Source organism: Bacillus cereus group sp. Bc031 (genome assembly GCF_027716265.1).
GTDB lineage: Bacteria > Bacillota > Bacilli > Bacillales > Bacillaceae_G > Bacillus_A > Bacillus_A paranthracis.
Map to the genome: position 1 here is coordinate 1 of NZ_JAQFUL010000013.1, position 89,576 is coordinate 89,576.

The window sequence follows — 89,576 nt, forward strand, 5'->3', positions numbered from 1 at the left end:
TGTCTTTTTTAAATAAATAGTACTTTGATAACTAAAAATTCTGTTGTTTTTCAGTTGACATACTACCGCAGGTCTTTCAAAATAAAAGATATATTTAAAGGCATGCGCCAATAAATCAAAATGAATCTAGATAAAAATGATCAGACATCACGAAGTCTATACAAGGAGCTGAAGCTGATTAAATCGTAGCAAATGTAAGATTTGGTGTAAACGCTTTATTGAATTCGAAAAGACTTTCTCAATATGAAATGGCTCTAATACAGATTACACATGAAAATAAAATATCGATTAGAGAGGAAAGGGCTTCTTGGAGTTAAATTTGAGAAAAAATTGTATGAGGTCAATTTGTAATAGCGTAGCAAGATAATGAAATTTCATGTAAAATAATAGTAAAAATATGTAAGGGAGGGAGTAATGTGGATGTGTTTTTGAATATTGCCGAAGAAAAAATTCGACAAGCAATACGGAATGGAGACCTTGATCATATTCCGGGAAAAGGAAAACCACTACAATTAGAAGACCTTTCAATGGTACCTCCAGAATTTAGAATGAGTTATAAAATTTTAAAAAACGCGGGCATGATTCCACCAGAAATGGAACTGCAAAAAGATATATTAAAAATAGAGGATTTAATTGCTTGCTGTTATGATGAAGAAGAGAGAAAAAAATTAAAAGAAGAGTTAACGGCAAAAACGCTACGTTTTCAGCAAGTAATGGAAAAAAGAAAGATTAAAGATAGTTCAGCATTTCGTATGTATCAAGATAAAGTATTTCATAAACTACGTTAAGAGGGATAAGATGAAAAACTTTGAAACAATAGAAGAATTAGTAACATATATTGAAGAACAACAAGTAGTACTTCTGTTTATTAAAACGGAAAATTGTGGTGTTTGTGATGTCATGTTAAGGAAAGTAAATTACGTATTAGAGAATTATGATTACGTAGAGAAAATAGAGATATTACTGCAAGACATGCAAGAGGTTGCAGGGCGATATGCAGTATTTACTGGACCGACAATTTTATTATTTCATAATGGAAAAGAGATTCTTCGTGAATCGCGCTTCATTTCGCTTGAAAATCTAGAGAGAACCATTCAATTATTCGAGGAATAAGGGAGGTTTTTATATGGAATTTATTATTTTCATACTATTATTTGTTGTAGTTGTAACAATCTTAACAGCAGTTCGATCAAACAAAAAGAAGGTAAATCTTACAAAACAAAATAACATTCATAACTCATCTAACAACTCATCACCATTATTTTTCTTTGCGGGATCTGATAATGATAGCTCGCATGGAGGTTCACATGATTGTGGAGGGTCTTCTGGTGGAGATAGTGGAGGCAGCTGCGATGGTGGCGGAGGTGGCGGTGATTGATGAAAATGCGCCTTATATAGGCGTATTTCTTTTTAAACAAACGTTTAATTAGTTGGCTTACATATGCATAAAAACAGTTAAACAAACGTTTGTTTAAATATTTTTAATATACTAAGGGGAATGGAAATGAAAAGGGAGCCGAAAGTGAAAAACAAGGGGAAAGTAATGTTATTTTTATTAGCTGCGGGAGGCGTATTTCTTGTTAAATTAGGAGTTAAAATTGGAATTATACACATGATTCGAACGTGGTTTGAGAGTATGTTTTCTTAAATAAGGAATATAGCCTCTTGTAATAGAGGTTTTTAATTTGTTATTATTAGACTGAACGGTCGGTTTAAAGAGGTGTGAATATGAGAAGAAGTGCAGAAGAGATAAAGAAAGAAATTGCATATAAAGCAGAAAGTCTGTTTTCACAGAAGGGCTATGCAGCTACATCTATGGAAGAGATTTGTGAAATTACAGAACGAAGTAAAGGAAGTATTTATTATCACTTTAAAAGTAAAGAAGAATTATTTTTATTTGTGGTAAAACAGCATACGTATGATTGGCTTGAAAAATGGAATGAAAAAGAGAAGTCGTATAGTACGAATACTGAAAAATTATATGGTCTCGCGGAATATCATGTAGAGGACATACAGCAACCAATTTCAAATGCAATAGAGGAATTCTCTATGAGCCAAGTTGTAAGTAAAGAGATTTTGGATGAACTATTAGCTTTAACTAGAGAATCATATGTTATGTTTGAGAAACTAATTGAAGCAGGCATACAGTCTGGAGAGTTTCGTGAAGATAATACGCGCGATCTTATGTATATTGTGAATGGATTATTATCAGGGCTTGGAGTACTTTACTACGAGTTAGATTATAAAGAGTTGAAACGTATTTATAAAAAGGCAATAGATGTATTGTTAAAAGGAATGGCAGCTGAATAATAAGTCAGTTGCTTTTCTATAAAATAAATTAGACCGAACGGTCGGTTTATGAAAGGGGAATGAAAATGAACGCTTTATTTAAAAACCGAGCATTTATGCTCGTTATGGCGTCTGATATTTTACAACAATTTGCAATTTGGATCAGAAATATGGCCCTTCTATATTTCATAATGGAGCGAACGAATAATGATCCAGTTTCCGTTTCATTGTTATCGGTTATGGAATATGCACCTATTTTTATTTTCTCATTTATCGGTGGTGCGCTAGCTGATCGCTGGAATCCGAAAAGAACAATGGTCGCTGGAGATGTATTAAGTGTAATGTCTATTATAGGAATTGTCCTGTTGTTAAAACTGGATTATTGGCAGGCTATATTTTTTGCAACACTCATTTCCGCGATTGTAGGCCAGTTCTCTCAGCCATCATCTTCGCGTATATTTAAGCGCTACGTAAAGGAAGAACAGGTAGCGAATGCGATTGCATTTAACCAAACATTACAGTCATTATTTATGATTTTTGGACCAGTGGTAGGATCACTTGTGTATACACAACTTGGTTTATTTACGTCACTATATAGCTTAATCATTTTATTTTTGTTATCTGCTATCGCTCTTTCATTTTTACCGAAATGGGTTGAACAAGAGCAAGTGGCGAGAGATTCATTAAAAAATGATATAAAAGAAGGGTGGAAATACGTTCTTCATACGAAAAATTTACGTATGATTACAATTACTTTCACCATTATAGGCTTAGCTGTTGGATTAACAACGCCATTAGAAGTGTTTCTTGTAATAGAACGCCTTGGAATGGAAAAGGAAGCAGTTCAATATTTAGCTGCAGCTGATGGAATAGGTATGTTAATTGGTGGTATTGTTGCTGCGATTTTCGCTTCAAAAGTGAACCCGAAAAAAATGTTCGTATTCGGTATGGGCATATTAGCGATGTCATTTTTAGTAGAAGGGCTATCTACATCATTTTGGATTACTAGTTTCATGAGATTTGGAACAGGTATTTGTTTAGCCTGTGTTAATATCGTTGTCGGTACGCTTATGATTCAACTTGTATCAGAAAATATGGTTGGAAGAGTAAATGGGACGATTTTACCGCTGTTTATGGGAGCTATGCTAATTGGTACTGCTTTAGCTGGAGGATTAAAGGAAATGACATCACTAGTTATTGTGTTTTGTATAGCAATGGCACTTATTTTATTAGCAATAGGGCCAGTTCTACGCATGCAAATAAAGAAAGAAGATGTCACTAATAAAGAGGAACTAACAAATTCGTTAGCGTCGAAATAACTATTGTAAGGGAGCAGAAGTGCTCCCTTTTTCTTTGGCGAACTTTTGACAACTATATGAGCCAATTATATACTGATGATGTAAAAACGATTTTACAGGTTAGGAGAAATGGTGTGAAAAATCAAATCTATGAATTACGCACTGAAAATAATATTTCACAAGGCGCATTAGCTGATAAATGTAAGGTTTCTAGACAAACGATAAATGCAATTGAGAATAATAAATATGATCCAAGCTTAGCGTTAGCTTTTCGTTTAGCGGAAGTATTAGGAACAACTGTTGATAAACTATTTTTGTACAAGCAGTAGGGGGAGTAGTTGTTGAGGAAAGAAAAGATAAGCCTTTTCGTTACTATATTAGTTGCTATAGGTACGTTAGTGTATGCACTTTACTATTGGTTAACTGAACTTCAAGTAAACTGGTATGCACTATTTATTTGTAGCATCGCGTTACATTATCTATTTAAAAGTTTGGCATCACATAGCGTCGAAGGGGATACTGAGGAGAAAGATGATTTAGAAAAACATGTATTAAAAACAAGTGCCAATGTTACATATTATGTACTCGTTGTATTAATTTTTGGCTTGTTTTTCGCATCGGTAGTGTTTAATAGATGGATTGATTTTCATAACATACCGTTATTGTTTGCGTTATGTGCTGCGATAGTTGTAAAGCCGGCTGTTGAGTTTTTAATTGTAAGACGTTATAGATAAAAAAGATCCTCTTCTTGCATGAAGAGGATCTTTTTCTTATAGCGTTTTAGTTTTCGGATTAGGTGGTGTAACGGATGTATTATTTTCAGGGACCTTAGTTAATAAAAATCCACCGATAATAAACAACACAATAATACTAAGAACACCAGCATTTGTTTTTCCTGTTAATTGCGTTGTAACACCGACTAATACTGGACCCATAATCGCGGCAAATTTGCCAAATATATTATAAAATCCAAAAAATTCATTTGCAGATTCTTTAGGTACTAGTTTTGCAAAATTGGAACGACTAAGTGCTTGAATCCCGCCCTGAGAAGTAGCAACTAACATTGCTAAAATCCAGAAATCGAGTGTCGTTTTTAAGAAATAAGCATATATGCAGATAATGATGTAAATAATAATACCGACATATAGCATTTTTTTACCGGTAAATGTCTCCGATAGTTTTCCGTACAATAAAGCGAATGGACAAGCTACAATTTGTGTGACGAATAATATGATTAATAGATTTGTTGCACTAATACCGAGGTCTGTTCCGTAAGCGGTGGACATAGTAATAATTGTATCGACCCCATCAATATAGAAAAAGTAAGCAATTAAGAACATAAAGACCGTTTTATATTCTTTAATATTTTTAAAAGTATCAGCAAGGCGTTTGAAGCTCATTGTAATTGGTCTTGGGTGACGTTCAATATAGTGCGTTTGTTCTACGTTTTTTAGCATTGGAATTGTAAATAATCCCCACCAAAGAGCTGTGATCGCAAATGAAATTTGACTAGCAATGCCGACTGATAAAGGGATAGTTCCTTTTTGAGCAAGAATGATAAGAGCAATACAACCGATAAATGGAATAGTACTCCCAATATAGCCTAAAGCGAAACCTCTTGTAGAAATTCGATCCATTCTATCTTCAGAAGTGACATCTACTAAAAATGCATCATAAAAAATGTTTGCTCCAGCAAAACCGACTAATGCGAGCATATAGCATCCTAGTAATAAGTACCACTGAGATGTTGGAACGACTGCTAGCATACTTGTAAATACGATACCGAGTCCAAAGAAGAATGTGAAAAATCGTTTTTTAAATCCTTTATAATCAGCAACTGTGCCGAGAATAGGAGCAAGTATAGAAATTAAAAGTGTTGCGAACGAGTTTGCATATCCCCAATATGCTGTTGAAGTTGCACCAGATAACCCAGCTTCTTTTGCAGCTGCTTTAAAGTAAATTGGGAATAATGCGGTTGTAATGACGAGCGAATATACGGAGTTCGCCCAATCGTATAATATCCAGCTTTTTTCTTGTCTGGACATTTTTTTCATATAATGTTCCCCCTCAAATTTGTTCTACTAACAGTGTACAAAAATAAAAATTATAAAAAGAGAAACAATGATGAATTTTACATAACTTTTACATATATACACAGTTCTTTACAATTGGAGTAAATCCTCTACAATTGATCCGTCTGTTTCACCTAAGTGTAAACCGAGTAGTCTAGCGATAGTTGGGCCTTCATCAATAAGTCTCATATACGGTATGGTAATGCCGCTTTTTATTCCTTTCCCAGCAGCTATAAAAATTGTTTCATAGTTAGGTTTTGTTGGAGAGTATCCATGCGTACCAAATGTATATTTTTTACTAGGCGTAACATCTTTTTCAGTAATTTCTTTTATAAAATCTCCTGTATAGTTTTCAGTGAAATAATACCCTTCTCGTGCTTCCAACATAAATAAACAATTGCCATCTGCACCGCATTCCTTCGCATCCTCATCATGAAGTATAAATTCAATACCGTTTTGTTTATTTTGAAGCAGTTCTTCAAGGAGTAGTTGTACTTCTCGAATTGTATCGGTATCGTTTTTGTCTTTCACATATACATAGGCGGACCCATCGCAACTTTGGCAATAAGCATTCCAGTCTACTAATTTTCCTTTTGAATTTATAGAGATAAGCCCTTTTTGATGAAATAGTACATTTAATTGAATGGCTTTGTTTTCACTTAAAGCGCTATGATCACCAAGAGCGATAATAGTGCTCTCTTCGTATAGTCCACTGTCTTTTAAAGCTTGAATAATTTTCCCTAGTCGCTCATCATGTCTATGAATTGCGGCTATTGTTTCTTTTGATTCAAAGCCGTGATAGTGTCTTTGGGTGTCTAAATCGGTGAAATGTACAAACATGACATTAGGCTTTTTCGTCTGGATTGTATGCACAGCAGAAGCAAGTACGAAATCATCGAGTTCAGGTTGTGACACTCCATTTCGTATATGGCCGAAACGACGATTTAAATCTAATTGATATAGCGGGCTACCGCTAAATAATGAAACTAAAACTTGATTTTGCCACGGTCTATTTGGAAAGATTTCTGGTAAATTGTAATCAATATTTGCTCTGCCGGTAACAGGCCATAGAAGGGCAGCTGTCGTTAAATTTGCTTTATGTGCTTCATCATATAACGTTTTTCCTTGTATTGATTTTCGGTACTAATGCCAATCGGGTGATTCACGTCCAGGTTGAAGTAACGTATTGCTAACAACACCATGTTTATTAGGGTAATTACCAGTTACGATTGTTGAGTGACTTGGGTATGTTACAGAAGGATAAATTGGTTCTACTTTTTCGACAACCGTACCCTTTTTGATTAGAGATTGGAAGTGAGGTAATTTTTGTAGTATAGGAAAATCTAAAGCTGATAAACAGTCGAATGATAAAATGATGACACGATTCGTTAATGCTTTATCCATAAAGTAATCCTCCTAATTATATAAAACCTATTACTATATACTACTATTAATGCCTAGTAATAAAAATATGTTTTTAAATAAAATTTATTATTTATTTTCAGAAAAGTTGAACATATTATAAGTATAAGGGAATCTATGGAAGGAGGGAATGGTATGGACTGGTTAGATGGATTTGGTATATTTTACATCATTGGCGGAATCACGATTATCCTTGTATTTGCTATTTCGTATTTACTAAAGAAACGGTTTCCAGACAAGCAGTTCGATATTATATTTGCACTTAGTCTAATACTTCTTTGTTTAGCATCCTTTCCTGTTACAATGATGGTTATTGGTGGATGGGAAGGAATGGGGTATGGGTTTATTGGTTTCTTCGTCCTACTTGGTACACTTATTGGTATGATTGCACATCAACTTTTAAAAATATCACGAAAAAGCTACGTATAAAACTGTAAAAAATGAAAAGAATATATAAAAATAAGAAAATTCACTCTTGTTTTGAAGTGAAATTTATATTATGATATTCAACAAATTTATTTTGTTATAACGATGAAAAAGGACTAGTATATGTTCAACCTTTTTAGCAGAGAGAGAATCCGTCAGGCTGAAAGATTCTTAAAAAGACAACATGGAACCTACCTTTGCGTTCTGCATATGCAGCGGGAATTTCCCGTTATCAAAAAGAGAGCATGCACAATTTTGTGCATGAATCAGGGTGGTAACGCCGGCAAAGCTCGGTCCCTATTTAGGGACGCGGGCTTTTTTGTATTTTCTAGAAGGAGGAAGACTGACTATGGCAAAAGAACAAGTACAAGCGATTACGAAGATGGAAGAGGACTTTGCACAGTGGTACACAGATATTGTAAAAAAAGCAGAACTTGTTGATTATTCAAGTGTAAAAGGATGTATGATTCTACGCCCGTACGGCTATGCCTTATGGGAAAATATGCAGAAAGTTATGGATGAGAAGTTAAAAGCAACCGGTCATGAAAATGTGTATATGCCAATGTTTATCCCAGAGAGCTTATTACAAAAAGAGAAGGATCATGTAGAAGGATTTGCTCCTGAAGTAGCATGGGTGACACATGGCGGGAATGAAAAGTTAGCAGAAAGACTTTGTATACGCCCTACATCTGAAACTTTATTCTGTGAGCACTTTTCAAAAATTGTGCAATCCTATAATGATTTGCCAAAGCTATATAATCAGTGGTGTTCAGTAGTTCGTTGGGAAAAGACAACGAGGCCATTTCTTCGCACAACGGAATTCTTATGGCAAGAGGGTCATACAATTCATGAAACAGCAGAAGAATCTCAAGCTGAAACATTAAATATTTTAAATCTATATGCTTCTTTCTGTGAAGACTATTTAGCGATACCGGTAATTAAAGGACAAAAAACAGAAAAAGAAAAATTTGCGGGAGCAAAGGCAACTTATACGATTGAAAGCTTAATGCATGATGGGAAAGCACTTCAAACAGGAACATCCCATAACTTTGGAACGAATTTCTCTGAAGCATTTGATATTAAATTTTTAGATCGTACCGGTAAGTGGCAATATGTACACCAAACATCTTGGGGCGTATCAACGAGAATGATAGGTGGACTGATTATGGTTCATAGTGATAATAATGGGCTTGTAATGCCTCCTAAAGTTGCACCAGTGCAAGTTGTTATTGTACCGATTGCTCAGCATAAAGAAGGAGTTTTGGCGAAAGCGCTAGAGTTACAAGGACATATTCAAAAGATTGCACGAGTAAAAATAGATGCTAGTAATAAAACACCAGGTTGGAAATTTAATGAGTATGAAATGAAAGGTATTCCAATTCGATTAGAAGTTGGTCCTAAAGATATTGAAAAGAATCAAGTTGTACTCGTAAGAAGAGATACGAAAGAAAAAGAGTTTATATCAATGGATCAATTAGAAGAACGCATTCCAGCACTACTTGAGGAAATTCATAACTCTTTATTTAATAAAGCAAAAGTATTTCGTGATGAAAATACGTATAGTGTGACGAAGTTTGAAGAGATGAAAAAATTAGCTGATGAAAAGCAAGGATTTATTAAGGCGATGTGGTGCGGGGAACTAGCTTGTGAAGAGAAATTAAAAGAAGAAGTCGGAGTATCTTCTCGCTGTATGCCTTTTGAGCAAGAGCATTTAGCTGACGAATGTATTTGTTGTGGTAAAGAAGCGAAACAAATGGTGTATTGGGGAAAAGCGTATTAATGCTCTTTTGGATAGGAAGGATGAAAAGGACTTTAGGCTGCATAATAAAATGCAATCCAAAGTCCTTTTTAGTTTTACAATTTGTTTCATGTATTTTTAAGATGGAAGGATATGTTTTTATTTTGCGTTTTTACGGCGAATGAATAGTAACATACCAATTAGGAATGTTGAAAGTCCCATTAAAATAGATGCAGGATAATGTGTTGCAGTATTCGGTAACTTATCGCCTTGTTTTTTCGCGTTATCTTTTACGTTACCACCTTGAGGGCCATTTCCTCCTTGAGAACTGCTATCGCCTTTACCACGGTTACCTCCATGAGAGTCATTTCCCCCTTGAGAACTGCTATCGCCTTTACCACGATTGCCGCTAGAGCCATTGCCGCCAGAACCGTTGCCGCCAGAGCCGTTGTCGCCAGAGCCGTTGTCGCCAGAGCCATTGCCGCCAGAGCCATTGCCGCCAGAGCTGTTGTCGCCAGAGCCACTGCCGCCAGAGCCGTTGCCACCAGAACCATTACCGCCGGAACCACTGCCATCAGAACCGCTACCGCCGGAACCATTGCCACCAGAACCACTGCCATCAGAACCGCTACCGCTAGAGCCATTGCCACCAGAACCGTTACCGCCGGAACCATTGCCACCAGAACCATTGCCATCAGAACCGTTACCGCTAGAGCCATTGCCACCAGAACCGTTACCGCCGGAACCATTGCCACCAGAGCCGTTGCCACCAGAACCACTGCCATCAGAACCGTTACCGCCGGAACCATTGCCACCAGAACCACTGCCATCAGAACCGCTACCGCTAGAGCCATTGCCACCAGAGCCGTTGCCACCAGAACCACTGCCATCAGAACCGCTACCGCTAGAGCCATTGCCACCAGAGCCGTTGCCATCAGAACCATTGCCACCAGAACCATTGCCATCAGGGCCGTTGCCGCCAGAACCATTGCCACCAGAACCACTATCGTCCTGAGAACCACCGTTTCCTGGTGGTTTATTATTATCTTTTGAGTTACCTTCTGCGAAATGATCGTTATTTTGTACAATCGCATTTGTTACTGGAGAGAAGTTTTCTGTTGCTGCATTACCAATATTTAAACCACTAAAAAAAGATAAAGAAAGAGTTGATGCTAAAATAAAAATTTTCGTCATTGATTTCCTCCTGAAAAATTAATATTCCATCTAAAATACATCCCTTTGTAATATTTCATAGGAAAAAGAGTTTTATACAAAAAAATCTATATATAGAAAAAGGTGGTGTATTTCTAAAGAGAGAAAAGAGTTAGTGTAAATTCTTTATAATAGTAGAGTAGTGGGAATTTCACACACATTACAGTAGAGGAAGTGACAGCAGATGAAAGAGTATATTGCATTTGATATTGGTGGTACACACATTAAATATGGAATTGTTTCAGAAACAGGAACAGTACTAAAGCATAAAACAGTTCTAACAGAAATTCATTTGGGCGGAGAACAAATCATTCAAAAACTCATTCTTTTATCAAAAAAATTAATGGGGGAACATAAGGTTTGGGGAATTGGTATTAGTACGGCGGGAATTGTTGACGTTAATAAAGGGGTGGTGACGGGAGGTGTGGATCATATTCCGGGCTATAGTATGATTCCTATTATGAATAGATTGCAAGAGGTATTAAAAGTTCCTGTATCCATTGATAATGATGTGAATTGTGCAGCGTTTGGAGAAAAGTGGAATGGTAGTGGAAGAGAGAAAGGAAATTTTATTATGTTCACCCTTGGAACTGGTATTGGAGGAGCAATTTTTATAGATGGAGAGTTATATAGAGGGCATTCGTTTAGTGCTGGTGAATGGGGAAATATGTTAATAGAAGGAAAGCCGTTTGAAGAGGTCGCTTCCATTTCAGGGTTAATTCATCTTGTCCGAAAATATAAAGGAGAAGGTGATTGGAATGGGAAAACGATTTTCGAACTGTATGATAAAGGAGATAGGGAAGTTACGCAAGCAGTTGAGGTATTCTTTAAACATTTAGCGATTGGAATTAGTAACCTTGCTTATATTTTCAATCCAGAAATGATTGTTATAGGTGGCGGAATTACTGATAGAGGAAATCAGTTCTTAAAAGAAGTAAAAGAAGAGGTAGAAAAATATTTACAAAAAGAGATTTATAATAATTGTGAGATTGAACTTGCACAAAACGGTAATTGTGCAGGAATGATTGGTGCTATTTACCACTTCTTACATCATCATAAGTAAATTATATGAATGTTTTCATATAACTGAGAATTTATCCTTTTTATCACTAGGTAAATAATGCTACAATATAAGAGGAGAATACAATATTTTCCGTATTGGAAAATGCTTTGTAGAAAGGAAGAAACTGCATGCCTATTATTTTAGAAAAAGGTCAAAAGATCGATTTAACGAAAGGACAACCCAAAGTAGCAAAACTACAGGTTGGCTTAGGCTGGGATCCAATTGGGCAATCAGGTGGGTTTCTGTCTTCATTATTTGGAAGTAAACCAAATGTAGATTGTGATGCATCAGTTGTTATGTTAGAAGAAGATCGTTTTTTAAACAAAAACGATTTAGTTTACTTCGGAAACAAGCTTTCTACTTGTGGTAGTATTATTCATTCAGGAGATAATTTAACAGGCGAAGGCGCTGGTGATGACGAAACAATTTTCGTAGAATTACATAAAGTTCCGAGCCGTATTAATCGTTTAGTATTCGTTGTAAATATTTATGACTGTGTAAATCGTCGTCAAGATTTCGGGATGATTCGTAATGCATATATTCGTATTCAAAACCCGCAAACTGGCGAAGAATTCGCACGCTATAATTTATCGGATAATTATGCTGGCAAAACGACTCTAATTGCAGGTGAAATGTATCGCCACGGAAGTGAATGGAAGTTTTCAGCTGTTGGAGAAGGAACACAAGATAAAAACTTAAGTGAGATTGTATCACGTTATCAATAATATAAACCGAGGAGGAATTGTATATGGCATCAATTTCATTGAAAAAAGGACAAAAGGTAGACTTAACAAAAACGAATCCAGGTCTTTCAAAAGTTCTTGTAGGACTTGGTTGGGATACAAATCGTTATGATGGACAAGCTGATTTTGATTTAGATGTTAGTATCTTTTTAGTAGGTGCTAACGGTAAAGTTTCAGGAGCAGAAGATTTTGTTTTCTATAATAACCCAAAAGGTGCGAATGGTGCTGTAGAACATTTAGGAGATAACCGAACTGGCGAAGGTGAAGGCGATGATGAATCTATCAAAGTAGATTTGAAAAATGTACCTGCACATATCGAACGTATTTGTTTCACAATTACAATTTACGATGGAGAAGGTCGTAGCCAAAACTTTGGTCAAGTTTCTAACTCTTTCGTACGTATTTTAGATGAAGAAAAGAATGCAGAGTTAATTCGTTACGATTTAGGAGAAGATTTCTCTATTGAAACAGCTGTTGTAGTAGGTGAACTATACCGCCATGCAGGTGACTGGAAGTTCAATGCAATCGGAAGTGGATTCCAAGGTGGATTAGCGTCTCTATGTAATAACTTTGGTTTAGACGTAGAGTAATAGAGTTATATATCCATCCGTAAATATGTATTTACGGATGGATATATTCTTTAAGATTAAAATATAGAGGTGAATATAAATGGCTATTCAGTTACAAAAAGGACAAAAGATTGATTTAGGTAAGACGAGTCCTGGTTTAACAAAAGCGGTAATTGGTCTTGGCTGGGATATTAAATCTTACGACGGTGGATCAGATTTCGATTTAGATGCATCAGCATTCCTATTAGATGCGAACGGAAAATGTACAAAGGAAACTGATTTTATCTTCTATAATAATTTACAGTCTCCTTGTGGATCTGTTCTACATACAGGAGATAACCGCACAGGTGAAGGTGAAGGTGACGATGAACAACTTGTTGTGGACTTAAAGAAAGTTCCAGCAGATGTGCACAAAATTGCTATTACAGTTACAATTTATGATGCAGAAGGCCGTAGTCAAAACTTTGGACAAGTAGGAAATGCGTTCGTTCGTTTAGCGAATGAAGAAACGAATGAAGAAGTTCTTCGTTTTGATTTAGGGGAAGATTTCTCCATCGAAACAGCAGTTGTCTTTTGTGAATTATACCGTCATAATGGACAGTGGAAGTTTAATGCAGTAGGAAGCGGATTCCAAGGTGGCTTAGGTGCGCTTGTAAGAGCGTATGGCTTGGATGCATAGGAAGGAAACGATATTCGTTTCCTTTTTTTGACCTTTCTATAAATCTAGCAAAGAATAGGGGATAAAGGTAAGATGAGTATTTTGCAAGGAATCCTTGATACGTATGCTCAATTTTTCGACTTGGACATGTGGATTAAAGTGTTGCAGGATCCAGTATCTTGGGGATTAATAGGTACACTTGTTGTACTTGAAGGATTGTTATCTGCTGATAACGCACTTGTATTAGCGGTAATGGTAAAACACCTTCCGGAAGAAAAACGTAAAAAAGCATTATTCTATGGACTTATTGGAGCTTATGTATTTCGATTTATCGCAATTGGAATTGGAATGTTCTTAATTAAATTAGCATGGGTAAAAGTGTTAGGTGCACTTTACTTAGCATGGCTTTCAGTTAAATACTTTATTGATAAACGAAAAGGTAATGCAGAAGAAGAGGAAGCTCATGGTATGAACCAAAACAGTGTTCTCTTCAGAATGTTTGGTGTCTTCTGGGGAACAGTTGCGATGGTTGAATTAATGGATATCGCATTCTCTGTAGATAGCGTACTTGCTGCATTTGGTGTATCAAATGAAGTTTGGATTCTATTATTAGGTGGAATGCTCGGTATTTTAATGATGCGCGGTATCGCTGGTGTATTCTTAAAATTGTTAGAGCGTATTCCAGAACTTGAAACGACAGCATATATTTTAATTTTAATTATCGCAGCAAAAATGTTATTGTCTGTCATTCATATTGAAATAAGCCATACAGTGTTCTTCATTATTTTAGTTGTAGCATTTGGAGCAACATTTATACTTCACTACATGAAGAATTCTGGACAAGCTAAAGAAGAAGTTGCAGCTACTAAAGAAGACAATAAATAATTGAAATGGGTTTGCTCGTTTTACGAGCGCCCATTTTTTATAGACAGAAATAGTTTATAATAGAAGAAAGACTTAGAAAAAGTAAATGTTTTTGGAGGTGAACTGTTGTGTTTTCACGTTTTACACTTCAACCATATGCATTAAAAGATGAATCAGATTTAAAGCAATTTGAAACGCTTTTAGAAAAACGTCCACAATATGAGCTGACAGAGAATGAGATGAAATTTAGTTATATAGCATGTCGAATCCTTGGCGTTCCTAATGATGTAGATGAATATTTCAATGAACTATTTGATTATAGTGAAGCGAAAGGAATTGAAGTTTTACATGAACAAAATTTAAATAAAGTAATCGATTCGGAAAAACTTCGTCATATTCAAGAAGTGTTCGGATTACATCAAGAAGCACCAAATGGTCTAACAGTAAATAGGCTAGTGGCACACTTATCTGGGAAACAACTTTTGCCGAAAGTAGATAATCCTGATTTACAACATTATATACATACGACATTTATTTCTGTATTGAAATTATATGAGAAACAACATAATCAATCTTTAAAGACAGAAGGCTTTCGTCGTTTCTTAATCGACATGATTAAATTAAGCGAAAATTACGTAGCGAAGTGGTTCTCTACGATTAACTATAAGAAACAAATGCCGCGTATTGTTTGGTACGGTGATGCACAGGAAAGCCGTATATATTTCTTATACTTTCTTATTATGCTCGGCTGCGATGTACTTTATTATCACCCAGAAGGAAAAGATGGATTTGAGAATGTCGATGAAGAGGGAAGGACATTTATTATGTCTCATCCAGGCCGTATTGCTCTTGAACCATTTCCAGATCGCCGCCGTGAGCGTGTGGCAACAGTAGCGTATCAAGCTTCAAAAGAAATTGAGCAAGTACTTCACCACGATAATTCACTGCTGTACAAGCCATGGCAATTCCGTTCCTATACGCCTGTAGCTCGTACATTAAAAACAACATATGATGAACTCTTTTTAATTACGAAAGAAAAGGCGTTTGTACGCCCGACATTCTTTGTTGAAAATAAACACATTTATATCCCTTCTTTATTTGCGAAAATATCAGGTGTTTCAAAGAATGATAAAGAGTATTTTCAACGATTAAAGGCTGTTACATCATTTGATAACAGTTTATTAATTAATACATTTCCGTTTACGAAAGAACAAAAAGCAAATTTCCAATACCATTATCGAGATGCATTAGACCGTGGGGGAAAATTGCATCCAGATTTAATTATGAACAGTCATTGGTGGCCACACAAACGATTGCCAGAAGGATTACAACATGGTATTGCAGAAGCGATTATCCATACGTGTGAAAGCGAAATGTGTAAACCAATTGCAAAAGAGACGAAACAAGATGTAGCGCTATATGTTTTCGCGCAACTTTCTCAAATACCACCGAATATTTTAGAACAGCTTGAGAAATTTGATTATTCACAAGATGTACCGAAAATTGTTATATTTAATAATGAGAAGAGTGGAGAGTTAACTCGTTCTGATGCTGTTTTATTACTATTTTTAAATCAAATTGGAGTAGATGTATTCCATTTCAATCCAACGGGAAGAAACGATATTGAACCATATATTGAAGCGGGGGCATTTGATTCACATTGGCTTGAAGAAGTTAATTTCGATCTTGAGTTTCATGGTTCATCAGCCTATAAAAATTTATCACAAACAATAAAAGGACTATTTCGTCCATTTTTATAAGGAAAGGGAGAATACCATATGAATAACCCAGTCGTACTAGATTCGAAAACAGAATTAAATGAGCAAACAGCACAAGATGTTCGCTTGCAACTTAGACAAGATGCGGATGTACAACGTATTTATAATGCGGTAGATATTAAAGATCAATTAGAATTAATTGAACTTGGAAAAGAACCTTCTATGGAAATTTCACGTTTTGCTGATCAAATTTTACATACAATGTCATTATCAAAGATAGAAGATTCTGGTGAATTATTAAAACAGCTTGGTAAAATTATGGACCGATTCGATAGCAAAGACTTTGCGGAAGAGAAAAGCGGTTTCTTCTCACGTATGTTCAAAAAAGCGGATAAAATGATTGAACAAATCTTTAGCAAATATCAAACGATGGGCCGTGAAATTGATAAAGTGTATGTGGAAATTACAAAGTATCAAGATGAAATGAAAAAATCAATTGGTACGTTAGATGGTTTATATGAGCAAAACTTAAAATATTATTTAGACTTAGAAAAATACGTAGTAGCAGGAGAAATGTTATTAGAGCGTTTAAATACAGAGTTAGTTCCGATGTATGAAGAGCGTGTACGTAATAATGATCAATTAGCAGGTATTGAATTAGAGTCGCTTAAAAACTCTGTTGAAATTTTAGAACAGCGTATTGATGATTTAGAAAAAGCACGTATGGTTGCGTTACTTACAGCACCACAAATTCGTATGATTCAACGTGGTAATAATAAATTAATTGGTAAAATCAATACAGCATTTATTACAACGATCCCTATCTTTAAAAATGGTATCATTCAAGCGGTAAATGCGAAGCGTCAAAAGCTTGTTGCAGATTCTATGGCTGAACTGGATCGCCGTACAAATGAATTACTTAAGAAAAATGCACAAAATATCGCGACGCAAAGTGTGGAAGTAGCGAGGTTATCAGGTTCTTCTAGTATTAAGATGGAAACACTTGAGGAAACTTGGAACATTATTTCAAGAGGTATGCAAGAAACACAACAAATTGAAGAACAAAATAAACGTGAGCGTGAAGAAAGCCGCAAACGTATGGCTACATTAACAGAGAACATTAAAAAAGAATTACAAGGATAAAGTGAAACTTTAATCAGTGGGGTAAACGAAAAGGCAATGAGGAATAGTCCTCATTGCCTTTTAGTTTTTCTTCACTAATTTAATGATTTCATTCACAACAAGCGGAATGATACTTAATAAGAGAACAAATCCCCAATCTCGCATCGTTAATGCATGCACACCGAATATATTTGCAAGGGGCGGAATGGAGATGATACAAACTTGCATAAGAACACCGATAAGAAGGGAGAAGACTAAATATTTATTTGTAAAAATCCCAATTGAAAAGATCGATTTCGTTCTTGAACGCAAGCTAAATGAATGAACGAGCTGAGAAAAACTAAGAACGACAAATGCCATCGTTTGAGCGTGTAATAGAGCATCCTCATCAATTTGCTCTGGGAAAAGAGGGAATAGATGTGTATCTCCAGTATAGAACTTTGCTCCGGCGATAAAGGCTATTAGCGTCAAAAGGCCAATGACAACCCCATTGAAAATAAGGAAAGGAACGCTACCACTAAATAAGCTTTCTTTCGCATGTCGTGGTTTTTCCTTCATCACATCAGGATCTTCAGGATCAACCCCAAGTGATAATGCAGGCAGCGTATCTGTAATTAAATTCACCCACAAAATGTGAATAGGTCGTAGTGGTGTTGCCCAGCCGAGTAAAATGGCTAAAAATAAAGTGATAATTTCTCCGAAGTTACAAGAGAGTAGGAAGAGAATTGATTTTTTTATGTTACGATAAATGTTTCTACCTTCCTCAACAGCTTTCACGATAGATGAGAAATTATCATCTGTTAATACGACATCCGCTGCCCCTTTTGCAACATCTGTTCCTGTAATGCCCATCGCTACGCCAACATCTGCTTGTTTTAAAGATGGAGCGTCATTGACGCCATCACCAGTCATAGAAACGATATTGCCTTTTGCACGTAATGCTTTTACGATCTTTACTTTATGTTCTGGAGAGACCCTAGCGAATACATGTAAGCAATCAATTTTGTTTGCTAGTTCTGTATCTGAAATGTTGTCTAATTCAGTTCCAATCATAATTTCAGATATTTCTTCAGCGATGCCAAGTTCTTTAGCAATTGCAAAGGCGGTATCTTTATGGTCACCAGTAATCATAACTGTGCGAATACCGGCTTTTTTACATTCTGTAATTGAATCTTTTACTTCAGTTCGCGGTGGATCAATCATACCGACAAGACCAATAAAGATGAGATTTTCTTCGAGATGATCTATATCCACATCGTTTGAATTGTATTGTTTAAATGCGAATGAAAGTACTCTTAAAGCTTCTTGAGACATTGACCCAGCGGCTTCTAATATTTGATCTTTATCAGCATCTGTTAGAACCTCGATTTTACCGTTTTTAAATATGTGGGTACATTGAGGTAAGAGTTTATCGATAGCACCTTTCGTCATGCTATAGTAGCTTTCATCATATGTATGCACGGTTGACATCATTTTACGATCTGAATCAAAAGGTAGCTCATTTACACGTTCATGTATTTTTTCTAAATGATCTTTTTGCATATTAAAGGTGCTCCCGGCAACGAGAAGAGCAATTTCAGTCGGGTCTCCCGTTTGTGAGTCATTATTGTAAGATGCATCATTACATAGCACCATATTTTCTAACAATAGACGTTGCACATCATTATTTACGTTTAAATTTTCTAATTGATCGTATGTGTTATCACTATAAAAGTGAGTAACGGTCATTTTATTTTGTGTTAACGTACCTGTTTTATCTGAACAAATAATTGTGACAGAACCGAGAGCTTCAACAGCTGGTAGTTTCCGAATGATAACATTTTGTTTAATCATACGCTGCACACCAATTGCAAGAACGATGGAAACGATAGCTGGCAAACCTTCTGGAATAGCTGCAACGGCTAAACTAATTGCAGTCATAAACATTTCTAGTGTATCTCGTCCTTGTAAAAAGCCGATGAGAAACATCACGATACAAATAGCTACAGCAACAAAGCCTAAATACTTTCCGACTTGTGCTAAGCTTTTTTGAAGTGGTGTCATATCATCGTCTGCTTCATGTAACAAGGTAGCAATCTTACCAATTTGTGAGTTCATTCCAGTTTCAACAGCAACACCAACGCCTCGTCCATATGTAACAAGAGTAGACATAAAGGCCATATTCTTTTGATCACCGAGTGGTACTTGTTCATCACTTTGCATGGAAGGGTGGTAGATTGCATCTTTATCAACAGGGACAGATTCACCAGTTAGAGCAGATTCTTCAACTTTTAAATTTGCGGTTTCGATCAGGCGTAAATCGCATGGGATATATCGTCCGGCGTCGAGCATAACGATATCACCTGGAACGACGTGCTCAGATGGAATTTCTTTTAGTTCACCATCTCGCTTGACGATAGCTTTAGGTGTCGCCATCTTTTTCAATGCCTCTAAAGCTTGTTCTGCTTTCGATTCTTGGACGACACCGATAACAGCATTTAAAACTACAACGAGCGCAATAATACTTGCATCAGCCCATTCACCTACAAAGGCTGAAATAAGGGCAGCAATAATAAGGACATATACGAGGACGTCATTAATTTGGGCGAAAATACGCTGCCATAAAGTGCGTTTTTGTTTTGTAGCTAATTCATTAGAACCGTATTGCTTTAAACGTCCATTTACAATTTCTTCTGTTAAACCGTGTTGTTCGTTTGTTTCTAGGTCGATTAATGTTTGATCTTTCGTCTTACTGTACCAATTGCTCATAAGTAAGCACCTCCAGTAAAAACAGTTAGCAATGGTAGTGTTGCTATTATTTGTGAGTAGTATGTATGGAGAAAAAATCTAAGGTGAGGTTCTACTTCTATTGTACAATATTTTACAGTTGATTGAGGGAAAGAGAAGAGTTGTCATGAATTTGTTGGAAGTAAAAAAGAGCCTCATAAACGAGGCTCCTTTACTTTTTAATTAATGTACCTAATTCTTCTGTAATAGCTTGCATTTCACTAATGCTGAATGTTTCACGTTTCATAACATGCTCATAAATGTCACGTAAGTCTTCGTACATTTCTTCATTAAAGCTAGCAGCTCTCATCGCTCCAGCATTAACCATACGTAATTTTTCTTTAATAGCTTCAACCATATATTCAACGTTTTCTTCTGACTTTACGGATAAATCCACCGAAGTGTCCCCCTTTAAAATAACATAAGGCTATCTTAACATTTTTTATCATTTTCGTTAATGAATCTTTTCAATCCTATTAAATTAGTAGGGATTTCCTTTATATTCACTAATTGGTTGTTTATACTATAAGTATATATAAAGAAATGCACCAAGAAAGGAAGAAACAAAAATATGGTTCAAGTATTGTTTGTTTGTCTTGGGAACATTTGCCGATCTCCGATGGCAGAAGCGATTTTTCGAGATCTTGTCGTAAAAGAGGGACTCGAAGAGAAAATTGTCATTGATTCTGCAGGAACTGGAGATTGGCATGTTGGCCATCCGCCACATAAAGGAACACAAAAAATTTTAAAAGAAAATGCAGTCACTTTTGAAGGAATTAAAGCAAGGCAAGTAGAAAAAGAAGACTTAACAAAGTTTGATTATATTATTGCCATGGACAACAAGAATATAGCAGATTTAAAAAGTTTAGGTAAAACTGGAGGCTATATTGGTAGGCTGTCCGATTTTGTTCCAGACGGTGGCTGGACAGACGTTCCCGACCCTTACTATACAGGGAATTTCCAAGAAGTATATGACCTTGTAACAGAAGGGTGTGCAAAGCTATTAGCTTTCATTCGAAAAGAACAAGGAATATGAGGAAGCTTAGAAAGAAATACTTTCTAACATAAGAAATGAAAGGGTGAAGGAATATGGCAAAGAAAAATAATATTGCTCGAAACATTGCGATTGGTGTAGCTGCAGGTGTAGCTGTATCTATGTTGAAGAAAGAAAACCGTGAAAAAGTAAAAAATACTGCAGAAAAAGCAAAAACAAAGATGATTGAAATTGGTGAAAATGCAAAAATCAAAGAAAAAGTGCAAACTGTTACAGATAAAGGACGCGAACTTGCTGATTTAAATGTAGTGAAAGCAAAAGTAGCAGAAATTAAAAAATTGACGCCGTCTGTTGTAGAGACGTTAAAAGAAACGAAAGAAATTTTTAGTAAGAAAAAGGTTGAGCCAGCAGAGAAGCCAGAAACGATTGAAATTCAAGCTGTTTCTCCAAAAGTAGATGAACTGAAAGCAGAAGAAGAGCCGGTAGTTGCTGAAGATGGCGGTATGAAAGAAGCGCGTGAACTATTTATGAAAGACTCCAATGTAGAGGAAAAAAAAACTGAAGCGTACATTGAGTTGAAGCAAGATAAAGAAGAGAAGAAAAGCGTTTAACCATATATGAGAAAAATTTTAGAAAAGGTGAGAAGAAATCGTACTTATTCGTTTGGTAAAGATTTATATGACCGAACGATGCGCGATGATGTAGCGGGCTTGGCAGCACAGCTCGCTTATTTCTTCTTGCTTGCGATTTTTCCTGGGCTTGTTTTCTTAATTACGCTTCTTGGATTCATTGACCTTCAAACAGAAAGTGTGCTCAACTTATTAGAACCGTACGTACCTGAAGATGCAATGTCTTTGATTGAAGTAAACGTGGATAAAGTTGTAAATGAGCAAAATGGTGGTTTATTATCATTTGGTTTATTATCAATGCTATGGTTTGCTTCAAATGGTGTAAATGCGGTGATGAATGCTTTTAACCGTGCGTATGATGTAACAGAAACACGTTCTTTTATTAAAACGAGGGCGTTATCAATTGTATTTACATTAGCGATTATTTTTATGATTGTGTTTGCACTAATTGTTCCAGTGTTTGGACAAGTCATTGGGGCAGCTGTATTTAAAGCAATTGGTTTATCGGATAGTTTTTCTTACGTGTGGAGTATTACGCGTTTAGTAGCGAGTTTCTTCGTGTTATTTGCGTTGTTTAGTTTTTTATATACATTTGCACCAGATCGAAAATTAAAAAGAAGAGAAGTCATTTCAGGAGCAACATTTGCTACTGTAGGATGGATTGTGGTATCGTACTCATTTGCTTATTATGTAGATAAGTTTGCGAATTACGCCAATACATATGGTGGTCTCGGTGGTATTATTATTTTAATGTTATGGTTTTACTTAACTGGATGGGTAATTTTACTTGGCGGTGAAATTAATGGTTTACTCCATCATTATAGAACGGGTGACAATAATTCCCGTAATGAAAAGTGAGCTCTTGTTCCATAATAATAGGGAACAGGGGGGATATTTCATGAGTAATAATAAAAAGAATCACAACAATAAAAATAACAATAAACAAAAGAGTAGTTCGCATCCAAAGCATAAAACGAGTGGTAGTGCAAACGGGCATAATAGCTACCATTAGAAAAAACGGGTCCTTTATGAGGGACCCGTTTTAATTGTTTCCTTTTAATAATCGTAAGCCATTTAAAATAACAAGAATCGTACTTCCCTCATGCCCGATAACACCGAATGGAAGAGCTAAAAATTGCATGAAGTTTGAACAAATCAGCATTGCAATTACAGCTAGTGAAAAGATTACGTTTTGCTTTACAATACGGTTCATTCGTTTTGATAAACGAATTGCTTGTGAAAGTCGAGATAACTCGTTCTTCATAAGTACAACGTCTGCCGTTTCTAAAGCTACGTCTGTTCCTTCTCCCATCGCTACACCAATGCTAGCAGTAGCGAGTGCAGGGGCATCATTTATACCATCTCCGACCATTGCTACTGTCCCGTATTTTTCTTTTAGCTTTTTAATCGTTTCCACTTTTGTTTCTGGTAAGCATGATGCGTAATATTCCTTTATATTACTTTCAGAGGCAATTGCTTTTGCTGTTTCTTCATTATCACCAGTAATCATAATTGCTTCGACACCGATGCTTTGTAATTCGCGAATAGCAGCTATCGTTTCTTGGCGAAGTGTATCTTTTAAAGCGATAAGCCCAAGGATGCCATCCTCGTCACTAATATAAACGACAGTTTTACCTTCTTTTTCAAGGGAAGCAGAAATACCATTATGAAATGTCTTTGTTTCTTCACCGATAAAATCAGCTTTACCTATTTTATAAGCTTTGTTTTCGAATGTTCCTTTTAGCCCAAAACCAGTTACATCTTCAACGTTTTCTGGTTTTTTTAATGTAATGTCATACGCATGTTGTGCATACTTCACAATAGATTCAGCTAAAGGATGTGTAGAGTGACTTTCAATTGCTGCTGTAATTGAAAGTACTTCTTTTTCTGTCATATTTTCTCGAACATATACATCTGTTACGGTAGGTTTTCCTTCTGTTAATGTCCCTGTTTTATCAAAAGCAATTGCTTTTACTGAAGCGAGGCGTTCTAAATGTATGCCACCTTTAAAGAGAATTCCATTTCTTGCTCCGTTAGAAATAGCAGATAACGTTGCTGGTGTAATGGCAGCAACGAGTGCACAAGGAGATGCGACTACAAGTAAGATCATAGCGCGATAAAACGTTTCATTCCAGCTCCAATCTAGTAAGAAATGAGGGACGAACATCATAAGCGCAACAACGAGTAGTACACCTTTTACATATGTTCCTTCAAACTTTTCGATGAATAGTTGTGATGGTGATTTTTCACTTTGTGCACTTTGAACGAGACGGATAATCTTTTGGAATAATGTTTGATCGCTCGGCTTCGTAATTTTAACTTCGATAGCACCGCGTAAGTTTACAGTACCAGCAAATACTTCATCACCATGTTTTTTTTCATTTGGAATAGGTTCACCAGTAATCGCTGCCTCATCGATATTTGTTTCACCGCTATGAATCGTACCGTCAGCAGGAACGCGCTCACCTGGCTTAATTAAAATAATGTCGTTAATTTGTAATCGTCCAACAGGAACACGTTCCTCGGTTCCATTTGAAATACGTAATGCTTCTTCAGGTTGTAGATCAAGAAGCGCTGAAATTTCTTTTTGGCTTTTACTTAATGTATAAGATTCCATTGCACCGCTTAGTGCGAAAATAAAGATTAAAATCGCGCCTTCTGCCCAGTAGCCAATAATTGCAGCACCGATAGCAGCAAAGAGCATAAGCATTTCGACATTTAGCTCTTTCTCCTCAATTGTATCTTCAATACCTTCTTTTGCTTTTGCATATCCACCAACTATATAAGCAAGGATATAACAAGTAATGCCTACATTCATTACATCGTTCTTTGTGAATAACCAACCAGCTAAAATGAAAATACCAGATGCGATTGCAAATATAAGTTCATAATGTTTCTTTAATGTATCCCATAAAGAGGGATGAGAAATAGACTTTTGTACTTGTAATGTTTTTACTTCTGAGTTCATTACTACTCGCTCCTTCCAAATTCTTATTGAGAAAAATAATCAAAATCGAAACCCCTATAAAACGACGAAAGCTGCCATCCATAATGGATAGCAGCATTTCTGTTGAATCTGTTTTTAACAGTTATTATGTTGTAATTATTCTATAGTATAGCATATGTTTTCGTTAGATGATATGTTTTTGTTTGCGTATAAACTGAAAACTTGTGTTTTCACAGTTCCTTTGGTATATATGAATATTGTTCGTAAAAAGATCGGAAAGGAAGACAACAAGTGAAGACAGAGAAATTTTTTACCCATCCGATTGGCGTGTTTATTGCTGCAATAGTAGCGACTTTTTTATGGGGGAGCGCATTCCCTTTTATTAAATTAAGTTATGCTGAACTTGGAATTCAGCCACAAGAAGTTGGGGAGCAAATATTATTTGCTGGTTATCGTTTCTTCTTATCTGGGGTTATGCTTTTATTCTTCTTTAAAGCGTTAGGAAAAGATATGAATTTCAAAAAAGGAACGGGGAAGCAGTTAGTACAAATTGGTTTATTTCAAACATTTCTTCAATATATATGCTTTTATATTGGAATGAGCTATAGTTCTGGTATTGAAGGAGCTATCATTTCAGGAACCTCATCATTCTTTCAATTTTTACTCGCACATTTTTTATATAAAGATGATGCTCTTAATGTGAGAAAAGTAATTGGAGTTTCTATCGGCTTCTGTGGTGTCATTTTAGTAAATGTACCGAGTGATGGTAGTTTGTCATTCCATTTCGGAATTGGTAGTTTATTACTTCTGATTGCAGCAATGTTGTACTCGTATGGGAATATATTGGCGAAAGAAGGTAGTAAAACATTAGATATTGGCTATATGATAGCCTACCAAATGATTTTTGGTTCTATCGGACTATTATGTATAGGGGCTGTGCAAGTTGGAGTTATGCCATTTACATTTAGTATACATGCAATACTAATGCTTATCTATTTATCTTTCTTATCCGCAGCAGGATTTTGCATTTGGAATACAATTATGAAGTACAACAAGGTTGGAAAAGTATCAATGTACATGTTCTTTATACCTGTATTTGGTGTGTTATTATCGAGCATGATTTTAGGCGAAGCAATTCATTCGTTTGTATTATTCGGTTTAGCGTGTGTAGCTGCGGGAATTATTGTGGTGAATCGGGTGCCAGCTAAGCAGAAAATGGAGAAAGAAAAACAAGTAGCATAGATAACGAGAAAACGATTACAATGGAAGAACAGTGCTGTTCTTCTTTTTTTTATAGAAAAAGGATAATAGACTAGGTGTCACGAAAAAAGATACAAAAGTATTTATTGAGGAGAACATATTATGAATCTACTTTACATGGTGTTAATTGCACAAATCATTCTTTTTTTTATTGGTGCAATTTATGCAATAGGACAGACAAAAAAGAAAAGAAATAATATGCCGTTACCTTTAGCGGTGCGTCTTATTCTTAGTTTTTCTTTAACAGCAAGTGCAATTTGGATATGGTTACAAGATCCATCAGTAGATTATAGTACGTGGGTTGCACTAGGTATGACGTTATCAACTGTAGGGGATTTATTTATGGCAGGTTTAATTCCAATTGGTCACAGGCTAATTGGAGGGATGATTACTTTCGCTCTTGCACATTGTTTTTATGTAAAAGCATTTTTGCAAACAGGTATTTCATGGAATGGTTTTTGGATTGGTTTACTCGTATACGGACTCTTTCTCATTATAGGATGGTTCTTCTTTATTCGAAATGATAAACAAGATAAATTGTTTACGATAGGAGCGCTAATTTACGGATTGTGGGTTGGAGGAATGGCTTGCTTTGCATTCGCCTTATACTATGAGAATACAGGAATATGGTGGATACCAGCTTTTGGTGGTTTATTATTTGTGATTTCTGATTTTATTATTGGTGTGACAGATATTGGAGGACGCAAATTAAAGTATGAACCACTTTGGATTTGGCTTACATATGTAGCGGCTCAAATGTGTATTGTATATGTGGGATTATAAAAAGATACTCTCTAAATAGTGGATAGACTATTTGGGGAGTATCTTTTTTCGTTACTATTATGCTACTATATTTTTTTGTTGTAGAGCAGAAAGGCTGTATTCATCAGCGGCTTTATAACCTTGCGCTAATAAATCATTGATGTAAAGTTTGTTGTAAATAAAGCAGAATACTAGGTTAGAGAATCCGAATGTAAACATGCTAGCGATTAAAATAATTAAAAACCATTTCCAGTCTCCACGGAATATAGCAGGGAAGAAACCAAAGAAAAATACAGTCCAACTAAAACCAATTTTTGCTTGCTTAATTTGACCGGTATTTTCATTTTTAAGCATAACTTTCATAGAAAAAATCCTCCTAAGTACATAAAATAGAATAAATGCAAGCTATAGTATATCAGAATAATAAATTCTTGGATATTTTTATTTTTAAATTTGTAATATTATGATTATATAATTCAGAATTTTATAGAAATTTATTAGTTGAAGTACTTATAATAAAAGTAAAAAGATGATGAGATGGTGGAATGATGCAAAAGAAAAAACGTTGGCGCGAATTCTTTGGAACAATTGCAATTGCTTGTTTGCTCGTGTTTTTGGCGAAAATTTTCGTATTTTTTCCTACGACTGTAAAAGGGGCATCCATGAAGCCAACGTTACAAGATGGGGATAAGGTGATTGTGAATAAGTTGGCAAAGCAATTTGAAAGTTATGGGAGAGAAGATATTATTGTTGTGAAGACGGATAATTTTTATGTGAAAAGGGTTATTGGCTTGCCTGGCGATGTTATTGAGGTGAGAAATGATCAATTATATGTAAATCATGAAGTGATAGAGGAAGCGTATTTGTATAGTAATAAAAAACAAGCTGAAAAAAAACTTATGAATTTAACGGAGGACTTTGGACCGATTACAGTTCCTAAAAACAAGATTTTTGTTATGGGAGATAATCGCTTAATAAGCAGAGATAGTAGAAATGGTTTAGGACTCATTGATAAAGCTGATGTATTAGGAGAATTAGCGGCAATTTATTATCCATTTGAACATATGAAAATAATGAATTAAAGTAAAAAACCAAGCAAATTTCAGTTTGCTTGGTTTTTTATCCCGCTTTAATGGGCAGTAAGACCCCCACCTCAAAATTCAGCGAAAGCAAGGAAGTTAGGTGGGGGATGAAGACCCACCACTGATTAAAGTTTCACTTTATGTTAAATCGTAGGAGACTCATTAAATTCATAGACGTCTTCATTGTTTTTGTGCGTACTTAAAACGAATTTGTGTTGCAATAGTTGCAGTTTAAAGAATGCTAACGGATCGTGATAAGTTTCTGGATTGCTTCTTAACGTTGCTAATGTTTGCTCGTCTTCCTGTATTTCAAGTTGAGCGGCTTCTACATTTTGTTTCAGTATGCTAAGTGGATCTTTAAAGAACATCATGATATCTCGTTCTAATGCGCCTTCAAATACTTCAAATTGAAGGAAGAATTGTTTTGAAATCGTTTGAGCAATTTCCGTATAGTCTTCCGTTTCAATATATTGTTTATATTTGTTTGCAAGCATAGATTGATTTTTTTGCATGTTACCAAATAGTTTTCCTGCACTCTTTAAGAAAAATTGTGTCGGTGTAAAACGTAATAAAATATTGATATTCGATACTGTAATTCTATTGGTCATGCGTACAACATCTCGATGCCAATCATCTAGTAATTTGAAATCGCAAGGAAGTTTCATTCGTTCTTCTTTATATAATTTATTAAACGTTTCACTCATTTCATCTAAATAAGATTGAGCTTGAATAAATTCATTATGTGCTGTTTCAATCCACTCTTGAATAAACCCAGTAAATTTAGGGAGAAGCACTTGCTGTACATGTTTTTGAATTCGTTCGTTCATCGCAGTATTTAATTCTTCATGAACTAATTTGAAATCACTATCTTCTTGAACAAGGTCAGAGCAGCTCTGTAATAATTCAGGAATTTGAGAATGGATATCTCTTGTGATTTCTTCTTTCGTTAAAAGATAAGATTCTGTAATAGAACGAATTTTATCTTTTTCAAGAGCAGTAAGATTGTTAATAAATCCGTTTAGTTTTACTGAGATATGTTTATTCCAGCGTACTGATTTGACTAATGTATTTTCTAATTCCACACGTTCATTTACAAGGTATGCGATTGTCTTTTGAGTAAACCATATTAGTTTTTCGATACGTTCTTGTTCTATATCGCGTTCTGCTAGATTAGAAAGAATAGACTCTGTCACGTCCCCAAGTTGTTGGCTCCCCTCTTGTGAAGGAGAGTATGGGAAGAACTGCGCATTTGGGAAATGGACTTTCATCTTACTCATTAGTTTTTCATTCGTATCCGCACTATTTGTATGTAATACGAAATGAATTTGTAAGTTTGGTACTTGTTCACGTAAATAAAGTAATGTATCAAGTTCTTCACCATGTAACGATGAAGCAGAATTTAATACGTAAATAAGGCTATCTGCGGCTTGTAAGTATTCAAAATATGAGCTGTTTTTTTCCACTTGTCCTCGAACAGATGGTGTAACAAGAAATGCAAATTTATTCTTTCTCAAAAATCTACTTGGTAATTTAATTTCTATACATTTGTTCTCAAGTTCTGATTGTTCAGGTGTAGCCATTATTTGATGGAATTCATCAAAGTTCGGTATATTGTGCACATCTAACGCAGTGAATTCTGTTATTTCAGTTTGGCTATCATCTTTAAATAGAATAGGAGTTGTTATAGTTTCAGTTAAGATGTTCTCTCCTAATATTGAATTGACGAATGATAATTTATCATAGTCACTAGTTCCCGAAATTAGTAATTTTGTAACATTTAAATCACATAGTTCATGAACGAGTAACGTAAATTGATGACTTAAATCTACATCATTTTTTTCAGCCCATACAGCAATTGTTTCGAATAAATGAGAAACAGTTTCCATATTCACATTTGTTTCAGCTGTTGAATTAGAGAGTAGGGCTCCCGCACTTTTTACGAGTAATGACTCTAAAGTTGTAGGTGAAACTTCATTCCAAGCTAACACTGCAGCAGAGACGAATAGGGCGTCTTTTGCTCTCGTTAAACTAAACCAATTTGTTAATAAGTCAGGTACAAGTCCTTGCATTTCATGCATGAAATGTTCACCAGTAATTAATTCAAAGTACGTATCTTGATAGCGTTCAACAATTTCATGCCAATCGTCATTGTTGTCTGTTTCAATATGTAAGAATAAATGATTGATTGTTTGAATCCAAGGTAGATGTGATTTTTCATTTTGATAGCTGTTCCAAAGAGCAATAACAAGTTCCTTAAATTGGACTTGATCAATTGCATATAAAGCTTTTAAAGATTCATAGAAATATTCTGGTTTGATTTGTTTCGTAAATCCTTGATTCACATAATTGATTAAAGTATCGAACCAGTGTAATGATTTTGTTCGAATTCCTTCTTGAACGGCAAGTTCGATGGCGTTATTCCAATCTTCTTGTTTTTCATAGAATGAACGAGCAATTGAAGTAATATTTGGATAGTCAGGTTGAAATGCAACAGCCTCACTAATCGTCTTAAATGCTAGACCTAAACGATCTTGTTCGATATAAAGAGAAAGAAGTTGTAAGGAAACTTCCATTGTAAGAGTTGTATCTTCCGTTTGGATAGATTGATACATTTCTTCTGCCTTTGGTAAGAATCCTAGTTCAAAATAAGCATCTGCAATATTCTTGGTTGCCCAAAGTGCAAGCTCATTATTTACTTTCTCCCATTTAAATATTGCTGCTTCAAAGTCTTTATTTTGGTAATACAATTCACCTTGAGCAAAGCGAATATTAGAAATGTTGGAGAATTCATTTGTAGATTCATTTATATATGCTTCACCGAGTACTTCTGATACTGGAGTAGAAGTTTTTTCTGTTAAAAATGTTTTATAGTAAACCTTTTGGATAAATTGATTTTCAATGGTCATGTTCGTTCCCCCTGTATAATTTAGAAAAATGATGTTGTATGTAAAGGGTGCATGTTCTTTTAATAGGTAGAAGTTGCATTATATCGACCAAACTATGTTTTTGCTAGGTATATCATTTTTCCTGAGAGTTAAACCGTTGCGAAAAGTAACTTTCCTTTATTGTAACAAAAAAACAAGCATATGAATTTTTATTTTTTAATCATGGTATTTGTGGATAGTAAGATTAGTCCTTCAAGAGGAGATGGATATAAGGAAAGAAGGCGGGAGTCTAGCACGTGATTGATGTGTACTAAGAATGAGCGAGGTCACTGATTAATAGTTCAATTTCTGCCTGCTAAAGGAATGGATAGAAGTAGAGTTCATTATAAAAACAATGTATAGTGAATATGTATACCATGTTTGTCTGAAAGATAGAAAGGGCACAATGTGGAATAACGATCGTGTATAGGATGTGTCTTCCGAATGGAACAACATATTGGCGAGTTAATCGCACATTATGGGTATTTTGGAATTATTATAGCTTTAGCTGGCGGGATTGTTGGATTACCGATACCAGACGAGTTTTTATTGACCTTCGTTGGTTATAACGTTTCAAAAGGCGTTATGTCAGGAACAGCTGCGTTTTTAAGTGGGATGGCTGGTGCGATGTTAGGCATTACATTAAGCTACATATTAGGTTTAAAACTTGGACTCCCTGTTTTAAAAAAATATGGACCGAAAATTAGAATTAAAGAACATCACATTGAAAAAACACATATTTTATTTGAAAAATATGGCCCATTTCTTTTAATAGTTGGTTATTTTATCCCAGGAGTACGTCATTTAACAGCGTATTTTGCTGGGATGTCGAATTTAACACTTTGGCGTTTTTGTTTGTACGCTTACGGTGGTGCACTTATTTGGATAAGTGTTTTTATTGGACTTGGCTGGAAGTTAGGAGAGAAGTGGCGTTTCGTTGAGTATAGTTTGCATCATTATGGAATATGGATTTTATCCATTTCAGTAGTTGTTACATGTGTCGTATGGTTTTACATAAAGAAAAAGAAAAACCGCGAGTAGCGGTTTTTTAGCTGAAAGCGATAAATAGTACACCAGCTGTAATAAAGACAACACCAATACCAGTCATAAAGTTTAACTTTTCGCCGAGTATAATCATAGCGAGAATGATAGAAAATACGACACTTAATTTATCGACAGGAGCTACTTGTGAAACCTTTCCTGTTTTAAGGGCAAGAAAATAAAATAGCCATGACGAAGCACCTGCAACTCCACTTAATGTGATAAAGAGCAGTGCTTTTTTATTTAGCAGTACGTCGCCGATATTTTGAAATTTACCTTGTATAATAATAACGCCTACCATAAATAATGCCATAATAATAGAACGAACCGTCGTAGCAACATTGGCATCGATTCCATCTAAACCAATCTTACCGAAAATAGATACAAGGGCAGCAGTAATTGCTGATAATAGTGCGAATAAGAGCCATGAACTCATAGTAAAATTCCTCCAATCGTACATTATTATACATGAAAATCATTCTCACGTATAAAGTGAATGGGATTTTACCGCCTCGCAAAGAGCTGGATAGATAACGAAATAATCCCCACCTTATATTTTTCATAAGGTGGGGATTATTATACTACTCTGCAATTTCTTCATATAAAAAGTACGTTACATTATAAATATGTTCTACTTCATCATCTGTCATAAACAATAATTCGTCACGCTCAATCCCTTTTTTCTTTTCGATAAACTCAATCATGTTTTTACGTTCTTCTCTTTTCATCAATTTTATTTCTCCTCTCAATCTGTTTTAATACAGTTTATTTAAGTTACTGCTATTATATAACAGAATCTTTAGAAAGTTCCACCTATTTTATTGTTTTTTTCAGAAGAACTTTTCGACAAAACAAGCCCACCTAAAGGTGGGCTTGTTTCACTTTATAGTCGTAAAAACTCGGGCTCCGTCGTACCCGCACCATCGATGTAATAAATTGTATCGGGGTTGATTTTAATTAGTACATAATTAGGGTCTTCAGGACCGAGTAACCAACGCTTTAAGCTATTACTCCAAAACTTGTTTTTTAATGTGGAGTCTTCCTCGATGGAGGCTAAGCCTTCCACTTCGATATAATCTTCATCTAATTTTTTTCCTTCACGACCAAGTAGTACATGTACATTTGGATTGTTTTTAATATCTGTTATCTTTTTTGATTGTCGATCTGTTGCAACATACAGTACAAAATCTTCGTGGAAAAACATCATAAAGGCGCTATGAGGTTTCTCATTTCGTACTGTAGATAATACACCGGTACGTTGACCTTGAATAATAGTTGCGATTTTTTCTTTTAAGTGCATATTTTTTACCTCTTTTCTTAATTTACATTTTCTTTATTTAAACAAGATGATTTAAACATCTTTCATACTGTTTTCTTCAATTCAATTTTTTAAACGCAATTGTGATGAAATCGGACAAGTTAGGAGAAGAATAATAATAATATCGAGGAGAAATACATACGATGGAAGGATGAAAAGCATGTTTAATAAAATATTTCTTATAGTGGCTCTTATAGGTGTACCACTGTCTGTACTTGGGAAAACACTTCATTGGCCTCAAACAATTATGTTTGCTGTGTATTGTATTACGATTATCGCATTAGCGGGTTTTATGGGGAGAGCGACAGAAAGTTTGGCAATTGTATCTGGTCCTAGAATAGGTGGATTATTAAATGCTACTTTCGGTAACGCTGTTGAACTAATCATTTCGATTTTTGCACTTCAGGCAGGATTAATTGAAGTTGTGTTAGCTTCTTTAACAGGTTCTGTACTTGGAAATTTATTATTAGTAGGAGGGCTATCCTTCTTTGTGGGAGGGCTTAAATATAAAAGACAAAGTTTTAATGTATATGATGCAAGGCATAATTCGGCTTTATTAATCTTTGCTGTAGTAGTAGCATTTGTTATCCCAGAGATTTTTTCAATGAAGATGGACGCTGGAAAGACGTATCAGTTAAGTATAGGTGTCTCGATTATTATGATTATTATGTACCTTGCTGCATTGCTATTTAAGTTAGTTACGCACCGTGGTGTATATCAGCAGAAAAGTGATGAAGTCGCTCATGAGGAAGAACCAGAGTGGTCGAAAGGGAAAGCATTACTCATTTTAGCGATAGCAACAATTGCGGTAGCTTATGTGTCAGAGGCGCTCGTGCATACATTTGAGACAGTTGCAAAATCATTTGGTTGGTCAGAATTGTTTATAGGTGTTATTATCGTTGCGATTGTTGGAAATGCAGCAGAACATGCATCTGCAATTATTATGGCGTATAAAAATAAAGTAAATATTGCAGTTGAGATTGCAATAGGTTCTACATTACAAATTGCCATGTTTGTTGCTCCTGTATTAGTACTGCTTTCTATGTTTTTCACGCAAAGGATGCCTTTAGTATTTACAATACCAGAACTTGTTTCTATGATCACAGCTGTTTTCTTAACGATTGCGATTTCAAATGATGGAGATACAAACTGGTTTGAAGGCGGTACTTTATTAGCTGCGTATGTCATTATGGGAATTGGTTTTTATTTATTATGAAAAATAGGCATAACAATTGTGCTCAGAGAAAACAATAAACGAAGTAGTATATATACCTTTATGTAGGAAGGAGCCAGACAGGTGAAACGAGTATACAGCATATGTCTTTCAACTATGGTCTCGTTTATTTTATTATTTCCTAACAGTGGCTTTGCAAAGACAACAGTAGAAACAAAAATGCCTTCATCTGTTTTAAATATTTCTAAAGACAATACGTTTCCAAATGATGCGCAAGATTTACCGCGTTTACAGCCGAGTAAGTTTGCTCAAGAATTATTAAAAACAGCAAATATTAAAATTGAAAATCCGGACTTAATTCGAATGTTTAATGAAACAACAATTTCGAATGCGCCGCTTGCGGTAGGGTACCGAGCAAAGATTTATTTAGGGCAATGGGCTTTACATTATGAATCGATTGATACATCGGTTAATTGGGAATATAAACAAGTAAATCGCAATGTGTACGATAATCGCGGAGGAGATCGCCTATATCCACTACGCTATAAGCAAGAAACACAAAAGACGGTTGAAGGTGATTTAACAGCAGATATGAAAGATGCTGCAGATGTGAAAAAAATGATGCTTCTCAAAGCACTTGAAAAAGTACAATTGCCACTTTCATTTAAAACGACTATTGGTTATGGTACTGGACATGAGAGAGTGTATAATATTAGTCCGAGTCAACTTGGATATTTATACGCTTATACACCAGCGGTAAATGAAAAAGGAAAAGTAACATTTGGAGAAGTATACCTCGTATTAAAAGGAAATCAAAAAAGGCTTGTTGTAAAAAATATTACTTCTCAAGGAATTGGAGCCGCTATCCCAATTCATGATCATTTATATTTTAAATTCATTTCTTCTTCTCATTCGCAATAAGATAAAAAACGTCAGCTTATAAGCTGACGTTTTTTTATAATGTAATGTTTGCCGTTTTTGATAAGAAATCTTCGGTTGGATAGTAGCTGTTTTTTACAAGAACATTCGGTCCAAGACATTTTACTGCTGGACAGTGACAGCTTAATGATTTTGCTGTTTTTGAAGCGCTCCATTTTTCATACGCTTCTTGTAACGTATTTGTTTGAATGTTACCTAGAAGTGGAACATCACCAAAGTCCGTTACAATAATATTTCCATCAAAAATATTTACATTTAAACGAGAACGGCCATCTGGATCATTACGAACTGTTACGTTTTTGCTTTTTTGTAATTTCTTAAATGTGGCAATGTCTCGTTCGTCATCGCTACAAGCATAGAAAGGTAAAGTTCCAAATAACATCCATACATTTTCATCGCGAATTTCTAGTAAATGCTCAATTGCATCACGAATTTCAGCTTTTGTTAAAATCTCTAGATTACTCGCGAAGTCACTTGGATACATTGGGTGAACCTCATGACGTTTACATCCCATTTCATCAACGATTTGACGATGAATATGCTCAATGTGTGGTAGAGTTCGTTTATTCAACATCGTTTCGGCTGATACGAGTACACCTGCATCTGATAGAGCTTTACTATTTGTGATCATACGTTCAAATAATTTTGCACGCTGTTCATACGTAGGTTTACGCTCCATCATTGCAAATCCGCCTTCAACGAAGTCGTCAATTGTTCCCCAGTTATGAGATATATGCAATACGTCTAAATAGGGAATAATTTGTTCGTAACGTGCTAAATCTATAGTTAAGTTTGAGTTGATTTGAGTGCGAACGCCTCGTTCGTGGGCGTATTTTAAGAGTGGTGTTACATAGTTGTCGACGGATTTTTTTGAAAGCATAGGTTCTCCGCCAGTAATACTTAAAGAACGTAAATGAGGAATCTCATCTAATCGTTTTAATAAAAGATCCATCGGAAGCGGATTCGGGTCTTTCGGCTGTAACGTGTAACCAACAGCGCAATGCTCACAGCGCATATTGCATAACGTCGTCGTTGTAAACTCAACATTTGTTAATAGTAGTTTGCCGTACTCTTCAAGGTCCATATACGCTTCCCATGGATCGTAAGAAGGAGTAATCGGCTTCATTTTTTGTGATATCGTCATATGAAATACTCCTTTGACTATTGAAATAACAATTTGTCCATCCTCTATAATAGAAGAATATGTGCTTTTTATAAAGCGAAACTTTTTAGAGGAAAAAGAGAGAGGGCTTACATTATAGTGAATAACCGTGACAAAATTGATGAAATTACATACCCATTGTAATCATTTTTGCGGTATAATAAAAGTAACTCGAATTAAAAGGAGAGTGCCTTCATGGGAAAAGCAATTCAAGATAAAGATACACAATTAGTATATTTAAAAGAACGTTTAAATATGTTCATTGAAGTAATTGATACAATTGAACCTGAAGAAGTAGAATTAGAAGATGTAGATCGTCTTCTTGCAATGCTAGATGAATTAGAATTAAAATGTGAGCAATTTAAAAAAGACGAATAATATATTAAAAAGGCTGCCAATTCCAATTTGGTAGCCTTTTTCTGTGCGGATAATAGAAGGACGATAGAAAAAGAGGTATAATCAAGTTGTGAAAAATTTCATGTATGCTTGAATAGCGTGAAACAAATAAAAAGCTGCAGAGCATAATAGTGGAAATTTCAGCTCATAACGTTTTGGTAGCGTTCACAATTGAGGGGGAAGTAACAATGGAAAAGCTTCAAGAAAGCATGTATCAACTAATTGTTGAAACGTCAACGAACTTACCGAAAGATGTTCGTCGTGCGATTCAACAAGCGAAAGAGCGAGAAAATGCAGGGACTCGTTCTGCGATGGCACTTGGCACAATTACAAATAATATTAAAATGGCTGATGATAACATCTCGCCAATTTGCCAAGATACAGGGATGCCAACGTTTAAAATTTATACACCAGTTGGTGTGAATCAATTAAAGTTGAAGGAAGCTATCTATAATGCGCTTGAGCGGGCGACAAAAGATGGTAAACTTCGTCCAAATTCTGTTGATTCTCTTTTTGGAGACAATAGTGGAAATAATTTAGGACCAGGTACACCGGTTATTAAGTTTGAACAATGGGAAAAAGATTATATTGATGCACGTTTAATCCTAAAGGGGGGTGGCTGTGAGAATAAAAATATTCAGTATAGCTTACCGTGTGAACTAGAAGGACTTGGACGAGCTGGCCGTGATTTAGAAGGGATTCGTAAATGCCTTCTTCATGCGGTATATCAAGCACAAGGTCAAGGATGTAGTGCAGGTGTAATTGGTGTTGGTATCGGGGGAGACCGCACATCAGGTTACGAATTAGCAAAAAATCAATTATTCCGTACATTAGATGATGTCAATCCAATCCCAGAATTACAACAACTTGAAGAATATGTATTAGAAAATGCGAATAAGCTTGGCATTGGTACGATGGGATTTGGCGGAGAAACAACTTTACTTGGCTGTAAAATTGGCGTGTATAACCGTCTGCCAGCTAGTTTCTACGTATCTGTGGCGTATAATTGCTGGGCATACCGTCGCCTTGGTGTAACAATCCATCCTGAAACAGGTGAAATTATGGATTGGTTATATCAAGAAGGTGAAGATACACTGGAGCAAGAAGTACAAGAAAAAACGGAGCAGCGTGAAATTGTATTACAAGCGCCAATTACAGAAGAGCAAATTCGTGAACTTCGCGTTGGTGATGTTGTAACAATTAATGGCATGATGTATACAGGTCGTGACGCAATTCATAAGCATTTAATGGATAACGATTGTCCAGTAGATTTAAATGGACAAATTATTTACCACTGTGGTCCAGTTGTTGTGAAAGATGAAAATGACAATGACAATTGGCAAATTAAAGCGGCAGGTCCAACGACAAGTATTCGTGAAGAACCGTACCAAGGTGATATTATGAAGAAATTCGGTATTAGAGCTGTCATTGGAAAAGGCGGCATGGGTGCGAAAACATTAGCAGCTTTAGAAGAACACGGTGGTGTATATTTAAACGCAATCGGTGGTGCAGCGCAATATTATGCTGAATGTATTAAAGAAGTGAAAGATGTTGATTTCTTACAATTTGGTATTCCAGAGGCAATGTGGCATTTACGTATCGATGGATTTAAAGCAGTTGTAACGATGGATTCTCACGGTAATAGCTTACATGCAGATGTTGATAAAACATCACTTGAAAAATTAGCTAGCTTTAAAGAGCCAGTATTTAAGTAAACAAAAATGCATCTCGAACGATTCGAGATGCATTTTTTTGGTATATATAGAAAAACATGTTCAGCATGAAAGAATGCGTAGCAACAGAAACTACGAGTACGATTATATATGGAAAGGAGACTATTTATGAAACATAAATGGTTATATATCGGTCTCATTTTTTCAATTATGATGGCACTTGTTCCAGTTTCGGCACTAGCTTATACAAATACTCCACATAACTGGGGAATCCCGCGCCCTAAAAATGAAACAGTACCAGATGCAGGAAAGTTATATACAGATTTGCTACAAAAAAATGGTGGTTTTTATTTAGGGGATACGAAGAAAAAGGATATTTATTTAACATTTGATAATGGATATGAGAATGGATACACAGGAAAAATCTTAGACGTATTAAAAGAGAAAAAAGTACCAGCAACTTTCTTTGTAACGGGGCATTATATTAAAACACAAAAAGATTTATTGTTAAGAATGAAGAATGAAGGACACATTATTGGAAACCATTCGTGGAGCCATCCTGATTTCACAGCGGTAAATGATGAGAAACTTCGTCAAGAATTAACGAGTGTAACGGAAGAAATTAAAAAAGTAACCGGGCAAAAAGAAGTGAAATATGTACGTCCTCCGCGCGGCGTATTTAGTGAAAGAACGTTAGCTCTTACGAAAGAAATGGGCTACTATAATGTATTTTGGTCACTTGCATTTTTGGATTGGAAAGTGGATGAGCAAAGAGGGTGGCAATATGCTCATAATAATGTTATGACGATGATTCATCCAGGATCTATTTTATTACTTCATGCAATATCAAAAGATAATGCAGAAGCACTTGCGAAAATCATTGATGATTTGCGCGAGAAAGGGTATCATTTTAAAAGTCTAGATGACTTAGTAAAAAGCAATCAACCGTAAGCATGTATGCTTGCGGTTTTCTCATGCTATAATGATGTGTAAAAAGGATGGGGAAACGTATGTGGAGCGAACATGTTACGTTAGAGTATCCGTATCATTTTGAAGAAGTATTAAAACGTTTATCTTTTGATCCTCTTAACGTCATTCAATTAGATGAGAAAGTTATTTATGTCCCGCTTTGTATAGACGAGGAACAGGTTGTTGTTCGCCTGCAAGGGATTGGTACTGTTCAAAATCCACAGTTTTGGATTTCTAGTCAGACAGGAGATCCAGAGAAAGTTATGAAACGAATGAGGGCCATTTTTCATTGGAATGAACCGTTTCAAGATATACAAAATCATTTTTTAAACACATCATTACGTCCACTATTTGAAACATATGCTTATACTCCAATTATTTTAGAATTTGATTATTTTGCTTGTCTTCTTCGCTGTATCATTCATCAACAAATAAATTTGAAATTTGCTACTGTGTTAACAGAACAGTTTGTGAAACGATATGGAACAGAAAAGAACGGTGTATTCTTTTTCCCCACTCCAGAAATAGTAGCAAATATTTCAATAGAGGAATTGAGAGAGCAGAAGTTTAGTCAGCGAAAGGCTGAATATATAGTAGGATTAGGTCGAAGTATTGCCAGCGGTACATTAAATTTAGCGAGTATAGAAACCAAGGCGGAAGAAGAGATTTCAGCACAATTGTTACCAATTAGGGGGATTGGTACATGGACAGTGCAAAATTTTTTAATGTTTGGGCTTGGACGGAAAAACATGTTTCCGAAAGCGGATATTGGGATTCAGCGTGCAGTACAAGGTGTATTTCAATTAGATGATAAGCCTGATGATGCATTTTTAGAAAAAGTGAAACAAGAGTGTGAACCATACTGCAGTTATGCAGCGTTATATTTATGGAAAAGTATAGAGTAGAGGTGTAATAATGATACAAAAGCAACATGAGAGTAAGTTGGAAGTTGGTCAAACGTTCCCTGTGACAATTAAACGTCTTGGGATTAACGGAGAAGGCGTTGGTTATTTTAAGAGACAAGTTGTTTTCATTCCAGGGGCATTACCAGGAGAAGAAGTTGTTGCAGAAACAACGAAAATTCAGCGTGGCTTCGCTGAAGCGAAAGTGAAAAAAGTTCGTAAAGCTTCACCACATCGTGTGAAAGCACCATGTCCGGTATATGAAGAGTGTGGCGGTTGCCAATTGCAACATTTAGACTATAAAGAACAATTAAATCAAAAGCGTGATATCGTTGTACAAGCATTCCAGAAGTATATGAACAACGGTTTGGAAGAGAAAATTCGTCCGACGCTTGGCATGGAAAATCCATGGCATTATCGTAATAAGAGTCAACTACAAGTGGGGCGTAAAGACGAAAAGGTTATTACAGGACTGTATAAACAAAATTCACATCAGCTAATTGATATTGCTCATTGTATGATTCAACATAAAGCAACGAATGAAGCGACAAAAGTTGTAAGACGTATTTTAGAAAAATTAAATGTTTCTATTTACAATGAGAAAAAACAAAAAGGTTTAGTACGTACAATTGTGACACGTACTGCAGTTCAAACAGGGGAAGTACAAGTTACACTTATTACAACAAAAGAAGAGTTGCCAAATAAAGAACAATTTATTGCAGAAGTACAAAAACAGATGCCAGCTGTTAAATCAATTATGCAAAATGTAAACTGGCGTAAAACATCTGTTATTTTCGGTGATAAAACATTTAAATTAGCTGGAAAAGAAGTAATTCAAGAAACACTTGGTGATTTATCATTTGAATTATCAGCACGTGCATTCTTCCAGTTGAATCCAGAACAAACGGTTGTTTTATACAATGAAGCGAAAAAAGCCGCTGCTTTAACTGGCAATGAGAAAATTGTAGATGCGTATTGTGGTGTTGGTACAATCGGACTTTGGCTTGCAAATGATGCAGCGGAAGTACGTGGTATGGATGTAATTCCAGAAGCAATTGCAGACGCAAGAAAAAATGCGAAGCGTCACGGATTTACAAATACGAAATATGAAGCAGGTAAAGCTGAACAATGGCTACCGAAATGGGTAAAAGAAGGATGGCGTCCAGATGTAATTGTTGTCGATCCACCTCGTACAGGTTGCGATGATAAATTACTGGAAACAATTTTAAAAGTGAAGCCGAAACAAGTTGTTTACGTATCTTGTAACCCTTCTTCATTAGCACGTGATGTACAAGCGTTAATGAAGAGCTATGAAGTGGAATATGTACAACCAGTTGATATGTTCCCGCATACAGCTCATGTAGAAAATGTAGTGAAGCTTGTTAGAAAGTAAAGTGTATTTATATTCCCTCACGATATGAGGGAATATTTTCTATGAAGGAGAATAAAATGAACAATTATAAATTAACGATTCAGTACGATGGTGCACGTTTTAAAGGATGGCAACGTCTCGGTAATAGTAATAACGATAATACGATTCAAGGAAAAATCGAAAGTGTCATTTCCGAAATGGTCGGAAAAGAAATTGAAATTATCGGTTGTAGTAGAACAGACGCTGGTGTACATGCTTTGAATCAAGTTGCTAACTTTCAAAGTGATGAGAAGCTAGTGGAACATAAAGTAAAAAAATATTTAAATCAATATTTGCCAAATGATATTAGCATTACAAATGTGGAAGAAGTACATGATCGATTCCATGCTCGTTACAATTCTAAAGCAAAAACATATCTGTATAAAATTTGGAATGAAGAGCATACGAACCCATTTATGCGTAAATACAGCATGCATGTGAATAAAAAATTAAATGTGAAAAGCATGAAAGAAGCTGCGAAACATTTAGTTGGTTCACATGACTTTACTGCTTTTTCAAATGCAAAATCAAAGAAAAAGTCTATGGTGCGAGAAGTATATACACTTGATGTGATGGAAGAGGCAGGATTTGTACAAATTAGAGTAAGTGGTAACGGATTCCTTCATAACATGGTACGAAAAATTGTTGGAGCATTAATTGAAGTTGGATTAGGACAATTAGATGCAGAGGCGATTCCACACATTTTAGAGGCGAAACAACGCAATCAAATTAATTGTCTTGCTGAGGCAAGTGGTTTGTATTTGGAGAATGTTGAGTTTTAATAATCAGTAAAAAAATCGAGCTGTGTAGGCTCGATTTTTTTTATGCTTTAGCGTTAAGAAGATCTTTCTTTCTTCATACGTATCTTCAAATTCCAAAAAGCAGCAAGCATAATAGCTGCAAAAGAGCCGCTAAGTGTTGCTAGTAGCTTTGCATAAGGATAGGCATTTATATCAACTAGTAACATCATACATACAATGGTAGGGAAGAAGGCTAAGTATTGTAATAATTTTAATTTTTTATCATTACTCATATATATCGTTCCTTTCGAGTATGTTATATGTTCATTATAGCATATTTTACCAACTTTTTATTTGTACATTAAAGCAGATTTATGCTGCATTAACAAGCAATAAAAGTCGAATTGGTGAGGGCTAGTAATCCACTCATCCAAGCTTCATTTCATATGTGTAAATGCAGTTTTTTAATTCGATATTGTAAGTTTTGTCTACTTAATCCTAAAAACTTTGCAGCTTGTGAGATATTACCGTGATATTCTTTTAGAATTTGATTGATGTAGTTCTTTTCCATTGCTTCTATTGTGTGTTTTAATGTTTTAGGTGTATCAGTATCGTTATTAGTTAGGAAAGGTTGCGTATTGAATTCTTTTTTTATTCGTTCGCGAAAGCGAGTGGGAAGATGAAACGCTGTAATAATATTTTCATCTTCAACCAAGTTCATTGAACCTTCAATGATATGTTCCAATTCTCGTACATTTCCGGGCCAATCATATGCATACAAGAATTCTCTTACATGTACATCTATATCTGTTACGCTAAGTTCAAATTGAATGTTGTACTTTTCGATAAAGTGCTGAACAAGAGCGGGAATATCTTCTTTTCGTTCGCGTAACGGCGGGAGGCATAAAGTAACGACGCTTAATCGGTAATATAAGTCTTCCCGTAATCGATTGTGTGTAATAGCTTCAAGAGGGTCTTCATTAATAGTTGCTATAATGCGAACATCAATTTCTTTTTCTTGTGTGCCTCCGACTCTTCGTATTGTTTTTTCTTGTATAGCCCGCAGTAACTTCGCTTGAAGTGCTGGACTTAACGAATTGATCTCATCTAATAACAAAGTTCCTCCGTTCGCTTCTTCAAATAAACCGGCTTTATCGATAGCTCCTGTAAATGCACCTCGGTTCGTACCAAATAATAAACTTTCCATTAACGTATCAGGTATAGCGGCACAGTTTTGTGAAATAAATGGTTTGCCTGAACGCTGGCTTTCATTATGGATACTTTGTGCAAATAGTTCTTTCCCAGTGCCTGTCTCTCCTACGAGAAGTATAGAGGAGGATGTACGAATTACCCTTTTTCCTTCCGCAATGATTGATTGAATGGCTTCAGAATCACCAATTATGTGATCAAAGGTAAACTTATTATTTTGTTTTCGGGAAAGGTTTGTTTTCATTGTTTGTTTAGAATTGCTAATCTCTTTTGAAATTTCAATAGCGCCTTTAATTTTTCCATTTTCTATTATAGGGAAAGTATTGTTAATCGTCGTAATTTCTTGCCCTTTATTGTTAAAATAAGTTTGTTTTATATTTTTGTTTGTTTTTCCTAATTTTAATGCTTCTATAAGAGTACTATTTTTATTTTCTTCAAATGCGAATACTTCTAAAGGACTTTTATATAGCACATCTGAGCGCTCCATTGATTCAATTTCCATCATTTTACGGTTATAGATAATCGTTTTACCTTCCTCATTAATAATATGAATCCCGATATCGAGTTCATTGAGCAAAGTTTCATATAGCATATTCATTTCAATGATCTGTTTCAAATTAATTTCTTCTGTACGCATAGATTATCTTCTCCTCATTTCACCCTATGAAGACTGACTTTTTATAATTTTATTAAAATTCTTATAAAACCGCAAAATTTTTTGCGATTTTCCTTTTAAAACTTCTTACACGGTAGAAAAAATTTGCGGTTATGAAGATTTTTTTGTGAGGAACCCTCATTTTAAATAGGAATTTAAGATTGGTACGCATTTTGCATAAAGAATAGTTGAAATCTCTAAAGGAGGGATATGCAACGTTTCAGTACCAATTAATAAGAAGGAGGAGTGTATAAAGTGAAGACGGTTATAGAAGGCGTGTATAGTCCTTGTTACGGGAAAGTTGAGAAGTTATTTGTTACGGAAAGTTCTTACGTATACGAATGGGAGAAATTAGCATTAATTGAAACAATAGATAAACAGAAAGTAGAAATTAAGGTAGGAATCAGTGGGTATATCGAGTCATTAGAAGTAGTAGAAGGACAAGCTATCGCTGATAAAAAGTTATTAATAACGGTGAGGGATGATCTTTTAATAACAGGTAGTGATTAATACTATGTATTTTGCTCTTTTCAATAATTATTTTTCGTATAAAAAATTTTAAAAACGCTTACATGAAATGGGTTTCCAAAGGGAAAAGGGGGGATTTGTATGATGGATCAAAACCAAGTATTAAAAAGGGAATTGAAAAGCAGACACATATTTATGATCGCACTTGGAGGAGTTATTGGTACCGGACTTTTTTTAGGATCGGGGTATACAATTCATGAAGCTGGACCTGGAGGAGCGATTGTAGCTTATCTTGTTGGAGGATTTGTTATGTATTTAACGATGCTCTGTCTCGGAGAATTAGCTGTTGCGATGCCTGACGCAGGATCTTATCAAACGTATGCTACGAAGCATATTTCCCCTGCAGCGGGTTATGTAGTCGGATGGATGTCGTGGCTAAACTGGTCGGCTACGATAGGTATTGAACTAATTGCAGTTAGTATTTTAATGAAACGCTGGTTTCCTGATGTACCGTCTTGGATTTGGTGCGTAGTGTTTGCGGTACTACTTTTTGCTATTAACGCGTTATCTTCAAGAAGTTTTGCAGAAGTTGAATTTTGGTTTGCAAGTATTAAAGTCATTACAATCATTGCATTTATTATTTTGGGCGGGGCAGCGATGTTTGGTTTTCTAGATATGAAAGGAAATGAACCAGCACCAATGTTCTCTAGTTTTACTGATTATGGTGGATTGTTTCCAAATGGATTATCCGCTATTTTAATTACGATGATTGCTGTTAACTTTTCCTTCCAAGGAACAGAACTAGTCGGTATTGCAGCAGGTGAGAGTGAAAATCCAGAGAAAACAATCCCGAAGGCAATTAATAATACAGTTTGGCGTATACTCGTGTTCTTTGTATTATCTATTTTCATTCTTGCAGGATTATTCCCTTGGCAACAGGCGGGAGTAATAGAAAGTCCATTTGTAGTTGTATTTGATAAAATTGGTATTCCTTATGCAGCCGATATTATCAATTTCGTTATTATTACAGCGGTTCTATCCGTTGCGAATTCAGGATTATATGCAACTTCTCGTATGCTATGGTCTATGTCTAATCAAGGAATGATTAGTCCGATTTTTGGTAAGTTATCTAAAAATGGTGTTCCTATTTATGCATTGATTGTAAGTACAATTGTAGGTTGCCTTTCATTACTATCAGGTATTTATGCGGAAGATACAGTTTATTTATGGCTACTTTCTATTGCTGGGTTCGGAGCGATATTAGTTTGGGCATCTATTGCTCTATCTAACTTATTAGCTAGAAGGTCATATATAAAGCAGGACGGAGATGTGAAAGACTTGAAATTTAAAACACCGCTGTATCCATTCGTTCCACTGCTTGCGTTAGTATTAAATATAACAGTAATTGTAGGTATGGCCTTTATTCCAGAACAAAGAATGGCATTGTATTGTGGAATTCCATTTATGATTGTTTGCTTACTGTTTTACCGTGCGACAAGAAATAAGGCACATAAAGTAGAACATATTGAAAAGACAGATACAACAGAAGTAGAAAGTTTATAATATTGAGTAATTTAGAGACTGTAAAATTGTAAACAGTCTCTTTTTTTGTGAAAATAAAGCTGGAAACATACTATGTATGCAAAGGGGGATTAGCGATGAATCAAGAAGTTTCACAGCTATTAGAACAGATTGATTTACGAAAAGATGAGTTACTAGAGCTTACAAAAACCTTAATTCGTTTTGAAACACCAGCACCGCCGGCGAGAAACACAAATGAGGCGCAAGAATTTGTTGCACAGTTTTTAAGAAAACGAAATTTTAGTGTTGATAAATGGGATGTATATCCGAATGATCCGAACGTTGTTGGGGTGAAAAAAGGGATAGAAAGTGACACATATAAAAGTCTTATTATTAATGGGCATATGGATGTAGCGGAAATATCAGCAGGTGAGGCGTGGGAAACGAATCCGTTTGAGCCATTTATAAAAGATGGTTGGTTAGTTGGACGTGGTGCAGCAGATATGAAAGGGGGACTGGCTGGGGCACTATTTGCTATTCAGTTATTACAAGAAGCTGGTATTGAATTACCTGGAGATCTAATCTTTCAATCCGTAATTGGGGAAGAAGTGGGAGAAGCGGGTACACTTCAATGCTGCAAAAGAGGGTATGATGCTGATTTTGCAGTCGTAGTGGATACGAGTGATTTACATATGCAAGGACAGGGCGGCGTAATTACTGGATGGATTACTGTGAAAAGCCCGCAAACGTTTCATGATGCAACACGTAGGCAAATGATCCATGCAGGGGGTCGTTTATTCGGAGCGAGCGCGATTGAAAAAATGATGAAAATTGTGCAAAGTTTACAAGAATTAGAGCGTCACTGGGCAGTCATGAAAACATATGAAGGCTATCCATTTGGAACAACAACAATTAATCCAGCTGTTATTGAAGGCGGAAGACATGCAGCATTTATTGCGGATGAGTGCCGGTTATGGATAACAGTACACTTTTATCCGAATGAAACACATGAACAAATAATAAAAGAAATTGAAGAGTATATTGGGAAAGTGGCAGCTGCCGATCCATGGCTAAGTGAAAATCCACCACAATTTAAGTGGGGCGGAGAATCAATGATTGTGGATCGTGGCGAAATTTTTCCTTCTTTAGAAATAGATAGTGAACATGCAGCTGTAAAAACGCTTAGCTCAGTACACGAATCAATTCTTTCTAAAAATGCAATTTTAGATATGTCTGCAACGGTAACGGATGGTGGTTGGTTTAGTGAATTTCATATTCCGGCCGTTATTTACGGACCAGGTACATTAGAGGAAGCTCATTCAATAAATGAGAAAGTAGAAATAGAACAGTTAATTGAATTTACAAAAGTAATAACAGCATTTATATACGAATGGTGTCATACGAAAAAAATAGATTAGTATGTTGAAATCGTACAGGTATGTATACTTGTACGATTTTTTAGTGAACTATTTCAGAGTTGGATAGAAACAACTGAAATAGTTCTTTATTTTTCTATGTCTTTCGTTTTAACTCAATTAATTTCTCTTTCGCTAATTCAACAGCAATTGCATCATCTAAATAACCAATTGGAAAGAGATAGTCGGGAATAATATCTGTCGATAAAATGAAATACAGTAATGCGCCGCCAAGAACTGCACGCTCTTCTTTTGAAATCGTTTCATTGCAAAATTGTTGATACATATCCGTTAATTGTTCAATGAAAGGACCAGCACTATCAATTTGTTCTAACTTGCTTGCAAAACTTTCATGAATACGTTTTTCACCCTCTGTTGTTTGCGCATATCGTTCATAGTTTTCAAGTTCTTGTTTTACGCGGGTTGTTGTGTAGTCGAAATCGAATAAGTTAGAGGATTGCAGCGTTTGCTGAATTGTATCAAGAGATGTGTACATATCCGTCTTTTCTTTATTAATGTGAGGAGAATCCAGATACATTTCATCAAATAACAATTGGGGTGGAACTTGCAGACATTCTGCGAATTTTTGTAGGTGTTTTTGTTTTGGCGGTTGTTTACCATTCATAATTCTTGAGATTGTTGCGGGATCAATATTTGTAAGCATTCCGAGTTGACGCATAGATAAGGCACGTTCTTTTAAAAGTTTTTTTATTAATCTACTAAGCCGCTCATTTGGATTTTCTTTAGGCATAGCGAAGGCACTCCTTTTTATTGTTGAAAAAATGTTGAGTATTTATTACATGTATATGAAACAGACAGGCACAGTTGCTCAACATTTTCATAAGATGCATTGAAAAGTGAGAAAAAGGGGTGGCTATTTATGAGTACGGCAGGTCTATTTTCAATTTTTTTAATTGGGATTGCTTCTAATTTAGATAATGCAGGTGTTGGGATTGCATATGGCATTCGTAAAATTAGAATTTCGTGGTTCAACAATTTTATCATCGCATTTTTTGGTTTTTTATTTACTTTATTAGCTGGATTTTTTGGGAACTGGATTGCGTTATTTATTTCAGAGTTTACAGCAAACTTGATTGGAGCAATCGTTTTAGGGATAATCGGTGTGTTTATTTTGTGCCAGCCTTTCTTGGGGCAAAGAAATACCGTAGGCTCTAAAGATGGTAATGTACTTATGGGGATTTTACGTGATCCAGAAAAAGCAGATTTTGATGGTTCTAAAACAATTAGTTTTTCAGAAGCAATTGTTTTAGGGATTGCGTTATCTATTAATAATATTGCAGGTGGATTTGATGCTGGAGTAACAAACTTGAACCTTTGGCTTACAGCAACTATTTCTGGGGTGTTTAGTTTTATTTGCATAAGTGGTTTTGCGTATGTAGGAAAACGATATTTAGCAGAATACTTAGGGAAATGGGCTACGGTTATTGCGGGCGTGTTATTAATTCTTATCGGGATAGATCAGTTGTTGTAAGGAGAGTAGAAAACAAGGTTCGAGTATTTCCTTGGAAATACAGCAAGGGATTGCATATATCGACGTACTTTTCTCCATACTAATACGGATTTCTTTTAAGAAAGGGGGATTTGTATGGGACGCGGGAAAGCATTTGATCATAAGAAAAAAGGGCATGATCACCAACCACCTAAAGGTGCGTTCATTCATAAAGATGTAAATGAACATACTTTGGAAGAGGAAGAGCTACCAGTAAATATTGAAGCGTATAAAAATAGTTTGAAAAAACATTAAAAGCACCTACATAGGTGCTTTTTTTTAACGTATATCTTCAATTAATTGTTCCGATTCTTCGTGCATACTGTACTCACTTAATACTTGGATACAAAGCCACTTTAATTCTTCGATTGTATGTTCAAGTTCTTCAGGAAGCACATGATGAATGTCTTCAAGTCCCATTCCGAAATGAATAAGTTCAAGTACTTGATCATCGATGTTCCGATCCATTAATAGTTCAAGTACTTCTAAATTGAATATGTATCGGTGAGCTTCATCGAGTGAAACAACTTTTAGCTTTAAGCTTTCTACAATACTCAATATAAAAAGAAGAATTGTTTTTTCAAGAACAGGCTGTTTTCCCATTTGAAATATTAGTTTCATCTTTCACACCTCCACATATAGCGCTAGGTTGTACTATATTATTCAGGAGGGAGGAGCAAATATGCATGATATAGAGAAACTTTCAGTACGGTTTTTGTAAGGGGACGGATAGCTGATAAAGTTGAGGATTTTATGAAATAAAAAAATCCTGCTAGTATAGCAGGATGGTTCTAAATTAAAAAATGCTCCAACCTTCTTGAGCAGAAAGAAGTTCAAGAATTTTAAAACCAGCGATACTATTTCCGTTTGCATCTAAAGCTGGTCCGAAAATACCAATTCCCATTTCGCCTTTTACACAGCCGAAAATGCCACCAGCTACACCACTTTTTGCGGGGATACCAACGCGAATCGCAAATTCACCAGACTCGTTATACATACCGCATGTAACCATAAATGTTTTACAAATCTTTGTAATATGCTTAGGGATAATTTGTTTTTCCTTATATGGATCATATCCATCCATCGCAAAAATTAAACCGATACGTGCTAAATCGATACAGTTTACCTCAACTGCACATTGACGAGTGTATAAATCCATCAGTTCTTCGATATCACAATCAATAATTCCGTTTTGTTTCATATAGTAACAAAGTGAACGATTTAAGTAAGCTGTCTCTAATTCTGAATTGGCAACTTTAGAAGAATAATTAATAGTAGGATTATCTGTTATTTCACGTACGAAATGAAGAATGCGATCCATTTTTTCTTCATTATCTTTTCCTGCTAACATGCTTGTAATGGCTAGTGCCCCTGCATTAATCATTGGATTAAGTGGTTTAGAAGGACTTGTCGTTTCTAATTTAATAATAGAATTAAATGGATCACCGGTTGGTTCCATTCCAACTTTAGAAAATACATATTCTTCACCACGATCTAAAAGGGCAAGTGCAAGTGTAATTACTTTTGAAATACTTTGAAGAGTGAATAGTGTTTGTGAGTTGCCAGCATGGATGTATTCTGTTTCTTTATGAAAAATGGCAATCCCTAAATCATCTGGATTGGCATTTCCTAGTTCGGGGATATAAGTAGCAAGCTTTCCTTTTTTCGTATATGGTTTTACTTGTTCTAACAACTGTTGTAAGTTGTTTGTTTCAATGCACTGCATAGTACCAACGCTCCTATTTCGAATTAACTAAGTTTACTTTTCCCGATATGCTCGGAAATAAATAATAACATGAAAAAGTGGAATGATAAAACGAAAGTTGCATGTTCTATAGTGGGTCTTTCGTTTCGCGTATTCTGTAGTGAAAAAGGAGAATTTTCCTTTTATATAACAGTTTGGAAATAGGAGATTTATCCATAAAAAATTCAAAAATAAAAACTACACATCTATACAACTATATGTTATTATGGTTATGTAAATGGAAAGCGTTTTCTAAGGCGTACTTATAATGATAACGATTTCATAAATTGAATTAGGGGGAATTAAAATGTTGCAGTTTCTACAACGTATTGGTAAAGCGTTAATGCTTCCAATCGCAGTACTACCAGCAGCAGGATTATTGCTTCGTTTAGGGCAACCAGATGTATTTGATATTCCTGTTATGGCACAGGCTGGCGCAGCAGTTTTTGATAATTTAGCACTTATTTTTGCAATTGGTATTGCAATCGGTCTTTCAGTTGATGGTAGTGGTGCAGCAGGTCTTGCAGGTGCAATTGGTTATCTAGTTATGAAAAACAGTATTGATGCACTGAGCAAAGGGTATTCTACTGCTGAATTACAAGATAAATTAGGCAAAGTCCAAGATTTAATAGGTAATAGCGCTAATGTTGATCCATCTAAGCTTGCAGATACAATGACACAAGTATCTAAGGCGGCCGAATTATCGACTAAAGTGGATATGAAAGTTTTAGGTGGCATTATTGTTGGTGTTATAGCAGGACTTCTTTATAATAAATTCCATAAAATTAAACTTCCAGAATGGTTAGGGTTCTTTGCTGGAAAACGTTTCGTTCCGATTGTTACATCGGTAGTAATGCTAATACTAGGAATTTTATTTGCACAAATTTGGCCAACAATTCAAAATGGCATTGATGCATTAGCTCACGGAATTGTTAATTTAGGTGCAATTGGTTCAGGATTGTTTGGTTTATTAAACCGTCTATTAATCCCAATCGGTTTACACCACGTAATGAACACATATTTCTGGTTCGTATTTGGGGACTTTACAAATGCAGCAGGTAATGTTGTGAATGGTGATATTGCTCGTTTCCTTGCGGGTGATAAAACAGCAGGTATGTTCATGACAGGTTTCTTCCCAGTTATGATGTTCGGTTTACCAGCAGCATGTTTCGCAATGATTGCGGCTGCTAAACCAGAAAAACGTAAAATGGTTACAGGTATGTTAGGTGGTCTAGCATTAACTTCATTCTTAACTGGTATTACAGAACCAATTGAATTCTCATTCATGTTCTTATCACCAGTATTATATGGTATTCATGCTGTATTAACAGGTCTTTCTTTATTCATTACAACATCACTTGGTATTCACGATGGTTTCTCATTTAGTGCCGGTGCAATTGATTATGCTTTAAACTTCGGTATTGCAACAAAACCAGTATTATTAGCTGGAATCGGTTTAATTTACGCAGCAATTTACTTTGTAGTATTCTACTTCTTAATTAAGAAGTTCGACCTAAAAACTCCTGGTCGTGAAGATGAAGAGGAAGTAGCTGAAGGCGAAGAAGCTCCAGTTGCAGGTTCAATTGGTGAAACTTACGTATTAGCTTTAGGCGGAAAAGAAAACTTAACAGTTATTGATAACTGTGCGACACGTCTACGCTTACAAGTGAAAGATGCTGGTCAAGTAAACGAAGCAGCATTAAAACGTGCTGGTGCAAAAGGTGTTATGAAATTAAGTAACACGAGTGTCCAAGTTATCGTAGGTACAAATGTTGAATCTGTTGCCGATGATATGAAAAAACACGTATAAATAATTAGATAAGAGGATATCCAAAAAGATTGATAACATCAGTTTTTAGAGGATATCCTCTTTTTTTATGTTAAAAATTTAACGGGAATCTTACTTTTGTAAATTTTCTTTTTCTTTTTTATACATATAGGTTGGTAATATGTGCAGTGCGTGATAAAGTAGGGATGACATAGAATGGATTATCCATAATCTACTAAAATAAATCTTTAGTAGAGAGATTAAATTATTGGTGAATAAGGGGAAAAAAGTAATCATGGATCACGAAAAAAATAATGCGAATGGGAAATCACGTCGGCCGATTGTATACATAAAAAGAACAATCATTCTCGTCTTACTATTTTCACTTGTATATTTCATGTATACAAAAATTGTTGCGCATAATAAGAAAGAAGAAACTTTAAAAGCAGCAGCAGAAATGAAGAAACAAGAAGAGCTAAAAAAGAAAGAAGAAAAAAAGAAGGAAGAAGCAAAAAAACAAATAGAGCAGGAAGAACAAGTGAAGCAAGCACAAGCTGCAGAACAGCCTGCTGAGGGACCACCTCAAGAAATTAATGAAAACGCTCAATTAGATCAATATTTGCAAAAAACAGGATTTAGCGGGACAGCGGTTATTGTGAAGAACGGAAAGGTTCTTTTGAATAAAGGATACGGTATGGCGAATAAAGAGAAACAAGTACCGAATAATTCAGAGACAACTTTTTATATTGGTTCTATTTCAAAGGCTTTTGTAGCGACTGCTATTATGCAATTAAAAGATCAAAATAAGTTAAATGTAGAGGATACGATTGCGAAGTATATTCCAGATTTCCCTCAAGGTAATGGCATTCAGTTAAAACATTTACTAACACATACATCAGGAATTCCAGAGTACGAGCAGGGAACAGAGGATATCTCTCATGAAGAATTGATAAAACGAATAGGAAAGCAAAAGCGTATTGGAAGTCCAGGAGAGAAATGGAAGTATTCCGATTCTAACTATTCGATACTTGCCTATATTGCTGAGAAGGTAAGCGGACAACCGTTAGAAGAGTATATTAAACAACATGTTTTTGCTACTGCTGGTATGAAACATTCTGGTTTTGGTAGAGAGCTAGAACAAACGAGATTTCCATCGACAGGTTATAAGATAGTAAATAACAATATGACAACACCTAATATTCCAAGTATGTCACAACTTTATGGTTGTGGTGATATATATACAAGTGCCCATGATTTATATTTATTTAATGAAGCGCTCTTCTCTGGAAAGTTGATTTCAAAAGAAAGCTACGATCAAATGTTTACAGGTGGAAAAATAGATTACGGGTTTGGATGGTACGTAGACCCGGGAAGTTATTCGAATCACGGTGTAATGCCAGGCTGGAACTGTTTAAATGGATTTAGTAAAAATGGTAGTGTGTATGTTGTTTTATTATCTAACATTCAAAACAACATTAAATCTTTTGGTAAAGTGAATAATGACATTTATACGATGTTACGAAATATTGAAGTGTAAGAGACTATCTTTTTAGGTAGTCTTTTTTTTATGTGATTAGAACATATTGTTTCGTTGAAAAATGTATGTCTTACCTATCACAAAAAGAGTCTGCTTTGTATACATTAAGATGTATGGATATATTTTTATAATTTAAAAATAATAGGAGGAGAAGTGTATGTGTTTATTCGGTAAGTATTGGAAAAAGTTATCGAGATTGTTTAATAGACAATTAGATTATTTTTTAGATAATAAGTTATTGCCTGCTGTGGAACGACTTTTGTTTTCGCAAAACTTCGCGAGGTTTATTCAAAGAAACTCCAAGCAAGCTACGGAAGAATTTATTGAATCAAGTAGATTTCAATCTATTATTTGTAACATTTTAAAAGAATGTAATACATCACCTTTTAAAGAAATTGCAGAGCAGTATTTAGGTAAAAATGTAGAAATTACGGTGACAGTTGGACAGTTAACAGGTGTAATTGTAGCAGTTGGTGATGATTTCTTAACACTGCAAGAAGGAATAGGAACAGAAGTTTTATTACCATTTACAAGTATTATATCAATTAAAGAAGCGTAAGAAAGGAGACTTATATATGTTATTTACTGAAGAATTACGTAACCATGTTGGTGAGCTAGTGCAAGTTGTGACAGCGGTCGAAATTGTTGCGGGTATTTTGTTATCTGTGACAGACGGGGCAGTAAGTGTTCGTACTTCTCCTTCTTATGGACCACCGGAAGATGTAGTTGTACGTATTCCTATCATTTCTTATGTTCGCTTGGAAGGGTAAGCGTGGTACAAGTATGAGGGTATCAGTTATTATTCCGGCGCATAATGAAGCGAGTACTTTATCACAAGTCTTAGTAGAAGTGGAGAAATTGAAACCATATGAAATTATCGTAGTAGATAATGGGTCGACAGATGGAACAAAAGAAATAGCCTTACAACATCATTGCCATGTCATTTATTATAAATATTCTCTTGGTAATGATGTTGGACGGGCAATTGGTGCAAGAGAAGCGAAAGGCGACATTGTTTTGTTTTTAGATGGTGATATCGTCATTGATCATAGAGAGCTGCAACGTTTTATAAAAGGCATTCAGCAAGGCCACCAAATTGTTGTGAATAATTTAACATGGTCCGTTTATTTAAAGATGAGACCGCATTATACGACAGTTGGAAAATTTATGTTGAATCGTTATTTGAATAAAAAAGAGCTTGTTGTTGGATCTTTAATCGCAATTCCGCATGCAATGAGTAGGGAAGTTATTCAGAAGTTTGGTTGGTGGAATTTAGCGGATCCAGCACTATTTCAAGCGATGGCGATGTCTAGAGGAGTAGATATTGTCGATATGGCTTCAGTCGATGTCATTCATACAAATAAAGTGCGTCCTGTTCATACTGGTACATCACCCGGTTCTCCTTATCCGAAAGCGACTAGCCGTATTATGGGGGATCATTTACGTGCTTTGCAATACGTAATCGAAATATATGGTAAGCGTGGCGGCTTTTTGGAAGGAAAGAGGGATAGAGAATTTATAGGAAAGTATAAACCAGTTTTATTACAAAAGAAAAAAGCGAAATATAGTGCAATTATCCCAGTATCAGAAGAAAAGATGACTATAAGATCTGTTATACAAGAAGTGAAAAAATCAGGTGTAGATGAAATTATAGTTGTTGCGAATGGAGCGGACGTTGAGACAGTTAAACAAGCAAAGCTAGAGAATGTCATTGTTATTGAATTTGAGGAAGCGCTTGGACATAATGTAGCCCGAGCGATAGGAGCTATGCATGCTACGGCCGATATTTGTTTATTTGTCGATGGTGATTTTGTTATTCCAGGGGAAAAACTAATTCCATTTTTACATGCTATCGAAGATGGAAATGATGTGGCATTGAATGATTTACAGTGTTTATTAGATATGTTTCATCCGGCAGACCCAATTAGCATGGGAAAATATTTTGTGAATTTGGTAGCGAAACGACCAGATTTATGGAATAACTCATTAACGGCAGTACCACATGCTATGCATAAAAAGGTAATAGAGAAAATCGGATATGATTCTCTTATCATTCCACCATTCGCTCAAATGAAAGCTATTTTGGAGGGATTTTCTATTACAGCGGTAGACTTTGTAGATGTCATAAAAACAAATCGAGTACGCCCAGAGCAACATGGATTTGTAAATGGGCGTATTCCAGCATTTGATCGTATTTTCGGTGATCAACTTGAGGCGATTGCATATTTATTGCAATCCACAGACGAGCGCGGGGGTTTTACAGATGGAGAGCGGAATAGAAATATCATTCAACAATTGAGAAAGGAAGAAGAGAATACAGATGAATGTTAGTAGTACAGTTGCCATTATCGGATTAGGATATGTTGGTCTTCCTTTGGCAGTTCATTTTGCAGAGAGAGGACATACAGTGCTTGGATTAGATAAAGATACTAGAAAAATAGAATCAATTATACAGGGAGAAAGTTATATTCCAGATGTTTCTTCTAAAGTGTTACAGAGTTTATTGACTAGAAAAAAATTAATAGTCAATACACCGGATCAAGGTATTGCTGATTTTCAAAATAGTGATTATGTTATTGTCACTGTCCCAACTCCAATTAATGAACAAAGAGAACCGGACTTAAGTGCCCTCATTTCAGCTTCGCATTATATACAACAAAACCTTCAAAAAGGACAAACCTTCATTTTCGAAAGTTCCACATATCCAGGTACGCTCGAGGAAGTTATTATTCCGATTATTTCTCAAACAGGAAAAAAGGTAGGAGAAGATTTCTATATTGGGTATTCTCCTGAGAGAATTGACCCAGCTAATAGTCAATATTCAGTTCAAACGATTCCAAAAGTCATTAGTGGACAAACAGAAATGTGTAAACAAAAAGTACAGGCTTTGTATAGCACTATATTTGATGTAGTTGTTCCAGTTAGCTCCCCAAAAGTAGCAGAAATGTGTAAGCTATTTGAAAATATTCAGCGCTTAGTCAATATTTCATTAGTAAATGAGTTAAATACACTATGTGAAAGTTTAGGAATTGATTTTTATGAGGCACTTGAAGCGGCATCTACAAAACCATTTGGGTTTACTCCATATTGGCCAGGACCAGGGATAGGGGGACACTGTATTCCGGTAGATCCTTTATATTTCCAGTGGAGAATAAAAAAGAATGGAGCAATTAGTCAATTAATTGAGGCGGCACATGTAATTAATGAGGAAATGCCAGAGAAAGTGGTCCGGAAAGTAAAAGGTGTGGTGCAATCACCTGCAACGGTTTTAATTGTAGGGATTGCATATAAAAAAGATGTAAATGACTTAAGAGAATCGCCAGCGTTGCCAATTATTGAATTGTTAATAAAAGCAGGATATGAGATAGCGTATCACGATCCATATATTTCTTCTGCAAAATTTGGAGATAAGGTGTATCAATCTGTTTCTTTGGATGAACAAGTCGTTAAACAAGCGGATTGTATTTTAATTTTAACAGACCACTCTAATATCGATTGGAAGGTTTTTAAAGGGATAAAGCAAGTCGTAGATACACGTGGAATTATAAAGAAGGTGAGTGTATGAGTAAGAAATGTTTAATCACAGGTGGAGCAGGATTTATTGGATCGCATTTAGCTGAAGAGCTGGTGAAAAGAGGTTATGATGTCACTATCGTTGATAACTTCTATAAAGGGAAAAATAAATATCATGATGAGTTAATGAAAGAAATTCGGGTTATTCCAATAAGTGTTTTAGATAAAAATTCTATTTATGAATTAGTAAATCAACATGATGTAGTGTTTCATTTAGCAGCAATTTTAGGTGTGAAAACGACAATGGAAAAGAGCATAGAGCTTATTGAAACGAATTTTGATGGAACGAGAAACATTTTACAAGCAGCGCTAAAAGGAAAGAAGAAAGTAGTTTTTGCGTCTACTTCAGAAGTATATGGTAAGGCAAAGCCGCCCTTTTCTGAAGAAGGAGATCGATTATACGGTGCAACCTCTAAAATACGTTGGAGTTATGCAATTTGTAAAACGTTAGAAGAAACATTATGTTTAGGATACGCTTTAGAAGGTTTACCTGTAACGATTGTTCGTTATTTTAATATTTATGGTCCAAGAGCGAAAGATGGTCCGTATGCAGGGGTAATCCCAAGATTTATCCGCGCAGCACTGCGAGGAGAAGACATTCTCGTATATGGAGATGGAAAGCAGACACGTTGTTTTACGTATGTAAGCGATGCGGTAGAGGCAACGATTCGAGCAATGGATGAGAAGGTAAATGGTGAGATTATTAATATAGGTTCTGAGAATGAAAAGAGTATAAAAGAAGTAGCAGCAGTAATAAAAAAATTAACGAATTCTTCTTCAAAAATTGTTCAAGTTCCTTTCGAAGAGGTATATCCACATGGCTTTGAAGAAATTCCAAATAGAAGACCAGATGTAACGAAATTAAGAGAACTTGTTCAATTTCAAGCGAAAGTAACGTGGGAACAAGGGTTGAAAGAAACTATTAAATGGTTTCGTGAAGAAAACAATGGCTAAGTCACTATCGATTATTATACCTGTATGTAATGAAGTGGATACGATTTCAGACGTTATTCAATCGGCAAAAGGATTAAATCCAGTAGAGATTATTGTAGTAGCAAACGGTTGTAACGATGGTACAGAAGAGGTTGCTGATTGTTTAGGGTGTAAAGTAATCAAGTATACAGAGCTACTGGGGAATGATGTGGGCCGTGCAGTTGGCGCAAAACACGCGATAGGTGATGTATTACTATTTATAGATGGAGATTTTGTTATTCAAACTTCAAAGTTACAATTATTCCTAAATCCAATTTTACATGATCAGGCCGACATCGTTTTAAATAATTTGGATGCGTTATTTTTAAAGAAACAAAAACCGCACTCAGTGACAGTGTGGCGCCAAATATTAAATGCAATGTTAGAGAGTGAGGAGTTGAAAATTGACTCTTTATTATCTGTACCTCATGCGTTGACGAAAGAAGTTGTTCAAAGCATTGGGTATGAATGTTTTGTTAATCCTATTGTCGCTCATTTACGTCTTGTTCAAAGCAAATGGAGAATTAGTCGACATTGTGCAATTGACGTTATTACACCAAATAAATTTCGGCCGACCGAGCATGCTGCGTATGGCACGGGTCTTTCTCATTCTGAAAAACGGATGATAGGTGACCATATAGAAGCTGTAGCGGAGCGAATAGTAGGTAGCGATGAGCGCGGAGGGTATTATGATGGAAATAGGAAAAGAGATAGTGTCTATCATACTTTAGATTTTGAAGATTTTTATCAAGGATGGGGCGTTACATCGAATTTGTATAAGGGAAAGCAATTATCGGTCATTATTCCTGTACAAGATGAAGAGAAAACAATTGGAAACGTTATAGAAGAACTTCGCAAAATTGAACCTTTTGAAATTATCGTTGTTGTAAATGGTTCGTCTGATCAAACAGCAACGATTGCAAAAGAAAAGGGAGCAACGACAATCGTATATAAAGAAGCACTCGGAAATGATGTGGGGCGCTCACTTGGAACGTATTTCGCAAAAGGAGAAATTGTATTATTTATAGACGGCGATTTTGTTATTCCAGCGAGTGAGTTATATCCTTTTGCGAAAGCTATTGCAGATGGAACAGATGTTGCATTAAATGATCTAAATCATTATTTAGATTTAAGAGTACCACTTCATCTTGTAACTGCATTTAAATATGCATTAAATTTAGCTTGTGATAGAAAAGATCTAGGTGTAGGCTCTCTTATTGCTGTACCGAATGCATTTAGTCGTAAGTGTTTGAAAGAAATTGGATATAGATCTTTACTGGCACCGTGTGTAGCTCAAGTGAAAGCTATTCTTTCAGGATTTGAAGTTGCATGTGTAAGTCGTGTTGAAGTCGATAAGATGAACCGTATTCGACCCAGTGAACATTTTGCTAAAATAGGTCATCCACCAGCTGTACTTCGAATTATTGGTGATCATATAGAAGGGTTAGAGCAATTAATTGCATTAACAGGCAGTCGTGGTGGATTCCATGATGGAAATAGAAAAAGAGATATTTTATAGGTAACAAAAAAGTGTACAACATATGTACACTTTTTTGTTCTGTTATAAAAACTATAACAGATTAGGAGATAAGAGTATTACAGCTCTACAATGGGTATTGTTTTTATATTACAAAATAGGACTCGTATATAAGAATACCAAAAAAATACAATTAAGGAAAGGGTTAATTTTAAAGACTTTAAAATGAAGTTAACACTATGTATATAGTGATTTGCTCAACATTTCACAAACATGTCACAACTATTTCGTTCACTTTCGTAAAAAAGTAGTATTCTAAGTGTGTAAGCTGTTATATAAAAAATCTTAGTCCTGTACTAATCAAAAATGGAGGAGATTAGGATGACTCAAGTATTAGAAAATGTTAAAAATGCATGGGAAAACTTTAAAGGTGAAAAATGGAAAGCAGAGATTGATGTTCGCGATTTCATTTTAAATAATGTAAACGTTTACGAGGGAGATGAATCTTTCTTAGCGGGAGCAACTGAAGCAACGAAACAACTTTGGGATCAAGTAATGGATTTAACAACGAAAGAACGTGAAAACGGTGGCGTTCTTGATATGGATACAAAAATTGTTTCTTCTATTACATCACATGAACCAGGATATTTAAATAAAGAGACTGAAAAAGTAGTCGGTTTCCAAACTGATAAACCATTTAAACGTTCTTTACAACCGTATGGTGGTATTCGTATGGCGGAACAAGCTTGTGAATCTTATGGATACGAAATGGATAAAGAGCTTAGTCGTATTTTTAGAGATTGGAGAAAAACTCATAACCAAGGTGTATTTGATGCTTATACACCAGAAATGAGAGCTGCTCGTAAATCAGGTGTTATTACGGGTCTTCCAGATGCATACGGACGTGGACGTATTATCGGTGACTACCGCCGCGTAGCATTATATGGAGTAGATCATTTAATTGAAGCGAAGAAAGCAGATTTAAATTTAACTGGCGGTGTAATGAGTGAAGATACAATGCGTTTACGCGAAGAGTTATCTGAACAAATACGTGCACTTCAAGAGTTAAAACAAATGGCTGCTTCTCATGGCTTTGATATTTCTAAGCCAGCAACAACTGCTCAAGAAGCATTCCAATGGTTATACTTCGCATATCTTGCAGCAATTAAAGAGCAAAACGGAGCTGCAATGAGTCTTGGACGTACTTCTACATTCTTAGATATTTATATTGAAAGAGATTTAGCAAATGGTACTTTAACAGAAGAAGACGTACAAGAAATTGTGGATCACTTCATTATGAAATTACGTCTTGTGAAATTTGCAAGAACACCTGATTATAATGAATTATTCTCTGGTGACCCAACTTGGGTAACTGAGTCTATCGGCGGTATGGCATTAGATGGCCGTCCATTAGTAACAAAGAACTCATTCCGTTTCTTGCATACACTAGATAATTTAGGACCAGCTCCAGAACCAAACTTAACGGTTCTTTGGTCTAAACAATTACCACAGAACTTTAAAAACTACTGTGCGAAAATGTCTATTAAAACATCAGCAATTCAATATGAAAATGATGACATTATGCGTGCTGACTACGGCGATGACTACGGGATTGCTTGTTGTGTATCTGCAATGAGAATCGGTAAACAAATGCAATTCTTCGGTGCACGTGCAAACTTAGCAAAAGCATTGCTATATGCGATTAACGGTGGTAAAGATGAAAAATCTAAAGCACAAGTTGGTCCTGAGTACGCACCGATTACTTCTGAAGTATTAGATTATGAAGAAGTTATGCATAAGTTTGATATGACAATGGAATGGTTAGCGGGTCTATATTTAAACACATTAAATGTTATTCACTACATGCACGATAAATATAGCTATGAACGTATTGAAATGGCACTTCACGATACAAATGTTCTTCGTACAATGGCAACAGGTATCGCGGGTCTATCTGTAGTAGCAGACTCTTTAAGTGCAATTAAATACGCAAAAGTAAAACCAATTCGCGATGAAAACGGAATTGCAGTTGACTTTGAAATTGAAGGAGATTTCCCTAAATACGGTAACAATGATGACCGTGTAGATGAAATTGCTGTAAATCTTGTGAAAACATTTATGAATAAACTTCGTAAACATAAAACATATAGAAATTCTGTTCATACAATGTCAATCTTAACAATCACATCTAACGTTGTATACGGTAAGAAAACTGGTAACACTCCAGATGGTCGCCGTACTGGAGAACCATTTGCACCAGGTGCGAACCCGATGCATGGACGTGATACAAAAGGTGCGTTAGCTTCATTATTATCTGTAGCTAAATTACCATATGAAGATGCACAAGATGGCATTTCTAATACATTCTCTATTATTCCAAAAGCACTTGGTAAAGAGGATGAAGTACAAGTACGTAACTTAGTATCAATGCTTGATGGTTATGCAGTAAAAGAAGGACATCACTTAAATATTAACGTATTTAACCGTGAAACATTAATGGATGCAATGGAACATCCTGAGAAATATCCACAATTAACAATTCGCGTATCTGGTTACGCTGTAAACTTTATTAAATTAACTCGTGAACAACAAATCGATGTAATTAACCGTACAATGCATGAAAGCATGTAAATGAAAAAAGTGTCCCTCTGCATTTTATAAATAGCAGAGGGAGGCTGTTTCAATAAAGGAGGAAGTAACATGGTAAAAGGAAGAATTCATTCTGTAGAGTCTTGTGGTACTGTTGATGGCCCAGGAATTCGTTATGTCATATTTACACAAGGGTGTTTATTACGTTGTCAATATTGTCATAATGCTGATACGTGGGAGATCGGTAAAGGAAAAGAAATAACAGTCGAAGAAGTAATGCAGGATGTGACATGTTACCTTCCTTTTATTGAAGCTTCCGGAGGCGGTATAACAGTTAGTGGTGGGGAACCATTATTACAACTAGATTTCTTAATTGAATTATTTAAGAAGTGTAAGGAAATTGGAATTCATACAACAATTGACTCTTCGGGTGGTTGTTATTCTGAAGAACCAGAATTCCAAAATAAGCTAGATATTTTAATGGAGTACACAGATTTAGTTTTATTGGATTTGAAACATATTGATTCAAAGAAACATCGTAAATTAACAGGAAAACCAAATGAACATATTTTACAATTTGCTCGTTATTTATCGGATAAGAATAAACCGATTTGGGTACGACACGTATTAGTTCCTGGCATTACTGATAATGAGGAGGATCTACAAAAACTATCTAGTTTTATTCAAAGTCTGTCTAATGTTCAGAAAGTTGAAGTGCTACCATACCATAAGCTTGGTGTATATAAATGGGAGGCACTTGGGCATAAGTATCCACTCGCAAATGTAGAACCGCCTACTGAAAAAAATGTAGAAGAAGCAAGACATATTTTACAAGCAGTCTAATCCAAATGTTGGGTTAGGCTTTTTGCTTTCTTTACAATAAAACCTAGAGTATATATGGAGAAAAGAGTATACTGAAAATAGAATATCCATATTTTTGTAAGGAATAAGTGGAGAAATTTACATAATTGTAAAGGGAAATCAAAATAGTAAAAAGAATTAAGAAGTAAAAGAGTGAGTATCATGGAATAGAGAACATTTGTAAGTTATTGCGAAAGCTCTTATAGGAAAGTATAATGTAAAGATATGAGCACAGATAGGATTAAGGGGTCAATCTTATATGCTTTGCATATCCACGACAGGTACATAGCTGAAAGAGAAATATTAGAGTCTGTTTATGTAATTTTTAAGGAAAATGTTTTTCCTATTGTCGTATATGCAATATGGAGAAACAATAAGCTAGGAGTGGATTTGTTTGATAAAAAACCCCAAGGTTTTAATATTAACTGCACATTACGGAAACGGTCATGTGCAAGTAGCGAAAACATTAGAACAAACATTTCGCCAAAAAGGAATTAAAGATGTAATTGTATGCGATTTGTTCGGAGAATCACATCCGGTTATAACCGATATTACAAAATATTTATATTTAAAAAGTTATACAATAGGAAAAGAATTGTACCGCTTGTTTTATTATGGCGTGGAAAAAATTTATGATAAAAAAATAGCATCTTGGTATGCTAATTTTGGAAGAAAACGTTTGAAATTACTTTTACAAGCGGAGAAACCGGATATTGTTATTAATACGTTTCCGATTATAGCTGTACCAGAATTAAAAAAGCAAACAGGTATTTCAATTCCTGTGTATAACGTATTAACGGATTTCTGTGTGCACAAAATATGGATTCATCGGGAAGTAGATCGTTATTTTGTAGCAACTGATCACGTAAAAGAAGTTATGGTTGATATTGGTGTGCCTGCGGAGCAAATTGTTGAAACTGGAATTCCGATTCGTAGTAGTTTTGAGTTAAAGATCAATTCAGATATTATATATAATAAATATCAGTTATGTAAGAATAAAAAGATTTTACTAATTGTAGCAGGTGCTCATGGAGTATTAGGAAGTGTAAAAGAACTATGCCAATCATTTATGTCAGTACCTGATTTACAAGTAGTTGTTGTTTGTGGGAAAAATGAAGCGTTAAAACAGGATTTGTTAGGGTTACAGGAAAAAAATCCTGATGCATTAAAAGTATTTGGTTATGTAGAAAATATTGATGAACTATTCCGTGTTACTTCTTGTATGATTACAAAGCCAGGCGGTATTACGTTAAGTGAAGCGGCAGCATTGCAAGTACCTGTCATTTTATATAAGCCTGTTCCAGGACAAGAAAATGAAAATGCGATGTACTTTGAAAGAAAAGGGGCTGCAGTTGTCATTCGTGATGATAGTGAGGTTTTTGCAAAAACAGAGGCGTTATTACAAGATGATATGAGGCTTCTTCAAATGAAAGAAGCGATGAAAAGCATTTATCGTCCAGAGCCAGCTGATCATATTGTGGATACAATTTTGGCAGAAAACCATGTAGAACCGAATCATATACCTATTAAATCACCTGCTCTTGCACAATCATTTACTTAATATGAAACCCTCTTTTGTATGTTTAAAGAGGGTTCTTTATTATTTTCGAAGATAAAGACTTATCCACATGAAGAGTGCGCTTTCATTAAACAGTAAAGTCGGAATATTAACAACTATATCCACATTATCCACAATTTTTAGAAAAATATCCACAATTCTAACATTTGATGTGCGTTACGATATATAAACTGGTGAAAGGTTTGCCTAATTTATTCACAATTCTATAAATTATGTGGATAACGTTATCCACATAAAAAAGGTTCCTTATTTATAAGGAACCTTTTTCCTACTCTATCACGTAGAAAAAATATGTAATGAGAATGAATAATTAGGGGGGAGAACTTCTAATTATTCATTCTCACTTTAAATACTTTTCGAGCGATAACCCGCTGCGCGATCTGCTTTACGAAATTCTCGTTGGTAGAGAACTTCTTGTGTACTAGATAATGCGTTTTTTGCTTTATCACGTTTCTTTTTATCCATTACAAATCACCTCGTGTCCTAAAGTCACTATTTATCGTTTCCAAAGACATGGGGTGATATACGTATATATCAAAATGTTAATGGTTAATTATTATTTCTGAAAATTTAGATTATGCTTCTTTTAAGTGATGAGAATCTTGGAACGTTGTATCTCGCATTGTAGCAAGTGTATATTGATCTTTTGGAATTTCATATAAGTTATATACTTCTTCATTTGCGTTAATTTCATCATAAACGGCTTTTCTTGTTTCGTTTGCTAGGTTTACATATTGTAATTTTTCTGCAGCTTTAATAGAACGAATATTTATTTTGCGAATACGCATAAAGATCGTTTCAATATCTAACTCGTAGAAAAGTTCGCTAAAAAATGAATCTTTTGCCAATTTATTGTAGCCTTTTCCGTGATAAGGTTTGCCAAGCCATGTTCCAAGGAATCCGGCTTTTTCTTGCACATCAAATAAAGTAATTGTTCCGATAGGGTTACCCCATTCATCTAAAATTGTGCGTGAAATTAATTCCCCACGCTCTTCAGCTTCAATCGTTTGTTTCGTTAAAAATAAATATTCCTCATAAGAATAAGCCTTTTGACGCACAAAAGGGAAGACAGCTGGATCCACCATTAACTCGTATAGAACGTGGCTGTCGTGTAAGTCGCGTTTTTTCAACATACTAACTCCTCCTCACACGAGGGTAGCATGACGAAAAAACACCCCACCCTCGAAATTTTTATATCAATCTTTAAAAAATTTCGGGGTGGGAATCGAACCCACTAGAACCAGTTTCTAACGCTGGTGGCGCACCATTTGCCTTCCCCATTCATCAATTTGAAAATGATAATCACGACACAAATTGATTATGGTTTCATTCAGTTTATAATCGTATAATACTTTATCTAGTCAAAAAAATAAACTAGTTTTTTTTATTTTTTTTGTAAATTATTTTTCCATCAATCATAGTTAGTACAGGCTTGGCTAAATAATGGAAAGGATGATGGGTCCAGAGCACAAGATCAGCGTCTTTTCCAGCCTCAATGCTTCCAATTCTATCCTCTAAACGTAAATTTCGCGCTGGAAATATAGTGATTCCTTCTAGTGCAGTTTTTTCGTCTAATCCTTCCCTTACTGCGACAGCAGCACAAACATTTAAATATTGAATGGGTGTATAGGGGTGATCTGTTGTGATGGAAACTTCCACTCCATTTTTTGATAATATATGGTAAGTATCCCATGTTTTATTTTTTAGTTCGATTTTAGAACGGCGTGTAAGCGTGGGGCCAACTGAAACCTTCAAATTGTGTTTTGAAAGTTCTTCAACAATAAAGTGTCCTTCTGTACAATGTTCAATACGTAAATCAAGATTGAACTCTGTTGCAAAGCGTAGAGCGGAACTAATATCATCTGCTCGGTGAGCGTGGATACGTACGGGTATTTCACGGCGTAATGCTTTTAAAATAGGAAGCATTCGAAAATCTGCTTCATGCCCGTAGTGCTGTGCTTCATAAAATGATTCCCGAAGTAATCCCATAATTCCCATACGCGTAATGGACTCTTTTGTTCCATTACTATGGACTTTTTTAGGATTTTCGCCAAAGGCAATCTTTAAGCCAGCAGGTTCTTGAATGATCATATGATCAATACAAGTTCCGGCTGTTTTTATTACACAAGTCGTACCACCGATAATGTTTTGACTTCCTGGCATAACGTGAACAGTTGTAATTCCATTTTGTACCGCATCTTTAAATGCAATATCCAAAGGGTGGATTCCGTCTAAAGAACGGATATGGGGTGTTGAAACTTCAGACGTTTCATTTGCATCATTGCCAGCCCAACCAGTACCTTCATCATAGAGACCAAGATGGGTATGGACATCAATAAATCCAGGTAAGAGATGAAGAGCACGTGCGTCTATAACTGTCATATCTTGAGTAGGTTGAATGGAAGGCTTGACCTCAGCAATTTTTTCTCCTATAACGAGTACATCCCCTTGAAATTTTTGGGATGTAATAGGATAGACAATGGCTTGTTTGAGCAATATTTTCATAGGTACCTCATTTCTGTTACTTTATAATGTTAATGGAATGTAAGGGAAAGTAACTGAAAGATTATTTGTGTAATAATGCTCCGGATGCTAGAAAATAAAAGTTTTGAAAGGGCCCTCTGTAAAACTGTGTTTTAGAAGTACTACATTGTATGCGAAAGTATATTTTGTAATGCATGGTCTATTGACGGAAATGTGTATTGATACCCATACTCAATTGCTTTACTAGGTAATACATGTTGCCCTTCTAGTACAAGTATGCTCATCTCGCCTAATAAAGCATGAAGCATAAATGAAGGGACAGGTAACCAATGAGGTTTTTTTATTATAGTTGCAATGATTTCTCCAAATTCCTTCATTCTTATAGGATCAGGAGCTGTAATGTTAAGAGGTCCATCAATTTCTTCTTTGTGTATGATGAAATCAATCATGGAAGCGACATCGTCTATATGAATCCATGATAACCATTGATTTCCAGATCCAACTGTACCTCCGATATAGAATTGATAGGGAAGTAGCATTTTTGGAAGGGCTCCTCCGTCTGGACCTAATACGACTCCGAATCTTGCGTAGATTGTCCGTATTCCGAGAGCACGTGCTTTAGATGCTTCTTGTTCCCATGAATATACTGTATTTGCTAAAAAGTCATTTCCAGGAGTCACATGCTGTTCTGTAAAAGACTCGGTTTCAGATGTTCCATAGTATCCAATTGCACTTGCGTTAATAAATGTGTGTGGTTTTGTAGGGAGTGCCTGCAATTGTTTAATGAGTCCTTTTGTTGTTTGAATTCTACTGTTTAAAATGACTTTCTTTTGTTTCTTTGTCCATCTACTATTAATAGACTCTCCAGCTAGATTAATAACTACATCAATAGAAGAGAGGGGGAAGGTTTGTAAATCTGGTGTCCATTGTACATACTGAAGGTTAGGATCGGAAGTTTCAGCAGTTTTTTTTCGTGAGAGAATATAAACAGTATATCCTTTTTGAATAAAAAAGGTAGAAAGGTATTTACCTATAAAGCCGGTACCACCAGAAATTGCGATTTTCACAATTATTTCCTCCTCATTATATATATTCTTGAAAAGCAAAAACGTTCCTCGACTATGTTAAAATAATAGAGAGGTGAGAGTATGGCTGTCATTACAAAAATAGAAGTGCAAAAACGATCGAAAGAACGGTTTAATATTTATATCGATAAAGGTCAAGGTGAAGAATACGGATTTAGTGTGAACGAAGTAATCTTAATAAAGCACGGATTACAAAAGGGCTTAGAAATTGATGAAATAGCGTTAGGAAATATTTTGTACAATGAAGAGGTACAAAAAGCATATTTACAAGCAATCTCCTATTTATCCTATCAAATGAGAACGAAACTAGAAATAGAAGATTTTTTACGAAAAAAAGAAGTTGGACAAGCCATCATCTCTGAGGTCGTTTCGAAATTATTACATGACCGATATATTAATGATAAAGAGTATGCTATTTTATATACGAGAACGCAAAGTAATGTGAATCGAAAAGGTCCAACGGTTATTAAAAGAGAGTTGTTAAATAAAGGTGTTCAGGATTTAATTATTACGCATAGTTTACAAGAATATCCGAAGGAAAAGCAAATTGAGAATGCTTTAATTCTTATAGAAAAGAAGAAGAAATCTTATCAAAAGCATTCCTTTTTACAAATGAAGCTAAAGTTAGACGAAATGCTGGTTCGTAAAGGATATTCTAGAGATGTGATTCAAATTTGTTTAGAAGAATTGAAAGACGAAAAAGATGACGAAAAGCAACAAGAAGCGTTACACTATCATGGGAACAAATACTATGAGAAATATAAGAAGTATGATGGATGGACGTTTGAAAATAAGATGAAACAAGCGTTATATCGTAAAGGATTCTCTATTGATGAGATAGAGATATTTTTGCAAATGAAACGTGAAGAGGGATGAGGGAATAAAATGAATATGCCAAAACGCTACAGTGAAATGACACCATATGAGCTAAGGGAAGAAATTGGGGTTTTGAAAGAGCAAGCAATAAAAGCTGAGCAACTTGGAATTGTAAATGAGTTCGATGTATTAATGCGAAAGATAGCAATGGCTCGCGCTTATATGACTGACATAAACAAATTCCATATTGGTGAAACGTATGAATTAGTAGAAGAACCTGGTATATTATTTGAAATTACGTATTTCAATGGGGTATTTGCTTGGGGACATAAGCAAAATGATAATGAAGAGATAGGAATACCGATTTCTTTATTACAAGAAAAATAAAAACCAGAGAGCGAATATCTCTCTGGTTTTCATCTTTGGTAGGCGTTACAGGAGATAGGAGATTCTAAAATTGGCGTTTTTTACATTCATTCGCCAAGATAATGAGAGACTGGGTTTGTTGCGTCTGTCCGTTAACTTGCGCTTTTGCATGTTTCGGACGAGTCCACGTATGGTTAAATAATTCAGAACGACTATCTAAGCGATCACGGTAGCTCATCTTTATCACCTCGTGTAGGAAGTTAAGTTACTTTGTTACTACTCTTCCTGCTGATTTGCAGCACGCATACGTTCTTGTGGGTGCGTGTTAATTGTGCCGTTAGGTCGCTTCGAAGCGAAGCGTGATTTCGCTTTCGGTTGACCGTCGATTTTGCTGTTGTTTTTTGACTCAGACCAAAATTCGGCTTGTTTACCCATTGCGAACGCCCTCCTCATCATCAGTTGATACCTCTTGAAGAAGTATCATTTATAGAATGTGCAAAATAGAAGAAACTATCCTTTAGAAATGAAGGGATAATTAGGTAAAGGAGATTAGAACATGAATGATATTTATGAAGCATTAACGAAAGAACTATTAGACAAAAATGACAAGCTTTCTTATGCACAAGCGCGTGCTTGGGTTGAATTACTGTGGGAAGATTTTCAAACGACTTATGCGAAATCAGGTCGTTATCAAGGAGAAGAAATGACTGAACAAGTTGTGCGATCATGGATTAATAATCATGGAGGACGCCTTCATGAAATGCGTACAAATAATCCGAAATATAGCCATCTAATCAATCAAGAAGATCATTTGAAACATTAAAAAAGCGACTGAAGTCGCTTTTTTTAATGTGGAAGTAACTCCAGTTTTTTTCGAAGTTTTTCTTCACTAAAAATCCATCCTGTATAGGAACTAATAATATTTAAATTATGATCGAGTTGAACGATCGCAACGAATGGATAATAGTCTTTACTACGATATCGCAAATCAATGAATCGAACTTCATAATAATGATCATAATCGAAAATGTCCCAGCGATATACAGGGGAGAAAGATAAAAATGCTGAGATGTTTTCATCTTGTTTAGCTGCGCGCATAATAGCATTATCTGGGAACGGTACCCGATCGAACTTATCATAGATCATAATGTTACCACGATGCCATCTAGCAACGTAGTAATAATCGGTTGTAACGACTGCTAAATGATAATGATAAAATCGATAAGAAGGAGAAATGATTATCTTCTCAACATTTTTGAAACGTTTTTGTACAACACTTCTTATATTTCTATGCATCATAATCCGTCCGATGTAGTAAACAATCATTAATATATACGCTGCTAAGGCAGTATATCCTTTATGGGAACCTACGAGCATACAAGCAATTGCGAGTATATGGATAAAGAAAATGACGGTATCAAATGTATTAATGATGCCGAGCGCTACCCATTTTTTTGTGAAGGGCCGTAATGCTTGTGTACCGTAGGCATTAAAAATATCTACAAAGACATGAAGAAAGACGGCAATAAAGGACCAAAGTAGTAGATGCAAATATGGAGCGTCTGAAAAGAAGGCGAAAGAGATGCCACTTATAAGGAAAGACCAAAGAATCACTGCAGGAATGGAATGAGTAATCCCACGATGATTTCTTATATATTTAGCGTTATTACGCAATTTTAAAACTGTATCGATGTCAGGAATATTGGAGCCGGCAATTGTAGCAAGCATAACTGCTTGTGGCCCAATATCACTTTGTGCTATGGCTGGATCTAACGTGGCCAAACTGCCTAGAGTAACGCCCATAACAAGGTGAGTGGCTGTGTCCATAGAAATCCACCTCCGTTTTTTATTAATGTAACTCTTTTTATTCGATACCTCAAGTCCTTTGCCTTCTATTTCCTATGTCATCTTACTTAAATTTTTTCCTAAAATCTTTATAATAGTACTTATATGCAAAAAAATGAGGGGGACCAAGTTTGACACTTGAAATATTAAATAATTTTAACATAGAGCAGTTTCAAAATGATTTAATTGGTTGGTTTGAAAAAGAGCAACGCGACTTACCGTGGCGTAAAAATAAAGATCCATACCGTGTTTGGGTTTCGGAAATTATGTTGCAGCAAACTAGGGTAGAAGCTGTAAAACCATATTACGCAAATTTCATGGGGAAGTTTCCTACTCTAGAAGCTTTGGCAAATGCTGATGATGAAGAAGTGTTAAAAGCATGGGAAGGTTTAGGCTATTATTCTAGAGCGCGAAATTTACATGCAGCCGTAAAAGAAGTAAAAGAAGTATATGGCGGGATTGTGCCAAGTGATGTAAAGAAGATTGAGAAATTAAAGGGAGTCGGTCCCTATACAAAAGGTGCTATTTTAAGTATCGCATATGGTATACCAGAGCCGGCAGTTGACGGAAATGTTATGCGTGTATTATCTCGCATTTTATCAGTATGGGATGACATTGCAAAACCAAAAACGAGAAAAGTGTTTGAAGAGATTGTGCGTGAAATTATTTCGGCTGAAAATCCATCTTATTTTAATCAAGGTTTGATGGAATTAGGAGCACTGATTTGTATTCCTAAAAATCCAGCATGCTTACTTTGTCCTGTACGTGAGCATTGCAGGGGATATGCTGAAGGTGTTCAAAAGGAATTACCAGTAAAAAGTAAAGCGAAAGCCCCTACGATGGTACCGATCGTTGCAGGAGTACTTCAAACTGAAGATGGTCGTTACGTCATTAATAAACGTCCAAGTACCGGTTTATTAGCTAACATGTGGGAGTTTCCGAATATTGAACTTGGCGAAGGGATTCGAAGTCAGAAAGAACAGCTTACAGATTATATGAAAGAAAAATTTGAGCTCTCGATTTCTATTGATGAATACGCAATGAATGTACAACATACATTTACACATCGCACATGGGATATATTCGTATTTTACGGAAAAGTAACTGGTGATATCGTTGAAACAGATACATTGAAATTTGTATCGAAAGAAGCATTTGAGCAGTTACCTTTCTCTAAATCACATCGTACGATTTATGAGAATTGTGTTGAGAAAATTACAATGCAATAAAGTGAAACTTTAATCAGTGGGGGTTTTCTTCATCCCCACTGATTATCAGCCCTCACCAATCGGGCTTTAATGGGCAGCCTTACCCCCACCTCACTTCTTTGCTTTCGCTGCATTTTGAGGTGGGGGTCTTACTGCCCATTAAAGCGGGATAAACAAAAAAAGTGTTCCCAGGTTGGGAACACTTTTTTAATCGTAAGAAATTTTTGTCCCATGAGTCCAACTAGCATCACCTTCTTGTAAGCCGCCTCTTGATTCAATTTCTATTACAATTTCTTTGTAGATACTTTGACCTTCTGCATTTAAATACGGCAAAATCTGTTGTAATGAATGATGAAAATAAGCCAATTCATCTTCTTTCCACTCACTTTTTGAAACCATCGTTAGTTCAGTCATATCGCGTCCTACATACATATTCCCACCTCCATTTTCTATAGTTTGAATGAGTAACAAGAGATATATGCGGAATTTTTTCAAAAGAAAATTACGGATAGCTTCTAGTTGAATTGGTTACATTATTGATTGTGGAGGTGAGAAAGATGAGTAAAAAACAACAAGGTTATAACAAGGCAACTTCTGGTGCTAGCATTCAAAGTACAAATGCTAGTTATGGTACAGAGTTTTCAACTGAAACAGATGTGCAAGCAGTAAAACAAGCAAACGCACAATCAGAAGCGAAGAAAGCACAAGCTTCTGGTGCACAAAGTGCAAACGCTAGTTATGGTACTGAATTTGCAACTGAAACAGACGTGCATGCTGTGAAAAAACAAAATGCACAATCAGCTGCAAAACAATCACAATCTTCTAGTTCAAATCAGTAATGAAAGAAAAACACTTCTCTAATTCGAGAGAAGTGTTTTCTTTGTGCTTTGGTCATGGGAATGAAAATAAAACGAACGACATAACTTCTAATAAGTCAACAAATGTAGTCAAAGGAGAAGGAAGTTAAAGATTAGAAATATGTAATGAGGAATAATAAATGATAAATAAGTCCAAAAGGGGGTAAGTAATGAACGATTTTGATAAGTTGGTAGGAGAGCAATTGGAAACGATGGATGAGTTGTTGAAGTTACAAGCTCACCTAGAGAAGTATCAGCAAATTGAAATGAGCGAAAAGGATACGTGCGATAAAAAGGAATTACATTTTATCCGCCAAGAAATATATAGAACAGAATTAGCGCTCAAGCTATTACATGAGAAATTTGAAGAGCAAACAAATAGTGTGATTCAATCTTTTGAAACTGAAAAAATGATTTCAAATTTAGGATAAGATATATTGTTGCCTTTAGGTGAAAGGTCCTTCTGTACATGGAAATGAGGAAGGACTTTTTTTATTCTCATTTCTTCCTTTATAAAATGTTAAGCGAAGATCCTTGTTTCTTAATAGGATTAAGGATATCGTATTCAGTGTAAAATATAGAGTCTTATCGCTTTAGTTTTAAAATTTCGACAAAAAAGTTATAATAGAAAAAAAGTGAATGCAGTTCAAAGGGCATTTGCAGTTGAAGGAAGGGAGCATATATGGGATTTCCCAAAGAAGGAGAAAAAGTACAAATACATAGTTATAAACATAATGGCTCCATTCATAGAATGTGGGAAGAGACAACGATTTTAAAAGGGACACAAAGTCTTGTGATCGGAGCAAATGATCGTACAGTAGTGACAGAATCAGATGGCCGAACATGGATTACTCGTGAACCAGCAATTTGTTATTTTCATGCAAACTACTGGTTTAATGTGATTGGAATGTTAAGGGAAGAGGGCGTATATTATTATTGTAATTTAAGCTCACCTTTTGCATATGATTCTGAAGCGTTAAAGTATATTGATTATGATTTAGATATTAAAGTGTATCCAGATATGACATATACACTTTTAGATGAAGATGAATATGAAAAACATAGTCAAATTATGCAATATCCACCTGTAATTGATACGATTTTAAAACGAAATGTAGCACAACTAACACAATGGATTCATCAAAGAAAAGGGCCATTCGCACCAGACTTTGTAGATATGTGGTATGAGAGATATTTAATGTACAGAAATTAAAACAAACCTGCAGGGGATTTCCCCGCAGGTTTGTCCTATTAGAGGGGGGATTATGTGCAAGGTATAAAAAGATATTTGCAATTTGTTAAACCATATCGATGGCTTATTGCTATTACGATTATGATTGGTCTAGTTAAATTCGGCATCCCGCTCATTATGCCGTGGTTATTAAAGTATATTATTGATGATGTCATTCAGGGCGGAGGGTCACTTCAAGATAAGACGTCCCAACTAGTAACAGCGATTGGGATTGCCTTTTTTATTTTTGCAGTGTTAAGACCACCGATTGAATATTATCGTCAATATTTTGCGCAGCGTATCGCAAATACAATACTATATGATTTGCGAAAACATATTTTTGGTCATTTACAAAAGTTGAGTTTACGTTATTATTCGAATACAAAAACAGGGGAGATTATTTCGCGTGTCATTCATGATGTAGAACAAACGAAGGATTTTGTAATTACTGGTTTGATGAATGTTTGGTTAGACACGGCAACAATTGCTATCGCTATCATTGTTATGTTTTCTATGAATATAAAATTGACATTTGTTGCGCTATTAATTTTACCTGTTTATGTAGTGGCAGTGAAATATTTTTTCGGGCGTCTTCGAAAATTGACGAAAGAGCGTTCACAAGCGTTAGCAACGATGCAAGGGTATTTACATGAACGTATTCAAGGGATGCAAGTGACACGTAGCTTTGCATTAGAAGAGTATGAAGGGAAGCAATTTGAAAAAAGAAATAATGAATTTTTGACGAAAGCGTTAACACATACGAGTTGGACGGCGAGAACATTTTCGGCAGTAAATACGTTAACAGATTTAGGGCCGTTACTCGTGATCGGTTTTGCGGCGTATGAAGTGATTCAGGGGCAGTTAACCTTAGGAACTATGGTTGCCTTTGTTGGATATATGGATAGTTTGTATAGTCCACTTCGCCGCCTTGTCAATTCCTCTACGACATTAACACAGTCTTTCGCATCGATGGATCGGGTGTTTGAACTGTTAGACGAAAAATACGATATTGTGAATGTACAAGGTGCGGTACAAACGAAAAAATTAAATGGTGAAGTGATATTTGATAATGTATCTTTTCGTTACAACTCGGATGAAAAAGAGGTATTACATAACCTTTCGTTAACCATATTGCCAGGAGAGAAGGTAGCACTTGTAGGAGCGAGTGGGGGAGGGAAGTCATCTCTTGCTAGTTTAATCCCGCGTTTCTATGATGTCTCTTCAGGCACAGTTTATGTAGATGGGATAGATGTTAGAAAGTATGATATGAGAAATTTACGTAGTCATATTGGAATTGTACTGCAAGATAATTTGTTATTTAGCGATACAATCGGGGCAAATATTTTATATGGGAATCCGAAAGCTACAGAGGAAGAAGTAATTGCAGCTGCCAAAGCTGCGCAAATTCATGATTTTATTATTGAGTTACCTGATGGTTATGATACTGTCGTCGGGGAACGCGGTGTGAAGTTATCTGGTGGGCAAAGGCAACGTGTAGCGATTGCACGCGTGTTTTTAAAGAATCCATCGTTACTTATATTAGATGAAGCGACTTCCGCTTTGGATCTAGAAAATGAACGATATATTCAAGAGGCGCTTCAAACGTTAGCTGCTGATCGAACGACGATCATAATTGCACATCGATTGGCGACGATTACGCATGTGGATACGATTATTTACATTGAAGATGGTGAAATTAAAGAAACAGGATCTCATGAAGAATTAATGAAAAAAAGAGGATATTACCACAATTTATATCAACTTCAACATATAACAGAAACAGCTCCTTTAGGGTAAAAGGAGCTGTTTTTTATTCGTCTTCTTTTTTATCATCGATTTTGAGTTCTGCTTCTGGTTTATGGTATGTGTAGAAGCTATCCACAAGTAAATCTAAATGCTCTACTTCTTCACTATAGTTAATAATAGCAGAAATAAGAGGGAAGAGATGTAGCCATGTTTTATATGCCTCTTCATCATCCTTGTTTTGATATTCCATAAAGATATCAATTAATTCCTGTTTACCTGTTTCAACTTCATCAAGCATTTCAACAGATTGTTGTTTTTTTGCTTTACCAATAAATTTTAATAAAACTTGTTCATGATAATGTGTTAATGAATCAAGTTCGTTCTGAATAGATTCCTGGAATTCTTCTGGCATATAGCGCAGTTCGTTTTCAGTACGATGTAATGATTTTAACGTACTTAAAGCACGACTTGTCGTCGCTAACATTTGTCTGAATAAAACAAGCTTACGAATTTTTGCGAACTTTACTTTTTTCGTATAGCTTCTTTCTTCTTTATACAGCAAATAGTAATGGTTTAATTTGATCATTTTTTCTTTCATACGATCAATATCAGTTTTTAATGTTGTAAAATCAGAAGCTTGCCTGCTATTCATTCGAATCCATTTTACAATTTCTTCTGTATTATCAACGATGCGATGATATAACTTTGTTTCGTATTTTGGCGGCATAAACACTAAATTTACAAGTGAAGCCGCAATAATTCCAACCATAATCGTCGCAAATCGAAGTAAGGCAAAACTAAAGAAATCTTCACCTTGATACTCCATAATAGCGATAACTGTTACTAAAGCAATTGATATTGTGTTTTCTAATCGTAATTGCAATGTAAGAGCAATTACTAATATACATGTTAATCCAATAATAAAAGGATTATGTCCAAAAGCAGTAGCGAATGCGATAGCGAATACCGCACCAATGACGTTTGCTTGAATTTGTTCAAGTGCAGTTAAATACGAACGGTATACAGACGGTTGAACAGCGAAGATAGCTGAGATTCCCGCAAATACTGGACTCGGTAAGTTAAGTAAAATACAAGCAAATAAAGCTAATGTGATGGCAATACCCGTTTTTAAAATGCGAGCACCAAGTTTCATACCCTTAATAAGATCCTTTCTCTTGTCATAATGAATGTACAACATGATACTATACATTCATTACAATATGTTAGCAAGTGATATTTTAGTGACGTTAATAAGAAATTAAGATTCATTTTATACTTTTTCCTAATTCTTTTTAAACATCAATTTTTAGTAAAAAAACCTGCTGAATTTCAGCAGGTTTCAAATTGTTACTATAGATTACTATGAGAAGTGTACTTCGTCAATTTTTTTCTTGAAGATGAAAATTAGGCATATCACTCTGTTGAGATAGATGGATCAGCCTGCTCTTTTTTCGGGATGATTTCAAAAAACTGTTGCTGCATATCATCGAATAACGGTGTCAATAAAGCAACTTCCTCGTATTGCTCATGTTCATTTAATACACGGATATAATCTAGTAATAACTCGGTCACATCTTGCACACCATTTTTACTAAGTGGTTGTAATGTAACATTTGCTCCTTTTGCGATTCTTCTTTTTAAGGCCTGTTCTGTTAAACCTAAGCTTGAATCATGGCGTAAATAAACAACACCGCCAGTCATACCAGCACAAATCCATGGACCAGGATCTCCTAAAACAAGCGCGCGCCCATTTGTCATATATTCAAAAGCGAAACCTTTAATATTAGAGTATGCTCCTATATTCCCTTGTTCTTTTTCGCGGAGTGGCTTTATCATGCGTCCGCCAATTATCATGTCTGCTCCAGAGAGGCGAATGCCAGCGCGAGCATCAGCGTTACCTTGAACGTATAGCGCCCCTTTTTGTGCACCGTATCCAAAACCTTTTCCGACAGAACCGTTATAATATAGACCGTCTTTTCCTTTTGCTTTTGTTATATAAATACCACCACCAAAGGAGGTTTTACCAATACCATCTTGTGCGCCGCCGTTTACGTGTATAAATAAGTTCTCACTATTGTAAGCACCTAATCCATTTCCAGGAATCGAGCCATTCGTATACTTTAATGTAAGTGGTTCAAGCTTCGTGTCTTCATATAATTTACTACGAACGCGATAACAAGATTCTAGACCACCCATAACGCGTTGCTCTACGCCAACGCCTACTAATTCTTTTGAATGAGGAGAATGAATTGTTTCAAATTGTTTTTCTAGTACGTGTTCTGTTTTTGTACCAGATGGATGTTCTATCGTTTGTAGTAAATTACATAAGTTTAATAAATTTTTGCCTCGAACTTGTTCTAATAAATCGGAACGCCCGACAATTTCTTGTAAATTTGTATAGCCGAGATTTCCTGTTAATCGTTTTAGTTCTTCGCCAAAAGTAGTGAATAAATGTAATAATCCAGCCACAGCACTTTCTAATTCACGCGGGACGAAGCGGCGTAATCCGTGTTCTTTCGCTTGAGCTTCAGATTCAATCTGTGTTGCGATTCCAACGTGGCAAGTATCTAGATGACATCCGCGGCAAGTTGTACAGCCAATTGCAATCATGGATAATGTACCAAATCCAATGCGGTTTGCTCCAAGGAGCATAATTTTCAAGGCATCATTCACACTTCGAATACCACCATCAGCCCAAATTTCTACTTTATGTCTCATATTTGCTTCTAATAAAGCATTGTGAGCGGCTTTCACACCAATTTCTACAGGAAGCCCTACATGTTGCAATGCGTGAATACGTGCGGCACCTGTACCACCATCAAATCCGCTAATGTTAATAAAATCAGCACCAGCTTTAGCGATACCGACAGCAATTGTTCCAATGTTAGGGACGACAGGAACTTTTACAGCTACTTTTGCAAGCTGATTAGCCGTTTTAATTTCTGTAATCATTTGAGCCAAATCTTCAATGGAATAAATATCATGGTTGTTAGAAGGTGAAATTAAATCAGAGCCAATTGTAGCATTACGCGCTTCAGCGATTTTGGCTGTTACTTTTGAACCTGGCAAATGTCCACCTTCACCAGGCTTGGCACCTTGCCCAATTTTTATTTCAATTAAGTTTGATGAATTGAGTAGTTCGGCGTTTACGCCAAATCGTCCGGACGCGATTTGTTGTCCACGTGTATGTGGATATTTTCCAATCATATCTTTAATTTCGCCGCCTTCACCGTTCAAACTAATCATATTTAGCTGATCAGCTGCTTCTGCATATGCACGAAAGGCAATTTCATTTTGAGAACCGAATGACATGGAACTAATAATAAATGGTAAATCATGATTTTGAATACTGATGGACACTTCTTCAGCCGGAACGACATGTTTTGTTTCTTTCGTTTGAACAAGATGTCTAATTGCGATTGGGTTATTTTCTTCTAATTCACTTAATTTTTCACGGTAATCATCATAAGAGTTTCCCTTTGCAACATCGCCGATTGCTTTCCAAATTCGCGGGAATATATGAAAAGATTTTCGCATTCTAACTTTAGGATTGTTATAATCGTTCGCTCGCATTTGTGCATCTTCAGCAAGTGATTCAAGAGAAAAAGCTAAATCATTTGAACCTAAGAAATTTGTAATTTGCAATATATTTGCGATTTCTTCATGTAACCCGATAGAAGAATAGAGGCGACCGTAACCACGCAATTCATGAATTCCAATTGTTGAAATGACTTTTTCCAGTCCTTTATTAAGTGCATGATATAAATTCGTAATTGGTGTTTTTGTCCCATCATTTACGGTTGCAAATAGTAAATATGGATTGATACTATCTGCTCCTAATCCATACAGTGTGACGATATCGTGTAAGCAGCGAATGGCACCAGAACGTATAACGAGAGAGCAGTTTCGGCGTAATTTATTTTCGCTTAATACTTGATGTACTTTCGCGGTAACTAAATGCGGATCAATCCATAATCGTCCATTTAGGTGAGCGTCAGCATCGTCTATTAATAATAGGGAAGCTCCATCGTTCACGGCTGTTATCGCTTCAGAACTAATTCGACTTAAGGCACATTGTAAAGTTTCTGCCTGACTGAATGTAGCAGAGATTGTAGCGATAGAGCTATGAGTATTGAATAGTTGTATAAGTTGCTCGTACGTAATTGTGTGTAATTCTTCTACAATAGATTGTGCTACACTTCCTTCTAAAATGATTGGGGAAAGCATCTCAACTACAAATGGCTGTTTAGCATCAGCCAATAAACTTGGACGTTTGCCAAGTATCGTTCGGGTGGAGAAGTGTTCAACTTCTCGATCGTGATCGATTGCTGGATTTGTAACAACAGCTACACTTTCCTTAATGAAGTCAGCGATATTTCGTCTATCAGTATCAAGTGCAGCGAGTGGTGAGTCATGCCCAAGTGAGCGAATTGGTTCAACACCTTTTGTTGCCATCTGTTCAAGAAGCTGAATATGTTCACGATCCCATCCGAAAGCAACGTATTGTTTTGTGTCAACTTGCATAGAATCACATAATCCTTGGATTTCTTTCGTTTCAGGGGTAGATAAGTTTAAATGATAATCTTTAGTATCCACTCGTTCTTTAAAACGGTCATATACTTGAGCTTGGTATTTGTCATATTCATAAAGAACAAGCTCATCTTGTTCATTCCACTTTAGTCCGACTTTTTCCCCTGGAGCGAGTGGTTTTGGTTCTGCTACATATTCAGTTGGGGATACAACTCCAGGTTCAGAAGAGAAAATATAAGAGCTTTCTGTCTCTACTTTCCATACTGGTCGTAGCCCGAGGGAATCCACGCTGAAAACAGCTTCATCTTTATAACGTGAAATAATGCCAGCTGGACCTTGTGCAAAATGGCCCCATGCTTCACGTATATACGTATATAAATCTTGTAAATGTGGTTCATAAAGTTTAATTTCATTAATAATTGGCGGGAATAGTATATCCATTGCTTCAAATAAACTGTAGTTGTATTGAACAAGTAGAGTTTCTAAGGTGCGGTTTAAATCTTGGGAGTCACTGCCCCCAGCAGTAAGTGGAACGTGAATCATTTCAGCTTGATCGCGTAATTTTGCAATTGTGTTAATTTCACCATTATGTCCGAGGATACTAAATGGTTGTACACGAAAGAAGTTAGATAATGTATTAGTAGAATAGCGATTATGTCCTAGTGTCATAGTTGAAGCAATAAGTGGGTGTTGTAAATCATTGTAATAGGCAACAAGTGTATCCCCAGCACCGAGAACTTTATATACAACGTGATCACGACTTAAGGAAGCAACATGAATCGCTTCATTTTCTTCTATTTTTATCGTTACTGTAAATAATGTTTGCTCAATATTTGTAACTTCATTTTCTGCGATAAGAGCAACTTGCCAAAATAAAGGTTCTTCTTGTTTACCAAGTGGACCGAGTGCATCGGAGTTGATTACATCATCACTTTCGAAAAGAATTGCAAAGTTTTCGTTATTTAGTTGTGTACGAATATGATTTTTTAAATTAACTATATTTTCGTTTTTGTTTAGAAAAAAATGTCCAACGATAAAGTGGGGATGATCCACGATCGTTGGATTATATCCGCTACTTTTTAATTTTTCATTCCAAAGTGATTTTGGTACATCAATGTGAATACCGATTCCATCGCCTTCGCCATTAATGAAACCAGCTCTATGATTCATTTTGACGAGCGATTGTATGCAAAGGTCAATATTTTCTTTTGTAGGAATTTTTCGTTTCTCCATAACGGAAACGATTCCACACGCATCGTGTTCCGCATTTTTGTAATCTCGAAATAAAGACGGTGTCCATGTGTTTGTTTTATTGAGCATCCGTCAATCCCCCCTCTTATGAAAGTTTGAATAATCTTACTATTTGAGGCGTGAGCAGCCTTGTATACAAAAGATAGTAAGGATATAAAATAAAATTAAACAGATAATTATGAATAATTATACTATTAATGAGGGATTTATGAAATAGAAAAAAGGAAAAAAGAAAGGTGTGCTTCTTTTTTCCTTTTAATGGCGGGATTATTTATTGTTTGCTAAAGCAGCAAATGCTCTACCTACAGCTTCAATTGTATATTCAATATCTTCTTTTGTATGTTCTGTCGTTAAGAACCATGCCTCGTATTTAGAAGGTGCTAAGTTAATTCCTTCTTGCAGCATAAGCTTGAAGAATTTACCGAACATTTCTCCGTCTGTATCTTGTGCTGCATCGTAATCTTCAATTGTATTTGTTGTGAAGTATACAGTTAAAGCGCCTTTTAGGCGGTTTAATGTAATATCGATATTATGTCTTTCAGCCTGCTCTAAAATTCCTTTTTCAAGCATTGCACCAAGTTCATCTAATTTTTCATAAAGCCCTTCTTGTTGAAGAACTTCTAGACAAGCAATACCAGATGCCATAGAAGCAGGATTTCCTGCCATTGTACCAGCTTGATATGCAGGTCCAAGAGGGGCAACTTGTTCCATAATTTCTTTCTTACCACCGTAAGCACCGATTGGAAGTCCGCCGCCAATAACTTTACCAAGCGCTGTTAAGTCTGGTGTTACGCCAAGTAAGTCTTGAGCACCACCGTACATGAAGCGGAAAGCAGTAATAACTTCATCATAAATTACTAGTGCACCAGCTTCGTGAACAAGTTCATTCACTTTCTCAAGGAAGCCAGGTTTTGGCTCTACAATACCGAAGTTTCCAACGATTGGTTCTACAAGAATAGCTGCTACTTCATGTCCCCATTTATCTAATGCTTCTTTTAAAGTTTCTACATTATTAAATGGAACGGTAATAACTTCTTGAGCGATACTTTGTGGTACACCCGCTGAGTCAGGAGTTCCTAGTGTAGAAGGGCCAGATCCAGCTGCTACAAGTACTAAATCAGAATGACCGTGGTAACAACCAGCGAATTTCATAATTTTTGTGCGGCCTGTGTAAGCGCGAGCGACACGAATTGTTGTCATTACAGCTTCAGTACCAGAGTTTACGAAGCGAACTTTATCTAATGCAGGCATTGCTTCTTTTAACATTTTTGCAAATTTTACTTCTAGCGCTGTTGGAGTTCCGTAAAGTACACCATTTTCAGCAGCTGTTGTAATTGCTTTCGTAATGTGCGGGTGAGCATGTCCAGTAATAATAGGACCGTATGCTGCTAAATAATCGATATATTTATTTCCGTCTACATCCCAGAAATAAGCACCTTTTCCACGTTCCATAGCAACAGGAGCACCGCCACCAACTGCTTTAAAAGAACGAGAAGGACTATTAACACCGCCAACGATATGTTCTAAAGCTTCTTTATGTAATGCTTCTGATTTTGTGAATTTCACTACCATTCATCTCCTTACAAAAATCTATGTATTATTCTAACATGTTTTTCGAAAAGACGTATTGTTTGTGATAGAGAAGGCAGTTGGGTAAACTATTCGTTGTGACATTTAGGAAGGGGGTCCGGTTATGAAATCGGTAATTGAGGTACAAGGGTTACGTAAAGAATTTACAGCCTATTTAAGTCGTCCAGGTTTAAAGGGTGCATTTCGCGATTTATTAAATCGTAATTATAAAATAGTACCAGCAGTAAATGATGTATCTTTTACTGTGAAACAAGGTGAAATGGTTGATATATCGGTGAGAACGGTGCCGGTAAATCAACGACAATTAAAATGCTTACGGGAATTTTGACTCCGACATCAGGAGACATTTTAGTAAATGGGATGAACCCACATAAGCAGAGGGAAGAATTTGTAAGAACAATTGGTGTTGTTTTCGGTCAACGCTCGCAGCTTTGGTGGGATATTGCCGTGCAAGAATCGTTTCGTTTATTAAAAAAAGTGTACGGTGTCTCAGACGCTCAGTATAAGGAACATATGGAGCACGTAATCGAAACGTTAGATATTGGTCCTTTGTTAGACAAGCCAGTTCGAAAGTTATCTTTAGGTCAAAGAATGCGTTGTGAATTAGCGGCGGCATTAATTCATAATCCACCGTTATTATTTTTAGATGAACCAACAATTGGGCTAGATGTACTTGTGAAATTGAAAATACGTGAATTTTTAAAAGAAATGAATGAACGTTATAAAACAACAATTTTATTAACAACCCATGATATTACTGATATTGAAGCATTATGTGAGCGCGTTATCATGCTGGATGAAGGAAATATTATGTATGACGGTTCTTTACATAATCTTCGTACGCAGTGGGGAGCAGAGAAGGAAATACATTTTCAGTTTGTCGCACCAGTTTCCTATCAGGCTTTATCAATGGTTATGCCAGATAGTCATGTCGTTTGGTCGAAAGCGAAAGAGGAAAACGCGTGGATTGCCAAAATACCGAATGAAGAAGTTATTATTTCAATGCTTATTTCTAAAGTGGTACAAGCCTTTCAAATTAAAGATTTAAAAATTAACGAAGTGTCTACAGAGGAAATTATTCGTAACATTTATGAAGAAGGTATTAAACATGGGTAAGTACATTGAAATGATTCGAATTCGCTTTTTAATGATGCTTGCGTATCGCACAAATTATTATAGCGGGATTTTAATTTATACGATTAATATCGGTGCGTATTATTTTTTATGGCAAGCAATTTATAGCGGAAAAGAGAATATTGAAAGTTTATCTATTTCGCAAATGACTACGTATATCGCAATTGCGTGGATGGCACGTGCTTTTTATTTTAATAATATAGACAGGGAAATTGCGATGGAGATTCAAGAAGGACGTGTAGCGGTAGAACTGATACGTCCATATAACTATTTAGGGATGAAAGTGATGCAAGGTCTTGGTGAAGGAATATTTCGCTTTGCCTTCTTTTCCATTCCGGGTATGGTCATCGTTACCTTATTATTTTCATTGCAAATTACAACGAACTTTCAAACGTGGTTATATTTCTTCTTATCTTTAATATTTAGTTTTATTATTAATACACAAATTAATTTAATGACGGGAATGCTCACATTCTTCTTATTTAATAATAGTGGAATTATGTATGCAAAACGTGTTGTTATTGATTTGTTTTCAGGTCTATTATTACCAATTAGTTTTTATCCGTTATGGGCCCAAAAGGCAATGATGTTTTTACCGTTTCAGGCTATTAGTTATATTCCGAGTATGATTTTCTCAGAAGGTATACAAGGAAGTAAATTGTATGAGGCATTATTATTCCAAGTAATTTGGGCCATTGTACTTATTATTCCGATTGTACTCATGTGGAGAACGGCGAGAAAACGTCTAATTGTACAAGGGGGATGATGAGATGATATATATAAAACTATTTTTGCAATATGCAAGTCAATATATAAAAACAAAATTGGAGTATCGGGGCGATTTTATCGTTGGATTACTTTCTGATTTATCACTACAGGCTGTTAATTTAATCTTTATTCTTGTTGTGTTTGGACATACGCAAGCATTAAAAGGTTGGAGTAGAGAAGAAGTCATCTTTATTTATGGTTTCTTTTTAGTGCCGTTTGCCATTTTCTCAGCTTTCTTTAACATATGGGACTTTAATGATCGTTACATTATTAAAGGAGAAATGGATCGCATATTAACGAGACCGATTCATAGTTTATTTCAAATTATTTTAGAAAGAATGGAGCTTGAATCTTTAATTGGAGCAATTACGGGAATGATTGTAATGGGCTACGCAGCAGTGGAGTTGCAATTATCTTTTTACTGGTACGATATCTTCTTATTCTTGTTGATGGTAGGAGGGGGCGCACTTGTATACGGAGGAATATTTGTTACCCTTGCAAGTCTTGGTTTTTGGTCGGACGCGAAAAGTTCGATTATGCCGCTAATGTATAACATAGGGAATTATGGCCGCTATCCTGTTAATATTTATAACCGTGTGATTCGCTTCATTTTAACGTTTGTCTTACCATTTGCGTTTGTCGGAGTGTATCCAGCAGCGTACTTTTTAAGAAAAACAGAGTGGAATAGCTATGCATTTGCAACACCGCTCGTTGGTGTTATCTGTTTTACGATTGCAATTACTCTTTGGAATCAAGGGGTAAAAAGGTACCGTGGTGCAGGGAATTAATTATAAAAGCTTGTTTGTTTCTAAGGGATAAATCCAATGGCTGTCTCATACATATAAAATGAGGTGGAGGACATGTTATGGGGATTTATTCTATTAATTGTAGCAATTGCTATTTTGAGAAGTGTCCAATTGTTATGGAGTTCCTATTCAGATTCAACGCGTTTTTTTTCGCTGTATAATCTAGCCACATTATTTTTGATTTATACAACTGTACTAATTGCGTTTGGATTAAGTTATGTTGTATTAGAAGAAATGGGTTTTGCAGTTTTGAAAGAGGATGGAGAAAGCTTAAACGCTCACTCTTTTCAACTCGTTGAAATTTGTTTATATTTTAGCGCAGTTACTTTATTGTCTGTTGGATATGGTGATATATCTCCAATTGGAATTGGGCGGTGGATTGCAATTGGAGAAGCGCTAATTGGATATACATTACCGTTTGCTTTCGTGATGAGGTCTGTAATAGACAATGAAAAATAAGGAAGCATTTGTTATAGTAAAAGAAAAGAGTAGGAGTGATAACAATGATCACAGTAGGAGAAATGGCTCCAGAATTTACATTAGAGGGAAGTAACGGGGAACAAGTTCGCTTAGCTGATTTTCGTGGTAAAAATGTAGTTCTATATTTTTATCCGAAAGATATGACTCCAGGGTGTACAACTGAAGCGTGTGATTTCCGTGATTCTTATGGATTATTTCAAGAGAAGGACACGGTTATTCTTGGAGTGAGTCCGGATTCGGCAAATAGACATTTGAAATTTATTGAGAAGCATGAACTTCCATTTACACTTTTAGTAGATGAGGATCATAAAGTAGCAGAATTATACGATGTTTGGAAATTGAAAAAGAACTTTGGGAAAGAGTACATGGGAATTGAGCGCTCTACATTCCTGATTAATAAAGCCGGTGAGCTTGTAAAAGAGTGGCGTAAAGTGAAAGTGAAGGGACATATTGAAGATGTTCTTTCTTATATAAAGTAAATCCATTGTGGAGATAAAATATACAGAAGTAAGGCGAGTGTCTATACATATTTTATTGTCTTACATAAAGTGAAGTGTAGGGCATACCTCCTCAGATGATAGTATTCCAAGTGCGATTATGTCGCACTTTTTTTCTATTGTAAATGCATAAAAAATAGGGAAAGATACATAAGAATAAGGCTATATACAAAAATAAACCACATACTTATAGTAGAAATATTGACGATTTATAAGAAAAGGAGTACACTCTTTATAAGAATTATAAAATAATAATCCGTATAGAATCGGGGTGCATGACGGTGGTCAAAGAAGAATTAAAAGAAGCGCTAGAAATGCTGAAAAATACGGGTGTACGCATTACTCCACAGCGTCATGCTATTTTAGAGTACCTTGTGGAATCAATGACGCACCCAACAGCGGATGATATTTATAAAGCATTAGAAGGTAAGTTTCCAAATATGAGTGTTGCAACTGTCTATAATAACTTACGTGTATTTAAAGAGGTTGGGCTTGTAAAGGAATTAACTTATGGAGACGCTTCAAGTAGATTTGATTATGTTACAAGTCAACATTATCATGTGATTTGTGAAAAATGTGGTAAAATTGTTGATTTTCCTTATGGAGGTTTGGAACAACTTGAAGAGGAAGCTGCAAAAACAACAGGCTTCGTTATTAATAGTCATCGCTTAGAAATTTATGGCGTTTGTCCAGAGTGTCATAAGGCGTAATATATAATAAAGAAAGAGGCTGACGGCTTTACGTCAACCTCTTTCTTTATTATATATGGGAATTACGTTAGGTTCAGAAGGAGTTAAAATGTTCAGTGGAGATCTAATTTAATTAAGAATAAATACAAAAGGTGATTTCTTAACCAAGAAATCACCTTTTAATGTTTAGCTCAGTAAGGATACATTTTCCTTACTGTACTCATATGTGCCTATGATTTATAGCTCTTCTCATTATATTTTTCATCAAATTCTTTTCCTTCTAGATTTCGATCCATTGTTAAAGGTTGGTTGCAATGCATACATGCGTCGACACGACCGAGCATTTTTGTAGGTTTATCGCAGCTTGGACAAATAATTTGTACAGTTTTAGTAGATAACATACCAATCCAAAAATAAACGACTGTACTAGCGATAACAGCTAAAAAGCCAACCATCATAAATGTTGTCATAATAATAATGTTCTCACGGAAATAGACTCCTAAGTATGCAATGAAGAGGCCGATAAATACTAAACTTAATGCAAAGGTCCGGATTTTATTGATTTTGTTTGAATACTTAATGCTCATTCTCACCACGCTCCTATAACAATAATATAACATAAAATTTAGAATTTTCTATCGTGCAGAAATATGGTAAAGTGATAAGATATGAAATGCAGAAGGAAGGGAGATTATAATGATTTTTGAAACATGTTTTTAAACTTTTAACGGGATGTGAAATTTTTTATAAAAAGTATTAACCATGTATGTACTGCATGATATATTAATAACCGTCGCTGATGCGGAAACGCAGAAAACGATAAAAAAGAAATTAAAAAACTTAGTTGACATCGAAAAACGAAGATGTTAACATAAGGAAGTCGCAAATGAGCGACTAAGTAGTTCTTTGAAAACTGAACGAAACAAACAACGTGAAACGTCAATTTTTATTTTATGATGCTAGACAAACTAACTTTATTGGAGAGTTTGATCCTGGCTCAGGATGAACGCTGGCGGCGTGCCTAATACATGC

The 89,576-nt window shown here is 35.6% G+C and carries 90 protein-coding genes, 2 pseudogenes and 1 other annotated feature; of the genes and pseudogenes, 63 read left to right on the forward strand and 29 right to left on the reverse strand.

The features are described from left to right. Window positions 1-416 precede the first annotated feature (416 nt). From PDQ33_RS07440 to PDQ33_RS07475, 8 genes are all read left to right on the forward strand, one after another. Entirely contained in the window at window positions 417-788 is a 372-nt protein-coding gene (locus PDQ33_RS07440) for a J-domain-containing protein (RefSeq protein ID WP_061131253.1), read from the forward strand. A 10-nt stretch (window positions 789-798) separates the two neighbouring features. Beyond that, window positions 799-1,113, forward strand: a complete 315-nt coding sequence (locus PDQ33_RS07445; protein WP_061131252.1) for a thioredoxin family protein — start codon at window positions 799-801, stop codon at window positions 1,111-1,113. A 13-nt stretch (window positions 1,114-1,126) separates the two neighbouring features. Further along, window positions 1,127-1,378, forward strand: a complete 252-nt coding sequence (locus tag PDQ33_RS07450; protein WP_000394355.1) for a hypothetical protein — start codon at window positions 1,127-1,129, stop codon at window positions 1,376-1,378. A 126-nt stretch (window positions 1,379-1,504) separates the two neighbouring features. After that, window positions 1,505-1,648 carry a hypothetical protein gene (locus tag PDQ33_RS07455; protein WP_000817978.1) on the forward strand — a complete coding sequence of 48 codons (144 nt, stop codon included), beginning with the start codon at window positions 1,505-1,507 and terminating at the stop codon, window positions 1,646-1,648. Window positions 1,649-1,728: 80 nt separating this feature from the next. Next, a complete protein-coding gene (locus PDQ33_RS07460; protein WP_001254445.1) occupies window positions 1,729-2,310 on the forward strand; it encodes a TetR/AcrR family transcriptional regulator in 582 nt (193 codons plus the stop codon). A gap of 65 nt (window positions 2,311-2,375) precedes the next feature. Then, window positions 2,376-3,608 carry an MFS transporter gene (locus tag PDQ33_RS07465; protein WP_046199038.1) on the forward strand — a complete coding sequence of 411 codons (1,233 nt, stop codon included), beginning with the start codon at window positions 2,376-2,378 and terminating at the stop codon, window positions 3,606-3,608. Window positions 3,609-3,664: 56 nt separating this feature from the next. Then, complete coding sequence (locus tag PDQ33_RS07470; RefSeq protein ID WP_001996603.1) at window positions 3,665-3,916, forward strand: helix-turn-helix transcriptional regulator; 252 nt, start codon at window positions 3,665-3,667, stop codon at window positions 3,914-3,916. 12 nt (window positions 3,917-3,928) lie between these two features. After that, window positions 3,929-4,321 (forward strand): hypothetical protein, encoded by a 393-nt coding sequence (locus tag PDQ33_RS07475; RefSeq protein WP_270755252.1) that lies wholly within the window; start codon window positions 3,929-3,931, stop codon window positions 4,319-4,321. 36 nt (window positions 4,322-4,357) lie between these two features. On the opposite strand, the gene PDQ33_RS07480 is transcribed toward PDQ33_RS07475, so the two are convergent. Beyond that, on the reverse strand, window positions 4,358-5,641 hold the full coding sequence (locus tag PDQ33_RS07480; protein WP_270755254.1) for an MFS transporter: 1,284 nt from the start codon (window positions 5,639-5,641) through the stop codon (window positions 4,358-4,360). A gap of 108 nt (window positions 5,642-5,749) precedes the next feature. Further along, window positions 5,750-7,063: pseudogene (locus PDQ33_RS07485) on the reverse strand (alkaline phosphatase family protein). Window positions 7,064-7,216: 153 nt separating this feature from the next. Here PDQ33_RS07485 and PDQ33_RS07490 point away from each other — a divergent pair. Further along, window positions 7,217-7,510 (forward strand): YesK-like family protein, encoded by a 294-nt coding sequence (locus tag PDQ33_RS07490; protein WP_000383851.1) that lies wholly within the window; start codon window positions 7,217-7,219, stop codon window positions 7,508-7,510. A gap of 93 nt (window positions 7,511-7,603) precedes the next feature. Then, window positions 7,604-7,809: a binding site (T-box leader), on the forward strand. Between the two features lie 47 nt (window positions 7,810-7,856). Continuing rightward, complete coding sequence (proS, locus tag PDQ33_RS07495) at window positions 7,857-9,287, forward strand: proline--tRNA ligase (protein WP_061131249.1); 1,431 nt, start codon at window positions 7,857-7,859, stop codon at window positions 9,285-9,287. A gap of 117 nt (window positions 9,288-9,404) precedes the next feature. Here proS and PDQ33_RS07500 read toward each other — a convergent pair whose 3' ends face one another. Further along, a complete protein-coding gene (locus PDQ33_RS07500; RefSeq protein WP_270406377.1) occupies window positions 9,405-10,439 on the reverse strand; it encodes an LPXTG cell wall anchor domain-containing protein in 1,035 nt (344 codons plus the stop codon). A gap of 202 nt (window positions 10,440-10,641) precedes the next feature. Here PDQ33_RS07500 and PDQ33_RS07505 point away from each other — a divergent pair, with 202 nt between their 5' ends. The 7 genes from PDQ33_RS07505 to PDQ33_RS07535 all read left to right on the forward strand — a co-directional run bounded on the left by PDQ33_RS07505 (window position 10,642) and on the right by PDQ33_RS07535 (window position 17,215). Beyond that, the gene (locus tag PDQ33_RS07505; protein ID WP_000666104.1) at window positions 10,642-11,520 is read left to right on the forward strand and encodes an ROK family protein; all 879 of its coding nucleotides are present in this window, start codon (window positions 10,642-10,644) and stop codon (window positions 11,518-11,520) included. A gap of 128 nt (window positions 11,521-11,648) precedes the next feature. Further along, a complete protein-coding gene (locus PDQ33_RS07510) occupies window positions 11,649-12,245 on the forward strand; it encodes a TerD family protein (protein ID WP_001121580.1) in 597 nt (198 codons plus the stop codon). Window positions 12,246-12,268: 23 nt separating this feature from the next. Next, window positions 12,269-12,853 carry a TerD family protein gene (locus tag PDQ33_RS07515; RefSeq protein WP_000146722.1) on the forward strand — a complete coding sequence of 195 codons (585 nt, stop codon included), beginning with the start codon at window positions 12,269-12,271 and terminating at the stop codon, window positions 12,851-12,853. Window positions 12,854-12,932: 79 nt separating this feature from the next. Continuing rightward, a complete protein-coding gene (locus tag PDQ33_RS07520; RefSeq protein ID WP_001007533.1) occupies window positions 12,933-13,511 on the forward strand; it encodes a TerD family protein in 579 nt (192 codons plus the stop codon). 72 nt (window positions 13,512-13,583) lie between these two features. Then, window positions 13,584-14,375: a TerC family protein gene (locus tag PDQ33_RS07525; protein ID WP_000025699.1), complete on the forward strand. Its 792-nt coding sequence runs from the start codon at window positions 13,584-13,586 to the stop codon at window positions 14,373-14,375. Window positions 14,376-14,482: 107 nt separating this feature from the next. Beyond that, the gene (locus tag PDQ33_RS07530; RefSeq protein ID WP_000492873.1) at window positions 14,483-16,114 is read left to right on the forward strand and encodes a YceG family protein; all 1,632 of its coding nucleotides are present in this window, start codon (window positions 14,483-14,485) and stop codon (window positions 16,112-16,114) included. Window positions 16,115-16,132: 18 nt separating this feature from the next. Further along, a complete protein-coding gene (locus PDQ33_RS07535; RefSeq protein WP_001064413.1) occupies window positions 16,133-17,215 on the forward strand; it encodes a toxic anion resistance protein in 1,083 nt (360 codons plus the stop codon). A gap of 60 nt (window positions 17,216-17,275) precedes the next feature. Here the strand turns inward: PDQ33_RS07535 and PDQ33_RS07540 are convergent, their stop codons facing one another. Together PDQ33_RS07540 and PDQ33_RS07545 are read right to left on the reverse strand one after the other, a co-directional pair. After that, on the reverse strand, window positions 17,276-19,942 hold the full coding sequence (locus PDQ33_RS07540; protein ID WP_270392599.1) for a cation-translocating P-type ATPase: 2,667 nt from the start codon (window positions 19,940-19,942) through the stop codon (window positions 17,276-17,278). Between the two features lie 190 nt (window positions 19,943-20,132). Continuing rightward, entirely contained in the window at window positions 20,133-20,357 is a 225-nt protein-coding gene (locus tag PDQ33_RS07545; RefSeq protein WP_000366197.1) for a DUF1128 domain-containing protein, read from the reverse strand. 174 nt (window positions 20,358-20,531) lie between these two features. On the opposite strand from PDQ33_RS07545, the gene PDQ33_RS07550 reads away from it, so the two are divergent. The 3 genes from PDQ33_RS07550 to PDQ33_RS07560 are packed head-to-tail and all read left to right on the forward strand — an operon-like array spanning window position 20,532 to window position 22,441. Then, entirely contained in the window at window positions 20,532-20,996 is a 465-nt protein-coding gene (locus tag PDQ33_RS07550; RefSeq protein WP_000250909.1) for a low molecular weight protein-tyrosine-phosphatase, read from the forward strand. 53 nt (window positions 20,997-21,049) lie between these two features. Further along, window positions 21,050-21,565, forward strand: a complete 516-nt coding sequence (locus PDQ33_RS07555) for a DUF4075 domain-containing protein (protein WP_001085393.1) — start codon at window positions 21,050-21,052, stop codon at window positions 21,563-21,565. Window positions 21,566-21,571: 6 nt separating this feature from the next. Further along, window positions 21,572-22,441 carry a YihY/virulence factor BrkB family protein gene (locus tag PDQ33_RS07560; protein ID WP_001226530.1) on the forward strand — a complete coding sequence of 290 codons (870 nt, stop codon included), beginning with the start codon at window positions 21,572-21,574 and terminating at the stop codon, window positions 22,439-22,441. 184 nt (window positions 22,442-22,625) lie between these two features. Here the strand turns inward: PDQ33_RS07560 and PDQ33_RS07565 are convergent, their stop codons facing one another. Beyond that, window positions 22,626-24,551 (reverse strand): heavy metal translocating P-type ATPase, encoded by a 1,926-nt coding sequence (locus tag PDQ33_RS07565; protein WP_048557769.1) that lies wholly within the window; start codon window positions 24,549-24,551, stop codon window positions 22,626-22,628. A gap of 270 nt (window positions 24,552-24,821) precedes the next feature. On the opposite strand from PDQ33_RS07565, the gene PDQ33_RS07570 reads away from it, so the two are divergent. Together PDQ33_RS07570 and PDQ33_RS07575 are read left to right on the forward strand one after the other, a co-directional pair. Next, window positions 24,822-25,772, forward strand: coding sequence for a DMT family transporter (locus PDQ33_RS07570; RefSeq protein ID WP_270755265.1), 951 nt, complete (start codon window positions 24,822-24,824; stop codon window positions 25,770-25,772). Between the two features lie 120 nt (window positions 25,773-25,892). After that, window positions 25,893-26,573, forward strand: coding sequence for a lysoplasmalogenase (locus tag PDQ33_RS07575; protein ID WP_061131245.1), 681 nt, complete (start codon window positions 25,893-25,895; stop codon window positions 26,571-26,573). A gap of 57 nt (window positions 26,574-26,630) precedes the next feature. Here PDQ33_RS07575 and PDQ33_RS07580 read toward each other — a convergent pair whose 3' ends face one another. Next, window positions 26,631-26,915: a hypothetical protein gene (locus tag PDQ33_RS07580; protein ID WP_000867040.1), complete on the reverse strand. Its 285-nt coding sequence runs from the start codon at window positions 26,913-26,915 to the stop codon at window positions 26,631-26,633. Between the two features lie 182 nt (window positions 26,916-27,097). Between PDQ33_RS07580 and lepB the strand changes: the two genes are divergently transcribed. Further along, window positions 27,098-27,634 (forward strand): signal peptidase I, encoded by a 537-nt coding sequence (gene lepB, locus PDQ33_RS07585; RefSeq protein ID WP_011198531.1) that lies wholly within the window; start codon window positions 27,098-27,100, stop codon window positions 27,632-27,634. Between the two features lie 143 nt (window positions 27,635-27,777). On the opposite strand, the gene PDQ33_RS07590 is transcribed toward lepB, so the two are convergent. Beyond that, on the reverse strand, window positions 27,778-30,540 hold the full coding sequence (locus tag PDQ33_RS07590; RefSeq protein WP_048557770.1) for a tetratricopeptide repeat protein: 2,763 nt from the start codon (window positions 30,538-30,540) through the stop codon (window positions 27,778-27,780). A gap of 462 nt (window positions 30,541-31,002) precedes the next feature. Here PDQ33_RS07590 and PDQ33_RS07595 point away from each other — a divergent pair, with 462 nt between their 5' ends. Then, window positions 31,003-31,599 carry a DedA family protein gene (locus PDQ33_RS07595; protein WP_000434856.1) on the forward strand — a complete coding sequence of 199 codons (597 nt, stop codon included), beginning with the start codon at window positions 31,003-31,005 and terminating at the stop codon, window positions 31,597-31,599. 7 nt (window positions 31,600-31,606) lie between these two features. On the opposite strand, the gene PDQ33_RS07600 is transcribed toward PDQ33_RS07595, so the two are convergent. The 3 genes from PDQ33_RS07600 to PDQ33_RS07610 all read right to left on the reverse strand — a co-directional run bounded on the left by PDQ33_RS07600 (window position 31,607) and on the right by PDQ33_RS07610 (window position 32,899). Further along, window positions 31,607-32,035: an EamA family transporter gene (locus PDQ33_RS07600; protein WP_000100309.1), complete on the reverse strand. Its 429-nt coding sequence runs from the start codon at window positions 32,033-32,035 to the stop codon at window positions 31,607-31,609. Between the two features lie 145 nt (window positions 32,036-32,180). Then, a complete protein-coding gene (locus PDQ33_RS07605) occupies window positions 32,181-32,327 on the reverse strand; it encodes a BH0509 family protein (protein ID WP_000817786.1) in 147 nt (48 codons plus the stop codon). 155 nt (window positions 32,328-32,482) lie between these two features. Next, the gene (locus PDQ33_RS07610; RefSeq protein ID WP_000550222.1) at window positions 32,483-32,899 is read right to left on the reverse strand and encodes a pyridoxamine 5'-phosphate oxidase family protein; all 417 of its coding nucleotides are present in this window, start codon (window positions 32,897-32,899) and stop codon (window positions 32,483-32,485) included. Window positions 32,900-33,077: 178 nt separating this feature from the next. On the opposite strand from PDQ33_RS07610, the gene cax reads away from it, so the two are divergent. After that, entirely contained in the window at window positions 33,078-34,133 is a 1,056-nt protein-coding gene (gene cax, locus PDQ33_RS07615) for a calcium/proton exchanger (protein ID WP_000482147.1), read from the forward strand. An 81-nt stretch (window positions 34,134-34,214) separates the two neighbouring features. Then, window positions 34,215-35,012, forward strand: coding sequence for a YfkD famly protein (locus PDQ33_RS07620; RefSeq protein ID WP_001992424.1), 798 nt, complete (start codon window positions 34,215-34,217; stop codon window positions 35,010-35,012). A 34-nt stretch (window positions 35,013-35,046) separates the two neighbouring features. Here the strand turns inward: PDQ33_RS07620 and yfkAB are convergent, their stop codons facing one another. Then, the gene (gene yfkAB, locus PDQ33_RS07625; RefSeq protein ID WP_000156010.1) at window positions 35,047-36,174 is read right to left on the reverse strand and encodes a radical SAM/CxCxxxxC motif protein YfkAB; all 1,128 of its coding nucleotides are present in this window, start codon (window positions 36,172-36,174) and stop codon (window positions 35,047-35,049) included. Between the two features lie 213 nt (window positions 36,175-36,387). Here yfkAB and PDQ33_RS07630 point away from each other — a divergent pair, with 213 nt between their 5' ends. From PDQ33_RS07630 to truA, 6 genes are all read left to right on the forward strand, one after another. Beyond that, entirely contained in the window at window positions 36,388-36,570 is a 183-nt protein-coding gene (locus PDQ33_RS07630; RefSeq protein ID WP_000513558.1) for an SE1561 family protein, read from the forward strand. Window positions 36,571-36,776: 206 nt separating this feature from the next. Beyond that, window positions 36,777-38,303: a class I fumarate hydratase gene (gene fumA / locus PDQ33_RS07635; protein WP_270755273.1), complete on the forward strand. Its 1,527-nt coding sequence runs from the start codon at window positions 36,777-36,779 to the stop codon at window positions 38,301-38,303. Between the two features lie 126 nt (window positions 38,304-38,429). Next, window positions 38,430-39,212 carry a delta-lactam-biosynthetic de-N-acetylase gene (gene pdaA / locus PDQ33_RS07640; RefSeq protein ID WP_000681213.1) on the forward strand — a complete coding sequence of 261 codons (783 nt, stop codon included), beginning with the start codon at window positions 38,430-38,432 and terminating at the stop codon, window positions 39,210-39,212. A gap of 59 nt (window positions 39,213-39,271) precedes the next feature. Further along, complete coding sequence (locus tag PDQ33_RS07645; protein ID WP_270392609.1) at window positions 39,272-40,135, forward strand: DNA-3-methyladenine glycosylase family protein; 864 nt, start codon at window positions 39,272-39,274, stop codon at window positions 40,133-40,135. A gap of 10 nt (window positions 40,136-40,145) precedes the next feature. Beyond that, window positions 40,146-41,525 (forward strand): 23S rRNA (uracil(1939)-C(5))-methyltransferase RlmD, encoded by a 1,380-nt coding sequence (gene rlmD, locus PDQ33_RS07650; protein ID WP_000615223.1) that lies wholly within the window; start codon window positions 40,146-40,148, stop codon window positions 41,523-41,525. A gap of 56 nt (window positions 41,526-41,581) precedes the next feature. Beyond that, window positions 41,582-42,325, forward strand: a complete 744-nt coding sequence (gene truA / locus PDQ33_RS07655; RefSeq protein WP_270755276.1) for a tRNA pseudouridine(38-40) synthase TruA — start codon at window positions 41,582-41,584, stop codon at window positions 42,323-42,325. 53 nt (window positions 42,326-42,378) lie between these two features. On the opposite strand, the gene PDQ33_RS07660 is transcribed toward truA, so the two are convergent. Both PDQ33_RS07660 and PDQ33_RS07665 read right to left on the reverse strand, forming a co-directional pair. Beyond that, the gene (locus tag PDQ33_RS07660; protein ID WP_000063856.1) at window positions 42,379-42,576 is read right to left on the reverse strand and encodes a hypothetical protein; all 198 of its coding nucleotides are present in this window, start codon (window positions 42,574-42,576) and stop codon (window positions 42,379-42,381) included. A 149-nt stretch (window positions 42,577-42,725) separates the two neighbouring features. Continuing rightward, window positions 42,726-44,129: a sigma-54 interaction domain-containing protein gene (locus PDQ33_RS07665; RefSeq protein ID WP_001258438.1), complete on the reverse strand. Its 1,404-nt coding sequence runs from the start codon at window positions 44,127-44,129 to the stop codon at window positions 42,726-42,728. Window positions 44,130-44,402: 273 nt separating this feature from the next. On the opposite strand from PDQ33_RS07665, the gene PDQ33_RS07670 reads away from it, so the two are divergent. The 3 genes from PDQ33_RS07670 (at window position 44,403) to PDQ33_RS07680 (ending at window position 47,554) form a co-directional block, all read left to right on the forward strand. After that, window positions 44,403-44,657, forward strand: a complete 255-nt coding sequence (locus PDQ33_RS07670) for a biotin/lipoyl-containing protein (protein WP_000859492.1) — start codon at window positions 44,403-44,405, stop codon at window positions 44,655-44,657. 99 nt (window positions 44,658-44,756) lie between these two features. Beyond that, a complete protein-coding gene (locus PDQ33_RS07675; RefSeq protein WP_061131243.1) occupies window positions 44,757-46,178 on the forward strand; it encodes an amino acid permease in 1,422 nt (473 codons plus the stop codon). A 95-nt stretch (window positions 46,179-46,273) separates the two neighbouring features. Continuing rightward, entirely contained in the window at window positions 46,274-47,554 is a 1,281-nt protein-coding gene (locus PDQ33_RS07680; RefSeq protein WP_071742197.1) for an acetylornithine deacetylase, read from the forward strand. A 94-nt stretch (window positions 47,555-47,648) separates the two neighbouring features. On the opposite strand, the gene PDQ33_RS07685 is transcribed toward PDQ33_RS07680, so the two are convergent. Further along, window positions 47,649-48,302, reverse strand: a complete 654-nt coding sequence (locus PDQ33_RS07685; protein WP_270755278.1) for a helix-turn-helix domain-containing protein — start codon at window positions 48,300-48,302, stop codon at window positions 47,649-47,651. A gap of 129 nt (window positions 48,303-48,431) precedes the next feature. Between PDQ33_RS07685 and PDQ33_RS07690 the strand changes: the two genes are divergently transcribed. Continuing rightward, window positions 48,432-49,043 (forward strand): manganese efflux pump, encoded by a 612-nt coding sequence (locus tag PDQ33_RS07690; protein ID WP_000100725.1) that lies wholly within the window; start codon window positions 48,432-48,434, stop codon window positions 49,041-49,043. Window positions 49,044-49,157: 114 nt separating this feature from the next. Further along, complete coding sequence (locus PDQ33_RS07695) at window positions 49,158-49,316, forward strand: hypothetical protein (protein WP_000532409.1); 159 nt, start codon at window positions 49,158-49,160, stop codon at window positions 49,314-49,316. Between the two features lie 24 nt (window positions 49,317-49,340). On the opposite strand, the gene PDQ33_RS07700 is transcribed toward PDQ33_RS07695, so the two are convergent. Together PDQ33_RS07700 and glsA are read right to left on the reverse strand one after the other, a co-directional pair. Further along, entirely contained in the window at window positions 49,341-49,682 is a 342-nt protein-coding gene (locus tag PDQ33_RS07700) for a DUF3969 family protein (RefSeq protein ID WP_000766603.1), read from the reverse strand. A 175-nt stretch (window positions 49,683-49,857) separates the two neighbouring features. Further along, window positions 49,858-50,787 carry a glutaminase A gene (gene glsA / locus PDQ33_RS07705; RefSeq protein ID WP_001149849.1) on the reverse strand — a complete coding sequence of 310 codons (930 nt, stop codon included), beginning with the start codon at window positions 50,785-50,787 and terminating at the stop codon, window positions 49,858-49,860. 69 nt (window positions 50,788-50,856) lie between these two features. Between glsA and PDQ33_RS29050 the strand changes: the two genes are divergently transcribed. From PDQ33_RS29050 to PDQ33_RS07760, 12 genes are all read left to right on the forward strand, one after another. Continuing rightward, window positions 50,857-50,970: a hypothetical protein gene (locus PDQ33_RS29050; RefSeq protein WP_001992445.1), complete on the forward strand. Its 114-nt coding sequence runs from the start codon at window positions 50,857-50,859 to the stop codon at window positions 50,968-50,970. A 142-nt stretch (window positions 50,971-51,112) separates the two neighbouring features. After that, on the forward strand, window positions 51,113-52,615 hold the full coding sequence (gene nagE, locus PDQ33_RS07710; protein WP_000938895.1) for an N-acetylglucosamine-specific PTS transporter subunit IIBC: 1,503 nt from the start codon (window positions 51,113-51,115) through the stop codon (window positions 52,613-52,615). 253 nt (window positions 52,616-52,868) lie between these two features. Further along, on the forward strand, window positions 52,869-54,110 hold the full coding sequence (locus PDQ33_RS07715) for a serine hydrolase domain-containing protein (RefSeq protein WP_270392613.1): 1,242 nt from the start codon (window positions 52,869-52,871) through the stop codon (window positions 54,108-54,110). A gap of 157 nt (window positions 54,111-54,267) precedes the next feature. Next, on the forward strand, window positions 54,268-54,669 hold the full coding sequence (locus PDQ33_RS07720) for a hypothetical protein (protein WP_000335520.1): 402 nt from the start codon (window positions 54,268-54,270) through the stop codon (window positions 54,667-54,669). Window positions 54,670-54,685: 16 nt separating this feature from the next. Beyond that, window positions 54,686-54,880: a hypothetical protein gene (locus tag PDQ33_RS07725; protein ID WP_000899481.1), complete on the forward strand. Its 195-nt coding sequence runs from the start codon at window positions 54,686-54,688 to the stop codon at window positions 54,878-54,880. Continuing rightward, the gene (locus tag PDQ33_RS07730) at window positions 54,861-56,441 is read left to right on the forward strand and encodes a glycosyltransferase family 2 protein (RefSeq protein ID WP_141543443.1); all 1,581 of its coding nucleotides are present in this window, start codon (window positions 54,861-54,863) and stop codon (window positions 56,439-56,441) included. Before PDQ33_RS07725 ends, PDQ33_RS07730 begins: the two co-directional genes overlap by 20 nt. Beyond that, window positions 56,431-57,675, forward strand: coding sequence for a nucleotide sugar dehydrogenase (locus PDQ33_RS07735; protein WP_061131240.1), 1,245 nt, complete (start codon window positions 56,431-56,433; stop codon window positions 57,673-57,675). The genes PDQ33_RS07730 and PDQ33_RS07735 overlap by 11 nt, the downstream gene beginning before the upstream one ends. Continuing rightward, window positions 57,672-58,637, forward strand: a complete 966-nt coding sequence (locus tag PDQ33_RS07740; RefSeq protein ID WP_000037033.1) for an NAD-dependent epimerase/dehydratase family protein — start codon at window positions 57,672-57,674, stop codon at window positions 58,635-58,637. Before PDQ33_RS07735 ends, PDQ33_RS07740 begins: the two co-directional genes overlap by 4 nt. Beyond that, window positions 58,630-60,174, forward strand: a complete 1,545-nt coding sequence (locus PDQ33_RS07745; protein ID WP_061131239.1) for a glycosyltransferase family 2 protein — start codon at window positions 58,630-58,632, stop codon at window positions 60,172-60,174. The genes PDQ33_RS07740 and PDQ33_RS07745 overlap by 8 nt, the downstream gene beginning before the upstream one ends. Before the next feature lie 339 nt (window positions 60,175-60,513). Beyond that, window positions 60,514-62,763: a formate C-acetyltransferase gene (gene pflB / locus PDQ33_RS07750; RefSeq protein WP_000195487.1), complete on the forward strand. Its 2,250-nt coding sequence runs from the start codon at window positions 60,514-60,516 to the stop codon at window positions 62,761-62,763. 69 nt (window positions 62,764-62,832) lie between these two features. Then, entirely contained in the window at window positions 62,833-63,564 is a 732-nt protein-coding gene (gene pflA, locus PDQ33_RS07755) for a pyruvate formate-lyase-activating protein (RefSeq protein ID WP_000238472.1), read from the forward strand. A 412-nt stretch (window positions 63,565-63,976) separates the two neighbouring features. Beyond that, on the forward strand, window positions 63,977-65,143 hold the full coding sequence (locus PDQ33_RS07760) for a diglucosyl diacylglycerol synthase (RefSeq protein WP_000594702.1): 1,167 nt from the start codon (window positions 63,977-63,979) through the stop codon (window positions 65,141-65,143). Between the two features lie 363 nt (window positions 65,144-65,506). Here PDQ33_RS07760 and PDQ33_RS07765 read toward each other — a convergent pair whose 3' ends face one another. From PDQ33_RS07765 to PDQ33_RS07780, 4 genes are all read right to left on the reverse strand, one after another. Beyond that, entirely contained in the window at window positions 65,507-65,626 is a 120-nt protein-coding gene (locus PDQ33_RS07765; protein ID WP_000358480.1) for a YfhE family protein, read from the reverse strand. A gap of 110 nt (window positions 65,627-65,736) precedes the next feature. After that, window positions 65,737-66,294: a GNAT family N-acetyltransferase gene (locus tag PDQ33_RS07770; RefSeq protein ID WP_000914738.1), complete on the reverse strand. Its 558-nt coding sequence runs from the start codon at window positions 66,292-66,294 to the stop codon at window positions 65,737-65,739. 241 nt (window positions 66,295-66,535) lie between these two features. Then, window positions 66,536-67,666 carry an amidohydrolase gene (locus tag PDQ33_RS07775; protein WP_000698301.1) on the reverse strand — a complete coding sequence of 377 codons (1,131 nt, stop codon included), beginning with the start codon at window positions 67,664-67,666 and terminating at the stop codon, window positions 66,536-66,538. Between the two features lie 140 nt (window positions 67,667-67,806). Further along, window positions 67,807-68,712 (reverse strand): TIGR01777 family oxidoreductase, encoded by a 906-nt coding sequence (locus PDQ33_RS07780; RefSeq protein ID WP_000684392.1) that lies wholly within the window; start codon window positions 68,710-68,712, stop codon window positions 67,807-67,809. An 81-nt stretch (window positions 68,713-68,793) separates the two neighbouring features. Here PDQ33_RS07780 and recX point away from each other — a divergent pair, with 81 nt between their 5' ends. Together recX and PDQ33_RS07790 are read left to right on the forward strand one after the other, a co-directional pair. Then, the gene (gene recX / locus PDQ33_RS07785; protein WP_000268520.1) at window positions 68,794-69,606 is read left to right on the forward strand and encodes a recombination regulator RecX; all 813 of its coding nucleotides are present in this window, start codon (window positions 68,794-68,796) and stop codon (window positions 69,604-69,606) included. A 9-nt stretch (window positions 69,607-69,615) separates the two neighbouring features. Then, a complete protein-coding gene (locus PDQ33_RS07790; protein WP_001057035.1) occupies window positions 69,616-69,933 on the forward strand; it encodes a YfhH family protein in 318 nt (105 codons plus the stop codon). Between the two features lie 64 nt (window positions 69,934-69,997). Here PDQ33_RS07790 and PDQ33_RS07795 read toward each other — a convergent pair whose 3' ends face one another. Then, window positions 69,998-70,150: a YpzG family protein gene (locus PDQ33_RS07795; protein WP_000122093.1), complete on the reverse strand. Its 153-nt coding sequence runs from the start codon at window positions 70,148-70,150 to the stop codon at window positions 69,998-70,000. A gap of 38 nt (window positions 70,151-70,188) precedes the next feature. Beyond that, window positions 70,189-70,347, reverse strand: a complete 159-nt coding sequence (locus tag PDQ33_RS07800; RefSeq protein ID WP_000517891.1) for a small, acid-soluble spore protein K — start codon at window positions 70,345-70,347, stop codon at window positions 70,189-70,191. 121 nt (window positions 70,348-70,468) lie between these two features. Between PDQ33_RS07800 and PDQ33_RS07805 the strand changes: the two genes are divergently transcribed. Further along, window positions 70,469-70,735: a YfhJ family protein gene (locus PDQ33_RS07805; protein ID WP_000998157.1), complete on the forward strand. Its 267-nt coding sequence runs from the start codon at window positions 70,469-70,471 to the stop codon at window positions 70,733-70,735. A gap of 23 nt (window positions 70,736-70,758) precedes the next feature. On the opposite strand, the gene PDQ33_RS07810 is transcribed toward PDQ33_RS07805, so the two are convergent. Further along, window positions 70,759-71,739, reverse strand: a complete 981-nt coding sequence (locus PDQ33_RS07810) for a metal-dependent hydrolase (protein WP_000379131.1) — start codon at window positions 71,737-71,739, stop codon at window positions 70,759-70,761. 149 nt (window positions 71,740-71,888) lie between these two features. Here PDQ33_RS07810 and mutY point away from each other — a divergent pair, with 149 nt between their 5' ends. After that, entirely contained in the window at window positions 71,889-72,986 is a 1,098-nt protein-coding gene (mutY, locus tag PDQ33_RS07815; protein WP_000171405.1) for an A/G-specific adenine glycosylase, read from the forward strand. A gap of 186 nt (window positions 72,987-73,172) precedes the next feature. Here the strand turns inward: mutY and PDQ33_RS07820 are convergent, their stop codons facing one another. After that, window positions 73,173-73,397, reverse strand: coding sequence for a hypothetical protein (locus PDQ33_RS07820; protein WP_000289263.1), 225 nt, complete (start codon window positions 73,395-73,397; stop codon window positions 73,173-73,175). 125 nt (window positions 73,398-73,522) lie between these two features. Between PDQ33_RS07820 and PDQ33_RS07825 the strand changes: the two genes are divergently transcribed. The 4 genes from PDQ33_RS07825 to PDQ33_RS07840 all read left to right on the forward strand — a co-directional run bounded on the left by PDQ33_RS07825 (window position 73,523) and on the right by PDQ33_RS07840 (window position 76,850). Beyond that, window positions 73,523-73,804, forward strand: coding sequence for a gamma-type small acid-soluble spore protein (locus PDQ33_RS07825; protein WP_000039045.1), 282 nt, complete (start codon window positions 73,523-73,525; stop codon window positions 73,802-73,804). A 188-nt stretch (window positions 73,805-73,992) separates the two neighbouring features. Then, complete coding sequence (locus PDQ33_RS07830) at window positions 73,993-74,253, forward strand: YgaB family protein (RefSeq protein WP_000997582.1); 261 nt, start codon at window positions 73,993-73,995, stop codon at window positions 74,251-74,253. A gap of 251 nt (window positions 74,254-74,504) precedes the next feature. Beyond that, window positions 74,505-75,035, forward strand: a complete 531-nt coding sequence (gene ntdP, locus PDQ33_RS07835; protein WP_000506628.1) for a nucleoside tri-diphosphate phosphatase — start codon at window positions 74,505-74,507, stop codon at window positions 75,033-75,035. Between the two features lie 54 nt (window positions 75,036-75,089). Continuing rightward, window positions 75,090-76,850, forward strand: a complete 1,761-nt coding sequence (locus PDQ33_RS07840; RefSeq protein ID WP_270755297.1) for an ABC transporter ATP-binding protein — start codon at window positions 75,090-75,092, stop codon at window positions 76,848-76,850. Window positions 76,851-76,863: 13 nt separating this feature from the next. On the opposite strand, the gene PDQ33_RS07845 is transcribed toward PDQ33_RS07840, so the two are convergent. From PDQ33_RS07845 to hemL, 3 genes are all read right to left on the reverse strand, one after another. Beyond that, complete coding sequence (locus PDQ33_RS07845) at window positions 76,864-77,952, reverse strand: aromatic acid exporter family protein (protein WP_000765784.1); 1,089 nt, start codon at window positions 77,950-77,952, stop codon at window positions 76,864-76,866. Between the two features lie 260 nt (window positions 77,953-78,212). Next, on the reverse strand, window positions 78,213-82,649 hold the full coding sequence (locus PDQ33_RS07850; protein WP_270755300.1) for a glutamate synthase-related protein: 4,437 nt from the start codon (window positions 82,647-82,649) through the stop codon (window positions 78,213-78,215). Window positions 82,650-82,847: 198 nt separating this feature from the next. Next, window positions 82,848-84,152, reverse strand: a complete 1,305-nt coding sequence (hemL, locus tag PDQ33_RS07855) for a glutamate-1-semialdehyde-2,1-aminomutase (protein ID WP_074542681.1) — start codon at window positions 84,150-84,152, stop codon at window positions 82,848-82,850. Between the two features lie 121 nt (window positions 84,153-84,273). Here hemL and PDQ33_RS07860 point away from each other — a divergent pair. The 6 genes and pseudogenes from PDQ33_RS07860 to perR all read left to right on the forward strand — a co-directional run bounded on the left by PDQ33_RS07860 (window position 84,274) and on the right by perR (window position 88,565). Continuing rightward, a pseudogene (locus PDQ33_RS07860) lies at window positions 84,274-85,286 on the forward strand (ABC transporter ATP-binding protein). Continuing rightward, a complete protein-coding gene (locus tag PDQ33_RS07865) occupies window positions 85,279-86,070 on the forward strand; it encodes an ABC transporter permease (RefSeq protein WP_000521517.1) in 792 nt (263 codons plus the stop codon). The pseudogene PDQ33_RS07860 and the gene PDQ33_RS07865 overlap by 8 nt, the downstream one beginning before the upstream one ends. 4 nt (window positions 86,071-86,074) lie before the next feature. Continuing rightward, the gene (locus PDQ33_RS07870; protein ID WP_000639354.1) at window positions 86,075-86,860 is read left to right on the forward strand and encodes an ABC transporter permease; all 786 of its coding nucleotides are present in this window, start codon (window positions 86,075-86,077) and stop codon (window positions 86,858-86,860) included. A 72-nt stretch (window positions 86,861-86,932) separates the two neighbouring features. Beyond that, entirely contained in the window at window positions 86,933-87,337 is a 405-nt protein-coding gene (locus PDQ33_RS07875; RefSeq protein ID WP_000964357.1) for a potassium channel family protein, read from the forward strand. 44 nt (window positions 87,338-87,381) lie between these two features. Beyond that, window positions 87,382-87,837: a thioredoxin-dependent thiol peroxidase gene (gene bcp, locus PDQ33_RS07880; protein ID WP_000633725.1), complete on the forward strand. Its 456-nt coding sequence runs from the start codon at window positions 87,382-87,384 to the stop codon at window positions 87,835-87,837. A gap of 299 nt (window positions 87,838-88,136) precedes the next feature. Continuing rightward, entirely contained in the window at window positions 88,137-88,565 is a 429-nt protein-coding gene (gene perR / locus PDQ33_RS07885) for a peroxide-responsive transcriptional repressor PerR (RefSeq protein ID WP_000237831.1), read from the forward strand. Window positions 88,566-88,774: 209 nt separating this feature from the next. Here the strand turns inward: perR and PDQ33_RS07890 are convergent, their stop codons facing one another. Further along, a complete protein-coding gene (locus tag PDQ33_RS07890; RefSeq protein ID WP_270755308.1) occupies window positions 88,775-89,131 on the reverse strand; it encodes a YgzB family protein in 357 nt (118 codons plus the stop codon). Window positions 89,132-89,576 lie beyond the last annotated feature (445 nt).

What these genes read in the sequence shown, in the direction of transcription:
- PDQ33_RS07445 (WP_061131252.1), top strand. Translation starts at nt 799, where the DNA reads ATGAAAAACTTTGAAACAATAGAAGAATTAGTAACATATATTGAAGAA.
- PDQ33_RS07450 (WP_000394355.1), top strand. Translation starts at nt 1,127, where the DNA reads ATGGAATTTATTATTTTCATACTATTATTTGTTGTAGTTGTAACAATC.
- PDQ33_RS07455 (WP_000817978.1), top strand. Translation starts at nt 1,505, where the DNA reads ATGAAAAGGGAGCCGAAAGTGAAAAACAAGGGGAAAGTAATGTTATTT.
- PDQ33_RS07460 (WP_001254445.1), top strand. Translation starts at nt 1,729, where the DNA reads ATGAGAAGAAGTGCAGAAGAGATAAAGAAAGAAATTGCATATAAAGCA.
- PDQ33_RS07465 (WP_046199038.1), top strand. Translation starts at nt 2,376, where the DNA reads ATGAACGCTTTATTTAAAAACCGAGCATTTATGCTCGTTATGGCGTCT.
- PDQ33_RS07470 (WP_001996603.1), top strand. Translation starts at nt 3,665, where the DNA reads ATGAGCCAATTATATACTGATGATGTAAAAACGATTTTACAGGTTAGG.
- PDQ33_RS07480 (WP_270755254.1), bottom strand. Translation starts at nt 5,641, where the DNA reads ATGAAAAAAATGTCCAGACAAGAAAAAAGCTGGATATTATACGATTGG.
- PDQ33_RS07490 (WP_000383851.1), top strand. Translation starts at nt 7,217, where the DNA reads ATGGACTGGTTAGATGGATTTGGTATATTTTACATCATTGGCGGAATC.
- proS (WP_061131249.1), top strand. Translation starts at nt 7,857, where the DNA reads ATGGCAAAAGAACAAGTACAAGCGATTACGAAGATGGAAGAGGACTTT.
- PDQ33_RS07500 (WP_270406377.1), bottom strand. Translation starts at nt 10,439, where the DNA reads ATGACGAAAATTTTTATTTTAGCATCAACTCTTTCTTTATCTTTTTTT.
- PDQ33_RS07505 (WP_000666104.1), top strand. Translation starts at nt 10,642, where the DNA reads ATGAAAGAGTATATTGCATTTGATATTGGTGGTACACACATTAAATAT.
- PDQ33_RS07510 (WP_001121580.1), top strand. Translation starts at nt 11,649, where the DNA reads ATGCCTATTATTTTAGAAAAAGGTCAAAAGATCGATTTAACGAAAGGA.
- PDQ33_RS07515 (WP_000146722.1), top strand. Translation starts at nt 12,269, where the DNA reads ATGGCATCAATTTCATTGAAAAAAGGACAAAAGGTAGACTTAACAAAA.
- PDQ33_RS07520 (WP_001007533.1), top strand. Translation starts at nt 12,933, where the DNA reads ATGGCTATTCAGTTACAAAAAGGACAAAAGATTGATTTAGGTAAGACG.
- PDQ33_RS07525 (WP_000025699.1), top strand. Translation starts at nt 13,584, where the DNA reads ATGAGTATTTTGCAAGGAATCCTTGATACGTATGCTCAATTTTTCGAC.
- PDQ33_RS07535 (WP_001064413.1), top strand. Translation starts at nt 16,133, where the DNA reads ATGAATAACCCAGTCGTACTAGATTCGAAAACAGAATTAAATGAGCAA.
- PDQ33_RS07540 (WP_270392599.1), bottom strand. Translation starts at nt 19,942, where the DNA reads ATGAGCAATTGGTACAGTAAGACGAAAGATCAAACATTAATCGACCTA.
- PDQ33_RS07550 (WP_000250909.1), top strand. Translation starts at nt 20,532, where the DNA reads ATGGTTCAAGTATTGTTTGTTTGTCTTGGGAACATTTGCCGATCTCCG.
- PDQ33_RS07555 (WP_001085393.1), top strand. Translation starts at nt 21,050, where the DNA reads ATGGCAAAGAAAAATAATATTGCTCGAAACATTGCGATTGGTGTAGCT.
- PDQ33_RS07560 (WP_001226530.1), top strand. Translation starts at nt 21,572, where the DNA reads ATGAGAAAAATTTTAGAAAAGGTGAGAAGAAATCGTACTTATTCGTTT.
- PDQ33_RS07565 (WP_048557769.1), bottom strand. Translation starts at nt 24,551, where the DNA reads ATGAACTCAGAAGTAAAAACATTACAAGTACAAAAGTCTATTTCTCAT.
- PDQ33_RS07575 (WP_061131245.1), top strand. Translation starts at nt 25,893, where the DNA reads ATGAATCTACTTTACATGGTGTTAATTGCACAAATCATTCTTTTTTTT.
- PDQ33_RS07580 (WP_000867040.1), bottom strand. Translation starts at nt 26,915, where the DNA reads ATGAAAGTTATGCTTAAAAATGAAAATACCGGTCAAATTAAGCAAGCA.
- lepB (WP_011198531.1), top strand. Translation starts at nt 27,098, where the DNA reads ATGATGCAAAAGAAAAAACGTTGGCGCGAATTCTTTGGAACAATTGCA.
- PDQ33_RS07590 (WP_048557770.1), bottom strand. Translation starts at nt 30,540, where the DNA reads ATGACCATTGAAAATCAATTTATCCAAAAGGTTTACTATAAAACATTT.
- PDQ33_RS07595 (WP_000434856.1), top strand. Translation starts at nt 31,003, where the DNA reads ATGGAACAACATATTGGCGAGTTAATCGCACATTATGGGTATTTTGGA.
- PDQ33_RS07600 (WP_000100309.1), bottom strand. Translation starts at nt 32,035, where the DNA reads ATGAGTTCATGGCTCTTATTCGCACTATTATCAGCAATTACTGCTGCC.
- PDQ33_RS07605 (WP_000817786.1), bottom strand. Translation starts at nt 32,327, where the DNA reads ATGAAAAGAGAAGAACGTAAAAACATGATTGAGTTTATCGAAAAGAAA.
- PDQ33_RS07610 (WP_000550222.1), bottom strand. Translation starts at nt 32,899, where the DNA reads ATGCACTTAAAAGAAAAAATCGCAACTATTATTCAAGGTCAACGTACC.
- cax (WP_000482147.1), top strand. Translation starts at nt 33,078, where the DNA reads ATGTTTAATAAAATATTTCTTATAGTGGCTCTTATAGGTGTACCACTG.
- yfkAB (WP_000156010.1), bottom strand. Translation starts at nt 36,174, where the DNA reads ATGACGATATCACAAAAAATGAAGCCGATTACTCCTTCTTACGATCCA.
- PDQ33_RS07630 (WP_000513558.1), top strand. Translation starts at nt 36,388, where the DNA reads ATGGGAAAAGCAATTCAAGATAAAGATACACAATTAGTATATTTAAAA.
- fumA (WP_270755273.1), top strand. Translation starts at nt 36,777, where the DNA reads ATGGAAAAGCTTCAAGAAAGCATGTATCAACTAATTGTTGAAACGTCA.
- pdaA (WP_000681213.1), top strand. Translation starts at nt 38,430, where the DNA reads ATGAAACATAAATGGTTATATATCGGTCTCATTTTTTCAATTATGATG.
- PDQ33_RS07645 (WP_270392609.1), top strand. Translation starts at nt 39,272, where the DNA reads ATGTGGAGCGAACATGTTACGTTAGAGTATCCGTATCATTTTGAAGAA.
- rlmD (WP_000615223.1), top strand. Translation starts at nt 40,146, where the DNA reads ATGATACAAAAGCAACATGAGAGTAAGTTGGAAGTTGGTCAAACGTTC.
- truA (WP_270755276.1), top strand. Translation starts at nt 41,582, where the DNA reads ATGAACAATTATAAATTAACGATTCAGTACGATGGTGCACGTTTTAAA.
- PDQ33_RS07660 (WP_000063856.1), bottom strand. Translation starts at nt 42,576, where the DNA reads ATGAGTAATGATAAAAAATTAAAATTATTACAATACTTAGCCTTCTTC.
- PDQ33_RS07665 (WP_001258438.1), bottom strand. Translation starts at nt 44,129, where the DNA reads ATGCGTACAGAAGAAATTAATTTGAAACAGATCATTGAAATGAATATG.
- PDQ33_RS07675 (WP_061131243.1), top strand. Translation starts at nt 44,757, where the DNA reads ATGATGGATCAAAACCAAGTATTAAAAAGGGAATTGAAAAGCAGACAC.
- PDQ33_RS07680 (WP_071742197.1), top strand. Translation starts at nt 46,274, where the DNA reads ATGAATCAAGAAGTTTCACAGCTATTAGAACAGATTGATTTACGAAAA.
- PDQ33_RS07685 (WP_270755278.1), bottom strand. Translation starts at nt 48,302, where the DNA reads ATGCCTAAAGAAAATCCAAATGAGCGGCTTAGTAGATTAATAAAAAAA.
- PDQ33_RS07690 (WP_000100725.1), top strand. Translation starts at nt 48,432, where the DNA reads ATGAGTACGGCAGGTCTATTTTCAATTTTTTTAATTGGGATTGCTTCT.
- PDQ33_RS07695 (WP_000532409.1), top strand. Translation starts at nt 49,158, where the DNA reads ATGGGACGCGGGAAAGCATTTGATCATAAGAAAAAAGGGCATGATCAC.
- PDQ33_RS07700 (WP_000766603.1), bottom strand. Translation starts at nt 49,682, where the DNA reads ATGAAACTAATATTTCAAATGGGAAAACAGCCTGTTCTTGAAAAAACA.
- glsA (WP_001149849.1), bottom strand. Translation starts at nt 50,787, where the DNA reads ATGCAGTGCATTGAAACAAACAACTTACAACAGTTGTTAGAACAAGTA.
- PDQ33_RS29050 (WP_001992445.1), top strand. Translation starts at nt 50,857, where the DNA reads ATGAAAAAGTGGAATGATAAAACGAAAGTTGCATGTTCTATAGTGGGT.
- nagE (WP_000938895.1), top strand. Translation starts at nt 51,113, where the DNA reads ATGTTGCAGTTTCTACAACGTATTGGTAAAGCGTTAATGCTTCCAATC.
- PDQ33_RS07715 (WP_270392613.1), top strand. Translation starts at nt 52,869, where the DNA reads ATGGATCACGAAAAAAATAATGCGAATGGGAAATCACGTCGGCCGATT.
- PDQ33_RS07720 (WP_000335520.1), top strand. Translation starts at nt 54,268, where the DNA reads ATGTGTTTATTCGGTAAGTATTGGAAAAAGTTATCGAGATTGTTTAAT.
- PDQ33_RS07725 (WP_000899481.1), top strand. Translation starts at nt 54,686, where the DNA reads ATGTTATTTACTGAAGAATTACGTAACCATGTTGGTGAGCTAGTGCAA.
- PDQ33_RS07730 (WP_141543443.1), top strand. Translation starts at nt 54,861, where the DNA reads ATGTTCGCTTGGAAGGGTAAGCGTGGTACAAGTATGAGGGTATCAGTT.
- PDQ33_RS07735 (WP_061131240.1), top strand. Translation starts at nt 56,431, where the DNA reads ATGAATGTTAGTAGTACAGTTGCCATTATCGGATTAGGATATGTTGGT.
- PDQ33_RS07740 (WP_000037033.1), top strand. Translation starts at nt 57,672, where the DNA reads ATGAGTAAGAAATGTTTAATCACAGGTGGAGCAGGATTTATTGGATCG.
- PDQ33_RS07745 (WP_061131239.1), top strand. Translation starts at nt 58,630, where the DNA reads ATGGCTAAGTCACTATCGATTATTATACCTGTATGTAATGAAGTGGAT.
- pflB (WP_000195487.1), top strand. Translation starts at nt 60,514, where the DNA reads ATGACTCAAGTATTAGAAAATGTTAAAAATGCATGGGAAAACTTTAAA.
- pflA (WP_000238472.1), top strand. Translation starts at nt 62,833, where the DNA reads ATGGTAAAAGGAAGAATTCATTCTGTAGAGTCTTGTGGTACTGTTGAT.
- PDQ33_RS07765 (WP_000358480.1), bottom strand. Translation starts at nt 65,626, where the DNA reads ATGGATAAAAAGAAACGTGATAAAGCAAAAAACGCATTATCTAGTACA.
- PDQ33_RS07770 (WP_000914738.1), bottom strand. Translation starts at nt 66,294, where the DNA reads ATGTTGAAAAAACGCGACTTACACGACAGCCACGTTCTATACGAGTTA.
- PDQ33_RS07775 (WP_000698301.1), bottom strand. Translation starts at nt 67,666, where the DNA reads ATGAAAATATTGCTCAAACAAGCCATTGTCTATCCTATTACATCCCAA.
- recX (WP_000268520.1), top strand. Translation starts at nt 68,794, where the DNA reads ATGGCTGTCATTACAAAAATAGAAGTGCAAAAACGATCGAAAGAACGG.
- PDQ33_RS07790 (WP_001057035.1), top strand. Translation starts at nt 69,616, where the DNA reads ATGAATATGCCAAAACGCTACAGTGAAATGACACCATATGAGCTAAGG.
- PDQ33_RS07795 (WP_000122093.1), bottom strand. Translation starts at nt 70,150, where the DNA reads ATGAGCTACCGTGATCGCTTAGATAGTCGTTCTGAATTATTTAACCAT.
- PDQ33_RS07800 (WP_000517891.1), bottom strand. Translation starts at nt 70,347, where the DNA reads ATGGGTAAACAAGCCGAATTTTGGTCTGAGTCAAAAAACAACAGCAAA.
- PDQ33_RS07805 (WP_000998157.1), top strand. Translation starts at nt 70,469, where the DNA reads ATGAATGATATTTATGAAGCATTAACGAAAGAACTATTAGACAAAAAT.
- PDQ33_RS07810 (WP_000379131.1), bottom strand. Translation starts at nt 71,739, where the DNA reads ATGGACACAGCCACTCACCTTGTTATGGGCGTTACTCTAGGCAGTTTG.
- PDQ33_RS07820 (WP_000289263.1), bottom strand. Translation starts at nt 73,397, where the DNA reads ATGTATGTAGGACGCGATATGACTGAACTAACGATGGTTTCAAAAAGT.
- PDQ33_RS07825 (WP_000039045.1), top strand. Translation starts at nt 73,523, where the DNA reads ATGAGTAAAAAACAACAAGGTTATAACAAGGCAACTTCTGGTGCTAGC.
- PDQ33_RS07830 (WP_000997582.1), top strand. Translation starts at nt 73,993, where the DNA reads ATGAACGATTTTGATAAGTTGGTAGGAGAGCAATTGGAAACGATGGAT.
- ntdP (WP_000506628.1), top strand. Translation starts at nt 74,505, where the DNA reads ATGGGATTTCCCAAAGAAGGAGAAAAAGTACAAATACATAGTTATAAA.
- PDQ33_RS07845 (WP_000765784.1), bottom strand. Translation starts at nt 77,952, where the DNA reads ATGAAACTTGGTGCTCGCATTTTAAAAACGGGTATTGCCATCACATTA.
- PDQ33_RS07850 (WP_270755300.1), bottom strand. Translation starts at nt 82,649, where the DNA reads ATGCTCAATAAAACAAACACATGGACACCGTCTTTATTTCGAGATTAC.
- hemL (WP_074542681.1), bottom strand. Translation starts at nt 84,152, where the DNA reads ATGGTAGTGAAATTCACAAAATCAGAAGCATTACATAAAGAAGCTTTA.
- PDQ33_RS07865 (WP_000521517.1), top strand. Translation starts at nt 85,279, where the DNA reads ATGGGTAAGTACATTGAAATGATTCGAATTCGCTTTTTAATGATGCTT.
- PDQ33_RS07870 (WP_000639354.1), top strand. Translation starts at nt 86,075, where the DNA reads ATGATATATATAAAACTATTTTTGCAATATGCAAGTCAATATATAAAA.
- PDQ33_RS07875 (WP_000964357.1), top strand. Translation starts at nt 86,933, where the DNA reads ATGTTATGGGGATTTATTCTATTAATTGTAGCAATTGCTATTTTGAGA.
- bcp (WP_000633725.1), top strand. Translation starts at nt 87,382, where the DNA reads ATGATCACAGTAGGAGAAATGGCTCCAGAATTTACATTAGAGGGAAGT.
- PDQ33_RS07890 (WP_270755308.1), bottom strand. Translation starts at nt 89,131, where the DNA reads ATGAGCATTAAGTATTCAAACAAAATCAATAAAATCCGGACCTTTGCA.